Origin of the sequence: Streptomyces sp. G5(2025) (assembly GCF_049542075.1) — a bacterium.
Taxonomy (GTDB): domain Bacteria; phylum Actinomycetota; class Actinomycetes; order Streptomycetales; family Streptomycetaceae; genus Streptomyces.
Genome location: NZ_JBMUZT010000006.1, coordinates 3,080,365 through 3,195,707, shown reverse-complemented (window position 1 = coordinate 3,195,707; position 115,343 = coordinate 3,080,365). Strand labels below are relative to the sequence as shown.

The 115,343-nt window shown below is 71.7% G+C and carries 90 protein-coding genes, 2 tRNA genes, 8 pseudogenes and 1 riboswitch (2 of these 101 only partly in view); of the genes and pseudogenes, 58 read left to right on the top strand and 42 right to left on the bottom strand.

From position 1 onward, the window contains the following. The 3 genes and pseudogenes from rsmA to ACOBQB_RS25195 form a co-directional block, all read left to right on the top strand. Nucleotides 1-251: the 3' portion of a 16S rRNA (adenine(1518)-N(6)/adenine(1519)-N(6))-dimethyltransferase RsmA gene (rsmA, locus tag ACOBQB_RS25205; RefSeq protein WP_423594487.1), read on the top strand. Its footprint begins 616 nt before the window's first position; 251 of the gene's 867 nt are visible here — the last part of the coding sequence; the start codon falls outside the window, past its left edge; the stop codon is at nt 249-251. Further along, nucleotides 248-1,141: a 4-(cytidine 5'-diphospho)-2-C-methyl-D-erythritol kinase gene (locus tag ACOBQB_RS25200; RefSeq protein ID WP_423594485.1), complete on the top strand. Its 894-nt coding sequence runs from the start codon at nt 248-250 to the stop codon at nt 1,139-1,141. The genes rsmA and ACOBQB_RS25200 overlap by 4 nt, the downstream gene beginning before the upstream one ends. Nucleotides 1,142-1,324: 183 nt before the next feature. After that, nucleotides 1,325-2,667, top strand: a pseudogene (locus ACOBQB_RS25195) (acyltransferase family protein). Here the strand turns inward: ACOBQB_RS25195 and ACOBQB_RS25190 are convergent. Then, a complete protein-coding gene (locus ACOBQB_RS25190; RefSeq protein WP_423594483.1) occupies nt 2,645-3,271 on the bottom strand; it encodes a Uma2 family endonuclease in 627 nt (208 codons plus the stop codon). The pseudogene ACOBQB_RS25195 and the gene ACOBQB_RS25190 overlap by 23 nt on opposite strands. 157 nt (nt 3,272-3,428) lie before the next feature. Between ACOBQB_RS25190 and ACOBQB_RS25185 the strand changes: the two genes are divergently transcribed. The 4 genes and pseudogenes from ACOBQB_RS25185 (at nt 3,429) to ACOBQB_RS25170 (ending at nt 10,222) form a co-directional block, all read left to right on the top strand. Continuing rightward, entirely contained in the window at nt 3,429-5,246 is a 1,818-nt protein-coding gene (locus tag ACOBQB_RS25185) for an ABC-F family ATP-binding cassette domain-containing protein (RefSeq protein ID WP_423594481.1), read from the top strand. 156 nt (nt 5,247-5,402) lie between these two features. Continuing rightward, nucleotides 5,403-7,301, top strand: a complete 1,899-nt coding sequence (locus tag ACOBQB_RS25180) for a PQQ-binding-like beta-propeller repeat protein (RefSeq protein WP_423594480.1) — start codon at nt 5,403-5,405, stop codon at nt 7,299-7,301. Nucleotides 7,302-7,371: 70 nt separating this feature from the next. Further along, nucleotides 7,372-9,277: pseudogene (locus ACOBQB_RS25175) on the top strand (PQQ-binding-like beta-propeller repeat protein). A gap of 213 nt (nt 9,278-9,490) precedes the next feature. Continuing rightward, nucleotides 9,491-10,222, top strand: coding sequence for a helix-turn-helix transcriptional regulator (locus ACOBQB_RS25170; protein ID WP_423594478.1), 732 nt, complete (start codon nt 9,491-9,493; stop codon nt 10,220-10,222). 25 nt (nt 10,223-10,247) lie between these two features. Here the strand turns inward: ACOBQB_RS25170 and ACOBQB_RS25165 are convergent, their stop codons facing one another. Further along, nucleotides 10,248-10,553, bottom strand: coding sequence for a hypothetical protein (locus tag ACOBQB_RS25165; protein WP_423594476.1), 306 nt, complete (start codon nt 10,551-10,553; stop codon nt 10,248-10,250). A 22-nt stretch (nt 10,554-10,575) separates the two neighbouring features. Then, entirely contained in the window at nt 10,576-12,270 is a 1,695-nt protein-coding gene (locus tag ACOBQB_RS25160; protein WP_423594474.1) for a sodium:solute symporter family protein, read from the bottom strand. A 176-nt stretch (nt 12,271-12,446) separates the two neighbouring features. Between ACOBQB_RS25160 and galT the strand changes: the two are divergent. The 4 genes and pseudogenes from galT (at nt 12,447) to ACOBQB_RS25140 (ending at nt 16,094) form a co-directional block, all read left to right on the top strand. Further along, nucleotides 12,447-13,506: pseudogene (gene galT, locus ACOBQB_RS25155) on the top strand (galactose-1-phosphate uridylyltransferase). Further along, nucleotides 13,503-14,462: a UDP-glucose 4-epimerase GalE gene (galE, locus tag ACOBQB_RS25150; RefSeq protein WP_423594472.1), complete on the top strand. Its 960-nt coding sequence runs from the start codon at nt 13,503-13,505 to the stop codon at nt 14,460-14,462. Before galT ends, galE begins: the two are co-directional and overlap by 4 nt. A gap of 3 nt (nt 14,463-14,465) precedes the next feature. Continuing rightward, nucleotides 14,466-15,620: a galactokinase gene (gene galK / locus ACOBQB_RS25145; protein ID WP_423594470.1), complete on the top strand. Its 1,155-nt coding sequence runs from the start codon at nt 14,466-14,468 to the stop codon at nt 15,618-15,620. Between the two features lie 126 nt (nt 15,621-15,746). Beyond that, nucleotides 15,747-16,094: a DoxX family protein gene (locus ACOBQB_RS25140; RefSeq protein ID WP_423594468.1), complete on the top strand. Its 348-nt coding sequence runs from the start codon at nt 15,747-15,749 to the stop codon at nt 16,092-16,094. A 117-nt stretch (nt 16,095-16,211) separates the two neighbouring features. Here the strand turns inward: ACOBQB_RS25140 and ACOBQB_RS25135 are convergent, their stop codons facing one another. Then, complete coding sequence (locus tag ACOBQB_RS25135) at nt 16,212-16,418, bottom strand: DUF397 domain-containing protein (RefSeq protein ID WP_423594466.1); 207 nt, start codon at nt 16,416-16,418, stop codon at nt 16,212-16,214. Next, a complete protein-coding gene (locus tag ACOBQB_RS25130) occupies nt 16,415-17,257 on the bottom strand; it encodes a helix-turn-helix domain-containing protein (RefSeq protein WP_423594464.1) in 843 nt (280 codons plus the stop codon). Before ACOBQB_RS25130 ends, ACOBQB_RS25135 begins: the two co-directional genes overlap by 4 nt. A 286-nt stretch (nt 17,258-17,543) precedes the next feature. On the opposite strand from ACOBQB_RS25130, the gene ACOBQB_RS25125 reads away from it, so the two are divergent. Continuing rightward, the gene (locus ACOBQB_RS25125; RefSeq protein ID WP_423594462.1) at nt 17,544-17,909 is read left to right on the top strand and encodes a hypothetical protein; all 366 of its coding nucleotides are present in this window, start codon (nt 17,544-17,546) and stop codon (nt 17,907-17,909) included. Nucleotides 17,910-18,202: 293 nt separating this feature from the next. After that, a complete protein-coding gene (locus ACOBQB_RS25120) occupies nt 18,203-18,613 on the top strand; it encodes an ATP-binding protein (RefSeq protein ID WP_423594460.1) in 411 nt (136 codons plus the stop codon). A 63-nt stretch (nt 18,614-18,676) separates the two neighbouring features. Here ACOBQB_RS25120 and ACOBQB_RS25115 read toward each other — a convergent pair whose 3' ends face one another. Continuing rightward, entirely contained in the window at nt 18,677-19,141 is a 465-nt protein-coding gene (locus ACOBQB_RS25115) for a GNAT family N-acetyltransferase (protein ID WP_423594458.1), read from the bottom strand. Nucleotides 19,142-19,413: 272 nt separating this feature from the next. Between ACOBQB_RS25115 and ACOBQB_RS25110 the strand changes: the two genes are divergently transcribed. After that, nucleotides 19,414-20,190, top strand: coding sequence for a LuxR C-terminal-related transcriptional regulator (locus ACOBQB_RS25110; protein ID WP_423594456.1), 777 nt, complete (start codon nt 19,414-19,416; stop codon nt 20,188-20,190). On the opposite strand, the gene tamR is transcribed toward ACOBQB_RS25110, so the two are convergent. Beyond that, complete coding sequence (tamR, locus tag ACOBQB_RS25105) at nt 20,149-20,646, bottom strand: MarR family transcriptional regulator TamR (RefSeq protein WP_127909867.1); 498 nt, start codon at nt 20,644-20,646, stop codon at nt 20,149-20,151. The genes ACOBQB_RS25110 and tamR overlap by 42 nt on opposite strands. A 118-nt stretch (nt 20,647-20,764) precedes the next feature. On the opposite strand from tamR, the gene ACOBQB_RS25100 reads away from it, so the two are divergent. Together ACOBQB_RS25100 and ACOBQB_RS25095 are read left to right on the top strand one after the other, a co-directional pair. Further along, nucleotides 20,765-21,613, top strand: a complete 849-nt coding sequence (locus ACOBQB_RS25100; RefSeq protein WP_423594454.1) for a trans-aconitate 2-methyltransferase — start codon at nt 20,765-20,767, stop codon at nt 21,611-21,613. A gap of 124 nt (nt 21,614-21,737) precedes the next feature. Further along, on the top strand, nt 21,738-22,358 hold the full coding sequence (locus ACOBQB_RS25095) for a Uma2 family endonuclease (RefSeq protein WP_423594452.1): 621 nt from the start codon (nt 21,738-21,740) through the stop codon (nt 22,356-22,358). 24 nt (nt 22,359-22,382) lie between these two features. Here the strand turns inward: ACOBQB_RS25095 and ACOBQB_RS25090 are convergent, their stop codons facing one another. Then, complete coding sequence (locus tag ACOBQB_RS25090) at nt 22,383-23,069, bottom strand: TetR/AcrR family transcriptional regulator (protein ID WP_423594450.1); 687 nt, start codon at nt 23,067-23,069, stop codon at nt 22,383-22,385. Continuing rightward, nucleotides 23,066-24,076: an acyl-CoA desaturase gene (locus ACOBQB_RS25085; protein WP_423594448.1), complete on the bottom strand. Its 1,011-nt coding sequence runs from the start codon at nt 24,074-24,076 to the stop codon at nt 23,066-23,068. Before ACOBQB_RS25085 ends, ACOBQB_RS25090 begins: the two co-directional genes overlap by 4 nt. Before the next feature lie 258 nt (nt 24,077-24,334). On the opposite strand from ACOBQB_RS25085, the gene ppc reads away from it, so the two are divergent. Then, nucleotides 24,335-27,079: a phosphoenolpyruvate carboxylase gene (gene ppc, locus ACOBQB_RS25080; protein ID WP_423594446.1), complete on the top strand. Its 2,745-nt coding sequence runs from the start codon at nt 24,335-24,337 to the stop codon at nt 27,077-27,079. Nucleotides 27,080-27,177: 98 nt separating this feature from the next. On the opposite strand, the gene pth is transcribed toward ppc, so the two are convergent. From pth to ACOBQB_RS25055, 5 genes are all read right to left on the bottom strand, one after another. Next, entirely contained in the window at nt 27,178-27,786 is a 609-nt protein-coding gene (gene pth / locus ACOBQB_RS25075) for an aminoacyl-tRNA hydrolase (RefSeq protein ID WP_423594444.1), read from the bottom strand. 73 nt (nt 27,787-27,859) lie between these two features. After that, complete coding sequence (locus ACOBQB_RS25070; protein WP_423594442.1) at nt 27,860-28,456, bottom strand: 50S ribosomal protein L25/general stress protein Ctc; 597 nt, start codon at nt 28,454-28,456, stop codon at nt 27,860-27,862. A 179-nt stretch (nt 28,457-28,635) separates the two neighbouring features. Further along, complete coding sequence (locus ACOBQB_RS25065; protein ID WP_127909859.1) at nt 28,636-29,610, bottom strand: ribose-phosphate diphosphokinase; 975 nt, start codon at nt 29,608-29,610, stop codon at nt 28,636-28,638. Between the two features lie 116 nt (nt 29,611-29,726). Then, the gene (gene glmU / locus ACOBQB_RS25060; protein WP_423594440.1) at nt 29,727-31,175 is read right to left on the bottom strand and encodes a bifunctional UDP-N-acetylglucosamine diphosphorylase/glucosamine-1-phosphate N-acetyltransferase GlmU; all 1,449 of its coding nucleotides are present in this window, start codon (nt 31,173-31,175) and stop codon (nt 29,727-29,729) included. A gap of 127 nt (nt 31,176-31,302) precedes the next feature. Continuing rightward, nucleotides 31,303-31,374 (bottom strand) — tRNA-Gln (locus ACOBQB_RS25055). Between the two features lie 265 nt (nt 31,375-31,639). Between ACOBQB_RS25055 and ACOBQB_RS25050 the strand changes: the two genes are divergently transcribed. Beyond that, on the top strand, nt 31,640-32,968 hold the full coding sequence (locus ACOBQB_RS25050) for a sensor histidine kinase (RefSeq protein WP_423594438.1): 1,329 nt from the start codon (nt 31,640-31,642) through the stop codon (nt 32,966-32,968). 229 nt (nt 32,969-33,197) lie between these two features. Here ACOBQB_RS25050 and ACOBQB_RS25045 read toward each other — a convergent pair whose 3' ends face one another. Continuing rightward, on the bottom strand, nt 33,198-33,716 hold the full coding sequence (locus ACOBQB_RS25045) for an SUKH-3 domain-containing protein (RefSeq protein ID WP_423594436.1): 519 nt from the start codon (nt 33,714-33,716) through the stop codon (nt 33,198-33,200). Nucleotides 33,717-33,822: 106 nt separating this feature from the next. Next, nucleotides 33,823-34,392, bottom strand: a complete 570-nt coding sequence (locus ACOBQB_RS25040) for a YwqJ-related putative deaminase (RefSeq protein WP_423594434.1) — start codon at nt 34,390-34,392, stop codon at nt 33,823-33,825. Nucleotides 34,393-34,752: 360 nt separating this feature from the next. On the opposite strand from ACOBQB_RS25040, the gene ACOBQB_RS25035 reads away from it, so the two are divergent. The 3 genes and pseudogenes from ACOBQB_RS25035 to ACOBQB_RS25025 all read left to right on the top strand — a co-directional run bounded on the left by ACOBQB_RS25035 (nt 34,753) and on the right by ACOBQB_RS25025 (nt 40,082). Continuing rightward, the gene (locus ACOBQB_RS25035) at nt 34,753-35,748 is read left to right on the top strand and encodes an SMI1/KNR4 family protein (protein ID WP_423594432.1); all 996 of its coding nucleotides are present in this window, start codon (nt 34,753-34,755) and stop codon (nt 35,746-35,748) included. Between the two features lie 7 nt (nt 35,749-35,755). Then, nucleotides 35,756-38,895 (top strand): annotated as a pseudogene (locus tag ACOBQB_RS25030) (SUKH-4 family immunity protein). 284 nt (nt 38,896-39,179) lie between these two features. After that, the gene (locus ACOBQB_RS25025) at nt 39,180-40,082 is read left to right on the top strand and encodes a cellulose-binding protein (protein ID WP_423594430.1); all 903 of its coding nucleotides are present in this window, start codon (nt 39,180-39,182) and stop codon (nt 40,080-40,082) included. Nucleotides 40,083-40,158: 76 nt separating this feature from the next. On the opposite strand, the gene ACOBQB_RS25020 is transcribed toward ACOBQB_RS25025, so the two are convergent. Beyond that, nucleotides 40,159-41,754: an MDR family MFS transporter gene (locus tag ACOBQB_RS25020; RefSeq protein WP_423598744.1), complete on the bottom strand. Its 1,596-nt coding sequence runs from the start codon at nt 41,752-41,754 to the stop codon at nt 40,159-40,161. Between the two features lie 357 nt (nt 41,755-42,111). Here ACOBQB_RS25020 and ACOBQB_RS25015 point away from each other — a divergent pair, with 357 nt between their 5' ends. Both ACOBQB_RS25015 and ACOBQB_RS25010 read left to right on the top strand, forming a co-directional pair. Beyond that, a complete protein-coding gene (locus ACOBQB_RS25015; protein ID WP_423594428.1) occupies nt 42,112-42,900 on the top strand; it encodes an ABC transporter ATP-binding protein in 789 nt (262 codons plus the stop codon). After that, nucleotides 42,897-45,491 (top strand): ABC transporter permease, encoded by a 2,595-nt coding sequence (locus tag ACOBQB_RS25010; RefSeq protein ID WP_423594426.1) that lies wholly within the window; start codon nt 42,897-42,899, stop codon nt 45,489-45,491. The genes ACOBQB_RS25015 and ACOBQB_RS25010 overlap by 4 nt, the downstream gene beginning before the upstream one ends. A gap of 90 nt (nt 45,492-45,581) precedes the next feature. Here the strand turns inward: ACOBQB_RS25010 and ACOBQB_RS25005 are convergent, their stop codons facing one another. Continuing rightward, nucleotides 45,582-47,036: a DUF2079 domain-containing protein gene (locus tag ACOBQB_RS25005; RefSeq protein WP_423594424.1), complete on the bottom strand. Its 1,455-nt coding sequence runs from the start codon at nt 47,034-47,036 to the stop codon at nt 45,582-45,584. Between the two features lie 681 nt (nt 47,037-47,717). Here ACOBQB_RS25005 and mfd point away from each other — a divergent pair. Further along, nucleotides 47,718-51,248 carry a transcription-repair coupling factor gene (gene mfd, locus ACOBQB_RS25000; RefSeq protein WP_423594422.1) on the top strand — a complete coding sequence of 1,177 codons (3,531 nt, stop codon included), beginning with the start codon at nt 47,718-47,720 and terminating at the stop codon, nt 51,246-51,248. 9 nt (nt 51,249-51,257) lie between these two features. On the opposite strand, the gene ACOBQB_RS24995 is transcribed toward mfd, so the two are convergent. Further along, complete coding sequence (locus ACOBQB_RS24995; protein ID WP_423594420.1) at nt 51,258-51,713, bottom strand: nuclear transport factor 2 family protein; 456 nt, start codon at nt 51,711-51,713, stop codon at nt 51,258-51,260. Between the two features lie 113 nt (nt 51,714-51,826). Then, nucleotides 51,827-52,240: a hypothetical protein gene (locus ACOBQB_RS24990; RefSeq protein WP_423594418.1), complete on the bottom strand. Its 414-nt coding sequence runs from the start codon at nt 52,238-52,240 to the stop codon at nt 51,827-51,829. A 185-nt stretch (nt 52,241-52,425) separates the two neighbouring features. On the opposite strand from ACOBQB_RS24990, the pseudogene ACOBQB_RS24985 reads away from it, so the two are divergent. The 4 genes and pseudogenes from ACOBQB_RS24985 to ACOBQB_RS24970 form a co-directional block, all read left to right on the top strand. Then, nucleotides 52,426-52,572 (top strand): annotated as a pseudogene (locus tag ACOBQB_RS24985) (MOSC domain-containing protein); the annotation flags it as partial. 167 nt (nt 52,573-52,739) lie between these two features. Next, nucleotides 52,740-53,093, top strand: a complete 354-nt coding sequence (locus ACOBQB_RS24980) for an MOSC domain-containing protein (RefSeq protein ID WP_423598742.1) — start codon at nt 52,740-52,742, stop codon at nt 53,091-53,093. Beyond that, nucleotides 53,090-53,845, top strand: coding sequence for an HNH endonuclease family protein (locus ACOBQB_RS24975; protein ID WP_423594416.1), 756 nt, complete (start codon nt 53,090-53,092; stop codon nt 53,843-53,845). Before ACOBQB_RS24980 ends, ACOBQB_RS24975 begins: the two co-directional genes overlap by 4 nt. 200 nt (nt 53,846-54,045) lie before the next feature. Further along, nucleotides 54,046-54,828 (top strand): N-acetyltransferase, encoded by a 783-nt coding sequence (locus ACOBQB_RS24970; RefSeq protein WP_423594414.1) that lies wholly within the window; start codon nt 54,046-54,048, stop codon nt 54,826-54,828. Between the two features lie 21 nt (nt 54,829-54,849). Here ACOBQB_RS24970 and ACOBQB_RS24965 read toward each other — a convergent pair whose 3' ends face one another. Further along, a complete protein-coding gene (locus tag ACOBQB_RS24965; RefSeq protein ID WP_423598740.1) occupies nt 54,850-55,596 on the bottom strand; it encodes a hypothetical protein in 747 nt (248 codons plus the stop codon). A gap of 153 nt (nt 55,597-55,749) precedes the next feature. Between ACOBQB_RS24965 and ACOBQB_RS24960 the strand changes: the two genes are divergently transcribed. The 12 genes from ACOBQB_RS24960 (at nt 55,750) to ACOBQB_RS24905 (ending at nt 69,686) form a co-directional block, all read left to right on the top strand. After that, nucleotides 55,750-57,909, top strand: coding sequence for an N-6 DNA methylase (locus ACOBQB_RS24960; RefSeq protein WP_423594412.1), 2,160 nt, complete (start codon nt 55,750-55,752; stop codon nt 57,907-57,909). A gap of 162 nt (nt 57,910-58,071) precedes the next feature. Continuing rightward, entirely contained in the window at nt 58,072-58,614 is a 543-nt protein-coding gene (locus ACOBQB_RS24955; RefSeq protein WP_423594410.1) for a hypothetical protein, read from the top strand. Nucleotides 58,615-58,616: 2 nt separating this feature from the next. Then, entirely contained in the window at nt 58,617-60,188 is a 1,572-nt protein-coding gene (locus ACOBQB_RS24950; RefSeq protein WP_423594408.1) for a protein kinase domain-containing protein, read from the top strand. Nucleotides 60,189-60,339: 151 nt separating this feature from the next. Further along, a complete protein-coding gene (locus ACOBQB_RS24945; RefSeq protein ID WP_423594406.1) occupies nt 60,340-61,017 on the top strand; it encodes a SurA N-terminal domain-containing protein in 678 nt (225 codons plus the stop codon). Nucleotides 61,018-61,048: 31 nt separating this feature from the next. Then, nucleotides 61,049-62,047 (top strand): nucleoside triphosphate pyrophosphohydrolase, encoded by a 999-nt coding sequence (locus ACOBQB_RS24940; RefSeq protein ID WP_423594404.1) that lies wholly within the window; start codon nt 61,049-61,051, stop codon nt 62,045-62,047. A gap of 172 nt (nt 62,048-62,219) precedes the next feature. Next, nucleotides 62,220-63,578: a cytochrome P450 family protein gene (locus ACOBQB_RS24935; RefSeq protein WP_423594402.1), complete on the top strand. Its 1,359-nt coding sequence runs from the start codon at nt 62,220-62,222 to the stop codon at nt 63,576-63,578. A 117-nt stretch (nt 63,579-63,695) separates the two neighbouring features. Then, the gene (locus tag ACOBQB_RS24930) at nt 63,696-64,823 is read left to right on the top strand and encodes a transglycosylase family protein (RefSeq protein ID WP_423594400.1); all 1,128 of its coding nucleotides are present in this window, start codon (nt 63,696-63,698) and stop codon (nt 64,821-64,823) included. A 184-nt stretch (nt 64,824-65,007) separates the two neighbouring features. Further along, nucleotides 65,008-65,194: riboswitch (cyclic di-AMP (ydaO/yuaA leader) on the top strand. A 4-nt stretch (nt 65,195-65,198) separates the two neighbouring features. After that, nucleotides 65,199-65,924 carry a transglycosylase family protein gene (locus ACOBQB_RS24925; RefSeq protein ID WP_423594398.1) on the top strand — a complete coding sequence of 242 codons (726 nt, stop codon included), beginning with the start codon at nt 65,199-65,201 and terminating at the stop codon, nt 65,922-65,924. Between the two features lie 329 nt (nt 65,925-66,253). Further along, entirely contained in the window at nt 66,254-67,543 is a 1,290-nt protein-coding gene (gene eno / locus ACOBQB_RS24920) for a phosphopyruvate hydratase (RefSeq protein WP_423594396.1), read from the top strand. A 118-nt stretch (nt 67,544-67,661) separates the two neighbouring features. After that, nucleotides 67,662-68,141 (top strand): FtsB family cell division protein, encoded by a 480-nt coding sequence (locus ACOBQB_RS24915; RefSeq protein ID WP_423594394.1) that lies wholly within the window; start codon nt 67,662-67,664, stop codon nt 68,139-68,141. Between the two features lie 31 nt (nt 68,142-68,172). Continuing rightward, nucleotides 68,173-68,706 carry a DUF501 domain-containing protein gene (locus ACOBQB_RS24910; protein WP_423594392.1) on the top strand — a complete coding sequence of 178 codons (534 nt, stop codon included), beginning with the start codon at nt 68,173-68,175 and terminating at the stop codon, nt 68,704-68,706. Then, nucleotides 68,703-69,686 carry an exopolyphosphatase gene (locus ACOBQB_RS24905; protein ID WP_423594390.1) on the top strand — a complete coding sequence of 328 codons (984 nt, stop codon included), beginning with the start codon at nt 68,703-68,705 and terminating at the stop codon, nt 69,684-69,686. The genes ACOBQB_RS24910 and ACOBQB_RS24905 overlap by 4 nt, the downstream gene beginning before the upstream one ends. A 124-nt stretch (nt 69,687-69,810) precedes the next feature. On the opposite strand, the gene ACOBQB_RS24900 is transcribed toward ACOBQB_RS24905, so the two are convergent. After that, nucleotides 69,811-70,242, bottom strand: coding sequence for a hypothetical protein (locus ACOBQB_RS24900; protein WP_423594388.1), 432 nt, complete (start codon nt 70,240-70,242; stop codon nt 69,811-69,813). A 448-nt stretch (nt 70,243-70,690) separates the two neighbouring features. On the opposite strand from ACOBQB_RS24900, the gene ACOBQB_RS24895 reads away from it, so the two are divergent. Beyond that, entirely contained in the window at nt 70,691-72,094 is a 1,404-nt protein-coding gene (locus tag ACOBQB_RS24895; RefSeq protein WP_423594386.1) for an NAD(P)/FAD-dependent oxidoreductase, read from the top strand. 239 nt (nt 72,095-72,333) lie between these two features. Further along, nucleotides 72,334-73,653 (top strand): class I SAM-dependent methyltransferase, encoded by a 1,320-nt coding sequence (locus tag ACOBQB_RS24890; RefSeq protein ID WP_423594384.1) that lies wholly within the window; start codon nt 72,334-72,336, stop codon nt 73,651-73,653. Between the two features lie 68 nt (nt 73,654-73,721). Here the strand turns inward: ACOBQB_RS24890 and ACOBQB_RS24885 are convergent, their stop codons facing one another. After that, the gene (locus ACOBQB_RS24885; RefSeq protein ID WP_423594382.1) at nt 73,722-76,247 is read right to left on the bottom strand and encodes an ABC transporter permease; all 2,526 of its coding nucleotides are present in this window, start codon (nt 76,245-76,247) and stop codon (nt 73,722-73,724) included. A 135-nt stretch (nt 76,248-76,382) separates the two neighbouring features. Continuing rightward, a complete protein-coding gene (locus ACOBQB_RS24880) occupies nt 76,383-77,153 on the bottom strand; it encodes an ABC transporter ATP-binding protein (protein ID WP_423594380.1) in 771 nt (256 codons plus the stop codon). Nucleotides 77,154-77,537: 384 nt separating this feature from the next. On the opposite strand from ACOBQB_RS24880, the gene ACOBQB_RS24875 reads away from it, so the two are divergent. Continuing rightward, nucleotides 77,538-77,620: transfer RNA gene (locus ACOBQB_RS24875), tRNA-Leu, on the top strand. Between the two features lie 78 nt (nt 77,621-77,698). On the opposite strand, the gene ACOBQB_RS24870 is transcribed toward ACOBQB_RS24875, so the two are convergent. After that, nucleotides 77,699-79,345 (bottom strand): IclR family transcriptional regulator domain-containing protein, encoded by a 1,647-nt coding sequence (locus tag ACOBQB_RS24870; protein ID WP_423594378.1) that lies wholly within the window; start codon nt 79,343-79,345, stop codon nt 77,699-77,701. A 216-nt stretch (nt 79,346-79,561) separates the two neighbouring features. On the opposite strand from ACOBQB_RS24870, the gene ACOBQB_RS24865 reads away from it, so the two are divergent. Genes ACOBQB_RS24865 through ACOBQB_RS24855 form a run of 3 tightly spaced genes read left to right on the top strand, consistent with a single transcriptional unit; the run spans nt 79,562 to nt 83,108 of the window. Then, nucleotides 79,562-80,764: a 4-hydroxybenzoate 3-monooxygenase gene (locus tag ACOBQB_RS24865; RefSeq protein WP_423594376.1), complete on the top strand. Its 1,203-nt coding sequence runs from the start codon at nt 79,562-79,564 to the stop codon at nt 80,762-80,764. Further along, on the top strand, nt 80,761-82,143 hold the full coding sequence (locus tag ACOBQB_RS24860) for an MFS transporter (RefSeq protein WP_423594374.1): 1,383 nt from the start codon (nt 80,761-80,763) through the stop codon (nt 82,141-82,143). The genes ACOBQB_RS24865 and ACOBQB_RS24860 overlap by 4 nt, the downstream gene beginning before the upstream one ends. Nucleotides 82,144-82,178: 35 nt before the next feature. Next, complete coding sequence (locus tag ACOBQB_RS24855) at nt 82,179-83,108, top strand: Bax inhibitor-1/YccA family protein (RefSeq protein WP_423594372.1); 930 nt, start codon at nt 82,179-82,181, stop codon at nt 83,106-83,108. Nucleotides 83,109-83,223: 115 nt separating this feature from the next. On the opposite strand, the gene ACOBQB_RS24850 is transcribed toward ACOBQB_RS24855, so the two are convergent. After that, the gene (locus ACOBQB_RS24850; protein WP_205038602.1) at nt 83,224-83,454 is read right to left on the bottom strand and encodes a DUF4287 domain-containing protein; all 231 of its coding nucleotides are present in this window, start codon (nt 83,452-83,454) and stop codon (nt 83,224-83,226) included. Between the two features lie 132 nt (nt 83,455-83,586). Between ACOBQB_RS24850 and ACOBQB_RS24845 the strand changes: the two genes are divergently transcribed. Continuing rightward, nucleotides 83,587-83,868 (top strand): hypothetical protein, encoded by a 282-nt coding sequence (locus ACOBQB_RS24845; protein ID WP_423598738.1) that lies wholly within the window; start codon nt 83,587-83,589, stop codon nt 83,866-83,868. 28 nt (nt 83,869-83,896) lie between these two features. Here the strand turns inward: ACOBQB_RS24845 and ACOBQB_RS24840 are convergent, their stop codons facing one another. The 3 genes from ACOBQB_RS24840 to ACOBQB_RS24830 form a co-directional block, all read right to left on the bottom strand. Continuing rightward, a complete protein-coding gene (locus ACOBQB_RS24840; RefSeq protein ID WP_423594370.1) occupies nt 83,897-84,748 on the bottom strand; it encodes a hypothetical protein in 852 nt (283 codons plus the stop codon). 268 nt (nt 84,749-85,016) lie between these two features. Then, nucleotides 85,017-86,237 (bottom strand): acetyl-CoA C-acetyltransferase, encoded by a 1,221-nt coding sequence (locus ACOBQB_RS24835; RefSeq protein ID WP_423594368.1) that lies wholly within the window; start codon nt 86,235-86,237, stop codon nt 85,017-85,019. A gap of 388 nt (nt 86,238-86,625) precedes the next feature. Next, nucleotides 86,626-87,669 carry an SGNH/GDSL hydrolase family protein gene (locus ACOBQB_RS24830; protein WP_423594366.1) on the bottom strand — a complete coding sequence of 348 codons (1,044 nt, stop codon included), beginning with the start codon at nt 87,667-87,669 and terminating at the stop codon, nt 86,626-86,628. A gap of 170 nt (nt 87,670-87,839) precedes the next feature. Here ACOBQB_RS24830 and ACOBQB_RS24825 point away from each other — a divergent pair, with 170 nt between their 5' ends. Then, nucleotides 87,840-89,231 carry a cystathionine beta-synthase gene (locus ACOBQB_RS24825; protein ID WP_423594364.1) on the top strand — a complete coding sequence of 464 codons (1,392 nt, stop codon included), beginning with the start codon at nt 87,840-87,842 and terminating at the stop codon, nt 89,229-89,231. Between the two features lie 364 nt (nt 89,232-89,595). Here ACOBQB_RS24825 and ACOBQB_RS24820 read toward each other — a convergent pair. Beyond that, nucleotides 89,596-89,841: pseudogene (locus ACOBQB_RS24820) on the bottom strand (transcriptional regulator); the annotation flags it as partial. On the opposite strand from ACOBQB_RS24820, the pseudogene ACOBQB_RS24815 reads away from it, so the two are divergent. Then, nucleotides 89,842-90,012 (top strand): annotated as a pseudogene (locus ACOBQB_RS24815) (short-chain dehydrogenase); the annotation flags it as partial. Between the two features lie 16 nt (nt 90,013-90,028). Here ACOBQB_RS24815 and ACOBQB_RS24810 read toward each other — a convergent pair. Both ACOBQB_RS24810 and ACOBQB_RS24805 read right to left on the bottom strand, forming a co-directional pair. Then, nucleotides 90,029-90,463, bottom strand: a complete 435-nt coding sequence (locus ACOBQB_RS24810; RefSeq protein WP_423594362.1) for a hypothetical protein — start codon at nt 90,461-90,463, stop codon at nt 90,029-90,031. Between the two features lie 11 nt (nt 90,464-90,474). Next, entirely contained in the window at nt 90,475-91,902 is a 1,428-nt protein-coding gene (locus tag ACOBQB_RS24805; protein WP_423594360.1) for a purine-cytosine permease family protein, read from the bottom strand. Between the two features lie 169 nt (nt 91,903-92,071). Between ACOBQB_RS24805 and ACOBQB_RS24800 the strand changes: the two genes are divergently transcribed. After that, nucleotides 92,072-92,905, top strand: a complete 834-nt coding sequence (locus tag ACOBQB_RS24800) for a MurR/RpiR family transcriptional regulator (protein WP_423594358.1) — start codon at nt 92,072-92,074, stop codon at nt 92,903-92,905. 78 nt (nt 92,906-92,983) lie between these two features. Here ACOBQB_RS24800 and ACOBQB_RS24795 read toward each other — a convergent pair. The 4 genes and pseudogenes from ACOBQB_RS24795 to ACOBQB_RS24780 all read right to left on the bottom strand — a co-directional run. Then, nucleotides 92,984-93,577 (bottom strand): annotated as a pseudogene (locus tag ACOBQB_RS24795) (transcriptional regulator); the annotation flags it as partial. A gap of 188 nt (nt 93,578-93,765) precedes the next feature. Next, a complete protein-coding gene (locus ACOBQB_RS24790) occupies nt 93,766-96,027 on the bottom strand; it encodes a protein kinase domain-containing protein (protein ID WP_423598736.1) in 2,262 nt (753 codons plus the stop codon). Between the two features lie 2 nt (nt 96,028-96,029). Next, complete coding sequence (locus tag ACOBQB_RS24785) at nt 96,030-98,279, bottom strand: protein kinase domain-containing protein (RefSeq protein WP_423594356.1); 2,250 nt, start codon at nt 98,277-98,279, stop codon at nt 96,030-96,032. A 55-nt stretch (nt 98,280-98,334) separates the two neighbouring features. Then, nucleotides 98,335-99,186, bottom strand: coding sequence for a hypothetical protein (locus ACOBQB_RS24780; protein ID WP_423594354.1), 852 nt, complete (start codon nt 99,184-99,186; stop codon nt 98,335-98,337). A gap of 218 nt (nt 99,187-99,404) precedes the next feature. Here ACOBQB_RS24780 and ACOBQB_RS24775 point away from each other — a divergent pair, with 218 nt between their 5' ends. The 3 genes from ACOBQB_RS24775 to ACOBQB_RS24765 all read left to right on the top strand — a co-directional run bounded on the left by ACOBQB_RS24775 (nt 99,405) and on the right by ACOBQB_RS24765 (nt 103,628). Then, nucleotides 99,405-100,739, top strand: coding sequence for an AfsR/SARP family transcriptional regulator (locus tag ACOBQB_RS24775; protein ID WP_423594352.1), 1,335 nt, complete (start codon nt 99,405-99,407; stop codon nt 100,737-100,739). After that, complete coding sequence (locus ACOBQB_RS24770) at nt 100,709-102,943, top strand: ATP-binding protein (RefSeq protein WP_423594350.1); 2,235 nt, start codon at nt 100,709-100,711, stop codon at nt 102,941-102,943. Before ACOBQB_RS24775 ends, ACOBQB_RS24770 begins: the two co-directional genes overlap by 31 nt. Before the next feature lie 91 nt (nt 102,944-103,034). Further along, nucleotides 103,035-103,628 carry a hypothetical protein gene (locus tag ACOBQB_RS24765; protein WP_423594348.1) on the top strand — a complete coding sequence of 198 codons (594 nt, stop codon included), beginning with the start codon at nt 103,035-103,037 and terminating at the stop codon, nt 103,626-103,628. A 261-nt stretch (nt 103,629-103,889) separates the two neighbouring features. Here ACOBQB_RS24765 and ACOBQB_RS24760 read toward each other — a convergent pair whose 3' ends face one another. The 3 genes from ACOBQB_RS24760 to ACOBQB_RS24750 all read right to left on the bottom strand — a co-directional run bounded on the left by ACOBQB_RS24760 (nt 103,890) and on the right by ACOBQB_RS24750 (nt 107,692). After that, nucleotides 103,890-105,257 (bottom strand): APC family permease, encoded by a 1,368-nt coding sequence (locus tag ACOBQB_RS24760; protein ID WP_423594347.1) that lies wholly within the window; start codon nt 105,255-105,257, stop codon nt 103,890-103,892. A gap of 105 nt (nt 105,258-105,362) precedes the next feature. After that, nucleotides 105,363-106,004: a hypothetical protein gene (locus tag ACOBQB_RS24755; protein ID WP_423594345.1), complete on the bottom strand. Its 642-nt coding sequence runs from the start codon at nt 106,002-106,004 to the stop codon at nt 105,363-105,365. 296 nt (nt 106,005-106,300) lie between these two features. After that, entirely contained in the window at nt 106,301-107,692 is a 1,392-nt protein-coding gene (locus ACOBQB_RS24750) for a diaminopimelate decarboxylase (RefSeq protein ID WP_423594343.1), read from the bottom strand. Between the two features lie 160 nt (nt 107,693-107,852). On the opposite strand from ACOBQB_RS24750, the gene hutU reads away from it, so the two are divergent. The 5 genes from hutU to ACOBQB_RS24725 all read left to right on the top strand — a co-directional run bounded on the left by hutU (nt 107,853) and on the right by ACOBQB_RS24725 (nt 114,054). After that, nucleotides 107,853-109,517: a urocanate hydratase gene (gene hutU, locus ACOBQB_RS24745; RefSeq protein ID WP_423594341.1), complete on the top strand. Its 1,665-nt coding sequence runs from the start codon at nt 107,853-107,855 to the stop codon at nt 109,515-109,517. A gap of 32 nt (nt 109,518-109,549) precedes the next feature. Continuing rightward, nucleotides 109,550-110,752, top strand: coding sequence for an allantoate amidohydrolase (locus ACOBQB_RS24740; RefSeq protein ID WP_423598734.1), 1,203 nt, complete (start codon nt 109,550-109,552; stop codon nt 110,750-110,752). 11 nt (nt 110,753-110,763) lie between these two features. After that, nucleotides 110,764-112,095: a formimidoylglutamate deiminase gene (locus ACOBQB_RS24735; protein WP_423598732.1), complete on the top strand. Its 1,332-nt coding sequence runs from the start codon at nt 110,764-110,766 to the stop codon at nt 112,093-112,095. Nucleotides 112,096-112,241: 146 nt separating this feature from the next. Beyond that, nucleotides 112,242-113,414: an imidazolonepropionase gene (hutI, locus tag ACOBQB_RS24730; protein ID WP_423594339.1), complete on the top strand. Its 1,173-nt coding sequence runs from the start codon at nt 112,242-112,244 to the stop codon at nt 113,412-113,414. 106 nt (nt 113,415-113,520) lie between these two features. Further along, nucleotides 113,521-114,054 carry a DUF6879 family protein gene (locus ACOBQB_RS24725; protein ID WP_423594337.1) on the top strand — a complete coding sequence of 178 codons (534 nt, stop codon included), beginning with the start codon at nt 113,521-113,523 and terminating at the stop codon, nt 114,052-114,054. A 34-nt stretch (nt 114,055-114,088) separates the two neighbouring features. Here the strand turns inward: ACOBQB_RS24725 and ACOBQB_RS24720 are convergent, their stop codons facing one another. The 3 genes from ACOBQB_RS24720 to ACOBQB_RS24710 form a co-directional block, all read right to left on the bottom strand. Further along, nucleotides 114,089-114,595 (bottom strand): hypothetical protein, encoded by a 507-nt coding sequence (locus ACOBQB_RS24720; protein WP_423594335.1) that lies wholly within the window; start codon nt 114,593-114,595, stop codon nt 114,089-114,091. Nucleotides 114,596-114,689: 94 nt separating this feature from the next. Further along, nucleotides 114,690-114,926: a DUF397 domain-containing protein gene (locus tag ACOBQB_RS24715; RefSeq protein ID WP_423598730.1), complete on the bottom strand. Its 237-nt coding sequence runs from the start codon at nt 114,924-114,926 to the stop codon at nt 114,690-114,692. Nucleotides 114,927-115,034: 108 nt separating this feature from the next. Continuing rightward, nucleotides 115,035-115,343, bottom strand: partial view of a helix-turn-helix domain-containing protein gene (locus ACOBQB_RS24710; protein WP_423594333.1) — the end only. It continues 549 nt past the right edge of the window; the window shows 309 of its 858 coding nt (coding positions 550-858); the start codon falls outside the window, past its right edge; it ends in the stop codon at nt 115,035-115,037.

The window sequence follows — 115,343 nt, the reverse complement described above, 5'->3', positions numbered from 1 at the left end:
TCGTCTCCCTGGTGCGCCGCGCCGAGCCGGTGAAGACCAGCGCCTCCAAGCGGGAGGTCTTCGCCGTCATCGACGCCGCCTTCGCGCAGCGCAGGAAGACGCTGCGGGCCGCCCTGTCCGGCTGGGCCGGTTCGGCCGCCGCCGCGGAGGCCGCGCTGGTCGCCGCCGGGGTCTCGCCCCAGGCGCGCGGCGAGGCCCTGACGGTGGAGGAGTTCGCGCGCATCGCCGAGCACAAGGAGGCCGCCGCGTGAGCGCGAGCGTGACGGTCCGGGCCCCCGCGAAGGTCAACGTCCAGCTCGCCGTGGGCGCCGCCCGCCCCGACGGCTTCCACGACCTCGCCAACGTCTTCCTCGCCGTCGGCCTCTACGACGAGGTCACCGCCACGCCCGCCGACGCCCTGCGGGTGACCTGCGAGGGACCCGGCCGCGACCAGGTGCCCCTGGATCGTACGAACCTCGTCGCCCGTGCCGCTGAACTCCTCGCCGCGCGGCATGGCATTGCGCCCGACGTCCACCTCCACATCGCCAAGGACATCCCCGTCGCCGGCGGCATGGCGGGCGGCAGCGCGGACGGCGCCGCCGCGCTCGTGGCGTGCGACGCGCTGTGGGGCACGAACGCCTCCCGCGCGGAACTGCTCGACATCTGCGCCGAGCTCGGCAGCGACGTGCCGTTCAGCCTGGTCGGCGGGGCGGCGCTCGGCACCGGGCGCGGCGAGAAGCTTCAGCCGCTGGAGGTCGGCGGCGCCTTCCACTGGGTGTTCGCCGTCGCGGACGGAGGGCTCTCCACACCCGCCGTCTACCGCGAGTTCGACCGGCTCACCCCCGACGCCCCCGCCCCCGAGGCGTCCCCGGCGCTGCTCGAAGCCCTGCGCGAGGGCGACGCCGAGGCCCTCGCCGCCACCGTCACCAACGACCTCCAGCCCGCCGCCCTCTCCCTCTTCCCCTCCCTCCGCGACACCCTCGCGGCGGGCACGGCGGCGGGTGCCCTGGCCGCACTGGTCTCCGGCTCGGGCCCGACGACGGCCTTCCTCACGCCCGACCCCGCGTCCGCCCGCAAGGTGGCCGACGCCCTGACGGCCTCCGGCACATGCCGCACGACACGGATGGCAACGGCACCGGCGCAAGGCGCCCAGATCCTCTAGCCGGCACCCAACGCCCCCCGAAGGGGCGCGAGGAACTGCGCGACCCGGCCACGACGGACCCGCGGACACAACAGAACCGCAGCCACATCGGATCCCCTGACGCGGCGGAGCGCTCAGGTACTCACCCCCGGATGAGTACGGGCACGCTGACGCCGGAGGCACCCCGTACGCGACCGTACGTCCATGGGATCAAGCGTTCGCGAACTGGCCGAGAAGACGCCCACCGGGCGCGACCGGTACATCGACCTGCTGCGCGTCGCCTCGCTCGGCACAGTCGTCGCCGGACACTGGCTGATGGCGGCCGTGACCGTCGGCGACGACGGCCGCCCCGAGGTCGGCAACCTCCTCGCCGTCGTACCGGAGCTCCAACTCCTCACCTGGGCGTTGCAGATCATGCCGGTGTTCTTCTTCGTCGGCGGCTTCGCACACGCCCTGTCGTACCGCTCGCTGAGCCGCGCCTCGAACGGCGGATCGGTCTACTCGGCCTTCCTGCGCGCCCGCCTCCAGCGGCTGCTGCGCCCCACCATGGTCTTCATAGGCGTGTGGGGCGCGGGCGCACTGATCCTGCAACTCCTGGGCCAGGGCGGCGGCCTCCTCGACGTGGCGCTCCGCCTCGTCGCCCAGCCGCTGTGGTTCATCGGCATCTACCTCGCGATGGTCGCCTTCACACCGCCGCTGCTGCGCCTGCACGAACGGTGGGGCTGGGCCGCGTTCGGCGCGCTCGTGACGGCCGCGGGGGCGGTGGACGTGGCGCGGTTCGCGTTCGGCGTGCCCTACCTGGAGTTCCTCAACTTCGCCTTCGTCTGGCTGGCCGTACACCAGCTCGGCTTCCTGCGCGCGGACGGAAAACTGCGCCTGCCGTACGTCCTCGCGGGCACCGGACTGGCCGGCGCCTCGCTCCTGGTCGCCCTCGGCCCGTATCCGCTCTCCATGGTCGGCATGCCCGGCGAGCGCGTCTCCAACATGGCCCCGCCCACCTTCGCCCTCCTCTGCCACGGCCTGTGGCTGGTCGGCGCGGTGGAGGCGCTGCGCGGCCCGGCGACGCGGTGGCTGGCGCGGCCCCGGGTCTGGCGGGGCGTGGTGGCGGCCAACGGCGTCTCCATGACGGCGTTCCTGTGGCACCTGACGGCGATGCTCGGGGTGTACGGGATGCTGCTCGCCCTCGACGTCCCACTCCCGGAGCCCGCGAGCGCCGCGTGGTGGGCGCAGGTCCCGCTGCGGATGGCGGCGGCCGCGGCCCTGACGGCGGCGCTGGTGGCGGCCTTCCGCCGCTTCGAACGCCCGGCGGCGGCGGAGCCGATCGCTCCCGGAACGGCCTCGGGCCGGCCGCGGCGCTCGGCGTCACGCTCTGCCTCTTCGGGGTGCTCGGCCTGTCGATGGTCGGCTTCGGGGGCCTGCTGGAGGGGCGTACGGCGATGCTGGTCGCCGTCCACGTGACGGCACCGGCGGCGGTGGCGATGGCACTGGTGGGGTGGCTGCTGGTGGAGCGGGCCGGGGGCCGGGTCAGAGCTCGTCGATGGCGTTGAGGTCGATGTCGATGTCGAAGGGCACGGTGATCTTGACGCGGTCGTGGTAGATGCCGGTCAGGGCGTACGTACCGGACACCGTGCCGAGTTCGTAGACCTGGACGACAGGGTGATCGTCCTGGCCCGCCATCTCCACCAGCCAGAAGTGGCGGATACCGGCAGCGGCGTACTTGCGAGGCTTGGTGTCCCGGTCGCGCGCCTTTGAGTCAGGGGAGACGACTTCCACGGCGAGAAGGACGTCGGCGGCGGCGAAGGAGGTCTGATCGCGGCTCTTGACGGCTTCCTTGCGGACGACGGAGATGCCCGGCTCGGGGCCGTTGCGACGGTCGAGGACCACGGTCATCTCCCGGCTCACCCGCATCTCGGGCGGCACGCTGCTGCGCAGCCCGTTCACCAGCAGATCGATGGCGAGGCTGTGGAACAAGCGTTGTGGACTCACGAAGACCAGACTCCCGTCGATCAACTCGGTGTGCGGCGGGAGGCCGGGCAGCGTGTGCAGGTCGTCCACGGTCCAGCCCTCCGGCGGCGGCACCGGCCACCGGGGCCCGGACGCCGGCTCGGAGATCGGCTCGGAAATCGGCTCGGCGGTCATGGTTCCTCCCATGGGCGGGATTCTTCGGCCTGCATCCCCACCGTAGCCGCCGCATTCCGGATCGGTCATCACAAAGAGTGAGCAACCCGGTACCCACAAGCACCCGACGGCCGGCCCCCCGGAGGCGACTACGCTGGAGAGTCGATCGATCCCCCCTGTCAGGAGAGAAATGGCCGTCAATCTGGTCAATGTCGAGGCAGTCAGCAAGGTGTACGGCACCCGTGCCCTGCTCGACGGCGTCTCACTCGGCGTGTCCGAGGGGGACCGGATCGGCGTCGTCGGGCGCAACGGCGACGGGAAGACCACCCTGATCCGGATGCTCGCCAAGCTGGAGGAGGCCGACACCGGCCGCGTCACGCACAACGGCGGGCTGCGCCTCGGCGTGCTCACCCAGCACGACTCGCTCGACCCCGCCGCCACCGTCCGGCACGAGGTCATCGGCGATCTCGCCGACCACGAGTGGGCGGGCAGCGCCAAGATCAGGGACGTGCTGACGGGCCTGTTCGGCGGACTCGACCTGCCCGGCTTCCCGCAGGGCCTGGACACCGTCATCGGCCCGCTCTCCGGCGGCGAGCGGCGCCGCATCGCGCTCGCCAAACTGCTCATCGCCGAGCAGGACCTGATCGTCCTGGACGAGCCGACCAACCACCTCGACGTCGAGGGCATCGCCTGGCTCGCCGAGCACCTGCGCACCCGCCGCTCGGCGCTCGTCTGCGTCACGCACGACCGGTGGTTCCTGGACCAGGTCTGCACCCGCATGTGGGACGTGCAGCGCGGCTCCGTCTTCGAGTACGAGGGCGGCTACTCCGACTACGTCTTCGCCCGCGCCGAGCGTGAGCGCATCGCCGCCACCGAGGAGACCAAGCGGCAGAACCTGATGCGCAAGGAGCTGGCCTGGCTGCGGCGTGGCGCCCCGGCCCGCACCAGCAAGCCGAAGTTCCGCATCGAGGCCGCCAACGAACTCATCGCGGACGTGCCGCCGCCGCGCGACACCAGCGAGCTGATGAAGTTCGCGACGACGCGGCTCGGCAAGACCGTCTTCGACCTGGAGGACGTCTCCGTCCAGGCCGGACCGAAGCTGCTCCTCAAGCACCTGACCTGGCAGCTGGGCCCCGGCGACCGCATCGGCCTGGTCGGCGTGAACGGCGCGGGCAAGACCTCGCTGCTGCGCGCCATGGCCGACGCCGCGCGCAGCGAGGGCGACGTCCAGCCCGCCGACGGCAAGATCGTCGTGGGCAGGACGGTGAAGCTGGCCTACCTCTCGCAGGAGGTCACCGAACTGAGGCCGACGCTGCGGGTGCTGGAGGCCGTGCAGCAGGTGCGCGAGCGCGTCGACCTCGGCAAGGGCCGGGAGATGACCGCGGGGCAGCTCTGCGAGACGTTCGGGTTCAACAAGGAGAAGCAGTGGACGCCGGTCGGTGACCTCTCCGGTGGCGAGCGGCGCAGGCTCCAGCTGCTACGGCTGTTGATGGACGAACCGAACGTCCTCTTCCTCGACGAGCCGACCAACGACCTCGACATCGAGACGCTGACGCAGCTGGAGGACGTCCTCGACGGGTGGCCGGGCTCCATGGTCGTGATCTCCCACGACCGGTTCTTCGTCGAGCGCACGACGGACAAGGTCTTCGCGCTCCTCGGCGACGCCACGATGCGGATGCTGCCGCGCGGCATCGACGAGTACCTGGAGCGCAGGCAGCGGATGGCCCAGGCCGCCTCCGTCGCGCCCCCGACGCAGTCCGCGCCCGCGCGGGCCGCCGCCACCAAGGCCGTCTCCGCCGCGGACGCCCGCGCCGCGAAGAAGGAGCTCCAGAAGATCGAGCGGCAGCTGGACAAGGTCTCGGAGAAGGAGACCAAGCTGCACGCCCAAATCGCCGACAACGCCACGGACTTCGAAAAGGTGGCGAAACTGGACGCCGAGCTGCGCGAACTGATCGGCGAGCGCGAGGCGTTGGAGATGCGCTGGATGGAGCTCGCGGAAGACGCGTAAAGCTCCCGTGCAGCTCGCGTAACGGACGCATTACGGGCCGGTCCTCCCTTGGGAACAGGGGCAGGACCGGCCCCGGCCGATACGGGCTCAGGGTGATAGAAAGGCTGACCTGAGCACCATTTGGCGTGCCGAAAATCAGTGAAGGGGGAAGCGCTGATGACTCAGCCGCCCAACCAGCCGCCGTCCGGCGGCTTCGGAGCTCCGCAGGATCCACCACCGGGGCAGCCGCCGATACAGCCGCAGCCCGGGTACGGCTATCCGCAGAGCCCGCAGACTCCGCAGCCTCCGCCGCCCGCGTCCGGCAACCCGTACGCGCAGCCGACACAGCCTGGCCCGTACACGCAGCCCGGCCCCTACGGCCAGCCGCAGCAGCCCGGCCCGTACGCGAATCAGCCGCAGCAGCCCGGCCCGTACGCGAATCAGCCGCAGCAGCCCGGCCCGTACGCGAATCAGCCGCAGCAGCCCGGCCCGTACGCGAACCAGCCGCAGCAGCCCGGCCCGTACGCGAACCAGCCGCAGCAGCCCGGCCCCTACGCGAACCAGCCGCAGTACGGCTACCCGCAGCAGCCGCCCACTCAGCCGCAGTTCCCGGCGGGCCCCGGCGCCCCCGGCGGCGGCAACGGCAACGGCAAGCGCAACAAGCTCTTCGTGATCGCCGCCGCGGCCGTGGCCGCGCTCGTCGTCGCGGGCGGGGTCACCTGGGCCGTCGTCGGCGGTGACGACGACGGCGGGAAGAAGAAGTCCGAGGCGAAGAAGAAGGACCCGAAGCCGTCCCTCTCCGCCCCCGCCAACCCGGGCACCGGCGACGGCGACGACGACGCCAACGAAGGCAAGGAAGACCTCAACGAAGGCCGCCAGCCCGGAGAGGCGAAGGTCCTCTGGTACAAGGAGGCGCCCAAGGTGCCCGGTTCCGGAGGCGACGCCCCGGGCATGTGGGTCGAGGGCGACACCGTGGTGAAGGCCGCGTACAAGGAACTCTTCGCGTACAAGGTGAAGAGCGGCAAGGTCGCTTGGGACCCCATCAAGTTCCCGCAGAAGATCTGTGCGGCGACCCAGACGGCCACCGACGACGGCAAGATCGTCGTCGCGTTCAAAGAGAGCACCAAAAGCACCGCCAAGTGCAATCAGCTCCAGGTCATCGACCTGAAGACCGGTGACAAGGGCTGGGGCAAGCCGGTCGAGCAGCAGGGCGCCTTCGACTTCTCCATGCAGAGCCACCTCGTCCTCATCGGTGACGTGCTGATGGTCGGCCGCGACCAGTCCGGCACGGCGCTGCGCATGAGCGACGGCAAGCAGCTCTTCGTCGCGGACGAGAAGGACGAGGGCACCTGCTTCCCCAATGGGTTCGCCGGCGGTGACGGCAAGCTCCTGATGGCGCTGTCCTGCGGCGCGAGCACCCCCACCGAGCACGACGAGCTACAGGAGCTCGACCCGAAGACCGGCAAGGCCCTGTGGACCAAGAAGTTCCCCAAGGGCTGGCGGGTCCGCAAGATCTACGGCACGAGCCCCACGATCGTGTACCTCCGCAACGAGGACAAGAAGAAGTGGAACATCTCGGTGCTGAAGGAGAAGAGCGAGGCGACCCGCTCCGAGGTCAGCTCCGACGACAACTTCGCGCCGCAGTGCGGCACTTCGATCGTCGACGACACACTGGGCGGCTGCCTGGGCGTGGCGAACGACGACAAGTACCTCTACCTGCCGACCGACGACAAGGGCGCCAACGCGATCGTCGCGATCAGCCTGGCCACCGGCAAGGAAGCCTGGCGCACCAAGTCGCCGCTGGACGAAACGATGCTGCCGCTGAAGATCGAGGACGGCTCGCTCATCGCGTACATCGAACCGTCGTACGATTCCGGCGGCCGCGTGGTCTCCATCTCCACGTCCGGCTCCCACAAGCCCAAGACCCTTCTGCGGCACCCGAACGGCACTTCGCAGATCGAGAGCGGCTTCTACTCGAAGGACGTCGACTACGTGGACGGGCGCTTCTACATCTCCACCACCAGCATCATGGGCACCTCCGGCCAGGCGAAGCTGATGCTCGCCTACGGCAAGTGACCCCGGACGCCGCCGCGTTCACCCTCTCGTCCCTCAGCACTCTCCGCGTCCCCAAGGAATAGACGACGTCATGACCCAGCCGCCCCAGCCCCCGCAGCAGCCGCCGAACGAGCCTCCGCAGGGCGGCTTCGGCGCGCCCCAGGACCCTCCGCCCGGCGGTTTCGGCGCCCCGCAGGACCCTCCGCCCGGAGGCTTCGGCAAGGCCCCGGACCCGTCCTACGGCTACCCGCAGCAGCCCCCGGCCCCCCAGGCCCCGCCGCCCGCCGCGCCCCCGGCACCCGCGGGACCGCCGCCGCAGGCTCCGCCAGGCGCCCCCGGCGGGCCAGCCGAACTACGGCTACCCCCAGGCACCCCAGGCACCCCAGGCACCTCAGGCCCCGCAGGGCTACGGCTACCCGACGCAGCCCGCCCAGCCCCAGTACCAGCAGCCCCCGTACCAGCAGGGCTACCCGCAGCAGGGCTATCAGCAGCCGCCCACCATGCCGATGCACCCGCAGCCCGGCGGCTCCGGCTCCGGTGGCGGCAAGAAGTTCGGCGGCCAGCTGGCGATCATCGTCGCGGCGGTCGTCGCGATCGCGCTGATCGTCGGCGGCGGCGTGATGTACGCCGCGTCGAAGGACGACGACTCCAAGAACACCGCCCAGGGCTCCGACGGCAAGGGCGGCGACAAGGAGGGCAAGGGCGGCAAGGGCGGTGACACCCTGCCCGACGCGGGCCCGGCCAAGGAGAAGGCCCCGGCCGACCCCTCGGCCAAGGTGGTCATGCAGCTGCCGCAGCCGGCGGTCCCCGAGGACCAGATCTGGCAGGCCAACGGTTCGCTCCTGACCGACGACACCTACGTCAAGTCGGGCATCAGCGAGGTGAACGGCTATGACCCGGACACCGGCAAGGAGAAGTGGTCCGTCCCGCTCTCCGGCCAGGTCTGCGCGATGTCCCGGGAGATGACCGACGACGGTGTCGCCGCGGTCGTCACCGAGGAGGCCGAGCGGAACAAGAAGGGCGACTACGAGAGCTGCACCAACGTCTCCGCGATCGACCTGACGTCCGGCAAGAAGCTCTGGACCAAGACCGTCGAGACCAACGGCATGAAGGCGACCTTCAAGGAGGTCACCATCTCCGGCACCACGATCGCCGCCGGCGCGGGCACCAGCAGTGGCGGCGCCGCCTGGGACGTGGGCGGCAAGTCCCTGTGGACGCCGAAGGTCGGCAAGTGCGAGGACGTCGGCTACGCCGGCGGCGACCAGCTGGTCGCGGTCCGCAGGTGCGGCGATTACGGCGACTACAAGCTGAAGGTCCAGCTCCTGGACCCGAAGACCGGCGACGACAAGTGGACGTACCCGCTGGCCGAGGGCATCGACAACGCCAAGATCATCTCGACGAACCCGGTCGTCTTCGGCCAGGACACCACCGAGATCACCGCGAGCGGTGTCACCGACGTCTTCGCGCTCGGCAGCAACGGCAAGCTGCGCGCCAAGATCTCGCTGGAGGACGGCAAGTACGACCACGAGTGCGGCGTCAACGTGGTCAACGACTGCACGGCGATCGCGGTCGGCAACGACCGGCTGTACGTCCCGACCCGCCAGCACGACGGCAGCGGCGAGAGCTACAACCGGACCAACGAGATCGTGTCGTTCTCGCTGGCCACCGGCAAGCCGACCAGTGACCGCGCCGTCGCGGGCGAGAACGGCCAGATCTTCCCGATCCGCATGGACGGCGGCAACGTCCTCGCGTACAAGGCGCACGGCTACCAGAAGGGCGCCCAGGTCGTCTCGCTCGACGGCAAGACGATGAAGGAGACCAAGCTCCTGGAGACGCCCTCCTCGGAGTCGGTCACCGACGCGATCAGCGGCATGGTCCCGAAGTCGAACGAACTGGTCTACGCCGACGGGCGGCTGTTCCTCGGCAAGCAGCTGCTGAGCAAGCCCTACTCGAAGGACGAGAAGGAGTACGTCGCGCTCGGTTTCGCCGCGAAGTAGTCCCCGATCCACGCATGACGGCCGTCCCCTTGGAGCACGAAGGGGGCGGCCGTCGTCGTCACCGCGCCGTCCAGTGCTCCCCATCACCCCTGAATGGCCTGGATTTCCGCATTCCGGCCCGCTTCTGATGGGTAGGGGGCGCGCAACGTCGAACAAGCGTGTAGCTTCCGTCAGATGAAGGGCCGGGGGGCCTGCGGGAACTGGGGGGTTTCTATGGGTGTGCGGCTCATGGTGGTCGACGATCACCGCCTGCTCGCCGAAGCGCTCGCCTCGGCGCTGAAACTGCGCGGGCACCGGGTGCTCGCCGCGGCGGCGCCCGCGGCGGGGGCGGCGGAGCTGGTGATCAGCAGGGCGCCGGAGGTCTGCCTCCTGGGCACGGCCACGCCCGCCGAGCCGGGCATGTTCGACCCGGTGGTGAGGATCAAGCGGGAGCGCCCGCAGGTGGCGGTCGTGGTGCTCGGCCCGGTGCCGAGCCCGCGCGGGATCGCCGCGGCGTTCGCCGCCGGCGCCTGCGGATACGTACGCCATGACGAGCGCATAGAAGGAGTGGAGCGCGCCATCATGAAGGCGCGCGCCGGGGAGGCCGCCGTCGCGCCGCAGTTGCTGCACGGTGCCTTCAGCGAGCTGCTGAATCCGGCGGCGCAGCCCGACGACGAGGGGCAGCGCCTGTTGCAGATGCTCACGCCCCGCGAGGTCGAGGTGCTGGTGCGGGTGGCGGACGGCGAGGACACGCGGCTGATCGCGGCCGGGATGGGGATAGCCCCGAGCACCGCGCGCACGCATGTGCAGCGGGTCCTGATGAAGCTGGGCGTCGGTTCGCGCCTGGAGGCCGCCGCGCTCGCCGCGCGCACGGGTCTGCTGGACCGCGCGGAGCGGCCCGTGTCGGCGTACGAGGAGCAGGCCGGGGCGGCGGACACGCGGACGGGGCCCGAGTCACCGCGGTGAACGACCGGGCCCCGCCGCAAGGGGGCTACTCGTCCTCGCCGGGCGGGGCGGCGGGCGCCACCGTGGGGCGCAGCCACAGCCAGCCGAGGAAGAACAGCCCGAGGGCGAGCATGCCGAGGCCCGTCCACAGGTTGATGTTGATGTCCTCGGCCTTCCTCAGGTCGGCGTCGGACGCGGTGATCCCGGCGATCGTCACGATGATGCCGTAGACGACGAACAGGCCGCCGATGATCCGCCGGATGTCGAAGAGGCGGGCGGCTGTCGCGGACTTGGCCTCCAGGTCGGAGACGTGCTGGTGCAGATCATTGGGCAGATCCGGCTGATCAGACATGTTCTTGGTCCTCCGACCGGGGTTAGAGCGAGTACGGCAGGTAGCAGGCGGCGGCGAGCACGACGGCGCCCCAGCCGAGCAGCGCGGGCTTGCGGTACCAGGCGTTGTCACCGGCCGCCGTGTCCTCGTCGCCTCCGTCCTCCAGGCCCGGCGACGCGGTTCCGTAGACGAGACCGGCCAGTTCGGCCTCCGGCCTGGGCGCGGTGAAGAGGGTGACGACGACCATCACGACGGCACCGGCGACGAAGCCGACGATGGCCGAGACGAAGTTGGCGCCCTGGTCGGTCGGGATGTCGATGACGCCCTGCTGGTAGATCCAGAAGTAGTTGACCATCGCGGCCGTCGTGCCCGCGACCAGGCCCCACACACCGGACTTCATCGAGGCCCGCTTCCAGAACATGCCGATGATGAAGACCACGAACATTGGGACGTTGAAGAAGGAGAAGAGGGTCTGGAGGTACCCCATGATGTTCGAGAAGCTCGACGCGATGAAGGCGGTGCCGATCGAGGCGAGCACGCCGATCGCCGTGATGAGCCGGCCGAACTTCAGGTAGTAGCCGTCCTCGCGGCCCTTGATCACGTACTTGGCCCAGATGTCGTACGTGAAGACGGTGTTGAAGGAGGAGACGTTCGCGGCCATGCCCGCCATGAACGCGGCGAGCAGACCGGTCACCGCGATGCCGAGGACGCCGTTGGGCAGCAACTCCTGCATGAGGTAGGGGATCGCGTCGTTGTACGTCAGATCGGAGCCCGCCGTGCCGATCTTCGGGACCAGGACCGCCGCGACCAGGCCCGGGATCATCACCAGGAAGACGATGAAGATCTTCGGGAAGGCGGCGATCAGCGGGGTGCGCCGGGCGGCGCTGAGGTTCTTCGCGGACAGGGCGCGCTGCACCTCGGCGAAGTTCGTCGTCCAGTAGCCGAAGGAGAGCACGAAGCCGAGGCCGAGGATGATCGTCAGCCAGTTGGCGCCGAGCGGGTTGGCGTCGCCGATGCCGGTGCCGCCCCAGGCGGTGAGGAAGTCGCCGCCGTGCTGCTTCTCGATGGAGCCGCTCAGGCCGTCCCAGCCGCCGACCTTCTTCAGGCCGATGACGCAGATCGGGATGAGCGCGGCCAGGATCACGAAGAACTGGAGCACTTCGTTGTAGATCGCCGAGGAGAGGCCGCCGATGGTGATGTACGCGAGCACGAACAGCCCCGCCACGACGATCGCCACCCACTGCGGCCAGCCCAGCAGCGCCTCGACGACGATCGACAGGGCGTAGAGGTTCACGCCCGCGATGAGTATCGCCGCGAAGGCGAAGAGGGCCGAGCTGAGCAGGTGCGCCGACGTGTCGAAGCGCTGGAGCAGGAACTCCGGGACGGAGCGGACCTTGCTGCGGTAGTAGAACGGCATCATGACCAGGCCCAGGAAGACCATGGCCGGGATGGCGCCGATCCAGTACCAGTGGACGACGGCGACGCCGTACTGCGCGCCGGTGGCCGCCATGCCGAGGATCTCGGTGGCGCCGAGGTTCGCGGCGACGAAGGCGAGGCCGGTGACCCAGGCGGGCAGGGAGCGGCCCGAGAGGAAGAAGTCGAGGCTGGTCTTCACGGAGCGCCGGGCGGCGAAGCCGATGCCGAGGACCACGGCGAAGTAGATCGCGAGGATCGCGTAGTCGAGGCCGTTGGTGGGCAGCCGAAGTCCCTCGGCCAGGGTTTGTGTGGGGGACTGCATGGAGGAACTCGCTTCGTCGCGCGAACGGATCAGAGGGGAACCTACGCCGCTCGCCGCGATAATTGAACAGTTCTGTTGATGTTTTTTGTTTGATTGTGATCGACCAGTTGACGCTCCTGCCTTGGCGTGGTTTGTTGTGTTCGGTTCTGTTGGGTGGGTGGTGAGGAGCCCCGGACGTGAAGAAGACCTCGACCCGTCTCGCCGACGGTCGTGAGCTCATCTACTACGACGTGCGCGACGACGCGGTCCGCGAGGCCGTAGACCGGCGCCCGCTCGACCCCGTCTCCACGGCGTCGGAGATCCGCCGCGACCCCCTCCTCGGTGACTCCGTGGCCATCGCCTCGCACCGCCAGGGCCGCACCTACCACCCGCCGGCCGACGAGTGCCCCCTGTGCCCCTCCGCAGGGCCGGCTCAGCGAGATCCCCGACTCCTCGTACGACGTCGTCGTCTTCGAGAACCGCTTCCCCTCGCTCGCGGGCGACGCGGGCCGCTGCGAGGTGGTCTGCTTCACCTCCGACCACGCCTCGTCCTTCGCCGACCTCACCCACGAGCAGGCCGCACTCGTCCTGGAGGCCTGGACCGACCGCACCGCCGAGCTGTCCCACCTGCCTGCCGTCGAGCAGGTGTTCTGCTTCGAGAACCGCGGCGCCGAAATCGGTGTGACCCTCGGCCACCCGCACGGGCAGATCTACGCCTATCCGTTCGTCACGCCCCGCACCGAGCTGGCGCTGCGCTCACTCGCCGCGTTCAAGGAGGCCTCCGGTGGCCACAACCTCTTCGACGACATCGTCGCCAAGGAGAGCGCGGGCGAACGGGTCGTCCTGGAGGCGGAGCACTGGCTGGCCTTCGTCCCTTATGCCGCCCACTGGCCCTACGAGGTGCACCTCTACCCCAAGCGCCGGGTGCCCGACCTGCTCGGGCTCGACGAGGGGGCGCGCACAGAGTTCCCCCAGGTCTATCTGGAACTCCTCAGGCGCTTCGACCGGATCTTCGGACCGACCGAGAACCCCACCCCGTACATCGCCGCCTGGCACCAGGCACCCTTCACGGCCCTGGAGGGACATGACGGGATCAACCGTGATGATTTCGCCCTCCACCTCGAACTTTTCACGATCCGCCGCACTTCGGGCAAGCTGAAGTTCCTCGCGGGTTCCGAATCCGGCATGAGCGTGTTCATCAACGACGTGCCGCCGGAAGCCGCGGCCGAGCGACTGCGAGAGGTAGCGAGTTCATGAGCGGTAAGTACCTGGTCACCGGTGGGGCGGGCTATGTCGGAAGCGTGGTGGCCCAGCATTTGATCGAGGCCGGCCGCGAGGTGACGGTCCTCGACAACCTCTCGACCGGCTTCCGCGAGGGCGTCCCCGCCGGTGCCGCCTTCATCGAGGGCGACATCAGGGACGCCGCCAAATGGCTGGACTCCTCCTTCGACGCCGTCCTGCACTTCGCCGCCTTCTCGCAGGTCGGCGAGTCCGTCGCCAAGCCCGAGAAGTACTGGGACAACAACGTCGGCGGCACCATGGCGCTGCTCGCCGCCATGCGCGACGCCGACGTGCGCAGGCTCGTCTTCTCCTCGACGGCCGCCACCTACGGCGAACCGGTCAGCACCCCCATCACGGAGACCGACCCCACCGCCCCCACCTCCCCCTACGGCGCCTCGAAGCTCGCCGTCGACCACATGATCACCGGCGAGGCCACCGCCCACGGCCTGGCCGCCGTCTCCCTGCGCTACTTCAACGTCGCCGGTGCCTACGGCGAGTTCGGCGAGCGCCACGACCCCGAGTCGCACCTCATCCCGCTCGTCCTCCAGGTCGCCCAGGGCAGGCGCGAGGCGATCAGCGTCTACGGCGACGACTACCCCACCGACGACGGCACCTGCGTACGCGACTACATCCACGTCGCCGACCTCGCCGAGGCCCACCTCCTCGCCGTCGCCGCCGCCACCCCCGGCGAGCACCTCATCTGCAACCTCGGCAACGGCAACGGCTTCTCCGTGCGCCAGGTCATCGAGACCGTCCGCCAGGTCACCGGGCACCCCATCCCCGAGGTGATGGCCCCGCGCCGCGACGGCGACCCGGCGGTGCTCGTCGCCTCCGCCGCCACCGCGCGCGCAAAGCTCGGCTGGCACCCGTCCCGCCCGGACCTCGCGGGCATCGTCGCCGACGCCTGGGCCTTCGCCCGGCGAAAGGGGTAGTTGATGGCCACTGCAGCCGAAGTCGCCACGCAGTTCGAGGAGTTGTACGGGTACGCGCCGCACGGCGTCTGGTCGGCGCCCGGCCGCGTCAACCTCATCGGCGAGTACACGGACTTCAACGAAGGCTTCGTGCTGCCGCTCGCCCTCCCGCACACGGCGGTCGCCGCCGTCTCCCCGCGCACCGACGGCGTCCTGCGGCTGCACTCCGCCGACCTCGACGCCCCGCTCGCCGAACTGCGCGTCGACGAGCTGACCCCGCTCTCCGACGGCGGCTGGGCCGCCTACCCCGCCGGGGTCGTCTGGGCGCTGCGGGAGGCCGGGCACCCCGTCACCGGCGCCGACCTGCACCTGGCCTCGACGGTCCCGACCGGTGCGGGGCTGTCGTCGTCGGCCGCCCTCGAAGTGGTCACCGCGCTCGCCCTCGACGACCTGTTCGGGTTCGGCCTCACCCGGCCCGAACTGGCCGTCCTCGCCCAGCGCGCCGAGAACGCCTTCGTCGGCGTCCCCTGCGGCGTCATGGACCAGACGGCGTCCGCCTGCTGCACCGACGGACACGCCCTGCACCTGGACTGCCGCGACCTGTCCCTGCGCCAGGTCCCCTTCGACCTCGCGGCGCACGGCCTGCGTCTCCTCGTCGTCGACACCCGCGTCAAGCACGCGCTCGGCGACGGCACCTACGCCGAGCGCCGCGCGGGCTGCGAGGAGGGCGCCCGCACTCTCGGCGTCAGCCACCTGCGCGACATCGCGTACGCGGAACTGCCCGCCGCGCTCGGCAGGTTGACGGACGAGAGGGTCCGCCGCTACGTCCGCCACATCGTCTCCGACGACCACCGCGTCGAGCGGGTCATCGGCCTCCTGGACGCCGGTGACGTCCGCGCGATCGGCCCCGTCCTCACCGAGGGCCACGCCTCGCTCCGCGACGACCTGCGCATCTCCTGCCCGGAGCTGGACCTGGTCGTGCACACCGCGAACGAGGCGGGCGCGCTCGGCGCCCGGATGACCGGCGGCGGCTTCGGCGGCTCGGCGATCGTCCTGGTCGAGACGGACGACACCGACAAGGTCACCGCGGCCGTCCTGGCGTCCTTCGCCGCCGCGGGCTTGACGGCGCCGCGGGTCTTCCCCGCGGTGGCGTCGGCGGGGGCGCGCAGGGAGGCGTGAAAGCCGCCAGGAGATTCATGGCGCCGAGCGGTCACACTCGCGCGGCGCGACTCGTCATGGCAGTGAACAACCCCTTGGCCGGGGCGTGAAGGCGCCCCGGCGACTGCCAGCTGAGGAGCACCCCTGATGTCCACCGCTCACGTCGTCGTCACCATCCTGGCCGCCGCGATGACCGGCTTCTCGGCCGCCTCGGTCTTCCTGCGCTCGAAGTGGGTCATCCAGCCCATGGCCGACTACGGCATCCCGCGGACGTGGCTGCCCTGGCTCGGCCTCGCCAAGGCCGCGGGCGCCGTCGGCCTCCTCGTCGGCCTGGCCGTGCCGTTCATCGGGGTCGCGGCCGGCATCGCCCTGGTCCTGTACTTCACCGGAGCCGTGATCACGGTGGCGCGGGCCCGCTGGTACGCACACATCCCCTTCCCCCTGGTGTACGCGGCGCCGGTCGTCGCCGCGCTGGCTCTCGGGTTCGCGGCTTGAGCCCCACGGGAGGTGAGGCAGGCGCGCTACGACGGCGTGGTCGCGTGCCTTCGCGCGCGGACGGCGGTGCACGCCGTTCACACCAGTGGTGGACGCGACGTGGATGCTGTCGGCCAGTCATTCCGCTGCCTTGACACTCTCGACGAACGCGGCGAAGGCCGCGGCCGTTATGGCCATACCGTCCCGGTGGAGGTCCTTGGAGTCGCGTACACCCACCCACGACTGGATGTGGGCGACCTCGACGCATTCGTTGTCTGCCGCGCTGTAACTGCTCTTGAACCAGCTTGCTGCTGCGAGCTGGGCGTCGCTTGGCGCCTCGTTCATCGGGTGAGCTCCTGTCGTGCTGCAGCCAGCAGGTCAAGGCTGACCGATGTGTCGGCCGCTTGTGATCGCAAGTAGTCAAACATGAGCTTGTAGTTCTGCACCTCAGTAGGTGCGTCGAGATAGAGCCCTCGCTTGTGGAGCTCCAGGTAGACCACGTTCATGCTGCTGAGCGGGTCACCCGCATCATCACGCCCGAGGACCAGGAAGTGACCGCCGGAGCCTGCCGCGTGGGCGCCCGCCGCGAACTGGAGTACCTGAATGTCCACGTTGGGTCGTTGTGCCATGGCGTGGAGGTGGCCGATCTGTTCGGCCATGACGTCTGTGCCGCCCACGGTCCGTCGGAGTACCGCATCGTCGAGGACCACCCACAGGTGCAGGGCGGGGGAGCGTTCGAGGATTGCCTGGCGCTTGATGCGGGCGTCCACCTTGTCCGCGATCACGTCCGCCTCTGTGCGGACATCCTGCGCCTCATGCAACGCGAGGGCATATCGAGGAGTTTGGAGGAGTCCCGGGACCAGTGCGTTCGCGAAGACGTGTTCGTATGTGGCGACATCCTCGAAAGACAGCAGCGGGTCCATTACCTCGGGGACGGCGGGATGGTCCATCCACCAACCGTTCTCCTGATTACGGACGAGTCGGATCAGCGTGTCCCGCTCCTGGGACGTAGCGCCGCAGGTGTCGGCAAGCGCCGTCACTGTGGGCACCCTGAGCTTGGCTCGGTCCTGCCATGTCTCGTACCGGTTCACGGTCCCGATGGAGACACCTGCGCGTTTGGCCACTTCGGACTGTGTGAGGTTGGCCCGGGTGCGCAGCGCCCTGAGCCCGCGCGCAATCTGCATGCGGCCAGCGGGTCCCGCTGATCCTCGTACCGTCACTATTTCGTCTCCGGCTCGGCAGTCATCGTCACTGTGGTCCCTTCGTCGGGGAGCCCATGCACGGAGCGTACGCAGCACCGGCACTGTCGGCCCATCCTGTGAAGTTCACCTTGTTGGGGGGAGGTCGAGCCAACTGACTATCGATGGTTGAAATTCAATGGCATGGTGTTCAACGAGCACGGTGGGTGGTCGTCCTGTCGCCCAGCGTGGTGGTCGGTGGTGCGTGTCTGCACCTGTGAGAGGAGCGCCCATGCCCTTGCAAGCTGTCGGTGATCTGTGGAGGCGGGGATTGATGAGTCGGATCGCCGACTACGCAAGCGTGTTCCGTGTCCCGCGCGGGCGCCACCGTGCCGGACGCAAGGTCCAGCAGGCGCCGAAGAACTCACCCCAAGTGATGCCCACAGCCCGGCCCTGTCCGCCCGTGGCCGCAACCGTACGGTGCTGGCACGAGCCTCTCGACGGCGCGGCCTCCAGGTTGATCCGCCCCTATCTGGCAGCGTGCGAGGACGAGGAGAAGGCCCGGCTGCAGCGGTTGCGCCGCGACACCCTGTGGTGTGCCACGTATGGCATCGACCTTGATGCGCGCAATATCCATCGCGCGCTGGAGGTGGCGTGATGGTCTACGACTTCGAGGAGCTGGACGGTGGCCTGTGCGGCGACATGACTTCCGGGTGCGCGGACCATGTGGCTGCCGTACAACTCACCTTGGTGCGTCGGCTGCTGGCGCGCGCCCGGAGTGTTCTTGCTGAGCCCGACGCAACAGGGCCCCAACCTGCGTCGCTGACTGCCCAACTGGCCTGTGCGCTGGGTGACGCGTTGCTCATCGCCGAGAGCCGGGTCGCCCACTTCGCCGGACCGCGCCCGGCTCCGTGCAGGGCCGTGTCCCGGCCTGCCCCGCAGATACTGTCCATGCGCAGGCTGCCCGGCACGGATCTGACCTCAACTCCGGCCGCCCGCCGGTACGTCCGGGATACCGCTCGCTCCTGGGGGCTGTTGCAAGACCAGGTGGAAACCCTGGAGGTGATCACCAGTGAACTCGTCACCAATGCTCTTGAGCATGCCGGTGCCGAGACGGTCACTGTGGTCCTGGCTCTCGCCGACCGGACCGTGACGCTCAGTGTCACGGACGAGGGGCAGGACGGCTTGCATGTGGCGGAAGAAGGCTTCCTGGAAGTGGGTGCCCCGGAAGAGGGAGAGTCCGAGTCCGGTCGAGGACTGCTGATCGTCTCAGCGCTCGCTGATCGGTGGGGGCGGTACGGCGCACCCGGCGGCCTGACCGTGTGGGCCGAGATGGACGCGGTTCGCGCGACAGCGCGGTGACAGATGAGTGCCGGCAGATCGTCCGAGGCCACCCGCGAAGGCGAAGGAGGCGCGGTGGCCGCGTCACGCTGAAGGCCCCAGCCGCTTGGTGAGCGTGAACTCCTTGACGCCCTCGGGGTAGTCGGGGATCACGCACACCAGCTCGTACCCCTGACCGCGGTAGAACCCCGGCGCCTGGAAGTCCCACGTATCCACCCGCGAGGCCACGCAGTCCCGCTCCTCGCGGGCGACGCGTTCCGCCTCGGCGAGCAGGCGGGTGCCGAGGCCCGTGCCGCGACAGCGGTCGTCGACCCAGAGCAGGTCCACGTGCAGCCAGCGGCCCCAGGTATGCCCGGCGAGACCGGCGGCGAGGTCACCCGCCGCGTCCAACGCCCAGAGCGCCAGCGGGACTTCCTGGTCGTCGACCGTGCCCCGCAGGGCCCGGAGCCGAGGGGAGGCCGCCGTGTTCGTCTCCGCGAGCCGCGAACGAAGCAGAGCCAGCCGCTCTTTGTCGACTCCTGTCTCCATGCGAAACATACGGCTCACCATAAACGCGCCGGACAATCAGTTCTGCAAATCACCTTCCGCTCCTGGCGTGCGGCCCTACTCTGAAGAACAGTGCCGGTGGGGGCCGGCACCGATCAGGGGGCGAGACAGTCGGGTGCGACGCCCGGCATGGGGGTGGGCGCGGGCACGCGCGGCGGCGGCCGTGCGACCGCGGCGACCCCCGTTCCGGACGCCGGACCCCGCGGATCGTTCCCCGACGTATTCGACGGGGGTATCCCCTGCTCCTTGCGGGAGCGCGGGGGAGGGGGTTTTCTATGGTTCGCATCCGAGTTCTGGTCGTCGACGACCATCGCATCTTCGCCGAGTCGCTGGCCGCGGCGCTGGCGGCCGAGCCCGACGTGGAGGTGTCCGCGGCGGGCAGCGGGCCCGCCGCGCTGCGCTGCCTGGAGCGGTCGGTCGCCGAAGGCCGCAGATACGACGTGCTGCTCGTCGACGCCGACCTCGGCGCCACCGCGAGCGCCCTGAACGGCTCTCGGCCCGCGGTTCCCGTCCAGGACAGCAACGCCGAGGGGCTCGTCGACGGCATCTCCCTGGTCGCGGGCGTCCGCACAGGGCATCCCGCCGTCCGCACGGTGGTACTCGCCGAGAAGGACGACCCGCGGCGCGCGGCCCTCGCCCTCCAGGCAGGCGCCTGTGGCTGGGTCGCCAAGGACTGCTCGCTCTCGCGCCTGCTCACCGTCGTCCGGGGCGTCCTGCGGGAGGAGACGCACCTGCCGGCCGCCCTGCTCACCGGCGTCCTGCGCGAACTGACCGCCGCCCGCAAACACCGCACCGAGTCCGAGCGGCTCGTGGAGTCCCTGACCCCGCGCGAGCGCGAGGTGCTGCGCTGCATGGTGGCGGGCCTGGGCAGGAAGGCCGTCGCCGAACGCCTCTTCCTCTCCCCGCACACCGTGCGTACGCACATGCAGAACGTCCTGGGAAAGCTGGGCGTGCACTCCACACTCGCGGCGGTCGCACTCGCCCGCCGCGCCGGTGTCGGCCCGGTCGACCTAGCCGGGGATGTTGTCGAACGGGGCGGTCAACTGGCGTAGCAGCCCCGCCAGTTCGCCCCGCTGGGCGCGGGAGAGCTCGCCGAGGATCGCCCGCTCCTGCTCCAGGAGCCCGGCCAGGGCCTGGTCGGCGCGGTCCCGTCCCTCGGCGGTGAGGCGCACGAGCACACCGCGCCGGTCGCTGGGGTCGGGCAGACGCTCGACGAGGCCCTTCTTCGCGAGGCGGTCGATGCGGTTGGTCATCGTCCCGGACGTCACCAGGGTCTGCGTCAGGAGCTGACCGGGGGAGAGCTGATAGGGCGCGCCCGCGCGCCGCAGCGAGGTGAGGACGTCGAACTCCCACGGCTCCAGCTGGTGCTCGGAGAAGGCGAGTCTGCGGGCGCGGTCCAGATGGCGCGCGAGCCTGCTCACGCGGCTGAGCACCTCAAGCGGCTCCACGTCGAGGTCCGGGCGCTCTCTGCGCCACGCCGCGACCAGCCGATCGACCTCGTCCTCCATGACGATCAGTGTAGGGGGTCTGTCGACGTGAAGTCTCTTGACGTCAAGATATGCGAGGGTCGAGGATGGCGCGGGAAGGGTCTGCACCCCACCGCCGCCGTCATCGAGGAGGCCCCTCATGCCCGCCGCGGAAGCCGCCGCCACCTGGGATCCGCGCCAGTACCTGCGCCACTGTGGCCACCGCGCACGGCCCTTCGCCGACCTGCTGGCCCGCGTCCCCGACCCTCCCCGCCCCCAAGGCGGCCCGCCGCGGATCGCCGACCTCGGCTGCGGGCCCGGCAACGTCACGCGGCTCCTCGCACAGCGCTGGCCCGACGCGCACATCACCGGCTTCGACAACTCCCCGGCCATGCTGGCCGAGGCCGAGCAGTACGCGGGACCCACGCCGGGCGGCGGCCGCCTGGACTTCGCCCCCGCCGACGCCACCGACTGGACGCCGGCTCCCGGGACGTACGACCTGCTCCTCTCCAACGCCACCCTGCAGTGGGTGCGCGGCCACGCGGACGCCTTCCCCACCTGGCTCCGCGCGCTCACACCCGGCGGTACGTTCGCCTTCCAGGTCCCCGGCAACTTCGACGCCCCCAGCCATGTGCTGATGCGGGACCTGTGCGAGTCCGCGCGGTGGCGGGGACGGCTCGGCGGACGCCTGCGGCACGCGGACGCTGTGCTGACACCCGGCGCGTACCTGGAGCGGCTGGCAGGGCCGGGCTGCGAGGTCGACGCGTGGGAGACGACGTACCTGCACGTCCTGGAGGGCGATGACCCGGTCCTGGACTGGCTCAAGGGCACAGGCCTGCGCCCGGTCCTGACGGCACTCGCGGACGACGAGGAGGCGCTGAACGCCTTCCTGACGGAGTACGGGGCCCTGCTGCGCGAGGCCTACCCGGCGATTCCCGGGGGCGGGGGCACGGTGCTCCCCTTCCGGCGGGTGTTCGTGGTGGCGCGGGTCCTCGAACCCTTGGCCTGAACTCGCACTTTTGAGTGAAGGCACGGGGCTCTCCGGGTGAGGGCGCGTCGTGCGCCCTAGCGTCGCGGTGTCGCTTGTGCCGCAGTGGCGCCCGCGCCCACACTGATGGAGGAGGTGCTGCACGATGACCGCTCTCGCACATGAGGTGACTCCCGTGGTGGACAACCCGGTATCCGACTTGGACGAGGTCCTGTGGCAGGCGTGGAAGGCCATGGATCTCCCCGAGGGCTACCGCGCCGAGATCATCGAGGGAGCCATCGAGGTGTCGCCTACCGGTCGCCGTCGTCACGGCGTGCTCAGCAACCGTCTCAGCCGCGCGCTGAACCGCCATTTGGCAGGCGGTGACTACGCGGCGTACCAGGACGTCAACGTCGTCCACCGCCAAAAAGCCTGGATCCCCGACGTCTTCCTCGCCCCCGAAGACCTCGACGAGATCCCCGACGAAGAAGACCTCGGCGTCGACGCCTCCGGAGTCGCCATGGTCGTCGAGGTCGTGTCACCCGGCCGCCGCAACATCGAGCGGGACCGGGTGCGCAAGCGCCGCGAGTACGCCCGTGCGGGCATCCCCGTCTATGTGATCGTCGACGACTTCGACGAGGACGGTGCCGTCCACGTCCTGTCGCTGCCCGACCCGAAGAAGGCGACCTACGAGGAGGCGCACCGCGTCCCGTACGGCACCGAGGCGGTGATTCCGAGCGGCCCCGCCAAGGGGTTCACCATCGGCGAGGACATCACGCGCAGCTGAGCGCCCCCCCGTTTCCGGGAGCCGTCAGCTCTTCCTGTGCCCTATCAGCCGCGGCTTCGGCTCCAGGCCGTCCAAGCCGTGCCACGCCAGGTTCACGAGGTGCGCCGCCACCTCCGCCTTCTTCGGCTTGCGGACGTCCAGCCACCACTGCCCCGTCAGCGCGACCATGCCGACCAGCGCCTGCGCGTACAGCGGCGCCAGCTTCTGGTCGAAGCCGCGGCCCTTGAACTCCTGCCCCAGGATGTCCTCCACCTGCGTGGCGATGTCGGAGATGAGGGAGGCGAAGGTGCCCGTGGACTGCGCCACGGGCGAGTCGCGGACCAGGATGCGGAAGCCGTCCGTATACGTATCGATGTAGTCCAGCAGGGCGAACGCGGCCTGTTCCAGCAGCTCCCGCGGATGCCCGGCGGTGAGCGCGCCCGTCACCATGTCCAGGAGCTGACGCATCTCCCGGTCCACGACCACCGCGTACAGGCCCTCCTTGCCGCCGAAGTGCTCGTACACCACCGGCTTGGAGACCCCGGCCTTCGCCGCGATCTCCTCCACCGACGTGCCCTCGAAGCCCTTCGAGGCGAAGAGCGTGCGGCCGATGTCCAGCAACTGCTCCCGGCGCTCCGCACCCGTCATCCGGGTCCGGCGGGTGCGCCGGGGCTGCTTCTCTTTGCCGGCAGGGCTGGTGTTGCTGGAGTCGGTCGCCACGTCGTCCATCATGCCGCGTCAGCGCCCTGCGGCTGTCGGCGGGAGTCGATGCGCGACTTCGACGGCCACCGCACGTCGTACGCCCAGCCGAGCCGCTCGCACCAGCGGATGATCCGCGCCGAGGAGTCCAGCTGGCCCTTCATCACGCCGTGCCGCGCGGACGTCGGGTCGGCATGGTGGAGGTTGTGCCAGGACTCGCCGCACGACAGGACCGCCAGCCACCACACGTTGCCCGAGCGGTCCCGGGACTTGAAGGGACGCTTGCCGACCGCGTGACAGATGGAGTTGATCGACCACGTCACGTGGTGCAGCAGCGCCACGCGGACCAGCGAGCCCCAGAAGAACGCCGTGAACGCGCCCCACCACGACATCGTCACCAGACCGCCCACCAGCGGCGGGATCGCCAGCGACACGATCGTCCAGAACAGGAACTGCCGGGAGATCCGGCGGATCGCCGGGTCCTTGACCAGGTCCGGCGCGTACTTGTCCTGCGGCGTCCGCTCCTCGTCGAACATCCAGCCGATGTGCGCCCACCACAGGCCCTTCATCAGGGCCGGGACCGTCTCACCGAAGCGCCACGGCGAATGCGGGTCGCCCTCGGCGTCCGAGAACTTGTGATGCTTGCGGTGGTCGGCCACCCAGCGCACCACCGGACCCTCCACGGCCATCGAACCGGCGACCGCCAGCGCGATCCGCAGCGGGCGCTTCGCCTTGAAGGAACCGTGCGTGAAATAGCGGTGGAAGCCGATCGTGATGCCGTGGCACCCCAGGTAGTACATGAAGACGAGCAGGCCCAGATCCAGCCAGCTCACCCCCCATCCCCACGCCAGCGGCACCGCCGCCAGCACGGCGAGGAACGGGACGACGATGAACAGGAGCAGCGCCAGCTGTTCCAGGGACCGCTTCTGCTCACCGCCCAGCGTCGCGTCAGGAAGCGGTTCGTCGGAAGCCGCCGCCCTGAGGACGGGAGCGTCGTCGATCACATCGGTCTCGGAAGGCGCATCGGAAGCTGTCGTCATGGGCACGTCCCCCAGGGGGTCGAGGTCAAGGTCGGAGAGAAGGTGCACAGGTACGGGTTCCGCTTCCTACGGTTCCGTAACCTACGGCGTCGTAAGTATGGCAGCGCGGCGCGTCTCGGCAAGTGGCCGGAACTTCCGCGCCGCGCGGTGACACATATCCTGGGAACCGGTCGGACAGCGCGGTCCGCTCTGAATCTCCCCGGATCCTTACCGGGACCCCTCCCAGATGAGCTTCAAACACTGCAAGGAGCCGCACCTGTGAGCAGTGCCGACGACCAGGGCCGACAGGCCACCAGCCCCGCCAGCACCGAGCTGCGCGCCGACATCCGCCGCCTCGGCGACCTGCTGGGCGAGACCCTCGTACGCCAGGAGGGTCCCGAACTCCTCGAACTGGTCGAGAAGGTCCGCCGCCTGACGCGCGAGGACGGCGAGGCCGCCGCCAAGCTGCTCGGCGGCACCGAACTGGAGACCGCCGCCAAGCTGGTCCGCGCCTTCTCCACCTACTTCCACCTGGCGAACGTCACCGAGCAGGTCCACCGCGGCCGCGAGCTGCGCGCCCGCCGCGCCGCCGAGGGCGGCCTCCTCGCCCGCACCGCGGACCGCCTCAAGGACGCCGACCCCGAACACCTGCGCCAGACCGTGCAGCACCTCAACGTGCGGCCCGTCTTCACCGCGCACCCCACCGAGGCCGCCCGCCGCTCGGTCCTCAACAAGCTCCGCCGCGTCGCCGAACTCCTGGAGACCCCGGTCATCGACTCCGACCGGCGCCGCCACGACACCCGACTGGCCGAGAACATCGACCTCGTCTGGCAGACCGACGAACTGCGCGTCGTCCGCCCCGAGCCCACCGACGAGGCCCGCAACGCCATCTACTACCTCGACGAGCTCCACGCCGGCGCCGTCGGCGACGTACTCGAAGACCTCACCGCCGAACTGGAACGCGTCGGCGTCCAGCTCCCCGAAGGCACCCGCCCCCTCACCTTCGGCACCTGGATCGGCGGCGACCGCGACGGCAACCCCAACGTGACGCCCGCCGTCACCTGGGACGTCCTGATCCTCCAGCACGAGCACGGCATCAACGACGCGCTCGACATGATCGACGAGCTGCGCGGCTTCCTCTCCAACTCCATCCGCTACACCGGAGCCACCGACGAGCTGAAGGCCTCCCTCCAGGCGGACCTGGAGCGCCTCCCCGAGATCAGCCCCCGCTACAAGCGCCTCAACGCCGAAGAGCCCTACCGCCTCAAGGCCACCTGCATCCGGCAGAAGCTGGAGAACACCAAGCAGCGCCTCGCCAAGGGCACCGCCCACGTACCCGGCCGCGACTACCTCGGCACCAGCGAGCTGCTCGAAGACCTCACGCTCATCCAGACCTCCCTGCGCGAACACAAGGGCGCCCTCTTCGCCGACGGCCGGATGAACCGCACCATCCGCACCCTCGCCGCGTTCGGCCTCCAGCTCGCCACCATGGACGTACGTGAGCACGCCGACGCCCACCACCACGCGCTCGGCCAGCTCTTCGACCGCCTCGGCGAGGAGTCCTGGCGCTACGCGGACATGCCCCGCGAGTACCGCCAGAAGCTCCTCGCCAAGGAGCTCCGCTCGCGGCGTCCCCTCGCCCCGTCGCCCGCCCCGCTCGACGCCGCCGGAGAGAAGACCCTCGGCGTCTTCCTCACCGTCAAGAAGGCCCTCGAAGTCTTCGGACCCGAGGTCATCGAGTCGTACATCATCTCGATGTGCCAGGGCGCCGACGACGTCTTCGCCGCCGCCGTCCTCGCCCGCGAGGCCGGCCTCATCGACCTCCATGCCGGCTGGGCCAAGATCGGCATCGTGCCGCTCCTGGAGACCACCGACGAACTGCGCGCCGCCGACGTCATCCTCGACGAGATGCTCGCCGACCCCTCGTACCGGCGTCTGGTCGCGCTCCGGGGCGACGTCCAGGAGGTCATGCTCGGGTACTCCGACTCCTCCAAGTTCGGCGGCATCACCACCAGCCAGTGGGAGATCCACCGCGCCCAGCGGCGGCTGCGTGACGTCGCGCACCGCTACGGCGTACGCCTGCGCCTCTTCCACGGCCGCGGCGGCACCGTCGGCCGCGGCGGCGGCCCCTCCCACGACGCCATCCTCGCCCAGCCCTGGGGCACCCTGGAGGGCGAGATCAAGGTGACCGAGCAGGGCGAGGTCATCTCCGACAAGTACCTCGTGCCCTCACTGGCCCGCGAGAACCTGGAACTGACCGTCGCGGCCACCCTCCAGGCCTCCGCCCTGCACACCGCCCCGCGCCAGTCCGACGAGGCCCTCGCCCGCTGGGACGCCGCCATGGACGTCGTCTCCGACGCCGCCCACTCCGCGTACCGCAAGCTGGTCGAGGACCCGGACCTGCCGACGTACTTCCTCGCGTCGACCCCGGTCGACCAGCTCGCCGACCTGCACCTCGGCTCCCGGCCCTCCCGCCGCCCCGGCTCGGGCGTCTCGCTCGACGGCCTGCGCGCCATCCCGTGGGTCTTCGGCTGGACCCAGTCACGGCAGATCGTGCCCGGCTGGTTCGGCGTCGGGTCAGGCCTCAAGGCGCTGCGCGAAGCCGGGCTCGACACCGTGCTCGACGAGATGCACGACCACTGGCACTTCTTCCGCAACTTCATCTCCAACGTCGAGATGACCCTCGCCAAGACCGACCTGCGCATCGCACGGCATTACGTCGACACGCTCGTCCCGGATGAGCTGAAGCACGTCTTCGCCATGATCCAGGAAGAACACGAGCTGACCGTCCGCGAGGTCCTGCGGATCACCGGCGGCGACGAGCTGCTCGGCTCCCACCCGGCCCTCCAGCGGACCTTCGCCATCCGCGACGCCTACCTCGACCCGATCTCGTACCTTCAGGTCGCGCTGCTCAAGCGGCAGCGGGACGCGGCGGCCGCCGGCCAGGAGCCCGATCCGTTGCTGGGGCGGGCGTTGCTGCTCACCGTCAACGGTGTCGCGGCCGGGCTCCGGAACACCGGCTGAGTCCTGCGGGCGCGTGGGGGCTGGTCGCGCGGTTCCCCGCGCCCCTTCGGGGCGCTCCTCGCGGGGCGCCCCTTACAGGGCGCGCCCCCTGATATTGCTCAGGAGTTGTACGTGCCCTGCGCGCGCTCCAGGCCCTCGATGACCAGGGCCTCCACCGCGTCGGCCGCCCGGTCCACGAAATAGTCCAGCTCCTTGCGCTCCGCCGAGGAGAAGTCCTTCAGCACGAAGTCCGCCACCTGCATCCGCCCCGGCGGCCGCCCGATCCCGAACCGCACCCGGTGGTAGTCCGCACCCATCGCCTTCGTCATCGACTTCAGACCGTTGTGGCCGTTGTCGCCGCCACCCAGCTTCAGCCGCAACGTGCCGTAGTCGATGTCCAGCTCGTCGTGGACCGCCACGATGTGCTCCGTCGGCACCTTGTAGAAGTCACGCAGCGCCGTCACCGGACCACCCGAGACGTTCATGTACGACATCGGCTTCACCAGGATCACCCGACGGCTCGCCGGACCCGGCGCCCCGATCCGGCCCTCCACCACCTGGGCCTGCGCCTTCGCGGCCCGTTTGAACTTGCCGCCGACGCGCTGCGCCAGCAGGTCGGCCACCATGAAACCCACGTTGTGCCGGTTCATGGCGTACTCCGGACCCGGATTACCGAGACCCGCGATCAGCCACGGCGCATTGACGTTGGCGTCGGTCGTCACGTGCATGTCTCCTTACATACGCGGCAGCCGCCGCCCCCGAGGGAGCGGCGGCTGCCGTGCCGGATGTACGTCGCGAGGATCAGGCCTCGGCGGACGCGTCGCCCTCGGCGGCACCCTCGGCCGGGGCCTCCTCGGCCTGCGCGGCCATGACCTGGATGACGACCGCGTCCTCGTCGATCGCCAGCTTGGAACCGGACGGCAGCGGGATGTCCTTGGCGAGGATGGACGCACCGGCGTCCAGACCCGCGATGGAGACCGTGACCTCGGTCGGGATGTGCGTGGCCTCGGCCTCGACCGGCAGCGTGTTCAGCACGTGCTCAAGCAGGTTGCTGCCCGGGGCCAGCTCACCCTCGGTGTGGACCGGGATCTCGACCGTGACCTTCTCGCCGCTGCGCACGAGCAGCAGGTCGACGTGCTTCAGGATGCCCTGACGGAGAGCGTCACGCTGCACGGCCTTCGGGATGGCCAGCTGCGTCTTGCCGTCGACGTCCAGGGAGATCAGGACGTTCGGCGTACGCAGGGCGAGCAGCAGCTCGTGGCCCGGCAGGGTCAGGTGGACCGGCTCGGCACCGTGACCGTAAAGAACGCCGGGAACCTTGTTCTCGCGGCGGACGCGGCGCGAAGCGCCCTTGCCGAACTCCGTACGGACCTCGGCGGAAATCTTGACCTCGGACATGTGCACTCCTCGTACAACAGGTGTCGGATGGGGTTACCCGGCCATACGACTGGCCTGCTACGAAGAGCGCGTCGATAACGGACCGCCACACACCGTGTTTCATCAGAAACGGGTGCGGCCTCCCTCGCCGAGCAACTCCGTGAGTCTACCCGGCGGGGAGGCCACACCCAAAAGGATCTTTACTGCTCCTCGAAGAGGCTCGTCACCGAACCGTCCTCGAACACCTCACGCACCGCGTTCGCGATCGTCGGCGCGATCGACAGCACCGTGATCTTGTCCAGCTCCAGCTCACCCGGCGTCGGCAGCGTGTCCGTGAACACGAACTCGCTCACCTTCGAGTTCTTCAGCCGGTCCGCAGCCGGACCCGACAGCACACCGTGCGTCGCCGTCACGATGACGTCCTCCGCACCGTGCGCGAACAGCGCGTCCGCCGCGGCACAGATCGTGCCACCCGTGTCGATCATGTCGTCGACCAGGACACACACGCGGCCCTGCACCTCACCGACCACCTCATGCACGGTGACCTGGTTCGCCACATCCTTGTCACGACGCTTGTGGACGATCGCCAGCGGCGCGCCCAGACGGTCGCACCAGCGGTCGGCCACACGGACGCGGCCGGCATCGGGGGAGACCACCGTCAGCTTCGAGCGGTCCACCTTCGCGCCCACGTAGTCCGCGAGGATCGGCAGCGCGAACAGGTGGTCCACCGGTCCGTCGAAGAAGCCCTGGATCTGGTCGGTGTGCAGGTCGACCGTGAGGATGCGGTCGGCGCCCGCGGTCTTCATCAGGTCGGCGATCAGGCGCGCCGAGATCGGTTCACGCCCGCGGTGCTTCTTGTCCTGACGCGCGTAACCGTAGAACGGCACGATGACGGTGATGGAGCGGGCCGACGCGCGCTTCAGCGCGTCGATCATGATCAACTGCTCCATGATCCACTTATTGATCGGAGCGGTGTGGCTCTGGATCAAGAAGCAGTCGGCGCCACGCGCCGACTCCTGGTAGCGGACGTAGATCTCGCCATTGGCGAAATCGAAGGCCTTCGTCGGCACGATGCCGACACCCAGCTTGTGTGCGACCTCCTCGGCCAACTCGGGGTGGGCGCGGCCGGAGAAGAGCATCAACTTCTTCTCGCCGGTCGTCTTGATCCCGGTCACAGCACTGTCTCCTCAGAGAGTTCTTCCCGCTGCCGTACTCACGCGTCCCGATGCGACGAGTCGGCCGAATGTGTGCACCTATCACGGTACGCCGTGTCAGACGCACCTGTTTCCGGTCAGCTTGCGCCGTCCGCCTCCCGGGACACCGCCTCGGCCGCCTTCGCCGCCGCGCTCCCCGGACGCTTGCGGGCCACCCAGCCCTCGATATTCCGCTGCTGGCCCCGCGCAACGGCCAGCGAACCCGCCGGCACGTCCTTCGTGATCACAGACCCGGCGGCGGTGTAAGCACCGTCCCCGACCGTGACAGGAGCCACAAACATGTTGTCCGACCCCGTACGACAGTGAGACCCCACCGTCGTGTGGTGCTTCGCCTCACCGTCATAGTTCACGAAGACACTCGCCGCGCCGATGTTGGAGTACTCACCGATCGTCGCGTCACCCACGTACGACAGGTGCGGCACCTTCGAACCCTCACCGACCGTCGCGTTCTTCATCTCCACATACGTACCCGCCTTGGAAGCCGTCCCAAGCCGGGTGCCCGGCCGCAGATACGCGAACGGGCCGACACTCGCCCGCTCCCCGACCTCCGCGCCGACCGCGACACTGTTGTCGACCCGGGCCCCCGGACCCACCTTCGTGTCCGTCAGCCGCGAGTTCGGCCCCACCTCGGCACCCTTCGCCAGATGCGTGGCACCGTGCAGCTGCGTACCCGGATGCACCACCGCGTCCCGCTCGAACGTCACCGTCGCGTCGACCCACGTCGAAGCCGGATCCACGACAGTGACCCCGTCGAGCATCGCCGCCGTCAGCAACCGGTCGTTCAACGTACGACGCGCCTGCGCCAGTTGTACGCGGTTGTTGATCCCCGCGATCTCCTCGTGGTCCTCGGCCACGGCCGCGCCCACCCGGTGCCCGGCCTCACGCAGGATCCCCAGCACGTCCGTCAGGTACTCCTCGCCCTGACTGTTGTCCGTGCGCACCTTGCCCAGCGCTTCCGAGAGGAGCCGGCCGTCGAAGGCGAAGACCCCCGAGTTGATCTCACGGATCGCGCGCTGCGACTCCGTGGCGTCCTTGTGCTCGACGATCGCGGTGACCGCGCCGTTCGCACCGTCGCGCACGATGCGGCCGTAACCCGTCGCGTCCGGCACCTCGGCGGTCAGCACGGTCACGGCGTTGCCGTCGGTGCCGTGCGTGGCGGCCAGCTTCTGGAGCGTGGCGCCGGTCAGCAGCGGGGTGTCGCCGCAGACCACGATGACAGTGCCGTCGACCACGCCGCCCAGCTCTTCGAGACCGATGCGGACGGCGTGTCCCGTGCCGTTCTGCTCCGCCTGGTAGGCGGTGCGGACCTGCGGCGCGATGGCGCCGAGGTGCTCGCGGACCTGCTCGCTCTGGAAGCCGACGACGGTGACGAGCTGCTCGGGCGAGAGCGCGGAGGCGGCGTGCAGCACGTGCCCGATGAGGGAACGCCCGCAGATCTCGTGCAGGACCTTGGGCAGGTCCGACTTCATGCGGGTGCCCTCACCCGCGGCGAGGACGACGACGGCTGCCGGGCGAGTTGCGCTCACGGGGGTGCCCTTCGGCTTCGGATGGCGTGGGGTGCCTGGGTGGGGTGGACATCCGCAGGATACCGGGGCGTAGGGGGCGGAAATGGGGGCGGGTCCTGACCGCACGGTCAGGACCCGGATTCTGTAGCTCCGCCGGCTGGATTCGAACCAGCGTCTCAAGGCTCCAAAGGCCTGCGGGATGCCGCTACCCCACGGCGGATCACGCCTCAGACCCTACCTGAGTCGTGTCACTGCATCTGCAGTGATCCCATTCCACCACCCGTCGATGTGGCAGTACAGGTCGGCGCCTTTTCGGACGCGGATGACGAGGCAACCGTGGTAGTCCTCGCCGGTGTTCTTGCGTCGGGATCAACAGTTCGAGGGATAACGGCAGGTTTCGCTTCCGTTCGAACGGTGCGTGTGCCGGATCACCACGCCGGAAACTCACCGGAAAACCGGGGAGGAACGCCCGTACGCTGGAAGGCATGACCACGACGGGGGACGACCACACCGCGGCCTTGACCGGGCCGTGGTGGTGGGAGAGGCGGCGCGGGGCCGCGTTGGATGTGGGGCTCGCGGTGGTGTCCGCGGCGGAGTGCGGGGCACAGGGCGTCGCGTTCGCGCGGGACGCCGGGTTGCCGACGGCGGTGGGGGTCGGCTTCGGGGCGCTCGCGGGCGCCGCGCTGATGTTCCGCCGTCGCTGGCCCGTGGCCGTGGTGCTGATATCCATCGCGATCACACCCGCCCAGATGGGCTTTCTGCTGACGATCGTCGGCCTGTACACACTGGCGGCCTCGGAGCTGCCGCGCCGGATCACGGGCGCGCTGGCGGCGATGTCGATGGCCGGGACGTTGATCGTGGCGCTGGTGCGGGCCAGCCAGGATCTGGCGGAGGAGGGGACGCATCCGCCGATCGGGAGCGAGTTCGTGCCGTTCTTCGCGGTGGCCGCGGCGATAGGTGTGACGGCTCCGCCGGTGCTGCTGGGGCTGTATGTGGGGGCGCGGCGACGGTTGATGGAGAGTCTGCGGGAGCGTGCGGACGACCTTGAGCGGGAGCTTCAGCTGCTGGCCGAGCGGGCGGAGGAGCGTGCGGAGTGGGCGCGTAATGAGGAGCGGACGCGGATCGCCCGTGAGATGCATGACGTGGTGGCGCACCGGGTGAGTCTGATGGTGGTGCATGCGGCGGCGTTGCAGGCGGTGGCGCGGAAGGATCCGGAGAAGGCGGTGAGGAACGCGGCGTTGGTCGGTGACATGGGCCGGCAGGCGTTGACGGAGCTGCGGGAGATGCTCGGGGTGTTGCGTACGGGGGATGGGGGCAAGGCCGCGAAGCGGGTGGAGCCGGTGCCGTTGGCGGCTGTGGGGTATGCGGCGGCGGCCGCGGCGTCGCGTGCGGTGGATGAGGACGGTCCGTGTCTGGCGGAGCTGGATGAGCTGGTGGGGCAGTCGCGGGCGGCGGGCATGGCGGTGGATCTGTCGGTGGAGGGCGAGCCGCGTGGTTATGCCGCGGATGTGGAGCAGACGGCGTATCGCGTGGTGCAGGAGGCGTTGACCAACGTCCATAAGCACGCGGCGGGTGCGAAGACGTATGTGCGGTTGGCGCACCGGGCGGCGGAGATCGCGATGCAGGTGGAGAACGAGCCGCCGCCGGAGGCGGGTTCGACGGCGGACGCGCGGCTGCCGAGTGGCGGCAATGGGCTGGTGGGGATGAAGGAGCGGGTGACGGGGCTGGGTGGGGTGTTCGTGTCGGGGCCGACGGATGGGGGCGGTTTCCGGGTGTCGGCGGTGCTTCCCGCGGCGGTTCCGGCCGGGGGGTAGGTGTCCGAGGCGGTTCCGGCCGGGGGGTAGGTGTCCGAGGCGGTTCCGGCCGGGGGGAAATGTCCGTGGCGGTTCCAGCTGGGGGGAGGTGTCCGCGGCGGGTGTGTGGGCGCTGCTTGCCGGGGGGTGTGGGGGTTGTTGCCGTGGGCGGGTCGGTGTGGCTGGGCGTCGCGGGCCTGTTGCCGGTGCGTGCCGGGTGTGCTGCCCGCGTCGCCGTGTGCGCCGGGGGTCAGGTGGCCGTGAGGCGGGTGGGCTGGGCGCCGGTGATCAGGGTGGCGAGGGCCTGGTCGAGGTGGGCGCCGAGGAACCAGTCGCCGCTGTGGTCGAGGCTGTAGACGCGGGCGTCGGTGTCGATGGCGAGCAGGGCCTGGGTCTCGGTCTCCTCGCCGATGGGGCATACCTCGGAGTCGAGGGCGCGGCCGAGGTCGCCGAGAGTGCGGGCGAGGTGGAGGCCGTACATCGGGTCGAGGTGGATGGTGGCGGGGGCGATCTGGCGGCCGGGTCCCTGTGGGGTGATGTGCAGTCCGCCGAATTCGGCCCAGGCCTCGACGGCGGCGGGGAAGACGGCGTGGCGGTGTCCGGCGGGTGAGGTGTGGCGGCGCAGGGCGTCGGCCCAGATCTCGGCCTGTTTGATGTCCCAGCGTCCCGGGCGCCAGCCCGCGGCGCGCAGGGCGGCGTCGACGGGGACGGGGAATCGGGTGCTGCCGCCCGCCGGGACGGCGGTGGCGGCGGTGGGGTCGGCGTGCATGGGATGGCCCTTGTTCGGTCGGGGCGGTCTGGGTGGCTGCCAGGACGGTGGGGCGGTGGGACGGTGGGTCAGGGAGGTGTCGGTCGCTGCTGGTGTCCGGCGTCGGTCAGGCTTCGGTTGCCGTCGGGTCCACGACTCGTACGCCGAAGTGCGCCGTGAGGGCGGTACAGGAGCGGCAGGGCTGGGCGAAGGAGCCGTGGAGGGGGTCGCCGTCCTCACGGATGCGGCGGGTGGTGAGTTTGGCGTGTTTGAGCGCTTTGCGGGCCTCGCCGTTGGTCATGGGTTTGCGGGCGGCCCGTTTGGAGCGGCCGGCGTCCGCGGTGGTGAGGTGGCGGGAGATGAGGATGGCTTCGGCGCAGCGGCCGGTGAAGCGTTCGCGCTGGCCGCTGGTGAGGGTGTCGAGGAAGTCCTGGACGAGCGGGTGGAGCGTGGGTGGTTCCTCGCCGCGCCTGGCGGTGCAGGTGAGGGTGGTCTGGCCGCGTACGGAGAGTGCGGCGGCGACGGTCGGCAGGATGCCGTCGCGGCGTTGGCGCAGGATGGGTGCGAGGGCGGCGGTGCTGCTCCAGCCGACGCGTGGGTCGCCGGAGGCCGCGGCGGGTGGCGTTGTTTCCACCGGTGCGGGTGCCGTCGTGGACGGTGTGTGGCCGGTGGTGTCGCTCTGTGCCGTGTTGATCATGCTGTTGTCCCTCCCCCTGCTCGCGGTCGTCACCGCTGTGTGCCACGCCCCCGCGTCGCGGGGGACAGCCTGCCAAATGGGGCGGGTGGTGCGGAAGCTGGGGCACCGCGACACGCCTGGCTGCGCGTCGGGTTTCGTCGCACGGTGACCGGCCGGTGGCTGCTGGTCATGGAACCGGAGGCCCGGTGACCGGTGTCGTCCTTACGCATAGGCTGTGTCGGCGTCCGTAGTGCCGGGGGCCGTGGGGCGCGAGTCCGGCGGCGCCGGAATCCGCGGGACCAGAACCAGAACCAGAACAGAACCACAGCCAGAGCCAGTAGCAGAATCAGGATCTTCACCGTGCCGCAGGGGGCAACCGCCATGACGACAGGTCGGCTGGGGCAGCAGTCCGCGCCGCCGAACGCGGCCTACGCCGGGCAGGTCGTGCACTTCCCGGATCCGGTCCGCGCCGCCCGCCATCCCAGAGGGGTGCGGGTGGACGAGCGGGGCTATCCGGACTTCTCGGCCTACGCCCGGGCCGCCGCGGAGGTCGCGGAGCCCCCGGAGGGCTTCGGTGTCGATGAACTGCGCCTGACGGATTACGTGTCGGCGAACGCGGCGCTGGCGGCGGACGGCCATGACCTGTGGGACACGATTCCCGCGGTGGCGACCCCGCACGGCTGGACCTGGCATCACGTGCCGGGCGGTCGGCGGCTTGAGCTGGTGCCGGTCGAGGTGAAGGCGTTGCTGCGGCATCACGGTGGGATCGCGACGACGGCCGTGGACCACGAGAAGAGGGGGACGCGTCCGTTGCAGGAGACGCGTCCGGCGCACTTCGGTCTGCCGAAGGCGGCGGTCGCGGTGACGGAGCAGCAGGTGCAGGGCGTGGAGGAGGACCTGGGGTATCGGCTGCCGGGTGCCTACCGTTCGTTCTTGAAGGCGGCGGGTGGCTGCGCGCCGGTCGGGGCGGCGCTGGACGCCGAGTTGGGGCTGCTGGTGGACCAGCCGTTCTTCACGGTGCGCGACGAGGCCGCGGTCAATGACCTGGTGTACGTCAACAAGTGTCTGCGCGACCATCTCACCAAGGACTATCTGGGTGTCGGGTTCGTGCAGGGCGGGCTGCTCGCCGTGAAGGTCAAGGGGGAGCGGGTCGGTTCGGTGTGGTTCTGCGCGTACGACGACGTGCGGGACGTCTCGGAGGCGGCCGCGTGGCCGCCGGCGGAGCGTGTGCGGCGGTTGCTGTTGCCGTGCGGTGACGACTTCGACGCGTTTCTGGGGCGGCTGGCGGGCAATCCGCCGGAGCTGGAGACCGTGGCGAACCTGATGGTGGACGGCGGCTTCGCGCGCGCTGTTCCCGTGTCCTCGGCTGGGGAGTGACTAGGCGATGGTGACCTTCGCGCAGGCGCAGGAGCGCGCCGAAGAGTGGATCAACGGCGAGGTGCCGGGTTATCAGCACCGCGAGGTGCGGGTGCGGGAGTTCGACCTCGGGTTCGTGGTCTGGGCCGAGGACCGCCAGGACGGCCCGGTGTCCGACGGTGGGGCCCAGCGGCTCGTCATCGCGCGGGACAGCGGTGAGGCGACGCTGTGGCCCTCGCTGCCGGTGGGTGAGGTGATCCGCCGGTACGAGGAGGAGTACGGCCTGCCGGACGCGGTACCGCAGGACGCGGTGCCGCCGCCTGCGGAGCGGGTCGATCTGAATCAGACGTCGTTCCTGCTGACTCCTCCGGAGTGGCTTCAGGAGGCGGCGGACAAGATGGGGATCCCGGACCGCCGCGGGGGCGCGTCCGCTTCGGGTGCGGAGGTGGACGCGGGCGCGGATTCGGGTGCGGGGGCCGTGGTGGCTTCCGGCGCGGGCCCGGCTGCCGCGTTCAACGACGCGCCGGACGCGGGGGGTTCGGCGCCGCCGGCTCCCACGGACGCCGGGATGCCCCTGCCTCCCGTCGCTCCGGGTGGCGGTACGCCGTGGCCGGCGGCCGGTGCTGCGGACGGTGACGACGAGGCCGTGCGGGACGACGGCCTGGCCGTCACGTCGCCGGGTGCGCCCGCGGGGGCGACGCCGTGGGCCGGTACGGACACCAACGCCGACGCGGCCGAGGACCATTCGGTGCCGCTGCCCGCGACGGTGTTCTCGCCGCCGCTGTCCGTGCTGGGCGAGGACGACACGCCGCCGCCCGGTGTCGCGCCGGACGCCAAGACGGCGCTGATGCACGGCGGCAGCCAGCTGCCTGCCACGGCGATCGCCCCGGCCCTGGACGGCCCGTCCCCGTCCCCGGCCACACCGGCGCCGCCCGTGGGTTCGGCGACTCCGCCCCCGCCCACCGGCACGTCGGCACCGCCGCCGGGGGGCGACGCTTCGGCGTATGGGTATCCGCAGGGGCCGGGTGCGCCGGGCGCTTCGGGCGCTCCGGGCGTGGCTGGGGTGAACTCGACCCAGCCGCCTGCTGGTTCGCCGGCTCAGCCGGGGGCCGACGTGTCCGCGTATGGGTATCCGCAGGGGCCGGGTGCGCCGGGCGCTTCGGTTGGAGTGAAGTCGCCGCAGCCGCCGGCTGGTTCGCCGGTCCAGTCGGGGGCCGACGCTTCGGCGTACGGGTATCCGCAGGGCCCCGGTGCTCCGGGGGCCGCTGGGGGCAACTCGCCGCAGCCGCCCGTTGGCCCGTCGGCCCCGCCGCCGGGAGCCGATGCCTCCGCGTACGGGTATCCGCAGGGGCCGGGTGCTCCGGGTGCCGCTGGGGGTAGCTTGGCGCAGCCGCCCGTTGGTCCGTCGGCCCCGCCGCGGGGGGCGACTCTTCCGCGTACGGGTATCCGCAGGGGCCCGGTGCTCCGGGCGCTCCGGGTGTCGCTGGGGGTAACCCGCCGCAGCCGCCCGCTGGTTCACCGGTTCCGCCGCCGGGGGCCGATGCCTCCGCGTACGGGTATCCGCAGGGGCCTGGTGCCGTCGGCGGTGCGACTCCGCCGCCCGGTGCGCCCGGTGTGGGTACGCCGCCGCCGTCCGGGCCCGGTGCGCCCGGTACTCCCGCCGGTGGGTATGTCCCGACGCAGCTGGTCTCCTCCCTCGGGCCGGACGGGCAGCCGCCGGTCGCGCCCGCGGCTCCCGGTGCGCCGCAGCCGCCCGGCCCCCCCGGTCCTCCCGGTGCGCCGGGTACGCCTGCCGGTGGTGTGCACCAGGCCGCGACGATGTTCGCCGACCCGAGTCTCGGCGGTCCTGGGGGGATCAAGCCGCCGGGTGCGCCCGGTGCGCCGCAGCCTCCCGGGCCGCCCGGTCCTCCTGGTGCGCCGGGTACGCCTGCCGGTGGTGTGCACCAGGCCGCGACGATGTTCGCCGACCCGAGTCTCGGCGGTCCTGGGGGGATCAAGCCGCCGGGCGCGCCCGCGGCTCCGGGTGCGCCCCAGCCTCCCGGGCCTCCCGGGGCTCCCGGCGGCGGTGTCCATCACGCCGCGACGATGCTGGCCGGTCCCGCGGTCGGCGGCCCCGGCATGCCGCCGCCGCCCGCTCCCGTGCAGCCCGGCCCGCCCGGACAGCCGTACGGCTACCCGCAGCCGCCCACCGGGCAGCCCACCGTGGGCCCCGGCTACCAGGCCGTGCTGCGCTACCGCGCGGCCGACGGCTCCGAGCAGCAGCTCATCCGCCGCTCGGCGCCCGGCACCCCGCACCCGGAGTGGCAGATCCTGCACGAGCTGCGCGGCATGAACGTGCCGCCGCAGCAGGTCCTGGAGCTCCACACCGAGCTGGAGTCCTGCGAGCTGCCGGGCGCGTACTGTGCCCGTATGATCCGCGAGACGTGGCCGCAGGCGCGGATCACGTCCATCGCCCCCTACGGCAGGGACCACGCGTCCCGGCAGCAGGGCATGCGGGAACTGATCGCGCACCAGGGTGAGTTGCACCAGGTCGCGGACGGTCCGGCGCGTCCGGCGCCGGTGCGCGCGCCGTTGCAGCAGCTGCCGCCCGCCCCGCCGATCCCGCCGGAGGGTGTGGCGCAGGAGCTGGCCGCGGCCTTCGGTCCCGGCGTCTTCCGCTTCGACCAGCGGGCGGTGTCGCGGCAGGGCGTGCCGGACATCGTGGCGCACACCCTCGTGGTGGCGGGGCTGCCCGTCGACTTCGGGCCGTTCTTCTGGGCGCAGGCCCAGCCGGGCCGGCCGGTGCCGACGCTGGCGGAGCTGGCGCAGGAGCGGGGTGTGCGGCCGGCGTCCGACGCGGGCTCGTATCTGGTGATGGGCAGCGACTTCGGGCGTGCGCTCTGTGTCCAGTACGGGACGGCGCACATCGTGGCGGTGCCGGTGGAGGCCGGTCCCGGCGGTGCTCCCGTGCCGCCGCAGTTCGTGAACACGGGTCTGCCGGAGTTCGCTCGCTGCATGGCGCTGCTCGGCCGGATGTGGCGGCTGCGCTTCGGGCTCAACCAGGAGCAGGCGGGCCGTTGGACCGTCGACTTCCAGAACCAGCTGGCGGCCCTCGACCCGGCGGCGCTCGCGTCGCCGGAGAGCTGGTGGTCGGTGCTCCTGGAGCAGATGTGGGACGGCCTGCTGTAACGGGGCGGTAGAGGCCGGCCGGGGCGTGACCTGACGGCGTACAAGAGGAGGCGCTCGACCTGGTGACGGTCGGGCGCCTTCTCGCGTGAGGGGCGGGGCGCCGCTCGTAGGGGGCCCGGCGGGGGTGAACCTGCGCCCGGATCCCGACGTCCGGCGCCGATTGCCGCATCCTTGACCTGGTGGCGTGGGCGGAGTGTCGCGTTATGAGCGCTTCCGCTTGATCCATCAAGATGTGCGCCAATCGCGCTGTACGCGCGAGGTACGTCGGAGAGGGGTTTCCCAGGATGAGCAGCAGCGGTGCATCGTCGTCGCCGTACGGCTTCACCACCGTGCGCGGGCGCGGTTACCGTCCCCAGCAGGTGGAGGCGTACGCCGCCGGACTTTCCGAGGAACGGGACGAGGCGTGGGAGCGCGCCGCCCGGCTGACCGTCCTCGCCAAGGACATGGAGGCCGAGGCCGAGCGTCTGCGCGAGGTGGTCTCCCGGCTCGCCCCCCAGACGTACGAGACCCTCGGCGGGCGGGCCCGGCAGATCCTCGCGCTGGCCGAGGAGGAGGCCGACGCCGTGCGGGAGGCGGCGCGGGCCGAGGCGCTGGCCGCCACGGAGGTGGCCGAGGCCGCGGCGCGTGAGGTGCGGGAGGCGGCCCGCGCGTACGCCGAGGAGGTGGGCGCCCAGGCCGACGAGTGGGTCGGGCGGCGGCTGGGGGAGGACCGTGCCACGGCGGACGAGGCGCGGATCTCGGCGCGGCGGGATGTGAAGGAGTGGCGGGGCGAGGCGCTGGCCGCGCTGCGGGAGACGCGGCGGCGGTGCGAGGGGCTGCTCGCCGAGCAGGAGAAGGAGCAGGCCGAGCGGTGGGAGGCGGCCGGGCGGGAGATCGCCGGGCGGGAGGCGGCGGTGGACGCGCGTGACGCGGAGCGGCTCGGCGCGGCCGAGGTGCGGCTGGTCGAGGCCGAGCGGGTCTTCGCCGAGGCGCGGGAGGCGGCGCGGCACCGGCGGGAGGACGCGCAGGCGCTGGCCGCGGAGATCGTGGCGGGGGCGCGGCTGCGGGAGGAGCGGATCGCGCGGGAGACGGAGCGGGTCCTGCGGGAGCACGGTGAGGAGTGGGACGAGGTGCGGGCCCACATGGATCACGTACGCGGCAGCCTGGCGGCGCTCACGGGGCGGGCCCCGGCGGAGGACACGCCCTGACCGCCCCGCCCGGCCTGACGTGCCCTGACACGCCCTGGGAGTCCCCCTAGGGGATGAAGCCCCTAGGGGGATGAACCTAGGGTGCTCCGTCGGTCTCCCGCCGTGTAGGGGACAACTGGTCCGGCTGCGAACCTGGTTGGCCCGGTTCGCCGCGGCTGCCCTGGTCGGCTTCCTGCGGTTCCTGGAGGACCGGGAAGCGTCGCGGTGCGACGAGGAGGAGAATGAGCAGGGCCAGGACGGCGGCGCATCCGGCGCCCACGTAGACCGCGTCGACCGCCGTGTCGACCGCCCGCCGCAGCCGGTCCGGGTCGGCCACGGAGCCGGGGTCGTCCAGGACGCGCGCCACGGAGTCGAGCGAGCCGGAGCCGCCGAGCCGTGCGCTCAGTACGCCGTTGGCGACCGCGCCGAAGAGGGCCGCGCCCAGCGTCTGGCCTATCTGGCGGCAGAAGAGGATGGAGGCGGTCGCGGTGCCGCGTTCGGCCCAGCCGACGGTGGACTGGACGCCGACGATCAGCGGGAGTTGGAAGAGGCCGAGGGCGGCGCCGAGGAGCAGCATGACGAGGGCCGGCTGCCAGGCCGCTCCGGGGTAGGGGAGCAGGGGGAAGGCGAGCAGGATCAGGGCCGCCGCGCCGATGCCGACGACCGCGGTGTTCCGGAAGCCGATCCTGCGGTAGACGTGCTGGCTGAGCGCCGCCGAGACCGGCCAGCTCAGGGTCATCACGGAGAGCACGAACCCGGCGGCGATCGGCGCGAGTCCGAGCACGGACTGGGCGTAGGTCGGCAGGAAGACCGTGGGGGCGACCATCACCAGGCCGAGCGCGCCGAGGGCGAGGTTCACGGCGGCGATGGTGCGGCGCCGCCAGACCCAGCCGGGGATGATCGGCTCCGCGGCGCGCCGTTCGATGAGGACGACGACGGCCACCAGTGCGAGGCCGGTGGCGAAGAGCGCGAGCGAGGGCGCGGAGAGCCAGGCCCAGGCGACGCCGCCCTGGACGAGGGCGGTCAGCAGGACGCCGCCGCAGGCGAAGACGGCGAGCGCGCCGGGCCAGTCGACGCGGCCCCGTGCGACGGGCTCGCGGGCCGGTTCGTGCAGGTGACGCACGATCAGCCAGAGCGCGACCGCCCCGATCGGGAGGTTGATGAGGAAGATCCAGCGCCAGTCCGCGCAGGAGGCGATGAGGCCGCCGAGGGCGGGCCCCGCGACCGCGGAGGTGGCCCACACCGTGGACAGCTTCGCCTGGATCTTGGGACGTTCCTTGAGCGGGTACAGGTCGGCGGCGAGTGTCTGCACGGTGCCCTGGATGGCGCCGCCGCCCAGGCCCTGGACGACGCGGAAGGCGATGAGCGACTCCATGTTCCAGGCGAGGGCGCAGAGCGCGGAGCCGAGCAGGAACAGCACGCTGCCCGCGATGAGCACGGGCTTGCGGCCGAAGGTGTCGGAGAGCTTGCCGTAGACGGGCAGGGTGACCGTGGCGGCGAGGAGGTAGCCGGAGAAGAGCCAGGAGAAGATCGGGAAGCCGCCGAGGGAGCCCACGATCTGGGGGACGGCGGTCGACACGATCGTGGAGTCGACGGCGGTCAGCGCCATGGAGAGCATCAGCGCGGCGACGACCGCGCCCCGGCCCCGTATCGCGTCCCGTGCGTCCGTGTCCGTTCCCGTCCCCACGGTGATTCCTTTCCCCTGCGCCGGTTGCTGCGGGCCACTTTCTCACCCGTCGGGGGTGGAGGGCAGGGTGGAGGCGTCCCTGAGGCGGCCTCCACCGGCGGGTGGAGAACCCCTAGGGGAATCTCCGTACTCCGGACCGGGGAGGGCTCGTACCACTGGAGGATGAGCGGGCCCCGGCCGGTCCTTAGATTGGCTTTACGGCGCACCGCGGACTGGCTCTACGGCGCGCCGCACGGGTGGGGGTGGGGTTTTCCCCCGGAAAAGAGTGCGCTGAGCATCAGCGCGCCGGGGCCCCACGGGACACCAGACTTGTCCGTACGGCGGACAATCAACTCTTCGCAAGACCGACATAGGAGACTTACCGTGACAACGGCTGTGAGCACACCCAAGCACGGGGGCACGGGAGGGCGTACGGCCGTGGCGGCACGGGCGCGCCAAGTAGTGAAGGCGTACGGCTCCGGAGAGACCCGCGTCGTCGCGCTCGACGGGATCGACGTGGACATCGCCCGCGGGCAGTTCACCGCGATCATGGGCCCCTCCGGCTCCGGCAAGTCCACCCTGATGCACTGCCTCGCGGGCCTCGACACGGTGAGCAGCGGGCAGATCTTCCTCGACGACACCGAGATCACCGGTCTGAAGGACAAGAAGCTCACGCGGCTGCGCCGGGACCGGATCGGCTTCATCTTCCAGGCGTTCAACCTGCTCCCGACGCTCAACGCCCTGGAGAACATCACGCTCCCGATGGACATAGCCGGCCGTAAGCCCGACCGTGCCTGGCTCGACCAGGTCGTGGAGACCGTCGGTCTCGCCGAACGCCTCAAGCACCGCCCGACGGAGCTCTCCGGCGGCCAGCAGCAGCGCGTCGCCGTGGCCCGCGCGCTCGCCTCGCGGCCCGAGATCATCTTCGGGGACGAGCCGACCGGGAACCTCGACTCCCGTGCCGGAGCGGAGGTGTTGGGCTTCCTGCACCGGTCCGTGACCGACCTCGGCCAGACCATCGTGATGGTCACGCACGACCCGGTCGCCGCCTCGTACGCGGACCGGGTGCTGTACCTCGCCGACGGCCGGATCGTCGACGAGATGTACAACCCCACCGCCGACCAGGTCCTCGACCGCATGAAGTCGTTCGACGCGCGGGGGCGCACGTCATGACCGTCCTCAAGACCTCCCTGCGCAACTTCTTCGCGCACAAGGGCCGCATGGCGCTCTCCGCCGTGGCCGTCGTCCTGTCGGTGGCGTTCGTGTGCGGCACGCTCGTCTTCTCCGACACGATGAGCACCACCTTCGACAAGCTCTTCGCGGCGACCTCCGCCGATGTCACGGTCTCCCCCAAGACCGCCGAGGACGCGGGGGAGGCGCCCCGCAGCGGCAGGCCCGAGTCGATGCCCGCCTCTGTGGTCGACAAGGCCGGGAAGGCGGCGGGCGCCAAGTCCGCCGAGGGCGCCGTCAGCAGCCAGAGCGTGACCGTCGTCGACTCCGACAACAAGAACCTGGGCCCCACCAACGGCGGCCCGACCATCGCCGGCAACTGGACGCGCAACGAGCTGCGTTCGATGGACATCACCTCCGGGCACGCCCCGCGCGGGCCCACCGAGGTGATGGTCGACGCCGACACCGCCGACAAGCACGACCTGAAGATCGGCGACGAGCTGCGCACCATCGCCGCCACCGGCGACCACACCGCGAAGATCTCCGGCATCGCCACCTTCAAGGTGACCAACCCCGGCGCCGCGATCGTCTACTTCGACACCGCCACCGCCCAGCGCGAACTCCTCGGCGCCACCGGCCGGTTCACGCACGTCAACGTCACCGCCGACGCGGGGGTGAGCGACACCCGGCTCAAGGCGAGCGTCGCGGCCGCCGTGGACGAGGCCGGCACGTCCGCGTACGACATCAGGACGCAGAAGGAGACCGCGGACGAGAACCGCAAGTCGGTCGGCGGCTTCCTGAACGTCATGAAGTACGCGATGCTCGGCTTCGCCGGGATCGCCTTCCTCGTCGGCATCTTCCTCATCATCAACACCTTCTCGATGCTGGTCGCCCAGCGCACCCGCGAGATCGGCCTGATGCGCGCCATCGGCTCCAGCCGGGGGCAGGTCAACCGCTCCGTGCTCGTCGAGGCGCTGCTGCTCGGTGTGTTCGGCTCCGTCCTCGGCGTCGGCGCGGGCATCGGCCTCGCCGTCGGCCTGATGAAGCTCATGTCCGGCATGGGCATGGAACTGTCCACCGGTGACCTCACCGTCAACTGGACGACCCCCGTGGTCGGCATGGTCCTCGGCGTCGTCGTCACCGTCCTCGCCGCCTACCTCCCCGCACGACGGGCCGGCCAGGTCTCCCCGATGGCCGCCCTGCGCGACGCGGGCACCCCGGCCGACGGCCGGGCGAGCGTGCTGCGCGCCGTCATCGGCCTGGTCCTCACCGGCGCGGGCGGCCTCGGCCTCTACGCCGCCGGGCAGGCCGACCAGGCCAAGGAGGGTTCGCTCCTGCTGGGCGGCGGGATCGTCCTGACCCTCGTCGGGTTCGTCGTGATCGGCCCGGTGCTCGCCTCCGGTGTCGTCCGCGTCATCAGCGCGGTGCTGCTGCGGGCGTTCGGCCCGGTCGGGCGGATGGCCGAGCGCAACGCCCTGCGTAACCCGCGCCGCACCGGTGCCACCGGCGCGGCCCTGATGATCGGCCTCGCGCTGGTCGCCTGCCTCTCCGTGGTCGGCTCCTCGATGGTCGCCTCGGCCACCGACGAGCTGGACAAGTCGGTCGGCGCGGACTTCATCGTCCAGCCCACCCAGCCCGGCGGCTTCATCACCCCGAAGGCCGCCGAGGCCCTGGAGAAGGCCGACCACATCGGCCACATCACCCGCTACAAGCAGATCAGGGCGGACGTGACGACCCCCGGCGGCAAGGCCGTGGACGGTGTCGGACTGAGCGCCGCCGACCCGACGTACGCCAAGGACCTGCGTCGCGAGACGGTCGCCGGTGACCTGGCCGCGGCGTACGGGAAGAACGCCATGTCGGTCGGCGACGAGTTCGCGAAGAAGCACCGCCTGAAGGTCGGCGACGAGCTGAAGGTCGCCTTCGAGCACGGGAAGAAGACCGCCGAGCTGAGGGTCGCGGCGATCACCTCGGACGAGGGCACCGTCGACAAGGGCGCGATGTACCTGAACATCACGACCCTGGAGAAGTACGTCCCCGCCGACCGGATGCCGCAGAACGACATCATGTTCGCCACGGCCGCCAAGGGCCAGGAGGACGCCGCGTACCAGTCCCTGAAGGACTCCCTGGCCGCGTACCCGCAGTACAAGGTCATGGACCAGACCGACTTCAAGCAGACCCTGAAGGACCAGGTCGGGCAGATGCTGAACATGGTCTACGGCCTGCTGGGCCTCGCCATCATCGTGGCGATCCTCGGTGTGGTGAACACCCTCGCCCTGTCGGTCGTCGAGCGGACCCGGGAGATCGGCCTGATGCGGGCCATCGGCCTCTCGCGCCGCCAGCTGCGCCGCATGATCCGCCTGGAGTCCGTGGTCATCGCGCTCTTCGGCGCGCTGCTCGGCCTCGGGCTCGGGATGGGCTGGGGGGCGACGGCACAGAAGCTGCTGGCCCTGGAGGGTCTGAAGGTCCTTCAGATCCCGTGGCCGACGATCATCGCGGTCTTCGTCGGGTCGGCGTTCGTGGGCCTCTTCGCGGCGCTGGTCCCGGCCTTCCGGGCGGGCCGCATGAACGTCCTGAACGCCATCGCCACCGAATAGCCACCGCCACGGGGGTGCGGGGAAGACGGCCCCGGCGGGCACGCGTCACGCGCGTCCGCCGGGGCCGTCCGCCGTCCGCCGCCCGCCGTCTCAGGCCCGACGCAGCAGCACGAAGCCGTAGGCGGTGTCCTCGGCGACGTACTGCACACCCGGGTGCAGCTTCTCCGCGTACGCGACGGGGTCCTTCGTCCAGCCGGAGCGGATGTCGAGGGCGACGTACTTCGGGACGACCGGGCGGGCCGCGCCCACCCAGAAGACGCGGGCGCGGGAGGTGAGCCGGCTGATGGGCCCTATGTTCGCCTCGACGGTGGCGCCGTCCGGTACCCGCTCCAGCATCCGCTCCACCGCCTCGACCCGCCCGCTCTTCTCGTACGTCGCCGACTCGGTGAGGCCCGCGAGGGGCAGGGAGGTCGTCAGGGCCAGCGCGGCGGCGGCCGCGCAGGCCGGCAGCCGGTCGGCGTACTCGCGCAGCCACGGCCGCCCGGCGCGGCGGAAGATGGCGACGGCGTCGACGAGGGCCAGCATGACCACCGGCATCAGGACGGCGCTGTAGTGCCAGTCGGTGCCCCAGTAGTGGTCGTCGGCGGACAGGAAGCGCCAGCCGAGGGTGGGCAGCGCGACGATCAGCAGCGGCGAGCGCAGGGCGAGCAGCCCGGTGGTGGGGATCAGCAGCCAGGCGAGGGTCCGCACCTTGGTGTCGAGCCCGCCGAACGCCCCGGCGGCCGCGCCGCCCTCGCCGACCTTGTCCCAGTAGTCGTACGCGCCCACCGAGTTGAAGACCGGGATGATCAGGGTGAGCGTGACGACGGTGGCGACGGCCCCGAACGCGGCGACGCCCAGCGCGTAGGGCACGGCCTTCGGGTTTCCGCGGCGGGCCCGGATCGCCACCACCAGGGCGATGGCGGTGAGCGTCACGCCCAGGTCCTCCTTGACGAGGACCAGCGGCAGCGCCCACAGCAGCGCGGCCCGCCACCGTTGCCGCAGCAGGGCCTCCAGGGAGAACGCGATCAGCGGTACGGCGAAGCAGATCTCGTGGAAGTCGAAGTCGGCGGCGCGCTGGATGCCCCAGGACAGTCCGTAGGCGATGCCCACCGCGAGGCCCGAGGCGCGCCCAAGGAGCCGGGTCGCGGCGCGCGTGACGGGGATCGCGGAGACGGCGAAGAGCAGGGCCTGCGCGACGAGCAGCGTGACGGGGGAGGGGAAGAGGCGGTAGGCGGGCGCGAGGAGCGCCGTGACGGGGCTGAAGTGGTCGCCGAGGATGTTGGCGCCGGGCCCCTTGAGGTCGGCGACCGGCACCTGGAGGTGGGCGTAGGCCCGCACGGCCTGCTCGAAGATCCCGAGGTCCCAGGAACGGCTCTCCATACGGCGGTACCGGCTGACGGACAGCACGGCGTAGGCGAGGAACAGCGCCGCCGCGAGGAGATAGGGGACGCGGTCCCAGACGCCGCGGCGGCCCGGGCGAGGGGCGGCCGGGGTCTGGTCCCGCGGCGGTATGAGCTCCTCGCCGCGCTCCAGGGCGGGGGCGTCGGGCTTGGCTCCGGGCATGGGGTGGCTTTCTGGTCGGAGAGAGGCAAGGGCCGGCCTCAAGATCAGCCCCTCCGGCGTGTGAGGAGCGGGGCCCGGGGCGAAGCCGCGTGGCGGGAGGCTTACCCCGTTTCCGGAACATTGTGCGCCAGCACGGCCCCGGACTCACCGGGCGGGCCCCGTGCCGGCGGGCCCAGTGCCGGGGGCCCGGGTTCCGGGCGGCCCGCGTTGAGGGGGCTCGCGTGCTGGGTGGCCCCCGGGCTGGGTGGCCTGTGTGCTGGGTGGTCCCTGAGTCGGGTGGCCCCCGGGGCGGGTGGTCCCTGAGTCGGGTGGCCCGTGTGCCGGGTGGCTCACGTGCCGGTTGGTAGCCGTGCTGAGCAGCCTAGTGCCGGCTGGGTCCCTGAGCCGGACTGCCCCCGTGCCGGTTGGCCCCTGAGCCGGGCAACCCCGTGCCGGTCGGCTCCCCGTGCAGGCTGGGCCCCCCGGGCCGGTTGGCCCCCGCGCCGGGTGGCCCCCGGGCCGGTGGTCCCTGAGCCCGGCGGCCCGGGGCCCGGCGGCTGCGGGCTCCGGGCCGGGTGAGCCGCGGTGGGCGGTCCGGAGTCGTACGCTGGAGGGCCCCGGCCCGTGCGACGTGCCGGGCAGTTCGCGTTGCCCACCCACTCCGGTCACCCCCGGTACCGGTACCTGGACGGAAAGCCTTCCATGAGCCTGCACGGTCTGCTCGACGCTGTCGTCAAGGACTCGGCACTCGCCGAGGCGGTCAAGGCCGCCGCCGACGGCAACCGCACCCACGTCGACCTGGTCGGCCCGCCCGCCGCGCGCCCCTTCGTGGTGGCGGCGCTGGCCCGCGAGTCCGGCCGCCCCGTCCTGGCCGTGACAGCCACGGGCCGCGAGGCGGAGGACCTGGCCGCGGCGCTGCGCACGATCCTGCCGCCGGACGGCGTCGTGGACTACCCGTCCTGGGAGACCCTCCCGCACGAGCGCCTCTCGCCCCGCTCCGACACGGTCGGCCGCCGCCTCGCCGTGCTGCGGCGCCTCGCGCACCCCCGCCCGGACGACCCCGAGACCGGCCCGGTCTCCGTCGTCGTCGCGCCGGTCCGCTCCGTGCTCCAGCCGCAGGTCAAGGGCCTGGGCGACCTGGAGCCGGTGGCCTTGCGCTCCGGTGAGACCACCGACCTGAACGCGGTCGTCGAGGCGCTCGCGGCAGCCGCGTACTCCCGGGTGGAACTGGTCGAGAAGCGCGGTGAGTTCGCCGTGCGCGGCGGCATCCTCGACGTGTTCCCGCCGACCGAGGAGCACCCGCTGCGCGTGGAGTTCTGGGGCGACGACGTCGAGGAGATCCGCTACTTCAAGGTCGCCGACCAGCGCTCCCTTGAGGTCGCCGAGCACGGCCTGTGGGCGCCACCCTGCCGCGAGCTGCTGCTCACCGACGACGTACGGCAGCGGGCGGCGGCCCTCGCCGAGCAGCACCCGGAGCTGGGCGAGCTGCTCGGCAAGATCGCCGAGGGTATCGCGGTCGAGGGCATGGAGTCCCTCGCGCCGGTCCTGGTGGACGACATGGAGCTGCTGCTCGACGTCATGCCGAAGAACAGCATGGCGGTGGTCTGCGACCCGGAGCGGGTGCGCACGCGCGCGGCGGACCTGGTGGCGACGTCGCAGGAGTTCCTCCAGGCCAGCTGGGCGGCGACGGCCGGCGGCGGCGACGCCCCGATCGACGTGGGCGCGGCGTCCCTGTGGGGCATCGCGGACGTCCGCGACCACGCGCGCGACCTGGGCATGATGTGGTGGTCGGTGAGCCCCTTCGCCGCCGACGAGGAGCTGGACGCCGACACGCTCAAGCTCGGCATGCACGCCCCGGAGTCCTACCGCGGCGACACCGCGAAGGCCCTCGCGGACACCAAGGGCTGGCTCGCCGACGGCTGGCGCACGGTGTACGTCACCGAGGGCCACGGCCCCGCCGCCCGTACCGTCGAAGTCCTCGGCGGCGAGGGCATCGCGGCCCGCCTTGACGGCGACCTGACCGAGCTGACGCCGTCGCTGGTGCACGTCTCCTGCGGCTCGATCGACTACGGCTTCGTCGACCCCGCGCTGAAGCTCGCCGTCCTCACCGAGACCGACCTCTCGGGGCAGAAGGCCGCCGGCAAGGACGGCCAGCGCATGCCCGCGCGCCGCCGCAAGACGATCGACCCGCTGACCCTGGAGGCCGGCGACTACATCGTCCACGAGCAGCACGGCGTGGGCCGCTACATCGAGATGGTGCAGCGCACCGTCCAGGGCGCCACCCGCGAGTACCTCGTCGTGGAGTACGCCCCCGCCAAGCGCGGCCAGCCCGGCGACCGCCTCTACATCCCCACCGACCAGCTGGAGCAGATCACCAAGTACGTCGGCGGCGAGGCCCCCACCCTGCACCGCCTGGGCGGCGCCGACTGGACGAAGACCAAGGCGCGCGCGAAGAAGGCGGTCAAGGAGATCGCCGCCGACCTCATCAAGCTGTACTCCGCCCGCATGGCCGCCCCCGGCCACGCCTTCGCCCCCGACACGCCCTGGCAGCGCGAGCTGGAGGACGCCTTCCCGTACGCGGAGACGCCCGACCAGCTCACCACGATCGCCGAGGTCAAGGAGGACATGGAGAAGACGGTCCCGATGGACCGCCTGATCTGCGGCGACGTCGGCTACGGCAAGACGGAGATCGCGGTCCGCGCCGCCTTCAAGGCGGTGCAGGACGGCAAGCAGGTCGCCGTCCTCGTGCCCACCACGCTCCTGGTGCAGCAGCACTTCGGCACGTTCTCGGAGCGGTACTCGCAGTTCCCGGTCAGCGTCAAGGCGCTCAGCCGCTTCCAGACGGAGACCGAGTCCAAGGCGACCCTCGAAGGGCTGCGGGACGGCTCGGTGGACATCGTCATCGGCACGCACCGCCTCTTCTCCTCCGAGACCAAGTTCAAGGACCTGGGCCTGGTCATCGTCGACGAGGAGCAGCGCTTCGGCGTCGAGCACAAGGAGCAGCTGAAGAAGCTCCGGGCCAACGTCGACGTGCTGACCATGTCCGCGACCCCCATCCCCCGTACGCTCGAAATGGCCGTCACCGGCATCCGCGAGATGTCCACGATCACCACGCCGCCCGAGGAGCGCCACCCGGTCCTCACCTTCGTCGGCCCGTACGAGGAGAAGCAGATCGGCGCGGCGGTCCGCCGTGAACTGCTGCGCGAGGGCCAGGTCTTCTACATCCACAACCGCGTCGAGTCGATCGACCGCGCGGCGGCGCGGCTGCGGGACATCATCCCCGAGGCGCGCATCGCGATCGCCCACGGCCAGATGTCCGAACAGGCCCTGGAACAGGTCGTGGTGGACTTCTGGGAGAAGAAGTTCGACGTGCTCGTCTCGACGACCATCGTCGAGTCCGGCATCGACATCTCCAACGCCAACACGCTGATCGTGGAGCGCGGCGACAACTTCGGCCTCTCCCAGCTCCACCAGCTGCGCGGCCGCGTCGGCCGTGGCCGCGACCGCGGCTACGCCTACTTCCTCTACCCGCCGGAGAAGCCGCTCACCGAGACCGCCCACGAGCGGCTCGCGACCATCGCCCAGCACACCGAGATGGGCGCGGGCATGTATGTGGCGATGAAGGACCTGGAGATCCGCGGCGCCGGAAACCTGCTGGGCGGCGAGCAGTCCGGGCACATCGCGGGCGTCGGCTTCGACCTGTACGTACGGATGGTCGGCGAGGCCGTGGCCGACTACCGGGCGTCGCTGGAGGGCGGCGTGGAGGAGGAGCCGCCGCTGGAGGTCAAGATCGAGCTGCCGGTGGACGCGCACGTCCCGCACGACTACGCCCCCGGCGAGCGGCTGCGCCTCCAGGCCTACCGCGCCATCGCCTCCGCGAACACGGAGGAGGACATCAGGGCCGTACGCGAGGAACTCACCGACCGCTACGGCAAGCTGCCGGAGCCGGTGGAGAACCTGCTGCTGGTCGCGGGGCTGCGGATGCTGGCGCGGGCCTGCGGGGTCGGCGAGGTCGTCCTCCAGGGCACCAACATCCGCTTCGCGCCTGTGGAGTTGCGGGAGTCGCAGGAGCTGCGGCTCAAGCGGCTCTACCCCGGGACGGTCATCAAGGCGAACGCCCAGCAGATCCTGGTGCCGCGCCCCAAGACCGCGAAGGTCGGCGGCAAGCCGCTGGTCGGCCGGGATCTCCTCGGCTGGGTCGGGGAGTTCCTGACGTCGATCCTCGGGTCGTAGCGGCAGGGCTCAGGGGGTGGCGGTGCAGGCCTCGGCCATCGAGAGGCTGTTCTCGTAGAGGTGGTGGCGGGTGATCCGGCCGTCCGCCACGGTGAGCCGCAGCGCGAAGGGCCCCTCGAAGGACTTGCCCGTGGCCCGCACGGTGCCGGACAGGTGGCCCATCAGGACGGCGACGGCACCGTCGACCAGGAAGGTGTCGAGCGAGGCGCGGGCGTCCTCGGCGACGGTGTGGGCGGCCAGCTCCGCGGACTGGGCGGCGCATTCGGCGCCGGTGGAGCGCGGCCGTATCCACGGCACGCGGGGGTTCTCCGCGAGCATCCAGTCGACGTCGTCGGCGAAGAGCTCCACCATCCGCGCGGTGTCCCCGGCCAGGCGGGCCGCGAGGAACTCCCGCACGACGGCGCGGGTGTGCGCGGCGGTGCCGGTGGTGTCGGGCTGGGCGGTGGCGGCGTGCTGGGCGGTCATGGGTGCTCCTCGGCTCCGGACTCGGCTGATGGGCCAGATCCTGCCGGGGAGCGGGAGGACGGTCGATTACCACCGAGGTAATCCCCGCGGCCCCCGCCTTCTGGGGAGCCGGGTCAGTCCTTGAACAGTTGCTCGTCCTCGTCCCGGCACAGGCCGTGCGCGACGCCCATGATGCGGGAGGTCTGCTTCTTGGTCGTGCCGAGCCGGCGCGTGGACTTCGTGAACTGCTCGCCGAGGGCGGCGCCCCGGACGGTGCACAGCGCGTCGCCCTCCGCCACGAGCGCGGCGTCACCGATGTGGTCGAGGTCCGGGTAGTGCTTGCGCAGCGTCTTCAGGTAGAAGGCGGCCGCCGCGCCCTTCAGTCCCTTTCCCCGGGGGCTGGGAGAGGCGCTCGCCGCCGCCGGCTTGCTCGCCGCCGTCGACGCGTGGCCGGGCGGTGTGGCGGAGGTGTCGGACGAGCCGCACCCCGTGGCGCCGATCACGACGGCGGTGAGCAGGAGGGCGAGTCGGGGCAGGCGCTTGTGCATGGATCTCCCGTAGCGTGATTGATCAGCAGATATTACGGCTTCCGTGCCGCCGTTCCGGGTGGTGGAGCCAGCAGCGGCCCCGATCACGCGGCGGCTACCGTGGAGGGCGCCAAGTTCCGCCCAGGGGAGGGGAGAGCGCAGTGACGCTCAAGGTCGTGGGTCTGCGCCGGTACCCGGTGAAATCGATGCTCGGCGAGGAGCACGACCGGCTGGAGTTCGACACCGGGGGCGCCGTCGGTGACCGCCTGTGGGCCCTGCGCCACGCCGACGGCAAGCTGGGCAGCGGCAAGAACAACCAGCGCTTCCGCCGCGTCCCGGGGCTGCTTGAGCACTACGCGGCGTACGACGAGGACGGCCTGCCCGTCATCACCGCACCGGACGGCGCGACGCTGCGCCCCGGCGACCCGCGCGTCCCCGAGCGCTTCGGCGACGGCGTCGAACTGGTCCGGGAGGGCGAGGGCGGCCCGGAGAGCCACAAGGACGTCTCCCCGTCTCCCTCATCGGCACCGCCTCGCTGCGCGCGCTCGGCGACCTGCTCGGTGACGCCGGCCCCGTCGACGTACGGCGGTTGCGCAAGAACATCGTCGTGGAGACCGACGAACCCTGGATCGAGGAGGACTGGATCGGCCGCGAGATCGTCCTCGGCGGCGGACACGGCACGACCCCGCTCCGGCTGCGCGGCATCAAGCGCGTCAAGCGCTGCGTCATGGTCACCCAGGCCCAGCCCGGCCTCCCCGTGGACAACCGCGTCCTCAAGACGCTCACCGCCGCCCGCGACATGTGCGCCGGCATTCACACGGACGTCGTGACGCCCGCGCCGCTCGCCCTCGGCGACACGGTGGCCGTCCGGTGAACCGGCGCACCACATCGGCCCTGCTCGCGCTGGTCACCGTCCCCGCGCTGCTCACCGGCTGCGATCTCGGCGCCGGTCAGCGGGGCGGCGGCAAGGACGGCAGTGGCGCCGCCGGGTCCGACGCGCGGGCGGGTTCCGCGTCGGCGGCCGTCGACACGCTCACGGTCAAGGGCCGCGCGCCCAAGACGGGTTACGACCGGGGCCGGTTCGGCAGTGCGTGGGCCGACACGGACTCCAACGGCTGCCCCACCAGGGACGACATACTCAAGCGGGACCTGAGGGATGTCACGTATCAGAGCTCACGCTCACGTGAGGGTGAGGAGTGCAGGGTCATCTCGGGCAGGCTCGCGCCCGACCCCTACACCGGCAAGGACGTGACGTTCCGGCGCGGCCGCAGCCAGGTCGACATCGACCATCTCGTCGCCCTCTCGGACGCCTGGCAGAAGGGCGCGGCCCGCTGGGCGCCGAGCAAACGCATCGCCTTCGCCAACGACCCGCTCAACCTCGTCGCCGTCGACGCCGGTCCCAACCGCAGCAAGGGCGACGGCGACACCGCGACCTGGCTGCCGCCGCGCAAGGCCTACCGCTGCGCGTATGTGGCCGGGCAGGTCGCGGTGAAGAAGAAGTACGGGGTATGGGTGACGGCGGCGGAGCGGGACGCGATGAGGAGGGTGCTGTCGACCTGCCCGGCCCAGAAACTCCCGACCGGAACGGCCCCGACGACGGCACCGCCCCGCTTCCACGCCCGCTGACCCTTGAGCGGCAGCCCTTGAAGTGGCCCTGAAGTGGCCCTGAAGGGCCCTGAAGGGGCGCGGGGAACTGCGCGACCAGCCACGACGAACCCGCAGTCGGCGACTGGCCGCCACCCCGCGGACGGCACCCGAGGCCACCCCGCGGCCACCCACCGGAACTGGATACCGCCCACCCCGCGGGACGCGTACCGTGCGGACGCATGAACCTCAAGATCACGACCCTCGCCGAGCGCCCCGAACTCGCCGGCCCTCTCTGGAACATGGCGGAGGACTGGCCGGAGTTCATCCTCCACGACCCGGTCGGCTGGTCACTGATCGGCCGCATCGTCGCGGACCTCCCCGAGTACGTCCTCGTCGCCACGGACGAGGACAACGGCAGGGGGGAGGGGAACGGCAAGGGCAAAGGGGACGGCAAGGTCGTCGCCCGAGCCTTCAGCGTGCCGCTCGCCCTACGCGCCCGCGGCGAGGCCGAACTGCCCGACGGCGGCTGGGACCAGGTCCTGCTGTGGGCCTTCTCCGACCTGCGGCACGGCAAGGCGGCGGACACGGTGAGCGCCATAGAGATAACCGTCGACGAGGCGGCGCGCGGCAGGGGCGTCTCCGGGCGGATGCTCGCCGCGATGCGGGACAACGCCCGCACCCGCGGCTTCCGCGAGGTCGTCGCGCCCGTGCGCCCCAACGCCAAGCATCTCGAACCGGCGACGCCCATCGACGAGTACGCCCACCGCACGCGCGAGGACGGCCTGCCCCACGACCCGTGGCTGCGGGTGCACGTGCGCGCGGGCGGCGTCATCGAGAAGGTCGCGCACGCCTCCATGACGGTGTCCGGGTCGATCGCGCAGTGGCGCGAGTGGACCGGGCTGCCCTTCGACAAGGAGGGGCCCGTCGAGGTGCCGGGCGCGCTGGTGCCGGTGCACTGCGAGCCGGAGCGCGGCTACGGCGTGTACGTCGAGCCGAACGTGTGGGTTCGGCACGCCCTGTGACACGCCGTTACCGGCTATGACTCAGAGCTTGTCGAGGTCGAGGACGTCGCCGGTCGGCGGCGTCGTCTTCACCGGCTTCTCGTAGTCGCCGAAGGACAGGGACTCCACCTTCCCGCCGGTCTTGGTGTCGACCTTCAGCAGGTACGGCTTGCCCTCGGTGGCGACGTACAGCGTGTACTTCGTCTTGCCGTCGCTCTCCATGAGCTTGATCGCGGGGGTGCCGTCGACCTTGGTCGTCCCGCCCTTGCGGGCCGCGGAGTGGACGTCCTTGAAGTCGGCGAGCAGGACGTCGAGGTCGCAGAACCCGGCGATCTCCTTGGCGTCGGCGCTCGTCGCCTTCGTCTTCACCCAGCGGTCGGCCATCATGTCCACCGCGGCCTGTACGTCGGCCTCGGGCTCCCCCTTGGTCTGGGCGCGCAGGAGCTTCTCGTCGTACTTCATGTAGACGGTCTTGCCCGGGACGATCAGTTCGACCGAGCCCTCTTTGTTCATTCCCATCGTGCCCGCGCACTTGCCCTTGGTGTCCACGGCCATGTCCAGGGAGATCAGACCGGACGCCTCGTCCGTGACCTCGCCCTTGATGCTGAGCGACTTGGCGCCCGAGGTCGCCTTGACGGCCTTGTCGGCGATCTCGCCGCCGGACATGTTCGCGAAGGGCCCCGCCGCCTTACCGGCCTTGTCGGCCTTGTCGGTGTCGCTGCCGCAGGCCGTGAGACCGGCGGTGGCGGCGGTGGCGAGGCAGACGGCGGCGATGGCGGTACGGCGCAGGCGCAGGTGGTGACGCATGGGAATCCCCCCGGGAAGTCGGTTGATGGCGACATCACAACAGATTTCTGTGAACCGAGTCAACATGAGACAGTGTGGACTGTGGATCAACAGGCGTGAAGCCGTTCGTGCCGGTGATCAGGTGATCATCTGGGTATGCTCGACCGCGCGCGACTGACCCCGCGCGACGAGGGGAGCTGCTGCATGAAGCCGCGGGACGACGCGACCGAGGTGACCGCCGCCGGAATCGCCCGGCTGGCCGGGGTGGGACGCGCCGCCGTCAGCAACTGGCGCCGCAGACACGGCGACTTCCCCAAACCCGTGGGCGGTACGGAGACCAGCCCCTCCTTCGCGCTCGCCGAGGTCGAACGCTGGCTGCGCGCCCAGGGCAAACTCGTCGAGGTCCCGTTGCGTGAGCGCGTGTGGCAGCAGCTCGCCGGGCACCCCGCCGGGCCCGTCACCGCCCTCCTGCACGCCGGCTGCGCCCTGCTCCTGGTCCGTGACCGGCCACCGGCCTGGCTCGCGCTCAGCGCCGCCTCGGACGAACGGCTGGCCCGGCTCCTGCCCGGCGAACTCGAATCCGTCGTGGCCTCGCGGTTCGGGGCCCGGCGCGAGAGAGCCGTGCGCGTCCCCGAGCCCGCCGAACTCCTGCCCTCCGTCCCGCTGTTGCGCGGCGTCGCCGAGCTGGCGGCCGAGCTCGGCGCCCGGGGCACGTACGAGTTCCTGCTCGGCCGGCAGACCGACGCCAACCCCCGCCAGTACACGCTGACCCCGGCCGGACCCGCCGCGCTCATGGCCGGACTCGCCGCGAGCACGGCCGAACCCGCCGCGAGCACGCCCCAGCCGCGTACCGTCCTCGACCCCGCCTGCGGCACCGGCGCCCTGCTCCGCGCCGTCGCGCCGCGCCCCGACCAGTACCTGTACGGCCAGGACAGCGCGCCCGAACTGGCCGCCCTCACCGCGCTGCGCCTCGCCCTGCACTCCGACGCGACCGTCCGCACGATGGCCGCCGACACCCTGCGCGCCGACGCCTACGACGACCGCAGGGCCGATGTCGTGCTCTGCCACCCTCCGTTCAACGAACGCAACTGGGGCCACGACGAACTGGCCTACGACACCCGCTGGGAGTACGGCTTCCCGGCCCGCGCCGAGTCCGAACTGGCCTGGGTGCAGCACGCGTTGGCCCGCCTCGTCGACGGCGGCACCGCCGTCCTGCTGATGCCGCCCGCCGCCGCATCCCGCCGCTCGGGCCGCCGCATCCGGGCCGACCTGCTGCGGCGCGGGGCGCTGCGCGCGGTCATCGCGCTGCCGGCCGGGGCGGCGCCGCCGTACAACCTCCCGCTGCACGTCTGGGTGGTGCGCAGGCCGGGCCCGGCCGTGCGGCCCGCCCCCGAGCTGCTCCTCGTGGAGGCGGCCGGGGTGCCCGACGCCGACGGCCGCGACAAACAGCTGTGGCCCGCCGTGCAGGACGCCGTGCTCGACGCCTGGCACCGCTTCGACCGGCACGGCACGGTCGAGGAGCGCCCCGGCCTCGCCCGCTCGGTGCCGGTGCTCGAACTCCTCGACGACGAGGTCGACCTGGCCCCGGCCCGGCGGCTGCCGCCCCCAGCCGCGGGCAGCGGCACCACCGAGCTGGCCACCGTGCGCACGAGCCTCGGCGAGGCGCTGCGCCGGGCCGCGGACCTGACCCCGCCCCTGACCCTGCCCCCGCCTCTTGCCCCGGACGGCCCCGCCGACCCCGCGGCCGCGGCCCGGCCGCCGCTGACCACCGTCGGCGAACTGGCCCGCGCGGGCGCCCTGACCCTGCACACCGGGACCGGCGCCGGGAGCGGCGGCGTCCCCGTCCTCACCGACCACGACGTCCTGACCGGCGGCGCGCCCTCCGGCACCCCCCACGAGGCCACCCCGGACGACACGGTCGTACGCACCGAGCCCGGCGACGTCATCGTCCCCGTCTTCGGCGGCGGGGCCGCGGCCCGCGTCGTCGACGAGTCCACCGCGGGCGCCGCGCTCGGCCGCGGCCTCGCCCTGCTGCGCCCCGACCCGGCCGCGCTCGACCCGTGGTTCCTCGCCGGCTTCCTGCGCGGCACCGCGGGCCACCGCCGGGCCAGCAGTTACGCCTCCACCGCCGCCCGGCTCGACGTCCGCCGCCTCCGGCTGCCCCGCCTGCCGCTGGCCGGGCAGCGCGGCTACAGCGAGCGGTTCCGGGAACTGGCCGCCTTCGAGGACGCCTTGCGCCTCGCGGGCCGGCTCGGCGAGCGGCTGGTGCGCGGCATGCACGACGGACTGACGGAGGGCACGCTTCCGGCGGAGTGAGGCGCTTCCCGCCGCACCGCCGTGACCAGTACGACAACGGTTCGGTACAACCCGGGACCGCTCCCCGGTGTCGGCCTATACGCTCGATCCGGATGCGTCGTCCGTCCGTCCTTCGTTCTTCGTTCTTCGTCCTCGTTCGTCTTTCAGGTACCAGGAGCAGCCATGCACGGCCACGGCCACGGCTACGCGCCGCAGCAACCGCCGCCCCCGGCCGGGGGTTCACCGGTGACGCTGCGCGTGCTGTTCGTAGTGCTCGCCGTCGTGACCTGCGGCCTGCTCGCGTGGGCTCCGCTGCTGCGGCTCGTGATCGCGACCCGCAAGGCGTACGACTGGGTCGTCTTCGCCCTCGTGACGGCGCTCGACGTCACCGGGCTCGTGCTGATCGGGGTGGACCCCGGCGAGGAGGAGTTCCAGGGCCCGGGCAACACGGGCATGGTGATCCTGCTCTGCACGCTGATGGCCGCCGTCGCCTACTACCTGTTCGCGGACATACGCCACTTCAGCCGCCTCCGGCAGCCGGCGTTCACCGCCTACGCCCCGCCTCCGGCGCCGCCCGCGGCACAGCCCGCGTACGGCTGTCCGTCAGGGCCGCCGCCCGTCCAGGAGACCACGCCCGCGCCCCCCGCACCCGCCCGCATCCACCAGGTCCGCGCCGAGCTCGACGAGCTGAGCGACTACCTGCGCAAGCAGCAGGGCGGCAACTGACCGTGGCACAGGGCACCGGGACCGGCGGCCGGGGCAGCCGGGTCGTCGCAGGCCGCTATGAACTGTCCACCCTCATCGGCCAGGGCGGCATGGGCCAGGTCTGGACGGCGTACGACCAGCGCCTGGACCGCCGTGTCGCCGTGAAGCTCTTGCGCCCCGACCGCGTCGCGGGCGCCGAGGCCGAGGAGCTGCGCCGCCGCTTCGTGCGCGAGTGCCGTGTCACCGCGCAGGTCGACCACCCCGGCCTCGTCACCGTCCACGACGCGGGCAGCGAGCCCTCCGAGGACGGGGCCCTCTTCCTCGTCATGCAGTACGTCGACGGCGCCGACCTCGGCGACCACCTCGCCGAGCACGACCCCTACCCCTGGCAGTGGACCGTCGCCGTCGCCGCGCAGCTGTGCGCCGTGCTCTCCGCGGTGCACGCCGTGCCGATCGTCCACCGCGACCTCAAGCCGCGGAACGTGATGGTGAAGCAGGACGGCACGATCAGCGTCCTCGACCTCGGCATCGCCTCCGTGATGGACACCGACACCACCCGCCTCACCCACACCGGCTCACCGATCGGCAGCCCCGCGTACATGGCCCCGGAGCAGGCGATGGGCGGCGCGGTCGGCCCGTACACCGACCTCTACGCCCTCGGCGTGCTGATGCACGAACTGCTCAGCGGCGACGTGCCGTTCTCCGGCTCCACCGCCCTCGGCGTGCTGCACCGCCACCTGTACGAGCCGCCGCTGCCGGTCCGCCGGCTGCGCCCCGAGGTGCCCGAGACCCTGGAGTCCCTGGTCCTGCGCCTGCTCGCCAAGGACCCCCAGCACCGCCCCGCCAGCGCCCAGCACGTCTACGAGGAACTGGCGCCGCTGCTGCCCGCCCGCGGCATCCCCTCCGGCCGCCCGCTCGACCCCACCCGGCCCTTCCTGCGGCCGCTCGCGCCCTGGCCGGACCGCGCCGCGACGCCCGCGCCCGCCCCCGACATGCCGTCGCGGCCGCCCGGGCCGCCCGGTTCGCCGCCGCGGCAGGACGTCGCCCGGGCCGTGGAGGACGTCCGGCGCCTCCTCGGCGAGGGCCGCATCACCCAGGCCGTGGACATCCTCGGCGCGATCCTGCCGACCGCCGCCGCCCAGCACGGCGAGCACTCACCCGTCGTACGCACCCTGCGCAAGCAGTACGCGGCCACCCTCATGGACGACGGGCAGTACCGCCGTGCCCTGCCCGAGCTGCGGCGCCTCGCCGACGAGCGGGCCGCCGAGTCCGGCCACGCCGACCCGCACTCCCTCCAGTTCCGCTACGAGGCCGCGCAGTGCCTGGAGCAGCTCGGCGAACCGGCCGCGGCCCTCGCCGAGTACCGCGCGCTGCTCCCCTATTACGAGAACCAGTACGCGACGGACGACCGCCGCCAGTCCCTGGAGATCCGCCGCCGCATCGGCCACCTGCTGCTGGCCCTCGGCGACCGGCCCGCCGCCCACGACACCCTGGCGCGCCTCCTGCATGACGCGGAGCTGCTGCACGGGCCGGGCCACCCGTTCCCCGCGGAGATCCGGCGGACCTTGCTGTGGCTCGGACAGGTGCGCGGCTGACGCTCGTACGGCGGGGCGGAGGGTGCCCCAACTCCCGGGAAATCGTTGGTCGAATAGCTGCCGAATAGCTGGCCGAGAAGACGGCCACTGCCTACCATCGATCACCGCAAGACTTTGTGCACCGCCGCACAATCTCCAACGGGAGGCCCACTTGCACCGCCGTCGTCGCACCGCGCTCGCCCTCTCCACCGCCGCGCTCGTCGCGGCCCCCCTCCTCACCGCCTGCGGCAGCGAGGCGCATCCCGGCGCCGCGGCCGTGGTCGGCGGCGACCGCATCACGGTCGCGCAGCTGGAGAGCCGGGTGAACGAGGTGCGCGACGCGCAGCGGGCCGCCGTCCCCGACGACACGCAGTACGAGCAGGCCATCGCCAAGTCCGGCGGCCTCACCCGCAGCACGCTGCACACGATGGTGCTCGACAAGGTCCTGCACCGCGCGGCCGCCGACGCCGGGGTGAGCGTGACGCGCCGCGACATCCAGCGGATGCGGGCGGGCCTGGAGCAGCAGGCGGGCGGCAGGAAGGCGCTGGAACAGGGCTGGCTCCAGCAGTACGGCGTCGCCCCGGCCCGCCTCGACGACAGCCTGCGCACGGAGATCGAGGCGCAGAAGCTCGCGAAGAAGCTCGGCGCGGACATGCAGTCGCCCGAGGGCCAGGCGCTCTTCTGGAAGGCCCTCACCGCGGCCTCCAAGAAGCTCGACGTCGACCTGAACCCGCGCTACGGCACGTGGGACGTCGACAAGAACAAGCGGGTGGACGCGAAGACGCCGTGGGTGCGGGAGGTCACCGAGGGCGGGGGCTCCGCTCAGGGGTCGCAGGAACCGCAGGCGTAGGCGTAGCCGCGGGCTGGGTTACGTTCGAGAGGTGAACGACACCGAGACCCAGCCCCCGGCCGACGCGTCCACCGGCCGCGTCGTCCTGCTGACCACCAGCCACCGCGTCGCGCCCGGCCTCCTGTCCTGGCCCGCCTGGCAGGCCCTGCGCGGCGCCGACGAGGTGCTGTGCGCCGACGCCGGTCACCCGCAGCTGCCGTACCTGCGCGAGGCGGGCGTGACCGTGACGCACGCGTCGCCGAGCGCCGAGGAGCTGGTGGACGCCTGCGCGGGCGGCCGCACGGTCGTGGTCGTCGCCACCGCCGAGGGCGACCGCCCCCTCACCGACGGCCTGGCCCGCCTCGCCGGCTCGGGCCGCGTCGCGATGCCGGACCTGGAGCTGCTCCCCGCCTCCTACGACCTGCCGGGCGCGCGCCTGCTCGACCTGGTGCAGGTCATGGACCGGATCCGCGTCGCGTGCCCGTGGTCGTCGCGGCAGACGCACAAGGGCCTGGCCAAGTACGCGATCGAGGAGGCGTACGAACTGGTCGAGGCGATCGAGGACGGTGACCGGGAGGAGCTGCGGGAGGAACTCGGCGACGTGCTGCTCCAAGTCGTCTTCCACGCGCGGATCGCGGAGGAGGGCGGCCCCGGCGAGGAGGACGAGCCGTTCTCCATCGACGACGTCGCGGGCGGCATCGTCGACAAGCTCATCCACCGCCACCCGCACGTTTTCGGCGACGACTCGGCGGACACCCCGGAGGACGTGAAGGCGCACTGGCTCCGCACGAAGGCGGTGGAGAAACAGCGCTCATCGGTGACGGAGGGCATCCCCCTCGGCCAGCCGGCCCTGGCCCTGACCGCGAAGCTGGCCTCGCGCGTCCGGACGGCGGGCCTTGAGGTGGAGATGCCGTCGGGGGAGGGCGCGGGCTACGAACTCCTCGCCCTGGCCCTACGGGCGGAGGCACAGGGCGTCGACCCGGAGGCGGCGCTGCGCGCCGCCGCGCGGGCCTACCGCGACGCGGTACGGATGGCCGAAGCCACCGCTTAAGGGACGCGGGAAACAGCGCGAGCAACCACGACGCGCACTCGCCGGGCGAGGGCCGGGCAGACGCGCAGGCGGAAGGGCCCGCCGCAGGCGAGGGAGGGGCGCGGGCGGCCGAAGCCCACCAGGCACCGGCAGCCCGCCCTCGCCACCACCCGCCGCCGGTTACGGTCACCTCATGCACGACCAGCACCCGCACCCCACCCCGCCCGCCACCAAGAGCCCCGTACCGCCCGCCGCAGGCACCCCCGCCCCGCCCAAAACCCCGCAGCCCGACCTCTTCACCTGGGAGTTCGCCACCGATCCTTACCCCGTCTACGCCTGGCTGCGCGAGAACTCCCCGGTACACAGAACCACGCTGCCCAGCGGCGTCGAGGCCTGGCTGGTCACCCGCTACGCGGACGCGCGGCAGGCACTCGCCGACCAGCGGCTCAGCAAGAACCCGGCCCACCACGACGAGCCCGCCCACGCCAAGGGCAAGACCGGCATCCCCGGCGAGCGCAAGGCCGAGCTGATGACACATCTGCTCAACATCGACCCGCCGGACCACACCCGCCTGCGGCTCCTCGTGTCGAAGGCGTTCACCCCGCGCCGAGTCGCCGAGTTCGCACCGCGCGTGCAGGAGCTGACGGACGACCTCATCGACGCCTTCGTGGCGAAGGGCGAGGCCGACCTCATCCACGAGTTCGCCTTCCCGCTCCCCATCTACGCCATCTGCGACCTGCTCGGCGTCCCCCGCGAGGACCAGGACGACTTCCGGGACTGGGCGGGCATGATGATCCGACACGGCGGTGGACCCCGCGGCGGCGTCGCCCGCTCCGTGAAGAAGATGCGCGGCTACCTCGCCGAGCTGATCCACCGCAAGCGCCTCGACCCCGGCGACGACCTCATCTCCGGCCTCATCCGCGCCTCCGACCACGGCGAGCACCTCACGGAGAACGAGGCCGCCGCCATGGCCTTCATCCTCCTCTTCGCCGGCTTCGAGACCACCGTCAATCTCATCGGCAACGGCATGTACGCCCTCCTCACCCACCCCGAGCAGCGCGCACGGCTACAGGAGGCGCTGGCGCGGGGCGACATGGGCCTGCTGGAGACCGGCGTCGAGGAACTGCTCCGCTTCGACGGCCCCGTGGAGCTGGCCACCTGGCGGTTCGCCACCGAGGAGCTGACCATCGGCGGACAGCGGATCGCTGTGGGCGACCCCGTCCTCGTCGTTCTCGCCGCCGCCGACCGCGATCCCGAACGCTTCGAGCGGCCCGACACCCTGGACCTCTCCCGCGGCGACAACCAGCACCTCGGCTACGGCCACGGAATCCACTACTGCCTCGGCGCCCCGCTCGCCCGCCTGGAAGGCCGGACCGCCCTCGCGACGCTGCTCAGGCGCCTGCCCGAGCTGCAACTGGCGGCCGATCCGGCGGATTTGCGGTGGCGTGGCGGGCTGATCATGCGGGGACTGCGCACGCTGCCGGTGAAGTTCACAGACGCACAGAAAACGGCACCGGAACACCAGCCTCCTGACGAGGCGTCACAACTGTGATGTTCGCGTGATCTCCGCTGCATCGACTTGTGACAAGCGTTCGAGTGCGGCTACGTTCACGTCGACTCGGGCACCCGGTGCCCAAGTCGCCGTAACAGTCTCCTGAAAGGCAACCGCATGCTCTCCGGCAATGGTCGTCACCGACGCCCCCGCCAGGCCCCGGCCCTCATCGTCGCGGCAGGAGTCACCGGATCCGCCATCGCCATCCCGCTGCTCGGAGCCACCAGCGCGAGCGCCGCCGAGACGGTCACGTGGGACAAGCTCGCCGAGTGCGAGAGCGGCGGCGCGTGGAGCGCCAACCCCGGGAACGGTTATTACGGAGGACTCCAGCTCTCCGAGGAGATGTGGGAGAAGCACGGCGGCCTCGACTACGCGCCGAGCGCCGACCAGGCCTCCAAGTCCCAGCAGATCGCCGTGGCCGAGCGGATCCTCGACGGGCAGGGCCCGGGAGCCTGGCCGAGCTGCGCCCCGATCGCCGGGCTCACCGATGGCGGTGCGGCGGCCGACGTCGACCCGGGCGACCCGGTCGCCCCGGAGCCCGCCGACCCGTCGGACACGAACGGTCCGACGGGGCCCAAGGAGTCCAAGGGCAAGAAGGCGGACGAGAACACCAACAAGGACGCCGCCAAGGACGCCGCCAAGGACGCCGCCAAGGACTCCGCCAAGGACGCCGACAAGGGCTCCGGCAACGGCACGGGCAAGAACACCGACAAGTCCTCCGGCAAGGCCTCCGACGACACGTCAGAAGCCCCTGCCTCCTCCGACGGCGCGAGCAACGACACGCCCGGTTCGCACGACACCTCCCGAGACAAGAATCACGACAAGGGAGGCAAGGGAGGCAAGGGCGACAACGGCGAGGCCGGAGCGGACCGCACCGGCAAGTCCGGTCGGACGGACAACACTTCCCCGGGTCCGACGACCCGGCCGCCCCCTCCGGCGACTCCGCCCCCGGCCGCCACCGCGGCGACCGCGCGGACGAGAACCCCTCCTCCGGCAGCGAGGGCGGCAGCGGCGGCGACCGTGCGGGCCGGCACGCCTCGCGTGGTGCCGAGCGCACCGGGAAGGTCGCGGACGGGACGTACACGGTCCGCTCCGGTGACAACCTGTCGGCCATCGCGGACGACCTGGACGTCGAGGGCGGTTGGCACGAGCTCTACACCGAGAACAAGAAGACCGTCGGAGCCGACCCGGACCTCATTCTCCCCGGTCAGAGCCTCGATTTGGGCGAAAAGTAAGGGTAATTGACGAACCGTCTACTGGTCGCTTCGCGCTGTATGTCCGTATTGGTGCGAGTGAGAGATGGGTCTCAGAAGCCCTGATCGCCTTTGAAATTCCGGGGATCGCGTGATTACCGTCGTCACCGCCCGCCATTGGTGGGCCCCGCCGGTCGGTACGCCGAATCCTGCCAACGGCCGGACGGGAACAGTCGTCGCTTCGAGCGCCGTAGGCAGGAGCGGGGGACCCAAGGTAAGCCGCCGGGTCCGGACGTCGAGCTCCGAGGAGGAGCGGGACGTACGGGACCGGCTAGGGGTGAAGTCGCACTCAAGAAGTGCGGCCGGGCAACTTCACTGGCCCGAACCCGACAGCTCACCTCGCAGGCGTCGGTGAGGGGATGAACTCATGCTGTTTTCCAGCAAGGGCAAGCACCGTCGTCCGTCCAAGGCCACCCGTGTCGTCACGCTCGCCGGTGTCACCGGTGCCGCCGTGGCCGCCCCGCTGATGGCCGCCGGTTCGGCCTCCGCGGCCACCGGCGCTGAGTGGGACGCCGTCGCCCAGTGCGAGTCCGGCGGCAACTGGTCGATCAACACCGGCAACGGCTACCAGGGCGGCCTGCAGTTCTCGCCCTCCACCTGGGCCGCGTACGGCGGCACGAAGTACGCGCCCACCGCGGACAAGGCCTCCAAGGCCCAGCAGATCGCGATCGCCGAGAAGGTCCTCGCCGGCCAGGGCAAGGGTGCCTGGCCGCACTGTGGCGTCGGCCTCTCGGGTGCCGCGTACAACGGTGGCGCCCCGCAGCAGCAGGCCCCGCAGCAGCAGACGCAGCAGGCCCCGAAGCCGCAGCAGACGCAGCAGCAGGCCGCCCCGCAGCAGCAGGCGGCCCCGCAGCAGGCTCCGAAGCCGCAGCCCGCGCCGCAGACCGAGTCCAAGAAGACCGTCGAGACGCCGACCGGCAAGACGGTCGAGAAGGGCGACGGCGAGTACAAGGTCAAGACCGGCGACACGCTGTCCAAGATCGCTGAGGCGCACGACGTCAAGGGCGGCTGGCAGAAGGTCTACAAGCTCAACGGCGACATCATCGACAACGCCGACTTCATCTACCCGGGCCAGCAGCTCCACCTGAGCTGACCCCGGCTCCCTCCCGAAGAAGCGGCCGTGCCTCGGCGGAAGCACGGCCGCGCTCCCCGTCCCCACGGGCTCCCCGCCCCGGTGCGCATATCCCCCGTACGCACCGGGGCGGGGCCATGTCCGCACCCCGCTCGGTCCCCTTGTTCGCTACCAGCGAGTAGAAAACGTGGGCTTACGCCCTGTTTCCCAGCCATTTGGGGCCTCGCGTGTCCCAGGGGGCGGGCGGTCGGCTGGCCGAAGGCTCCGGGCCGGTTAGGCTCAGGAGACGCAGGGCCGAAGCGGCCCGGCGTAATCGTGTTTACGCGTCACACTCCCAGAAGGAGATGCTCGTGCCGTCCATCGACGTCGTCGTAGCCCGGGAAATCCTGGACTCCCGAGGCAACCCCACGGTCGAGGTCGAGGTCGGCCTCGACGATGGCAGCACCGGTCGTGCCGCCGTCCCGTCCGGTGCCTCCACCGGTGCCTTCGAGGCCATCGAACTCCGTGACGGTGACCCCAACCGTTACCAGGGCAAGGGTGTCGAGAAGGCCGTCCTCGCCGTCATCGAGCAGATCGGCCCGGAGCTCGTCGGCTACGACGCCACCGAGCAGCGCCTGATCGACCAGGCGATGTTCGACCTGGACGCCACCGACAACAAGGGCTCCCTCGGCGCCAACGCCATCCTCGGCGTCTCGCTCGCCGTCGCGCACGCCGCCTCCGAGGCCAGCGACCTGCCGCTGTTCCGCTACCTCGGCGGTCCGAACGCGCACCTGCTGCCCGTCCCGATGATGAACATCCTCAACGGCGGGTCGCACGCCGACTCCAACGTCGACATCCAGGAGTTCATGATCGCGCCGATCGGCGCCGAGTCGTTCTCCGAGGCGCTGCGCTGGGGCACCGAGGTCTACCACACGCTGAAGAAGGTCCTGAAGAGCAAGGGCCTGGCCACCGGCCTCGGCGACGAGGGCGGCTTCGCCCCGAACCTCGACTCCAACCGCGCCGCCCTGGACCTCATCCTTGAGGCCGTCAAGGAGGCCGGCTACGTCCCCGGCGAGCAGATCGCGCTCGCCCTCGACGTCGCCGCGTCCGAGTTCTACAAGGACGGCACGTACCAGTTCGAGGGCGCGTCCCGCACGGCCGCCGAGATGACCGAGTACTACGCGGAGCTCGTCGCCTCGTACCCGCTCGTCTCCATCGAGGACCCGCTGTTCGAGGACGACTGGGCCGGCTGGAACGCCATCACCGAGAAGCTCGGCGACAAGGTGCAGCTCGTCGGCGACGACCTGTTCGTCACCAACCCGGAGCGCCTGGCCCGCGGCATCGAGGAGAACTCCGCGAACGCCCTGCTCGTCAAGGTCAACCAGATCGGTTCGCTGACCGAGACCCTGGACGCCGTCGAGATGGCCCAGCGCAACGGCTTCAAGTGCATGATGTCGCACCGCTCCGGTGAGACCGAGGACGTCACCATCGCCGACCTCGCCGTCGCCACCAACTGCGGCCAGATCAAGACCGGCGCCCCGGCCCGCTCCGAGCGCGTCGCCAAGTACAACCAGCTCCTGCGCATCGAGGAGATCCTCGACGACGCGGCGGTCTACGCAGGCCGCAGCGCGTTCCCGCGGTTTCGCTCCGCGAACCAGTAGCACAGCAAGGGCTGAGCTGTAGCCACGCTGTAGTTACCTACGTCCCCGCACCCGGTCCCGTACCGTGTGCGGGGACGTACGTACGTGTGGCAGCGCGCTGCTCTGGGGAGGCGGAACCATGGCCAAGGCCGGGACCAAGGACCGGTTCTCCACCGCTACCCGACTGCGGCTGCTCGGCGAGCAGACCGCCGAGCGGGTCTACCGCTCCCAGACCAAGCGCCAGGCCCGCCGCTCCCGGCTCACCGGCCGCGCCGCGCTCCTCGCGCTCGTGCTCTGCTCCCTCGTCGTCGCGCTCGCCTATCCGATGCGGCAGTACGTCTCGCAGCGCGCCGAGATCGACGACCTGCGCCGGCAGCAGGCCGAACACCGCGCGGACGTCGAGAAGCTCCGCGACGAGAAGGCCCGCTGGCAGGACGACGCGTACGCGGAGCAGCGCATCCGGGACCGCCTGCACTACGTGATGCCCGGCGAGACCGGCTTCACGGTGATCGACCCGGCGGCGGCGCAGAGCCGCCGCACGGACCAGGGGGTGGCGACGCGCCCCTGGTACTCGAACGTCTGGGACGGCGTCGACAAGGCCGACCGCCCCGACGACTGACCCACGAACATGGAAAGACGGGCAGACAGGCATGGACACGCCCCCGCCGACCACTGAGCGCACCGAGCCGACCGACGCCGACGTCGAGGCCTTCAAGCAGCAACTCGGCCGCCCGCCGCGCGGCCTGCGGGCCATCGCGCACCGCTGCCCCTGCGGTCAGCCGGACGTCGTCGAGACCGCGCCGCGCCTCCCGGACGGGACGCCGTTCCCGACCACGTACTACCTGACGTGCCCGCGGGCCGCGTCCGCGATCGGCACCCTTGAGGCCAACGGCGTCATGAAGGAGATGTCGGAGCGGCTCACGACCGACCCCGAGCTGGCCGCCGCCTACCGCGCGGCCCACGAGGACTACCTCGCGCGCCGCGACGCCATCGAGGTCCTGGAGGGCTTCCCGAGCGCGGGCGGCATGCCGGACCGCGTGAAGTGCCTGCACGTCCTGGTGGGCCACTCGCTGGCCGCCGGGCCCGGCGTGAACCCGCTCGGCGACGAGGCCCTCGCGATGCTGCCCGAGTGGTGGGCCAAGGGGCCGTGCGTCACGCCGTGCGCCCCCGAGGGGGCCGAGTGACCCGGGTCGCCGCCATCGACTGCGGCACGAACTCGATCCGCCTCCTGGTGGCGGACGCCGACCCGGCCACGGGCGCGCTGGTCGAGCTGGAGCGGCGGATGACGATCGTCCGGCTCGGCCAGGGCGTGGACCGCACCGGCCGCCTCGCCCCCGAGGCCCTGGAACGCACCTTCGCGGCCTGCCGCGAGTACGCCGAGGCCATCAAGGAGCACGGCGCCGAGCACATCCGTTTCGTCGCCACCTCCGCCTCCCGTGACGCGGAGAACCGCGACGAGTTCGTCCGGGGCGTCGTGGACATCCTGGGCGTCGAGCCGGAGGTCATCACCGGCGCGCAGGAGGCGGAGTTCTCCTTCACCGGCGCGACCAAGGAGCTGACGGGCCGTACGGACCTGGCCACGCCGTACCTCGTCGTCGACATCGGCGGCGGCTCCACGGAGTTCGTGGTCGGCACCGACGAGGTCCTCGCGGCCCGCTCGGTGGACGTGGGCTGCGTCCGCATGACGGAGCGTCACCTCGTGCACGGCGGCGTCGTGGCGGACCCGCCGACGCCCGAGCAGTTCGCCGCTGTCCGCGCGGACATCGAGGCGGCCCTGGACCTCGCCGAGCGCGCGGTCCCGCTCAAGGAGGCCCGCACCCTCGTCGGCCTCGCGGGCTCGGTCACCACCCTCGCCGCGATCGCGCTCGGCCTCGACGCCTATGACAGCCGCGCCATCCACCACGCCCGGGTTCCGTACGAGCAGGTGGCCGCCATCACGGAGCGCCTGATGAGCGCCACGCACGCCGAGCGCGCCGCGATTCCGGTGATGCACCCGGGCCGCGTCGACGTCATCGCGTCGGGCGCACTCGTGCTGCTCGCGATCATGGACAGGATCGGCGCCGAGGAGGTCGTCGTGAGCGAACACGACATCCTCGACGGCATCGCCCACAAGGTGGCGGAAGAGGCCGAGGCGCGGCGCCGGAGCGCCCCCGACCCGGCCTGAGGCCCCCTACGGACATCCGACGGCGCGCCCCCGGTCTCTTTCTACGAGGCTGGGGGCGCGCCGTGTCCCTTACGGGCGGGCGAAGGGCGTCGGCCACCCCGCTGCGGGCGGTGCGGCCCGCCCACTAGACCGCGTTGCCGCCGATACCGCCGTAGCCGGCTCCCGCGGGAAGACCGCCGCCCCCGCCGAGCAGACCGCCGAGCAGGCCCTGGACCACGCCGAGCAGCGAGCCGAGGACGGGGGGCTGGTTGGAGGGCTGGAGGTTGTTCTTGGACAGGGCGTCCTTGCCGAGCTTGTCGTTGTCCAGCGTGTCGTTGTCCAGCGTGTCGTTGTCGAGCACGTCGTTGTCGGTCACGCCGTTCTCGACCATGTCGCTGTCGAGCAGGTCCTTGCCGAGGGGGCTGTCGCCGAGCGGGTCGGGGTCCCCGGCGCGGGGCTCGGCGACGCCGGCCGGCGTGTTCGCGGGCGTGTGGTGCTCGGCGGCGGCCGTGCCCGCGCTGCCGAGGGTGGCCGCGGCGACGAACGTCGCCGTGACGAGTGCGGTGCGGATGCGCATGAGGCTCCTTTGCGAACGGATGGGCTCCCCCTGGCATCCATTCATCCGGGCATCCCGCGCGCCCGCATCTGATCGGCGGCCATCCGGCGGCCCGCCGTGCGGCGACGGGCAGTCGGAAAACTTCGTGAAGTTCTTCACAAGGAATTCGGCCCCTGCGGGCGAGGTTCGTGGCCGCCGAGCCGCCCAAAAGGTCATTCCTGGGTGCCAGGGCGGTGAGACGGGGTGCCACGGGCCCGTCGCCGAGGGGCGGCTCGGGAGGGTGGTCCAGCCTCGCGGCGGACCCGGACCGGCAGCTCACAAGGGGTGGACAACGACTCGCGTGGTGCGGTGGTTCCCCTGGGACGCCATGACCTCGGTCACGTGGGCGGCGAAGTGTAGCAGAGCCCCCCTGCAACCTTGTGAAGGGGCGCACGAGCGACCCCCGCCCGGCAGGTGGATACTCGATGGCATGAGCACCACGGAGCGTCCCAGGATCCTCGTAGTAGGCGGTGGGTACGTAGGCCTGTACGCAGCTCGGCGCATCCTCAAGAAGATGCGCTACGGAGAGGCGACCGTCACGGTCGTCGACCCCCGGTCGTACATGACCTACCAGCCCTTCCTGCCCGAAGCCGCCGCCGGCAGCATCTCGCCGCGGCACGTCGTCGTCCCGCTGCGACGCGTGCTGCCCAAGGCCGAGGTTCTCACCGGCCGGGTCACCACCATCGACCAGGACCGCAAGGTAGCCACCATCGCCCCCCTCGTGGGCGAGGCGTACGAGCTGCCCTTCGACTACCTCGTCATCGCGATGGGCGCGGTCTCCCGCACCTTCCCGATCCCCGGCCTCGCCGAGCAGGGCATCGGCATGAAGGGCATCGAGGAGGCCATCGGCCTGCGCAACCACGTCCTCGAACAGCTGGACAAGGCTGACTCCACGACGGATGAGGAGGTCCGCCGCAAGGCGCTGACCTTCGTCTTCGTCGGCGGTGGCTTCGCGGGTGCGGAGACCATCGGTGAGGTCGAGGACATGGCCCGCGACGCGGCCAAGTACTACAAGAGCGTCAAGCGCGAGGACATGCGCTTCGTGCTCGTCGACGCCGCCGACAAGATCCTCCCCGAGGTCGGCCCGAAGCTCGGCCAGTACGGCAAGGAGCACCTGGAGAGCCGCGGGGTCGAGGTCTACCTCTCGACGTCGATGGACTCCTGCGTGGACGGTCACGTCGTTCTCAAGAACGGCCTGGAGGTCGACTCCAACACGATCGTGTGGACCGCCGGCGTCAAGCCGAACCCGGCGCTCACCCGCTTCGGTCTGCCGCTCGGCCCGCGCGGCCACGTGGACACCCAGACCACGCTCCAGGTGCAGGGCACGGACTACATCTGGGCCGCCGGCGACAACGCGCAGGTGCCGGACCTCGTCGGCCGCAAGGCCGGCAACGAGAACGCCTGGTGCCCGCCGAACGCCCAGCACGCGCTGCGTCAGGCGAAGGTCCTCGGCGACAACGTGATCTCCGGCATGCGGGGCTTCCCGCAGAAGGAGTACAGCCACGCCAACAAGGGTGCGGTCGCCGGTCTCGGCCTGCACAAGGGCGTCGCGATGATCGTCATGGGCAAGATGAAGATCAAGCTCAAGGGCCGTCTCGCCTGGTACATGCACCGCGCGTACCACGGCATGGCGATGCCGACGTTCAACCGCAAGATCCGCGTCTTCGCGGACTGGACGCTCGGCATGTTCCTCAAGCGCGAGGTCGTCTCCCTCGGTGCTCTGGAAGCGCCTCGCGAGGAGTTCTACGAGGCCGCCAAGCCGGCCCCGAAGCCGCAGGTCGCGGCCGAGCCCGCGCCGGCGGCCAAGGCCGAGGAGAAGGCCAAGGCCTCCTGACCTCGCGGCCCCGGCGTCACTGAGTCGCCTCGCGTCACTGATCCACCCCGAAGGGGGCCGTCCGCCATCCGTGGTGCGGGCGGCCCCCTTCGGCGTACCCGGGCAGCGGACGGAGCCGTGTAGGTGCCCCTGGCATCTATTTTGCCGTTCCATGACACGGCAGGGGGACTGCGCACGGGTCCCTTCGGTGTTTACGTGGTGTCCGACCATCCTGGGTCGTCGTCATGGAGGTGTGCGCCATGCAGAACGCCGCACTGCGGCTGAAGAATCTCGCCGAGCAGCTGATGGGAGCCCCGCTGCCGGTACGGATCCGCGCCTGGGACGGTTCGCAGGCCGGGCCTCCGGGAGCCCCCGCGCTCGTCGTCCGCAGCCGCCGCGCCCTGCGCCACCTCCTGTGGAAGCCGGGCGAACTGGGCCTGGCCCGCGCCTGGGTGGCCGGCGACCTGGACGTCGACGGGGACCTCTACGAGGTGCTGGACCGGATGGCCGAATTCATCTGGGAGCGCGGCGAGGACGGGCCGGGCCTGCGGCAGGCGCTGCGCGACCCGCGGGTCCGCTCCGCCGCCCGCTCGCTCATCGCCCTCTCCGCGCCCTTCCTGCCGCCCGCGCCGCCACCGGAGGAGATGCACAGACACGGCCGCCTCCACCTGCACACCAAGGGCAGCGACCGGCGGGCCATCAGCCACCACTACGACGTGGGCAACGACTTCTACGAGCTGGTCCTCGGCCCCTCGATGGTCTACTCCTGCGCCTACTGGGCCTCGCCCGACTCCACGCTGGAGGACGCCCAGCGCGACAAGCTCGAACTCATCTCCCGGAAGCTGGCCTTGAAGCCCGGCATGCGCCTGCTCGACGTCGGCTGCGGCTGGGGCTCCATGGCGATCCACGCGGCCCGCGACCACGGCGTCACCGTCGTCGGCGTCACCCTCTCCCAGGAGCAGGCCACGTACGCCAGGAAGCGCATCGCCGAAGAGGGACTCACCGACCGGATCGAGATCCGCGTCCAGGACTACCGGGACGTGCGCGACGGCCCCTACGACGCGATCTCCTCCATCGGCATGGCCGAACACGTCGGCTCCGAGCGCTACTTGGAGTACGCGCACGACCTGTACGCCCTGCTGAAGCCGGGCGGGCGGTTGCTCAACCACCAGATCGCGCGCCGCCCGCAGACGGACGAATCGGCGTACGAGGTGGACGAGTTCATCGACGCGTACGTCTTCCCCGACGGGGAGCTGGCGCCCATCGGGACCACCGTGGGGCTCCTGGAGCGGGCCGGGTTCGAGGTGCGTGACGTGGAGGCCATCCGCGAGCACTACGCCCTGACCCTGCGCGGCTGGGTCGCCAACCTGGAGGCGCGGTGGCCCGAGGCCCAGCGCCTCACCTCGCCCGGCCGTGCCCGTGTCTGGCGGCTCTACATGGCCGCCTCCGCGCTGGCCTTCGAACACAACCGCATCGGCGTCAACCAGGTCCTCGCGGTGAAGACCCCCAGTAGCAGCGCCGACAGCGCCTCCGGCGCCTCGGGGCTGCCGCTGCGGGCCCGGGAGTGGCGCGCGTCGTAGCTGTGTGTACGTACGTGAAAGGGGGCCCCGGCGGTGATCCGCCGGGGCCCCCTTTTCGCGTACCGCCGCTACTCGGCCTTGATGGCCATCAGCGGGTTCAGCTTCGCCGCGCTGCGGGCCGGCCACATCGCCGCGAGGACACCGACCAGGGCCGCGATCCCGAGGAAGAGCACGATCCGGCCGAGCGGGATCTCCATGGAGTACGTGGTGACGCTGTTCGAGATGGTGCCGCCCGCGACCCAGCCCATGAAGAGGCCCAGTCCGATGCCGAGCACCGCGCCGAACAGGGAGATGATGACCGCCTCAAGGCGCACCATCTGCTTGACCTTCGCGCGGTCCAGGCCGATGGCCCGCAACATGCCGATCTCGTGCTTGCGCTCGAACACCGACATCGCGAGGGTGTTGATGACGCCGAGCACCGCGATCAGGACGGCCATGGCCAGCAGACCGTAGAGCATGTTCAGCATCATGTTGATGGCTCCGGCCACCGCGTTGCTGATCGCGTCCTTGTCCTGGACGGTGATCGCGGGGTTCTCGCCGAGGGCCTTGACGATGGCGTCCTCGGCCTTGTCGGAGGCGCCGCCCTTCATCTTCACCAGGACCTGCTTGTCGACGATCTTCGTCAGGTGCGCGTCGACGACGGAGGTGGGGGCGAAGACGCCGCTGAGCATTTCGTTGCCCTTGTAGACACCGGCGACCTTCAGCCGGACCTTCTTGCTGTCGTCGTCGAACGTCAGCGGGAAGGTGTCACCGGCCTTGAGGCCCTGCGCCTTGGCGGTGTCGGTGTCGATGAGCGCGCCGCCGGTCTTCAGGCCGGCCGCCGAACCGCCGGTGAAGTCCAGGCCCACCAGCTTGTCGAAGGTCTTCGGGTCGACGCCGGAGACGGTGGAGAAGCTGCCGCCGGTCTGGCCGTAGGCGCTGCGCAGCGGGCTGGTCGCCTCGACGTCGGGGAGCTTGTCGAGCTTCTCGCGGACCTCGGGGGTCAGCGGCTGGAAGTTCGCCATGGAGACGCTGTAGTCGGCCTTCATGGCACCGGCGGCCATCTTGTTGATGGCGCTGCTCATGGAGGTCGCGACCACGGTCATCGCCGTGATGAGGGTCAGGCCGATCATCAGGGCCGCGGCGGTGGAGGCCGTACGGCGCGGGTTGCGCACCGAGTTGAGGCGCGAGAGCTTGCCGGTGACGCCGAACGGCTTCAGGAGCGGGGCCGAGGCGGCGATGAACGGGCGGGACAGGAGCGGCGTCAGGACGATGACGCCGACGAGCATGACGCCCGCGCCGCCCGACTTCACGTAGTTGTCGTCCATGAACAGCATCAGCGCGCCGAGCACCACGATGATCGAGCCGATGGTGTTGCGGACCACCAGGCCGCGCACGGTCGGCGTCGCGTGGACGCTGTTCATCGCGGCGACCGGCGGGATCTTCGCGGCCCGGCGGCCCGGCAGCCAGGCGGCCAGCATGGTCACGACCACGCCGATGAGCAGCGCCACGACGACCGTGGTCGGGCCGATGACGAGCGGACCGTCGGGCAGCGAGGCGCCCGCGGAGTTCATCAGGGACTCCAGGCCCACGGCCACGCCGATGCCGAGCGCGAAACCGGTCACGGCGGCGACCACGCCGACGAGGAAGGCCTCGATCAGCACGGAGCGCGTCACCTGGCGGCGCGAGGCGCCGACGGCCCGCATGAGCGCGAGCTCCTTGGTGCGCTGGGCGACCAGCATGGTGAAGGTGTTGGCGATGATGAAGATGCCGACGAAGAGCGCGATCCCGGCGAAGATCAGCAGGACCTGGCTCATGGAGCTGGTCTGCTCCTCGATCATGCTGTCCTGCTGGGCCTTGAGTTCACCGCCCGTCATCGTCGAGGAGTCCTTGGGGAGGATCTTCTCGACGGAGCGCTCCAGGGCCGCCTCGGAGGCGCCCGCGGCCGCCTTCACGTCGATCTCGTCGTACTGGTTCTTGCTGAGCGCCTTGAACGCGGTCTTGTTGTCGAACAGGACCAGGCTGCCGCCCGCGACGACGCTGCCGTCGTCGGTGTCGAAGACGCCGCTGACCTTCGCGGTGCGCACCGGGCCGTCGGTGGAGAGGCGGACGGTGTCGCCCACCGTGTAGCCGGTGCGGTCGGCGGTGCGGGAGTCGAGGGCGATCTGACCGGCGGACTTCGGGGCGGCGCCCTCGGTGAAGTCGTAGCGCGGGTCCTTGCCGCCCTTGCCGGGGAAGTAGTTGGCGCCGGTGGTGCCCCACTCGCCGCCGACCAGCTTGCCGTCCTTGTCGGCGAGGGCGGTGAAGCCGTAGACGGAGCCGATGGCGGAGTCGGCGCCGGGCAGCTCCCCGGCCTTCCTCAGGAGGGCTTCGGTCAGCTCGGGCTTCTGCTTGGGGCCCTGGCCGCTCTCGTCGGAGGAGGAACTGCTGTTGGACGTGATGGCGACGGAGACGTGGTCGAAGCTCTTCGCCGACTTGTTCTTGTAGGCGTTGCCGAAGGTGTCGGTGAAGACGAGGGTGCCGGAGACGAAGGCGACGCCGAGCATGACGGCGAGCACGGTCATGAGCAGCCTGGCCTTGTGCGCGAGCACGTTGCGCAGGGCGGTACGGAACATGGGTGTGAGTCCTGGTGAGGGGGACGGGCGGGGGCGCCCCTTCAGGGGCGCGGGGGGCTGTGACATATGCGGCTCCGCCGCGTGGGCGCGACCAGCCACATGCGGCCCGCAGACGAAGAACGAGGCGTCGGATGCCTAGCTGGTGCGACCCTTGGCGTCGAAGTGCTTCATCCGGTCCAGCACCCCGTCCGCGGTCGGCCGCAGCATCTCGTCCACGATCCGCCCGTCCGCGAGGAAGATCACGCGGTCCGCGTACGACGCGGCCACCGGGTCGTGGGTGACCATCACGACGGTCTGCCCGAGGTCCCGCACGGAGTTGCGCAGGAAGCCGAGGACCTCCGCGCCCGAGCGCGAGTCGAGGTTTCCGGTCGGCTCGTCACCGAAGATGATCTCGGGCTGCGAGGCGAGCGCGCGGGCCACGGCCACGCGCTGCTGCTGGCCGCCGGAGAGCTCGGTCGGCCGGTGGCTGAGCCGCCCGGAGAGGCCGACCATCTCGATGACCTGCTCCAGCCACCGCTTGTCGGGCTTGCGGCCCGCGATGTCCATGGGGAGCGTGATGTTCTCCAGGGCGGTCAGCGTCGGCAGCAGGTTGAACGCCTGGAAGATGAAGCCGATCTTGTCGCGGCGGAGCTTGGTGAGCTGCTTGTCCTTGAGCGTGGACAGCTCCGTCTCGCCGAGGCGGACCGACCCGGAGCTGAAGCTGTCCAGGCCCGCGACGCAGTGCATGAGCGTCGACTTGCCGGAGCCGGAGGGACCCATGATCGCGGTGAACTCGCCCTGTCCGAAGTCGACGGAGACGTGGTCCAGGGCGACCACCTGGGTCTCACCCTGTCCGTACACCTTGGAGAGGTCCGTGGCGCGGGCGGCCACGGCGGTGGCGCGGGTGGCGAAGGGGGTGGTGGTCACGGGACGGTGCTCCTGTCGGGACGACGAGTGGGGACGTACTCCATCGTCGCGGCCGGTCGGCGTCCTGGAGTCAGCCGCTGTTCCGGTTCCTGGGGCCCTCTCCAGTCGGACCCCGGGGCCCCGTGTCATACCTGGGGATGAGGGACGTCCCTGAGACCGGGGGCCGGGGCGGGAACGGGCGGGAGGCTAAATTCCGTCATTCCGTGCAGAGGCCCATGAGACCGGCCGGAGTCATGGAAAGGCCTCCGGCAAGTACCAATGGCCCGTACCGGCGGCTGATGCTCCCTCAGACGTCAATAAAATAAGACAACATCGGGTCGTCCCTCCGCTGTTCGAGGGATGCCTCCCGATAGGGTCGAATCCTTGTTGTGGGGCCCACGGCCTGCCCGGATGGTGGAATGCAGACACGGCGAGCTTAAACCTCGCTGCCCCTCGGGGGCGTGCCGGTTCGAGTCCGGCTCCGGGCACCTCCGCCATCTCGCGACGGCGGGGCGCCCGGCGGGCGTGTGGCACGTGCCTGATGCAACGTCAATTCCCTTACGTGATCACGACATGCGCACCGCGTTGAAGCGGGCGGCGATGTGCAGGTCCGTCTCGATCGCCGCCGCCGTCGCGCGCAGGGCGGGCAGCAGGGCGTCGCGGGTCCGGGAGAGCGGGGCCGTGCCCGCGTGCTGCGCGACGTTCACGGCGGCGACCACGCGCCCGGCCGCGTCCCTGACCGGCACGGCCACCGAGCGCAGCCCGTCCTCCAGCTCCTCGTCGGCGGTGGCGTGGTCCTCGGCGGCGGCGCGGTCGAGGACGCGGGCCAGCTCCCCGGGGCCCGTCACCGTGCGCGGGGTCAGGGCGCGGGGTGGCGCGGCCCTCAGCAGGCGCTCGCGCTCGTCCTCGGGGAGCCCGGCGAGCAGCACCCGGCCCATGGCGGTGGCGTACGCGGGAAAGCGGGTGCCGACCGTGATGCGGACGCTCATGACGCGGACGGTGGCCGCCCGCGCGACGTAGCGGATGTCCGTGCCGTCCAGGACCGTCGCCGACGCCGACTGGTGCACCCGGTCGGCGAGGTCGCGCAGGTGCGGCTCGGCCAGCTCGGCGAAGGTGAGCCGGGACAGGGCCGCGTGGCCGAGCTCCAGGATGCGGGGGAGGGGGCGGAACAGGCGGCCGTCGTGGGCGGCGTACCCCGCCGCCTCCAGCGTGCTCAGGGATCGTCGCGCGGTGGCCCTCGGCAGGCCCGTGGCCTCGGCGAGCGCGGTGAGGGGCAGCCCCTCGCCGCGGGCCCCGCCGAGGGCGCGCAACACGGCGAGGCCACGGGCCAGGGACTGGAGGAAGCCGGGGCCGAGCTCGTCCTTGGCGGCGGCGGGGTCGGCGGCGTCGGCCGGGGGCGCTGTCTCAGCGGGGGTGGCCCTCGGCGGCGCCTCCGTGCCGGACAGGCCCGCCAGGTGCTCCGCCTCCGCGCGCAGCCGCGGCAGCATCGCCGCCGCCAGGCCCCGCGCCGAGTACCGGCTGGTGTGGCTCACCGCCGACAGCGCGTACCGCACCCGCCCCGCGGTGTCGCGCACCGGGACCGCCACGGCGATCAGGCCCGGCTCGATCAGCTGGTCGTCCAGGGCCCAGCCGCTGCGCCGCGCGTGCGCCACGCGCTCCGCGAGGTCCGGTGTCCCGGCGGGCGCGGGGCCGGGCGGCAGCGCGGGATAGGCCTCCTGGGCGGGCCCGGCGGCCACGCGCGCCCGCCAGGCGGCCCACCGCTCCTCGTCCCAGGCGGCCGCGAAGAGCGCGCCGGGTGCGCAGCGCTCGGGCGGGAGCAGGTCCCCGATGCGGAAGGCCACCGACATGGCGCGGCGCCGCGCGGCCTGCGTCACGAAGCGCACCCCGTCGCCGTCGGGCACCGCGAGCGACACCGACTCGTCGAGCTCGTCCGCGAGCCGGGCCGTGCGCGCGGCGACCTCGCCGGTCAGGCCACTGGCCGCGAGGTAGGCGTTGCCGAGCTCCATGAGGCGCGGGGTGAGGTGGAGCTCCTGGCCGCGCAGGCGCACGTAACCGAGCCGGGCCAGGGTCGTCAGCACCCGGTCGACCGTGGAACGGGCCAGGCCCGTGGCGCGCACCAGGTCGCCGGCCCGCAGCTGTCCCGGCTCGGCCGCCGCGAGGGCGCGCAGGACGGCCAGGCCGCGCTCCAGGGGGCGTACGGACTCTTCCGGCATGGCGCCGCTCCTCAGGTCGCGCGGATCTCCGGCGGGCGTCTGGCGGAACGTCCCGCGGAATCAGGTGGCGCACGACCGTTGACACCCGGCGGACGCGGCCAGAGACTCCCGGCAGCACATTATGAACGAAAGTTCATCAGGCGAACAAGCGAACGCGCAAGCAAGCGAACGCGCAAGCACGCGAACACGCTGTCGAGCTGAGGGGCGAGAACGAGGATGCGCACCACCGTCGGAATCATCGGGGCCGGACCGGCCGGGCTGCTGCTCGCCCGCCTCCTGCGCAACGCGGGCGTCGACTCCGTCGTCCTGGAGAGCCGCGACCGCGCGTACGTGGAGCGGCGCCAGCGCGCCGGGATCCTGGAGCAGGGCACCGTCGACGTACTGCGCGAGTCGGGCGCAGGGGCCCGCATGGACCGCGAGGGCCTCCCGCACGACGGCATCGAGCTGCGCTTCGACCGCCGCAGGCACCGCGTCGACTTCCCCGCGCTGACCGGCGGCAAGTCCGTCACCGTCTACGCCCAGACCGAGGTCTGCAAGGACCTCATCGCGCTCCAGCTCGCCGAGGGCGGCCCCCTGCTCTTCGAGGCCGAGGCGCTGACCGTGGAGGGCGCCGAGACCGAAAGACCCCGCGTCCGCTTCCGTCACGAGGGCCGCGTCGACGTCCTGGAGTGCGACTACGTAGTGGGCTGCGACGGCTTCTGGGGCGTGGCCCGCAAGGCGATGCCCGAGGCGCTCTCCCGCGTCTTCGAACGCACGTACCCCTTCGGCTGGCTCGGCATCCTCGCCGACGTACCCCCCTCCCACGACGAACTGGTCTACGCCCGCCACGACCGCGGCTTCGCCCTGCTCTCCATGCGGTCGCCGAGCGTCACGCGCGCGTACCTCCAGGTCCCCGACGGCACGGACGCCGCCGACTGGGCCGACGAGGAGATCTGGGACGAGCTGGACCGCCGCCTGGAGACCGCCGACCCGGCCTGGACCCTCAAGCGCGGCCCCGTCACCGCCAAGTCCGTCACCCCCATGCGCAGCTTCGTCCACGAGCCCATGCGCCACGGCCGGCTCTTCCTCGCCGGGGACGCCGCGCACATCGTCCCGCCCACCGGGGCGAAGGGCCTCAACCTCGCGGTCGGGGACGTCGTCACCTTCGCCCGCGCCCTGGTCCTGCTCCGCGAGAAGGGCGACCCGAGCCGCCTGGAGGCGTACTCCGAGACCTGCCTGCGCCGCGTCTGGCAGGCCGAACGCTTCTCGTACGCGATGACGACCCTGCTCCACCGCGCCCCCGACGCCACCCCCTTCGACGACCGCGTCCAGCTCGCCGGGCTCGACCGGATCACCACCGCACGCTCCGCGGAGACCGACCTGGCCGAGGCCTACACCGGATTCCCCTTGGCCCAGCCGGACCAGAAGGAGGAGCGGTGAACCCTCCGCAGCGCACCTTCCGCTCCGTCGCGCCCGTCCTCGCCCTGTGCTGGCTCGTCGTCTTCTTCGACGGCATGGACGTCAACATCTACGGCGCCGTCATGCCGCACCTCCTCGACGACGAGGGCTTCGGCTTCAGCACCTCCACCGCCGGGACCATCGGCTCCTGGACCACCTTCGGGATGCTGATCGGCGCCCTCGGCTGCGGCACCCTCACGGACTGGGCCGGACGCAAGCCCATGGTGACCGGCAGCGTCGTCCTGTTCTCGCTGGGCTCCGCGCTCTGCGCGCTCGCGCCGAGCGCCGCCTTCTTCGGCGCCGGACGCTTCGTCTCCGGGCTCGGCCTCGGCGGGCTGATGCCGATCGGGCTCGCGATCGTCGCCGAGTTCGCGCCGCCGCGCAGGGCCGCGCTCGCCACCGGCCTGATGATGACCTCGTACCACGCGGGCGGCATGGCGGCGACGGGCCTCGGGCTCGCGCTCGGGCCGGACCACGGCTGGCGCGTCGTCTTCTGGTTCGGCGTGATCCCCGCGCTCGTCGCCGTCCCGCTCGTCCTCAAGTGGCTGCCGGAGTCGCCCGGCGTGCTGCTCACCAAGGGGCGCGCGGGCGAGGCCGAGGCGGTCGCCGCCCGCTACCGCCTGCCGTCCCCGACGCCCGCCGAAGCCCCCGCGGCCGGGGCGAGGGGCCGCTTCACCGCCGTCGCCGCGCTCTTCGCGCCCGGCCGGCGCCTGGCCACCCCGCTGCTGTGGACCGCCTCCTTCGCCGGGCTCCTGCTCGTCTACGGAGTCTCCACCTGGCTCCCCGAACTGATGCGCGCCTCCGGCTACTCCCTCTCCTCCTCCGTCACCTTCCTGATGGTGATCAACGCGGGCGGCATCGTCGGCATGCTCGTCGCGGGCCGCACCGCCGACCGCTTCGGTGCCGTCAAGGTCTCCGCGGTCTGGTTCCTGCTCACCGCCTGCGGCGCCTTCCTGCTCAAGGCCGAACTGCCGCTCGGTGTCGCCTACGCCATCGTCTTCGTCACCGGCATCTGGCTCTTCTCCGCGCAGGTCATGGTGTACGCGGCCACCCCCTCGGTCTACGGGCCCGCGGAGCGCGCCACCGGGCTCGGCTGGGTCACCGGCGTCGGGCGCACCGGAGCGGTCGTCGGGCCTTGGCTCGGCGGCGCGGTGGTCGCGGGCGGTGACGCCTCGCTGGGCTTCACGACCTTCGCGGTCGCCGCCGTCCTCGGGGCCGCGGCCATCTCGCTGGTGCCACTCGCCCGGGGGAACGATTCCGATCCGGGAACAGTCGGGGCCGTCCCGGGCGTTCTCGGTCACAGAGGGGAAAGATCCTCCCCAAGCACTAGGACCATCCTTTTGCCTACGCATTACTCTTGAGGCAAAGCCACGCACGGTGGCCATGGAGGAGTGAAATGAGGAGCAGCAACCCGGTCTTCTCGCGACGGGGGTTCAGCCGCGACAACGGCCACGCCGGCTTCGGCGCGCAGCCGCAGGCCGGGGGACCCGCAGCCGCGACCCAGACCCAGGGCAACCCGTACGCGCAGGGCAATCCGTACGCCGGCGGTCAGCAGGCCCCCGCGGGCAACCCCTACGCCACCAATCCGTACGCCCAGCAGGACGTGCAGCACGGCGCGCCCCAGGCGCCCGTAAGCACCGCGGGCCGCATGACGATGGACGACGTCGTCATGCGCACCGCCACCACGCTCGGCACGCTCCTGGTCACGGCGGCGCTCGCCTGGGCGCTGCTGCCGGTCGACGACGCCAACATCGGCAAGTCGTACGGCATCGCGATCGGCGCCGGTCTCGTCGCGATGGTGCTCGGACTCGTCCAGGCGTTCAAGCGCAAGGCCTCGCCCGCGCTGATCCTGACGTACGCCGCGCTGGAGGGTGTCTTCCTCGGCGTCGTCTCCAGCGTCGTCGACAACCGCATCGCGGACGGCGCGGCCATGCAGGCCGTGCTCGGCACGATGGCGGTCTTCGCCGGCGTCCTCGTGGCGTACAAGGCGGGCTGGATCCGCGTCAACCGTCGCTTCTACGGCTTCGTGATGGCCGCGGCGATGGGCTTCCTGCTGCTGACCGCCGTGAACCTGCTGTTCATGGTCTTCGGCGGCGGTGACGGCCTCGGCTTCCGCAGCGGCGGCCTCGGCATCGTCTTCGGCATCGTCGGCATCCTGCTCGGCGCCTGCTTCCTCGCCCTGGACTTCAAGCAGGTCGAGGACGGCATCGCGTACGGCGCGCCGAAGGACGAGGCCTGGCTCGCGGCCTTCGGCCTGACGATGACGCTCGTGTGGATCTACCTGGAGTTCCTGCGCCTGATCGCGATCCTTCAGGGGAACGACTGACGCGGGCAGACGGAGTGACAGCCGAAGGGCCCGCGGACCGGAACCGGTCCGCGGGCCCTTCGGCATGTCGGCTGGTGGTCGTGGTCGGGGGGTGGTCGGGGGGTGGGGCGAGCGGTCAGCGGAGCTTGCGGGCGGCCCGCCTCAGGTCGTACTCGTGGATGATCGCTTTCGCGTGGCCGTACGCGAGGTTGTGCTCGGCACGCAGCCAGCTGACCTTCTCCTCGAAGCGGAAGAGGGAGGGCCCCTCGTCCACGGCGCGCAGCCAGTCGGAGATCTCACGACCGGTGCACTGGGGGATTCGGGCGATCAGGTTGCGGTGGGTCTCCTCGGAGAAGACTTGTGACATCGGCGCCTCCGGACGCGTCGCGATGTGTTCCGTCCTTCACGCCACCGTGCCTGAGGCTTCGGGCGTTGGCAACAGTCCCGCAAAGGCGCATAAGGTCGCCGGGTGCTCGATACGACGCCTTTGACGGCCGCAGTGGACCATTTCGCCGACCGCCTGCGGGCCGCGCCGCAGAGCCGGCTGCAACGCGGCGCGGCGACCGAAGCGCTGGCTCTGGCCAGGGAATTGGCGGCGCGCGCGCAGGCCATCGAGGAGCCCGGCGCCGCGCCGCGCGAGATGCCGGACGCGGGGATGTTCGCCGCCGCCGACCAGATCACGGTCGCGGGGCGCGATCTGGCCCTCGTACTGACCGATCCGGGGGAGCTGGCGCGGGCGCTGGAGCTCGTGGAGGAGGCGCAGAAACGGGCCGGGGTCTGAAGGGACTCCCGGCCCGGCTCGGAGTGCGTCAGGCGGAGGCGATGACCCGGTCGGCGAGGATGTAGACGTTCTCGGTGCCGCACTCGAAGGTCAGGGCGTAGGCGCCGGAGATGCCGGAGCCGCCGAGCAGGACCGGGGCATGGCCCTCGCGCAGGGCGCCCGCGAGCTGCTCCGCTGTCTCGCGGTGGCCCGGGGTCATACAGAGCGTGGTGCCGTCCGCGAAGACGTACACGTCCAGGGTGCCCAGCGGGCCGGGGCGGACGTCGGCGAGGGCGGTGCGGGCCCCGGCCAGCTCTTCGAGGCAGGCCACCGTGCGCTCGTGGTCGCCGTACGTCCCGGAGGCGGGCGTCTGCACCGGCACGAAATCCGGGTGCGAGGGGTGGCGGCGGCGGGCCGCGGCCAACTCCGGGGAGTCCCCGGCGAATTCGTCGGCCGCCGGGTCGGGGAAGGGTTCGATCACCGGCTCCAGGCTGTCCGCCTCAAGGCCCGTGAAATCGGCCTGACGCGGCAGGAACAGCTCGTCGGCGATGCCGTCCGGGATGCCGTCCGCGATGCCCGGCAGGCCGTGCAGCAGGGACGGCGCGTCCGAGCCCTCACGGGCCTCCTGTGCGGCCCAGAAGGCGCGTGCCTCGGCCAGTTCCCGCTCCCGCTCCTCGGCGAGCGCCTCGGCGACCGCCGCGCGTATCTCGTCGGTGTCCACGGCGGTACGGGCGCCCGGCACCGTGGGGTGCGGGCGGCCGTCGGCGGCACGGCTGTCGGCCAGCTCGGTGCGCAGGGCTGTGATCTCGGCGAGCTGCTTGCGCAGGCCGCGCACTGCGTGCAGGGCGGCGGCGCCCACGGCCGTGGCAGCGGCCGTGGAGAGCAGCAAGGCAAGAGGCATGGCGCTCACTGACGTACTCCCGGTTTCAAGTCGACCCCCGACTTCCTACATCAGCTTGAAGCCTGCACGATCCGTCTGTCAGTGCATAACGTCACTAAACGGACGGGCCTTTGTGCCCGGTGGGGCGGGTGACTCCGCCGTGACCAGGGCATATGCCTCTCCCCCAGGAGATAGGTCACATCCTGGGGGAGATTGGGTCACGGAACGGTGCAGATACTGAGCGTCAGAGCCCCGGACTCTGCGTCAGCGATTCCGGGGCGATCACGCGTCAGCTGAGGCGCTCGATGACCATCGCCATGCCCTGGCCGCCGCCGACGCACATCGTCTCCAGGCCGAACTGCTTGTCGTGGAACTGGAGGGAGTTGATGAGCGTGCCGGTGATGCGGGCGCCCGTCATGCCGAAGGGGTGGCCGACGGCGATGGCGCCGCCGTTGACGTTCAGCTTGTCGAGCGGGATGTTCAGGTCGCGATAGCTCGGGATCACCTGGGCGGCGAAGGCCTCATTGATCTCGACGAGGTCGATGTCGTCGATGGTGAGCCCGGCGCGGTGCAGGGCCTGCTTCGACGCCTCGACCGGGCCGAGGCCCATGATCTCCGGGGAGAGGCCGGTGACGCCGGTGGAGACGATGCGGGCGAGCGGGGTCAGGCCCAGCTCGCGGGCCTTGGTGTCACTCATGATCACGAGGGCGGCGGCGCCGTCGTTCAGGGGGCAGCAGTTGCCGGCGGTGACCATGCCGTCGGGGCGGAAGACGGGCTTGAGGCCCTGGACGCCCTCGTACGTGACGCCGGCGCGCGGGCCGTCGTCCTTGCTGACGACCGTGCCGTCGGGAGTGGTGACCGGGGTGATCTCCCGCTCCCAGAAGCCGTTCTTGAGGGCCTCTTCGGCGAGGTTCTGCGAGCGGACGCCGAACTCGTCCATGTCCTGGCGGGTGACGCCCTTGGCGCGGGCGAGGTTCTCCGCGGTCTGGCCCATCGCGATGTAGGCGTCCGGGATCAGGCCGTCCTCGCGCGGGTCGTGCCAGTCGGTGCCGGTCTGCTCGGCGCGGGCCGCGGTGCGGGCCTCGGCGTCGGCGAAGAGGGGGTTGTGGGTGTCGGGCAGGCCGTCGCTCGTCCCCTTGACGCTGCGGGACACCATCTCGACGCCCGCCGAGATGAAGACGTCGCCCTCGCCCGCCTTGATGGCGTGCAGGGCCATGCGGCTCGTCTGGAGGGAGGACGAGCAGTAGCGGGTGACGGTGCAGCCGGGCAGGTGGTCCATGCCCAGCTGTACGGCCACGATGCGGCCGAGGTTGTGGCCCTGCTCGCCGCCGGGCAGACCGCAGCCGAGCATCAGGTCGTCGATGTCCTTCGGGTCCAGCTCCGGGACCTTGGCGAGGGCGGCCTCGATGATCGTGGCGGTCAGGTCGTCCGGGCGCAGGTCCTTCAGCGAGCCCTTGAAGGCGCGGCCGATCGGGGTACGGGCGGTGGAGACGATCACGGCTTCGGGCATCACGGACTCCTGGCGGGGCGCGTTGGCGGCGGGCGGGCGGATGGGACTCCCTGGGAAGTTACCTGCACGTAGAGGTGATCGTCAGGGGGTGGGGGCTGTGATGCGGGCCGCATTTCTAAGCGGGCGCTCAGCCCTGCGGGGTTTGGGCGGTGGGGGTGCGGTTTCTTCCAGGGCGCGGGTGGGCTTGCGGCTGCTCGCGCAGTTCCCCGCGCCCCTGGGTGGGAGGTGGTGGGCGCGTGTTTTGGCTGCGGGTGGGTTTGTGGTTGTTCGCGCAGTTCCCCGCGCTCCTTGCGGGGCGCTGCTGAGCGGCGGTGAAGGGGCGCCCCTTTGGGGGCGCGGGGAACTGCGCGACCAGCCCCTACGGTCCGCAGGTAGAGGTGGGTGCCGCTCAATGAGGCAGGGGAGACGGCTCCGGGGCGTGGATGCGGCGTCGGCGGCGGCGCTTGAGGAGGGCCCAGGGGCCCCGCGGGCCCGCAGGCATCGCGGCCGTGACCTCCGTGCCGCCCTCCGCCGCCGCCTGGGCCGCCGCCCGGGCCACCGGCAGGAAGCCCTCGCGCCGCGAGATGTCGGGACGCTCCTCCTCGGGCCACAGGCCGAGCGCCGCGCAGAGCGTCGGCAGCACCGCCATGGCCGCCGTCGCGTACCCCTCCGCCGAGGGGTGGTAATTGTCGGGACCGAACAGCTCCCGGGGGTTCGCCGCGAACTCCGGGCCGAGCAGATCGCCCAGCGAGACCGTCCGCCCGCCCTGCTCGACCACGCCGATCGTCTGCGCCGCCGCCAGCTGCCGCGAGACCCGCCGGGCCAGCCACCGCAAGGGCTGGTAGACGTTCTCCACCGTGCCGAGGTCGGGGCACGTACCGACCACCACCTCCGCCCCGGCGGTCCGCAGCCGCCGTACCGCCGAGGAAAGATGCCGCACCGACCTCGTCGGCGGCATCCGGTGCGTCACGTCGTTCGCGCCGATCATGATGACGCAGACGTCCGGCGCCCAGGACGGGTCCGAGAGGATCAGCGTCACCTGCCGGTCCAGGTCGTCCGACTGGGCGCCCGGCAGCGCCACGTTCCGCAGGTCGACGGGCCGCTCCGCGACGGCCGCGAGCCCGGCGGCGAGCAGCGCCCCCGGCGTCTGCCCGGCCCGGTGCACGCCCTGCCCCGCCGCCGTGGAGTCGCCGAGCATCGCGAACCGTACCGGTTCGGAGCAGTCGGAGCGGCTGGGGCGGCCGCGGTTCCCGGCGGCGCCTTCGCCGTACGCCCTGCCGTACCGGCCGTCGGCCCGTGGCGGAGCCGTGTGGCCCCCGCCGCCCACATTCCGCTTCGCCAGCTGCACCTCGGCCAGGACCACACCGACCGTCGCGGCCCCGATCAGCCCGATGCCTCCGCCGCCGTACGCCGCGCCCGCGGCGATCCGCCGTGCCACCCTCGCCCTCGACATGCCCCGCAGCCACCTCCTCCTAGCCGAATCGCCGTACAGCCGTACACCCACTCATTGCCCCGTGAGCACGGTCGGCCAATCGCGAGCGGAGGTGAACGGATGAGGCGGAGCCTTACGCTGATCACACCCATTCGTTATTCGTCGCACTACATCGCAGCCCGGAGACAACGGTGCAATTCCACGACTCGATGATCAGTCTCGTCGGCAACACCCCGCTGGTGAGGCTCAACAATGTGACCGCGGGGATCCAGGCGACCGTCCTGGCCAAGGTCGAGTACTTCAACCCCGGCGGATCCGTGAAGGACCGCATCGCCCTGCGCATGATCGAGGCGGCCGAGCAGAGCGGGGAGCTGAAGCCCGGCGGCACCATCGTCGAGCCGACGTCCGGCAACACCGGCGTCGGGCTCGCCATCGTGGCCCAGCAGAAGGGCTACAAGTGCATCTTCGTCTGCCCGGACAAGGTGTCCCTTGACAAGATCAACGTGCTGCGCGCGTACGGCGCCGATGTGGTGGTCTGCCCGACCGCCGTCGACCCCGAGCACCCGGATTCGTACTACAACGTCTCCGACCGCCTCGTACGCGAGACGCCCGGCGCCTGGAAGCCCGACCAGTACAGCAACCCGAACAACCCGCTCTCCCACTACCACTCCACCGGCCCGGAGCTGTGGGAGCAGACGGAGGGGAAGATCACCCACTTCGTGACGGGCATCGGGACCGGGGGCACCATCTCCGGGACGGGCAATTACCTGAAGGAGGCCTCCGGCGGCCGGGTGAAGGTCGTCGGCGCCGACCCCGAGGGGTCCGTGTACTCCGGCGGCTCCGGGCGGCCCTACCTCGTCGAGGGCGTCGGTGAGGACTTCTGGCCGACGGCGTACGACCGGAACGTGACCGACGAGATCATCGCGGTGTCCGACAAGGACTCCTTCCAGATGACGCGGCGCCTGGCCAAGGAGGAGGGGCTGCTCGTCGGCGGGTCCTGCGGCATGGCCGTCGTGGCGGCGCTGCGCGTCGCGGAGCGGCTCGGCCCGGACGATGTCGTGGTCGTCCTCCTGCCCGACTCCGGGCGCGGCTACATGAGCAAGATCTTCAGCGACGAGTGGATGAACGACTACGGCTTCCTGGAGCAGGCCGGCGACCAGCCGCGCGTCGGTGACGTGCTGCGCCGCAAGGAGGGCGGCGCGCTGCCCTCGCTGGTGCACATGCACCCCGAGGAGACCGTGGGCGAGGCCATCGAGGTGCTGCGCGAGTACGGCGTCTCGCAGATGCCGATCGTGAAGCCGGGTGCCGGTCACCCCGACGTGATGGCCGCGGAGGTCATCGGCTCGGTCGTCGAACGCGAGTTGCTGGACGCGCTGTTCACGCAGCGCGCCTCGCTCGGCGACCCGCTGGAGAAGCACATGTCGGACCCGCTGCCGCAGGTCGGCTCCGGTGAGCCGGTGGCCGACCTGATGTCGGTGCTCGGCGGCGCGGACGCGGCGATCGTCCTGGTCGAGGGCAAGCCGACGGGCGTCGTCAGCCGCCAGGACCTCCTGGCGTTCCTCGCGGAGCAGCAGGGGCAGTAAGCGGCCCGGAGCCACCGGGGCGGGAACTTCGCGGAAGTGGTACGCGTGCGACACGTCGCAGCAGCACGCGCTTAACACTACTGCGGCACCTTGGTGGTTGTCGGCGTCAGGAACTCCGGAGCGGCTCCCGGACCTCCACGGACGCCTGGACGCGGCCTGGCCCTGACCCGGCCCGCGTCCCTCGCGGGGACCGCCGTCGTCCCGCCCCCTGGTTCGCCGGGGGTGCGGCGGCCCCCGCGGTGACGTTCCGCCGGGCGGTTCCTCGGCCGCGGGTGCGTTGTGGTTGCTCGCGCAGTTCCCCGCGTACGGGACGCGCCCCTTACGGGGTGCCCCCTTACGGGGTGCCCCCTTACGGGATGCCCCCTTACGGGGTGCTCCGCTGGGCCGGGGTCGCGGTCCAACTGCCCAGCAGCGCCAGCCTTTCCGCGCTCTTTGTGCCTGGCTCCGCCATGTAGACGACCAGGATCTGTTCCGGATCGCCGGGCAGCGTCATCGTCTCGTAGGGAAGGACGAGTTCACCCACGACGGGGTGGAGGATCCGCTTCACGCCGTGGGTCTTCTCCTTGACCTGGTGGTCCGCCCACAGGCGGCGGAACGCCTCGCTCTTTAGCTGCGCGGGCACATCGACAACGACGAGCTGAGCGAACAGCTGGACGGCATGTTCGGCGCGGTCGGGTCGCTGGCCTCACACGACGGCGCGGACCTCATCGCCTACGCGGCCGGCCGCCCTCGCCACGTCAACCTCCGTCAGCTGATCGTCCTGCCCACACGCCAGGCGTAGTCCACGGACGCGGGGCTCAGTCGTCCCACTCCGAGCCGCGGTCCCTGCGGCGGCCGAAGGAAGCGCCCCGGAGCGCGTGCACCCCGTTCACGCCGCAGATGCCCGCCCATGTCACGACGAGGCCGGTCAGGCCGGCGTTGGTCGCGCCGATCGCGGAGAGCGGCACCGCGAGGATCAGCGAGATCACCCCGAAGCCGAACCGCTCGCTCCACGAGTCCAGCGGGCTGCCGGACGGCGAGCGGGCGGCGCCGCGCGCGACGACCATCTGCTGCTCGGCCAGGTGGCGGCGCATGCGCCGGTCGACCGTGCCGTCCAGGCGCTGCTCGATCTTTCCGAGGAAGGAGTCGACCAGGGCGGAGTCGTACTCCTCGCCGAGCTCTCTGCGGGCGTGCAGAGTGGCGTCGAGTTCCTTCTTGAGGTCGGCCTTGAGTTCGGCGTCACGGGCTTCCATAGCCGCCTACGTTACGGGGCCGGAGCCTCGTCGGCGGTGGGGCTAACCCCCCTTTCCTGCCGGGGGCCGGCCCCTGGTGTCCCGGCACCGCGCCGCGCCAGCGTCCAGTACAGCGCCGCGGGCACCACAAGCCCTACGATCCACGAGATGTCGGCGCCGCCCAGCGGCTCGACGAGCGGGCCCGTGTAGAAGTGCGTGACGAGGAAGGGGAGCTGGGCGAGGAGCCCGACGCCGTAGACGACGAGGGCGTCCCAGCGCCAGGCGCCGTAGCGGCCGTGCGGGTCGAAGAGCGCCGGGATGTCGTAGCGCTCGCGGGAGATCAGGTAGTAGTCGACGAGGTTGATCGCCGACCACGGCGTGAAGAAGGTCAGCAGGAACAGCAGGAAATCCTTGAAGGACGTCAGGAAGCTGTCCTTGCCCAGCAGGGCCACGGTCGTGCCCGCCACCATGATCACGGCGATGTACGCGGCGCGCCCGCGCGGCCCGAGCACCTTCAGGCCGCGGAAGCCGCTGACGCTCGTCACCATCGACATGAAGCCGCCGTAGGTGTTGAGCACGTTGATGGTCAGCTTGCCGAGCGCGATCACGAAGTACAGGAAGGAGGCGATCAGGCCGGTGCCGCCGAGGCCGACGACATAGCCGACCTGGTGGGCGAGGAAGGCGTCCCCCGCGTTCGCCGCGACGAGCACCCCGAAGGTCATGGACCACTGCGAGCCGATCGCCGACCCCGACAGGGTCCACCAGAAGGTGGCCTTCCCGGATGTCGTACGCGGCAGATAGCGCGAGTAATCCGCCACGTACGGCCCGAAGGCGAGCTGCCAGGACGCCGAGAGGGAGACGGCGAGCAGGAACATCGGCAGGTCGAAGTGGGCGTCGCTCAGCAGGGCGGAGACGTCCACGCGGTCGACGAGCCGGAAGCCGAGGTAGACGAACGCGAGCGCGCAGATCACGCTCGCGACTCGGCCGAGCGCGTGGATGACGCGGTAGCCGACCGCAGCCATGACCGCCGTGACGACGGCGAAGAGCACGATGCCGGTGGTGTCGTCCGTGTGCGTCAGCTCGGCCGTGGCCTGCCCGGCGAGGACGCTGCCGCTCGCGAAGAACCCGACGTACATGAGGATGACGAGGAGCAGCGGGACGACCGCGCCCTTCACGCCGAACTGGGCCCGCGACTGGATCATCTGCGGCAGGCCCAGCTTCGGGCCCTGCGCCGAGTGCAGGGCCATCACCGCGCCGCCCAGCAGATTGCCGAGGACGAGGCCGACGAGCGACCACACCACGTCGCCGCCGAAGACGACGGCGAGGGCGCCCGTGACGACCGCGGTGATCTGGAGGTTGGCGCCGAGCCAGAGCGTGAACTGGCTGAACGCCGTGCCGTGCCGTTCGTCGTCCGGGACGACGTCGATGGAGCGCCGCTCCACCAGGTCTTCAGCTGCCATGACGCGCGACTCCCTACGGGTGTGCCGGGTGCCCTCCTGTATAACGTCATGCACAGTCCACGCAGACTGAATAGATTGTCAATAGGTGGACCATGGGTGGCCATGGGTGGCCATGGGTGGTCCACGGGTGGCCCATGGCCGGCTCACCGACCGAACAAGAGGGGACGGCATGACCGACAGTCCTGCGGCACGGCTGCAGGTGCTCTTCGAAGGGCACCGGCTCACGCCCACGCAGCGGCGCATCGCGCACTGCATGGTGCGGCGGGCGGCGGACGTCCCCTTCCTCTCCAGCGTCGAACTGGCGGAACTGGCCGGGGTCAGCCAGCCCTCGGTCACCCGCTTCGCGGTCGCGCTGGGCTTCGACGGCTACCCGGCGCTGCGCAAGCACCTGCGGGACGTGGCACCCGCCGAGGCGGCCGCGGCGGACTCCCTCAACGAATACCAGCAGGCGGTCGAGGCGGAGATCCAGAACCTCCGGCACCTGGCGGAGGCCCTCGCCGACCCCGGGCCGGTGGAGCGGGCGGGCCGCCTCCTCGCCGCCTCCCGCCCCCTCCTCGTCCTCGGCCTGCGGGCCGCGGCCTCCCAGGCGTACGGCTTCGCGTACTTCGCCGCCAAGGTCCACCCCGACGTACGCCTCCTCCACGAGGGCGGCACGATGCTGACCGACCGCATCGACGCGGCGGTCCGCGCGGGCGCCACGGCCCTCCTCTGCTTCGCGCTGCCGCGCCACCCCCGGGAGGTCGTCGACGCGCTGGCCCACGCGAGGGAGGCGGGCCTGACGGTGGTCACGGTGGCGGACTCCCCGTTCGCCCCGGTGGCGACGTACTCCCACCTCCTGCTCCCGGCCGCCGTCGGCACAGGCCTGGCCTTCGACACGGCCTGCGCCCCGATGCTCCTGGGCCGCGTCCTCCTGGAGTCCATGTGCGACGGCCTCCCGGACGCGCAGGCCCGCCTGGAGGAGTTCGACGCGGGGGCGGCGGCGCGGGGGCTGTTCGTGGAGTGAGCCGCGCTTATGGGTGAACGGTTCGTGGCCCTGGGGCGGCCCCGCTGCGGCGGTCAGTAGTCCAGCAGCAGCGAGCCGTCAGGCACTTCGAGAAGGTGAGCCGAGCGTGCCGACACCCGCCAGGGAAGAGGGCGCGACCGTCCGCGCCCGGTCGTAGAGGCCCCGAGCGGTGGCGTTCTTCCGGTGGGGCCGCAGGAGGCCGAACATGGTTCTGATCCGGTCGTCGGCGCGGCCCGACTGCACCATGGGGTAGTCGTCGAGGGCCTGGTGCCAGGTGGCGCAGGCGGCTTCCAGGTGGCCGATCTCCAGTTGGCGCTCAGCCAGCGTGGCGCGGTGCCGTACGCGGGCGCGGCGGTAGACGCTGTAGCGCACCTTGTCCGACTCCTGCATGGCCTCGATGGCGCCGGAGACATCACCGAGTTCATAACGCACCTGGCTGATGTGGTAGTTGAGAGCCGCGGGATCGTACGAACCGAACGCCTTGCCGCGCGACTCCGCGCGTTCCATGGCCGCCTGCGCCTCCCGGATATACCGCAGCGCGCCCGAACGATCCCTGATCTGCGCGGCGGCATGCGCCTGCCGGCCCACGAGGAACGCCCGCAGTCGGGGCCCGGCCTTCGGTGAGGCGGCGGCTGCGGCGTCGGCCAGCTCCATGGCTTTCGCCGCAGTGCGCGGGCGCGCACACCCAGCCGCGACTCTTCCTGCCGGTGGCGGGTGAGGCGCTGTGCCCCGAGTGGCGTCGGGCGCGGGCGGGGGCAGAGCCACAGCCCAGGGACCCCGTCGCCGTAGGTGGCGCGGCGCGGCCGTGCGGGCCGCGCTGAGGGGAGTCGGCTGAGCGGCGGCTCCCCGTCGGAGCCCCGCTACGCCTCCGGCACGGCGAAGCGGAAGAGCTTGCCGGACCAGGTGGCGTAGAGATCGTCGCCCATGACCTGCGCCGTCCAGGAACCGGAGCCGCCGGTGGCCTTGTGGTGCCAGACTTGCTTGCCGGTGTCGGCGTGGAAGGCGTACAGGCCCTTCTTGCCCGCCGCGAGGAAGAGGCCGCGCAGAGCGCCGAGGAAGGCGAGGTCGTCCACGCCCGCCCCCGCCGTCCAGCGTTTCGCGCCGGTCTTGGCGTCGAGGCCGTACAGGACCTTCTTGTCCAGGTAGCAGACGGTCGCACCGGCGCGTGCGAACCCGCGGTTGCCGCGGGCGGCGGTCTCCACCGACCACAGGGCCTTGCCGGACGTGGGGTCGAACGCGGCGAGCAGGCCGCGGGTCGAGCCCTGGAAGGCCGTGCTGGGGTAGCAGAACAGGACGTCGCCGAGCAGGCTCATGGACCCCGACCAGCCGAGGATCTCGCTGTTCGTCGGCGGGAGTTCGGTGGGCTCGCTCCACAGGGTCCTGCCGTCGTCGGGGTCTAGGGCGAGCAGCTTCATGTCGGCGGCGATGCCGTAGAGCACCTTGCTCTTGCCTGTGCCTGTGCCTGTGCCCTTGCCCTCGCCTTTGTCCTTGCCTGCGCCCATGTCCTTGTCCGTCGGGTCCAGGGTGACGAGGTCCCTCGTCCACACGCGCTTGCCCGTCTCCCGGTCCAGGGCGGAGTAGCCCCTGAGCATCGCGCCCGGTATCTCCTTCGACGTGCCGCCCCAGGCGAGCAGCGCGCCCGCCGGGGTGGCGCCGATGATCATGCTGACGTCTTCCTTGTCGCGCGAGGTCCACCGCACGTCACCGCTCGACGCCTCCAGGGCCCGGAACCGTCCGCCGCTCCTGGTCACGACCAGCCTGCCGTCCGTGAATTCCAGCTCGGGAGCGCTGTCGCCGACCGGGGGCACGTCCCACAGCTTCTTGCCCGAACGGCCGTCGAAGGCGTGCACCTTGCCGTCGGTGCGTACCGTGTAGACGCGCTTGTCGTCCGCGCGGGCGTCGGTGTTCTGGCCGCCGAGGTCCTTCCACAGCAGCTTGCCGGTGCGCCGGTCGAAGCAGGCGCCGGAGGTCCTCGCCGCGCACAGCAGCGTGGACCGGGTCACCGTGTGCAGGAACATGCCGGGCTGCGGAAGTTCCTCGGTCCAGTCGAGTTCGGGCGGGGTGGCGGCCGTGCCCCCGCCGTCCTGGCCGCCCGAGCGCAGCCACCAGGCGGTGCCCCCGGCCGCCGCGGTCACGGCGAGTGCCGCGCCGCCGAACAGCAGCCGGCGGCGGCTGAACAGCGGGGCGCGCAGCGCGCCCTGGAGCGTGCGCTGGTCCTCCGTCACCTGGAGCTCGACCGCGCCGAGCCAGCCCGCGGTGGTCTCCGGACGCAGCCAGGACTGGAGCTGCCCAACGGTGGGGCGGCGGGCGGGGTCCTTGTCGAGGCACGCGGCGACGATGCCGAGCAGGGCGTGCGGGACGCCGGCCAGCTGCGGCTCTTCGTACGCGGCACGGTAGAGCAGCGCGTGGACCGCGCCGGTGCCGAAGGGCGGTACGCCGGTGGCGGCGAAGGCCAGCACCGCGCCGAAGGCGAACACGTCGCTCGCGGGCGTCAGTTCGCCCCCGCGTGACTGCTCGGGCGACATGAAGCCGGGCGATCCCGCGACCTGGCCCTCGGCGGTGAGCACCGTTCCGTCGACGGCCCGGCTGATGCCGAAGTCGATGACCCGGGGGCCGTCGAGGGTCAGCAGGATGTTGGACGGCTTGAGGTCGCGGTGGATGAGCCCGGCGCGGTGGATCGCGGCCAGCGCCTCCGCGAGGCCGCCGCCGAGAACGCGCAAGGTGGCCTCGGGCATGGGCCCGTGGGCGCCCAGGGCGTCGGCGAGGGAGGGGCCGGGGATGTACGCGGTGGCCAGCCACGGCTGCGGGCCCTCCGGGTCGGCGTCCACGACCGGCGCCGTGAAGGCCCCTGAGACCGCGCGGGCGGCGTCGACCTCGGCCTTGAAACGGCGGCGGAAGTCGGGGTCGGCGGCCAGTTCGGGACGTACGACCTTCACGGCCACGGCACGGCCGCTGCGCGACGCGGCGAGGTGGACGCGGCCCATGCCGCCCGCGCCGAGTTCCCGGATCACCCGGTAGGGGCCGATGGAGGTGGCGGTGGAGGCGGCCGGCGGCGGTGTGGACGGAGCCGGTGTGGACGGGTCCGGTGTGGTCGGCGGCATCGGTGGCGGTGCGGGTGGCATGGTCACGGTGTGTCGCTCCGGAAGGCGTGGAGGGTGGTCTCGGACGCGGCGAAGAGGGTGCTGCCGGAGGCCTGGAGCAGCCAGGGGTTCTTGCCCCCGGCCTTGGCGTCGGCCTTGCCGCCGGAGGGCCGGTGGGCCCAGAGCGGCTTGCCGTCGGAGGCGCGCAGGACGATGAACCCCGGGACGTCGCCGCCGGCGTACGTGGCGATGGCCACCACGGACGCGGAGACGGCGGGGCCCTGGTCCCGCGCGCCGCCGGTGGTCGTCAGGCCCACCGGGCTCGCGGTGTGCCACACCTGCTCACCACCGCGCATGTCCAGGGCGAATACGGTGCCCGGACCGTCGTACAGATAGGCCCGTCCGCCCCGCACTCTGGCCGCGCTGATCGTGGTCGTCTCGTTGACGGCGGTCCACAGCTTCTTGCCGTCCGTGACGCGGAACGCCTGCGCCTTCGTACTGGTCACGAGCAGGGTTTCGCCGTCGGTGGACAGGTGCGGATAGGCGCCGGGCTTGACGACGTCCCGCACCTTCCACCGCTCGGCGCCCGAACGCAGGCCGAGGCCACGGAGCGTGCCGTTGTCCTGGAGGAAACAGAGGCCCCCGTCGGCGTACGCCTGGAAGTCGCTGCCATTGACCGCGCGCGACCACAGCACCTTGCCCGAGCCCAGGTCGACGGCGAGCACCCCATACCCCTTGTCGCCACTGGTGCCGACGACCGCGACCGAACCGGCGACCGACTGGATGCTGTCGACGAAGTCGGCGAAGCCGGTGGACCGGGCGTCGGTGCCCTGCTCGGTGACCGTGTGCGCGAACTTCTGCTTGCCCGCGGCGTCGACGCCGAGGAGATAGCCGCGCTCGCCGCTCCAGGCCGCGGCGAAGAGCAGTGATCCGCGTACGCCCAGCCACTTCGGGTCGGTCGAGACGTCGGAGGGCAGGCGCGGCGAACCCGTCCAGCTCTGCTTCCCGGTGGCGGTGTCGTAGGCGATCGCGCGTCTCTGCTCCCAGTGCACCAACGTGTCGCCGAGAAGGTGGAGTTCCGCGCTCTCCAGCTTCTTCAGCGGGGCCGTCCAGTGCGGCTCGGGGCCGGCCGGGACCTTGCGTTCGGGGCGGCCGGTGGAGCCCTCGCCGCCGCCCGGGGCCTTGTTCTCGCCGGGCTTCGACCGCCAGCCGGTGAGCGCCGCCACGCCTCCGCCCGCCGCGACGGTCGTACCGGCCGCGGCGATCCACAGGAACCTGCGGCGACTCGGCCCGCCGGGGGCGGTGACGTCGGGCGGCGCGAGGGGCGTCATGGGCACGGGCGGCGCGGCCACCAGGGCGGCGGCGTGTGCCTGCCGTCGCGCCAGGTCCTCCCGCAGACCCTCCGTGAGCAGCGCGGCGGGGTCGGCGGCGCCCAGCGCGGCCAGCACCGACGCGGCGGGCGGCCTGCGGGCGGGGTCCTTGTCCAGGCAGGCGCCGATCAGGGGGCGCAACGCCGTTGGCACGCCGTCCAGTTGTGGCGGATGGTGGACGGCCCGGTAGAGGATCTCCGCCGTCCCACCGGAGCCGAAGGGGCCCTGCCCGGTGGCCGCGAAGACCAGGACGCAGCCCAGGGAGAAGAGGTCGGCCGCCGGTCCGGCGTCGCGGCTCGACACGATCTGCTCGGGTGCCATGAACCCGGGCGTGCCCATCACGGCGCCCGTCCGTGTCACCTGGGTGGCGTCCACCGCGCTGCTGATGCCGAAGTCGATGACGCGGGGCCCGTCCTCGGTGACGAGTACGTTGCCGGGCTTGAGGTCGCGGTGGACGATCCCGGCGCCGTGAATGGCCGGCAGCGCCTCCGCGAGGCCGGTGCCAAGGGCCCGCAGGGCCGCCTCGGGCAGCACGCCGAAGCGGCGTACGACGTCGTGCAGGGACGGCGCGGGGACGTAGGCCGTGGCCAGCCAGGGCTGGGGGGCGTCGGCGTCCGCGTCGAGCACCGGCGGGGTGAAGAAGCCGCTCACGCGGCGCGCGGCCTCGGCCTCGCGCCGGAAACGCCCGCGGAAGTTCGGTGCCTCCGCGTACTCGGGCCGGATGACTTTCAGGGCGACCAGCCGCGACCCCGGGGACCTGGCCAGGAAGACCCTGCCCATGCCGCCTTCGCCGAGGAGCTGGAAGACCTCGTAGGGGCCGATGCGGGCGGGACTCCGGGGCCGGGGACCCTGGCCCGGCGGCTGTGGCGGCTGTGGCGGCTGCGGCACAGTGGTCGGCGTCGACGTCGGCGTCGTCGGTCGCACGGCCGTGGGGTCGCCGCCCGCGCAGGGATGTGTGTGCACGTCGTCGTCGCGGCGGTCAGCTCATCGAGGCGAGCACGTCACGGGCGGCGGTGATGATGGTGTCCTCCGCCTGCTCGCGGGTGAGGTCGGAGGTGTCCTGGCTGTAGACGAGGTCCACTGCGAGTGCGGCGTTGCCCTCGCGGACGACCACCTTGGCGTACGTCAGCGACCCGCCCTTGGAGTCGACGTGGTGAGCGGCGAAGGCCTCCTGGCCGATCCCGTTGACGGAATGGGGGTCCTCCACCGTCCCCGCGACCGCCCTGAGAACACCCCGCTTCTTGAGGTCGTACTGGCCCTTGACGTTCGCGCCGACCGTGAGGCTCACGTCCAGGCTCTGATAGTCGCCGCCGTAGCCGGGGTGCTCCCACCGCGGCATCCTGCTGATCATCATGGACGTGTCCGCGTCGTCCGTGAAGCTGGGCTTGCATTCGGCGCCGGGCGCGATCTTCGCGATGGTGGCCGGCTTGATCAGCTCACACCCCTTGGGCACCTTGGTGAACGCCTTGCCCGCGGAGGGGGCCTTGGGCTTGGCGGCGCCTTCCGGTCCGCCGTCCGGCACACCTGGCTCGGCCGCTGCGCTGCCGCCCTTGCTGTCGTCGTCTCCCGACGTGACGACGACCACCCCGACGATCACGGCCACGGCGAGCGCCGCCGCGCCGCCGATCAGCCAGCCGCGCGAACGGCCACCGCGCGGGCCCGGGCCGCCGGGGCCGTCGAAGCCGCCGGGACCACCCGGCGGAACCGGCTGTGACCAGGCCGAAGGCGCGTCCGGCGCCTGCGGCGGGACGGGCGGCGGCGCCTGGCCGGGCACCGGGGGCGGCGCCTGGCCGAAGCCTTGCCGTGGGTCCACCTGTGGGTTCTCACTCACGGAACAGCTCGCTTTCCTACGGGGTACGCCCTCGGGAGCGGACACGACGCGCCGTACCCTCTCGCGAGACACTGCAATGGCGATGAAATTCTGGTGAAGCAGCGGACGCGACCACCGCTGAGGACGCCTGAGCGCGCCTGAGGACGCCGAAGTGCGCCTGGGTACGCCTGGGTACGCCTGGGCATGGCCAACTACGAGGACACCGGGGGAACTTCGGAGTGAGTGCGAACACGGGGGACAAGAGAGCGGGCGCGACCGGTACGGAGGGCGCCGCGGACCGGCTGCGCCTCTCCTTGCTCGGCCCGGTCAGCGGGCACCGCGGCGAGGTGCCGCTCGAACTCGGGCCCGTACGACGCCAGGCCGTGCTGGCCGCCCTGGTGCTGCGGGCGGAGACGCTCGTCACCCATCAGCAACTCCTGGACGACGTATGGGGACTCGAACCCCCGGGCACGGGCCGCCGGGTCCTGCCCAGCTACGTCTACCCCCTGCGCAAGGCACTGGACGCGCCCGGCACCGGCCCCGCCGCGTCCGTGATCCGCGGTGAGCGCGGCGGCTACCGCTTCGTCTGCCTGCCGGGCCAAGCCTGCACCGACGTCAGGGAGGTGGCCGCCGATGCCGCCTCCATACGCGGCGCGCGGACCGCCGGCGACCTCGCCGCCGCCCTCGGGGGCTGTACGCGGGCGCTGAGCCGGTTCCGCGGGGAGCCGCTGGCCGGCCTGCCCGGCCCGCTCGCCGACGCCGAGCGGCAGCGTCTCACCCGGCAGCGGCGCACCCTCCACCAGGAGCGGGCGGAGTGCCTGGTCCTCTTGGGCCGGTACGCGGAGGCGCTGGACGCGCTGGACGCGCTGCCGGCCATCCCTTCGGCGCATCCGCACGACGAACCACTCGCCGCCCTGCGGATGCGCGCCCTGTACGGCAGCGGCCGGCAGGCCGAGGCGCTCGCCGTCTACCGGGAGACCCGTGACCGGCTCCGCGGCGAGCTGGGCGTGGAGCCCGGTGACGAACTGCGCCGAGTACACCAAGGCGTACTGCGCCGGGACGACACGACGCTGCTCGGTCGGCCACCGTCACCCGACGGCTCAGGCACGGCCACCGCCGAGGCACCACCTTCGCCTGCCGGGCCGGCGCCGCTTTTTCGGCTGCCGCCGCCCAGGTGCCGCCGTCGGCTGCCGCCCCGGCGTCGCTCCCGGCTGCCGCCCCGGCCTCGCCTTCGGTTGCCGCCGAGGTGTCGCCGTCGGCTGCCGCCCCGGCGTCGCTCCCGGCTGCCGCCCCGGCCTCGCCTTCGGTTGCCGTCGAGGTGTCGCCGTCGGCTGCTGCCCCGGCGTCGCCGTCGGCTGCCGCCCCGGCCTCGCCTTCGGCCGCCGTCGAGGTGTCGCCCTCGGTTGCCGTCCCGGTACCGCCTTCGGTTGCCGTCCCGGCGTCGCTCCCGGTTGCCGCCCACGCGTCGCTCCCGGCCGCTGCCCAGGTGCCGCCTTCGGTGGCCGCCCCGGCGCCACCCCGGGGAGCCGTCCAGGCGCCGCCCTTGGCTGCCGCCCCGGTACCGTCCCCGGTAGCGGCCCAGTCGCCGCCCTCGGCTGCCCCGCTCTCGGCTGCCGCCCCGCCCCTGGCCGCCGCGACGGCATCACCCCCGGCCGCCGCGACGACATCACCCCCGGCGGCCGCCCCCCAGGCCCCGCCCCCGGCAACCACCCCGCCCCCACCCCCGGCGCCCGAGCCTCCGCCCCCCTCACGGCCCCGCCGCAACGAACTCCCCGGTGACATCCCCTGGCTCATCGGCCGGGAGGGGGAACTCGGCCTGCTCACCGCCCCCGTGGACCCCGGTTCCGTCTCCGTGGCCGCCGTGGACGGCACGGCGGGCGTCGGTAAGACCGCCCTGCTGGTCCGCGCCGCCTGGACGTTGCACGAGCAGTACCCGGACGGCTGCCTGTTCGTGGACCTGCACACGCACGGCGCCCCCCACGAGAGCCTGCGCCCGCAGCGCGCACTGCACCGGCTGCTCCGTTCCGTCAACGGCGTCGGCGACGAACTGCCCGGCGAACTCCCCGAGTTGGTCACCGCCTGGCGGGCGGCCACCAGCTCCCTGCGGCTGCTGCTCGTCGTGGACGACGCCCGCAGCGCGGAACAGGTACGCCCTCTGCTGCCCGCGGGCCCGGGCAGCCGGGTCCTCGTCGCCGGCCGCCAGCGCCTGCCCGGCCTCGACGCCGACCGGCGCCTCACCGTGGAGCCGCTGGACACGGGCGAGGCGGTCACCCTGCTCACCCGCCTCCTCGGCGAGACCCGCGCCGAACAGGAACCGCGGGCCGCGCGGGAACTCGCCCGCCGCTGCGGCGGTCTCCCCCTGGCGCTGCGGATCGCCGGGGCCCGGCTCCAGAACCGCCCGTCCTGGACCCTGGCCCACCTGGTCGGCCGGCTGTCGGACGACGAACGCCGCCTGGGCGAGCTGCGGGCGGAGGACCGCAGCGTGGAAGCCGCCTTCCGGGTCTCCTACGACCTGCTGGCCCCCGAACTGCGGCGCGTCTTCAGGGCGTTGGGCCAGACGCCGACCGCCGACTTCGACGGGCTCGCCCCCGCCGTCATGCTGGGCAGCCCGCTGCACGACACCGAGGACCTCCTGGAGAGCCTGGTCGACGCGAGCCTGCTCCAACAACCGCGCCCCGGTCGCTACCGGCTGCACGATCTCGTACGCGACCACACGCGCCGCCTCGCCGCCACCGTGCCCGAAGAGGCCGCCGGGGACCGCGCCGCCGTGCTGCACCTGTACACGGCCGCCGGCCGCATCGCCAGCGACTGGGGGCCCGAAGGCTTCCCGACCGGCCCCGACGTCTCCCGCTCGCCCTTCCGCGACTGGCGGGAGGCCGACGCGTGGCTGGAGGGCGCGGGCGGGCAACTCCTCGACGTGGTCGCTTTCGCGGCGGCCACCGGGCAGCACGACCACGCCTGTTGGATCGCCGAGTCCCTGGTCGACCCGCTGGTCCGCCAGGGCCGCTACCACGAATGCCGTTCCGCCCTGGAGCTCGCGCTGCCCAGCGCCGACCTGGCCGACGACCGGCGGATGCCGTCCTCCCTGCGCAACTGCCTGGCCATCGCGGACATCTACCAGGCGCGTTTCCCGCAGGCGCACGCCTGGTGCACCGACGCGCTGCGCCTCGCCCGCCACCAAGGCGACCTGCGCGAACAGGCCCGCGCGACCGCCGGTATGGGCGCCGCGGAGCGGGCGATGGGCCGCTTCCCGGAGGCGGCCGCCCACCTGAGCGAGGTCATGGAGCTGGCGGCCCGGCTCGACGACGACTGGCTGGCCGGCATGTCCAGCTGCAACCTCGGCGCCCTCCACGACCAGCAGGGACGGCATGGGGAAGCGCTCACGTACTACGCCGTCTCCCTCACCTTCGCCGAGAAGATCGGCCGCCCCAGGATGATCAGCAAGACCCTGTGCTTCACCGCCGAGGCCCATCTGGCGCTCGGCCGGCACACCGAGGTGAAGGACCTGACGCGCCGTGCGGCGGAGCTGGCCCTGGAGGTCGGCGATCTGCAACTGCGGGCGACGAGCCTGTCCCTGCTCGGCGCCGCCGAACACGGCCTCGGGGACCTGCCGCTGGCCATCACCCTGCAACGCGAGGCTCTCGCCACCCTCACCGAGCACACCAGCAGACCCCTGGAGAGGGAGGTCCGCCACCGCCTCGGCCGCACCTACGCGGCGGCCGGCCACCCGGCGGAGGCCGAGCGGCAGTTCCACCTGGCCCGGTCCTTGGCACCCTGAGGGCCCCCGTTCATCCGTTCCTCTCACCCTCTCCTCAGATTCCGCCGCTATCCTCCTGCGCCGAAGCAGCGGAGGCGCAGGAGGAGGCGACATGGGCCGCGGTGGACATGGCCTGGCGAGAGTGCCGGTGGTCGTACGGGCGGGGGCCGCGCCCCTGTGGTGGCTCGGGGTGGCCGCCGCCGGTGTCGGGGCGCTCCCGGACGGGCTCACCGGGCGGCGCATCGGCGCGCTCGCCGGGGCCGCGCTGTTCCTCGTGACGGCCGCCGTCGTCGCGTACGCCCGTATGAAGCGTTACGACGCCCTGGCCCGCGGGGCGACCCGCGCCGGGAAGCACGACGTGCTCCAGAGCCGTGCCGTGACCGTGCGCAACTGGCGGCGCGGGCACCGGTGGTGGCTCGCCGCCGCCTTCCTCGCCGCGCTCGCCGGAGCCTTCCTGGTGCCCGTGGCCGGCGGCGCCGTCCTCGCGGGCGCGGGCACCGGCCTCTGGGCGAAGGCCACCCGCCTGGGCCGCCGCGAGCAGGATGGCGACGTACTCCTGTGGGTACGCGTCGACTGGCTCGGCCGCGGCGCGGGCGCCCCGGCGGGCAAGACCGTCCAGGCGTACCGCACGACGGGTCCGGCGGCGGGCGACGCGGCGCCGGGCGGGGCACGGCGCCGCGCGGGCGCTGTCGGTGCGGGGCGCTGAGCGTCACCCCTCGCCGCAGGCGCGGGCTGTAGTGCGTGAAGGCCGCCTGGCTGGGCCACGGCGCGGGCGCCCCGGCGGACAAGGCCTGCGGGCGTACCGCACGACGGGCCCGGCGTGGGGCGCTGAGCGTCACTCCTCGCCGCAGGCGCGGGCGCCCCGCACGGCAAGGCCATCCGGGCCCACCGCACCACGGGCCCGGCCGCGGGTGACGCCGCGCCCGGCGGGGCGCGGCGCCGCACCTCCATAGCGGCGCGGTAGCGGCTACTCCTCGCCCCGCGCCTTCAGCACCACCTTGTTGACCGCCCACAGCGCCACGCCGATCGCGAGCAGGACGCCCGCGCGGATGTAGACCTCCGCCGGGCGGTCGGCGAGCGGGCTCGCGAGGATCAGGGCCGTGATCGCGCCGAGGACCGGCAGGGCCGTAGGCGTGCGGAAGTGGGCGTGGTCCACGCGGTCGCGGCGCAGGACCAGCACCGCCACGTTGACCACCGCGAAGACGCACAGGAGCAGGAACGCCGTCGTGTCGCCGAGGCCCTCGATCTCGCCCGTCGTGACCAGGCCGATCGCGAGCAGCGAGACGAAGACGATGCCGACGACGGGCGTGCGGCGCCGCGCGAGGACGCGGCCCATGGCGCGCGGCAGGATGCGTTCGTTGGCCATGCCGTAGCAGAGCCGGGAGGCCATCATGATGTTGATGAGCGCCGAGTTGGTGACCGCGAACAGCGCGATCAGCGCGAAGAGTTTGTGCGGGAAGTCGACGCCGCCCGCCTTGACGACCTCCAGGAGCGGGCCGCTGGAGCTTTCGAGCGTCTTGTAGTCGACGAGGAGGGACGAGACCAGCGCCACCAGAACATAAACCGTGCCCGTCACCGCGACGCCGATGAAGATCGCGCGCGGGAACGTCCGCACCGGGTCCTTGGTCTCCTCGGCCATGTTGACCGAGTCCTCGAAGCCGACGAAGGCGAAGAAGCCGAGCGCGGTCGCGCCGAGGACGCCGGTCATCAGGGCGTATCCGGTGCCGCCCCCGGCCTCGAATTCGGTGAGGCGGGAGGGCTCACCGTCCCCGGACAGTACGGCGTACGCGCCGATCGCGAGGATGATCGCCAGGCCGGTCAGTTCTACGAGCGTCAGGACCACGTTCGTCTTCACGGACTCCGAGACGCCCCGCAGGTTCAGCGCCGCGAGCAGCACGATGAACGTGATCGCGATCAGGGTCGGCGGCAGCGCGTCCCCCGTCAGTTCGCTGAGGTAGTCGCCGCTGAAGGCGCGGGCCGCCGCGCTCGCCGACGAAAGCCCCGAGCACATCACCATGAACGCGATGATGAAGGTCAGGAACGGCGTCTTGAACGCCTTCTGGGTGTAGAGGGCGGCCCCCGCCGCCTTCGGATACTTGCCGACCAGTTCGACGTACGACGCCGCCGTCAGGATCGCCACCACGAACCCGATCGCGAACGGCAGCCACAGCGCACCGCCGACCTTCCCCGCGACCTTGCCGGTGGTGGCGTAGATGCCCGTGCCGAGGATGTCGCCGATCACGAAGAGGATCAGCAGCTTGGGGCCGATGGCACGGCGCAGCGCGCCGTCCTCGGCGGGCGGTGGCGCGGTGGCGGGTGTGCCGGATGCCGTCATGGGAGCCTCCCCCGAGACCGGGAACACGTTCTGGAGGGAGGGTCTGCCCGTGAGCCACGTCACTATGCGCGAGTTGAGGAACCTCAGAGCCTGGGGCGGCGACCGTCAGGACGACGGCGCGTCCACTGCCGACAGGCAGTGGTGGGCGCCCAGTTCCTCCAGGCGTTGATTGATGGAATCGGCCTTTCGGTTGAACGACTGCGTCAGCTCGTCGAAATCCTGCAACGTCTCCTGCGGGTTCTGCACATCCACATGGCGCAGCTTCTCCGCCGCCCGATAGAGCGTGCGGTCGGCCGCGCGCATGTCGTCGACCACCGATTTCGTCTCGTCGGCGCGTGAGTCGGGGGTGCGTATTCTGCTGAGATCCCCTGCCTGCTTGTTCTGCAAGCCGGCCAATTTATAGAACATGTTCCCGGTGGCGACGAAATCGTCTCGGGTCGCCGTTCCTTGGGTGTACGCCTCGTCCAGGCCCGCGAGAGCGTCGTTGGCGTCTCTCGCCGCTTCGTCCAGATCCCCCTGGGTCTGCGCACAGGCGGCGTTCGCCTCTTTGCTCCAGTCTTTGAGCGTGAAATCAGGGTCCGGCCAGACCTCGATCAGCCCGATGACGACGCCGGCGACCGCTGCCCCCACGCCGAGCATCTCCCAGATGCGCCTGCGAGGAATACCGTTGTTGTTCGGCGGCGCCGGTGTCGGTGGTGATGTCGGTGGTGCCGGTGTCGGCCCCCCACCGTTCGGGTCATGAACCATTTTGCCCCCTGGTGTTTCAATCCCCAGGGGCAAGTGAAGCACTCGGCAGCCGGAAAAGGGACGGGATCATGCAGTCCTTGTCCAGTTCTCACCTTTTCCCGAGGCCATCGCATGGGTGGCTTCTCATGCAAAGGCTGTACGGGTCATGGGACGTCCCGGCAGGCCTTGCCCAGCGGAAACGTTAATCCTTTCGCGGGCAAAGCAGAAACTGTTTCTCCGGTTCGCTTGGAGCGGCGTGCGGCGTGCGGCGAGCGGCGAGCGACGAGCAGCGATCGGCGAGCGGCGTCACGTGGCGCTCACAGGTACCGCAGCGCGTCCCGTTCCGAGCCGCCGCCCGCCTCCGCCACGATTTCGTCGAGGGTCTGCGGCTCGCGCGCGGCGGCGAAGCGCACATCGTCGTCGTAGATCGAGAAACCGTGAATGCCGGGCCTGACCAGACTGTTGTACGAATAGTGCTGCGCGAAATAGTAGGCGCCGGTGTCCAACGCGGCGATGTGGTCGCCCTGTTCGAGCAGCGGCAGCGGGCGGTTCTCGGCGAGCAAGTCGCCCGCGAAGCAGGCCGGGCCCGCGATGTCCTGTCCGACGGCGGGCCCGCTCTTGGGCCGCCCCAACGCGTCGTACGCGGCGATCCGCAGCGGCCACGACAGCGGCGCGTACACCGTCCGGGTCGCCACCTGCACGCCCGCGTGCGTCACCGCGATGGGCCTGCCGCCCGCCTCCTTCGCGTACTCGACGCGGGCGAGGAGCGTGCCGTGCTTGGCGAGCAGGGACCGGCCGAACTCGGTGACCAGGCCGTAGCGCCCGTCGAGCAGCCCCGGCACCCGCGCCTTGAGGCGGCGCGCGTACTGCGCGTGGGTCGGACTCTCCGCGTCGGAGGCGAAGTTGACGGGCAGGCCACCGCCGATGTCGACCGTGTCGATCTGCCGCCGACCGGCGCGTTCGTTGATCTCCTCGGCCAGTTCGTACGCCGCTCCGACCCCGCGCACCATCATCTCCAGCGGCATGCCCTGCGAACCGGAGTGCGCGTGCAGGCGGGTCAGCCACGGCCGGTCCAGGAAGGCCCGGACCGCCCACTGCCTGGCGTCCTCGTCGAGCAGCGGTACGCCGAACTTGGAGGTGGCCGTGGCCGTCGACAGGGCGCCGATCGAGCCGCCGCCGATCTGCGGGTTGACGCGCAGCCCGACGGGGGAGGCGGTCGGCGCCGACCGGACGAGCGCGTCGAGACGGGCCAGCTCCTGCGGGTTGTCGGCGTTGACGGCGATGCCGAGCGCGAGGGCCTGGCGCAGTTCGGCGAGGGTCTTGGCGGGGGAGTCCAGGACGGTGTCGCCGGGCGCGATCCCGGCGGCCCGCGCGAGGGCCAGCTCGCCGGGGCTGGCCACCTCGGCGCCGATCCCGGCCGCGCGCAGCAGCCGCAGGACCGGCACGAGCGGGGTGGCCTTCACCGCGAAGGCGTGCAGGACGGGGGTGCCGGGCGGGGTGACCGCCTCGAAGGCGGCGCGCAGGGCGGCGGCGCTCGCGCGGATGCCGGCGATGTCGAGCAGGCCGGCGACGGGAGTCTCGGGCCTGATGACGCCCTGCTCGACGGCGGCGCGGACTGCGTGGTCGCGGCGGGCGGCGCGGGCGGCTCCGGCCTGGCCGTCCGTGTGGAGGTCCTGCGTCTGCTGGTCGTCATCCTCGTCGTGGGCCATGCGATCCAGCCAATCATCCGGGGCGGGGCCCTCGCTGGCGTACTCGCGCACCCGTTCGCTATTGACTAGCTCTATTCAGCCCCTCAGGATGTGAATAACAAGGTCACAGTCGGCAGAGCGACGACAGTCACAGCAGGTTCACGCGAGGAGGCACCGCCCCATGTCAGGACCCCGCCCCGTACGAGCGCCGCGCGGCACGGAACTCAGCGCCCTGGGATGGCAGCAGGAAGCCGCCCTCCGGATGCTCCAGAACAACCTCGACCCCGAGGTCGCCGAGCATCCCGACAAGCTCGTCGTCTACGGCGGCACGGGCAAGGCCGCGCGCGACTGGCGCTCCTTCGACGCGATGGTGCGCACCCTCCGGACGCTCAAGCAGGACGAGACGATGCTCGTCCAGTCCGGCCGCCCCGTCGGCGTGATGCAGACCCACGAGTGGGCGCCGCGCGTCCTGATCGCCAACTCCAACCTGGTCGGCGACTGGGCGAACTGGGAGGAGTTCCGCCGCCTGGAGCAGCTCGGCCTGACCATGTACGGCCAGATGACGGCCGGTTCGTGGATCTACATCGGCACGCAGGGCATCCTCCAGGGCACATACGAGACGTTCGCGGCGGTGGCGGCCAAGAAGTTCGACGGCACGCTGGCGGGCACCATCACCCTCACCGCGGGCCTCGGCGGCATGGGCGGCGCCCAGCCGCTCGCCGTCACCATGAACGACGGCGTCGCGATCTGTATCGACTGCGACCCGCGCGCCATCGAACGCCGCATCGAGCACAAGTACCTGGACGTGAAGGCCGACTCCCTGGAGCACGCGCTCCAGCTCGCCGTCGAGGCCCGCGACCAGCGCAAGCCGCTCTCCATCGGCCTGCTCGGCAACGCGGCGGACCTCCTGCCGCGCATGCTCGCCGAGTCCGCGCCCATCGACATCGTCACGGACCAGACGTCCGCCCACGACCCGCTGTCGTACCTCCCCGTGGGCGTCGACTTCGACGACATGCAGACGTACGCGGTGAAGGACCCGGCGGGCTTCACCACCCGCGCCCGTGAGTCCATGGCCAGGCACGTCGAGGCCATGGTCGGCTTCATGGACGCGGGCGCCGAGGTCTTCGACTACGGCAACTCGATCCGCGGCGAGGCCCAGCTCGCGGGCTACGACCGCGCCTTCGCCTTCCCCGGCTTCGTCCCCGCCTACATCCGCCCCCTCTTCTGCGAGGGCAAGGGCCCCTTCCGCTGGGCGGCGCTGTCCGGCGAGGCCTCCGACATCCACAAGACGGACAAGGCGATCCTCGACCTCTTCCCGGAGAACGAGTCGCTCCACCGCTGGATCAAGATGGCGGGCGAGCGCGTCCACTTCCAGGGCCTCCCGGCCCGCATCTGCTGGCTCGGCTACGGCGAGCGCGACAAGGCGGGCGAGCGCTTCAACGACATGGTGGCGTCCGGCGAGCTCCAGGCCCCCCTGGCGATCGGCCGCGACCACCTGGACTGCGGCTCCGTCGCCTCCCCGTACCGCGAGACGGAGGCCATGCTCGACGGCTCCGACGCGATCGCCGACTGGCCGCTGTTGAACGCCATGGTCAACGTCGCCTCGGGCGCCAGCTGGGTCTCCCTCCACCACGGCGGCGGCGTCGGCATGGGCCGCTCCATCCACGCGGGCCAGGTCTCGGTCGCCGACGGCACGAAGCTCGCCGGCGAGAAGATCCGCCGGGTGCTGACCAATGACCCGGGGATGGGCGTCATCCGGCACGTGGACGCGGGGTACGACATCGCGGAGTCGGTGGCGGACGAGAAGGGCGTGCGGGTTCCGATGCGGGAGGGTGACGGCGCGTGAGCGATCAGGCCGCTGCCCCGTCGTTCCAGGAAATGTGGCGGGACCTGGCCCCCATCGGCCGTGACGCCGGGTCGCGCGGCTACCGCCGCTACGCCTGGACCGGGGCCGACGCGGACTGCCGCGCCTGGTTCAAGGCCCAGGCGGAGTCCCGCGGCCTCACCTACGAACTGGACCGCAACGGCAACCAGTGGGCGTGGCTGGGCGACCCGGCCGCCGGGGACGCCGTCGTCACCGGCTCGCACCTGGACTCCGTACCCGACGGCGGCGCCTTCGACGGCCCCCTCGGCGTCGTCTCCTCCTTCGCGGCACTGGACGAACTCCGGGCGCGCGACGCGGAATTGCGCAGACCGCTCGCCATCGTCAACTTCGGTGACGAGGAGGGTGCCCGCTTCGGCCTGGCCTGCGTGGGCTCCCGCCTCACCGCCGGGCAGCTCACCGCCGAGGCCGCGCGCCAGCTGCGGGACGGCGACGGCGTGACGCTGCCGCGGGCGATGGAGGCTGCGGGGTACGACCCGTCGACGATCGGCCCCGACCCCGAACGTCTCGCCCGTATCGGCGCCTTCGTCGAGTTGCACGTCGAGCAGGGCCGCGCCCTGGACCTGACGGGCGACCCCGTCGGCATCGCGTCCGCCATCTGGCCGCACGGCCGCTGGCGCTTCGACTTCCGGGGCGAGGCCAACCACGCGGGCACGACCCGCCTGGCGGACCGCAGGGACCCGATGCTCACGTACGCGGAGACGGTCCTCGCCGCCCGCCGCGAGGCCGAACTCGCGGGCGCGGTGGCCACGTTCGGCAAGATCTCCGTCGAGCCGAACGGCGTCAACGCCATCCCGTCCCTCGTGCGCGGCTGGCTGGACTCCCGCGCCGCCGATCAGCCGACCCTCGACACAGTCGTCACGGGTATCGAGAAGGCGGCCCGCGAGTACGCGGAGCGCCACGGCATCGACCTCGATGTCGTACGCGAGTCCTTCACGCCGGTGGTGGAGTTCGAGGACGCGTTGCGCGACGAGCTGGGCGCGATCCTGGGCGGGGAGGCCGAGCGGCCGATCCCTGTCCTCGGCACGGGCGCCGGACACGACGCGGGTATTTTGTCCGGCTCGATCCCCACCGCCATGCTGTTCGTACGGAACCCCACGGGCGTCTCGCACTCCCCGGCCGAGTACGCCGCCGAGGACGACTGCCTGGCCGGGGTGACCGCACTGGCCGACGTACTGGAAGGGCTGGCGTGCAGGTGACGACGTACTGGATGGAGCACGCCTGGCTCGGCACGCACGTCGAGCCGGGCGTGGCGGTGGAGGTGACGGGCGAGCGGATCACGGCCGTCCGCAAGGACGTCGCGGCACCCCCACCGGGTGCCACGGTCCTGCGCGGCCTGACCCTCCCCGGCCTGGCCAACGCCCACTCGCACGCCTTCCACCGGGCACTGCGCGGCACGGTCCAGGTCGGCTCCGGCACGTTCTGGACGTGGCGCGAGGTCATGTACGGGGTGGCGGACCGCCTGACGCCCGAGAGCTACCACGCGCTGGCCCGCGCGGTGTACGCGGAGATGGCGCTGGCCGGCATCACGACGGTGGGGGAGTTCCACTACCTCCACCACCGGCCCGGCGGCGCCCCCTACGCCGACCCGAACGCGATGGGCGAGGCGCTGATCCAGGCGGCGGCGGACGCGGGCGTGCGCATCACGCTCCTGGACACGGCGTACGTGGCCTCCGGACTGCTCTCCGCGACGCGGGGGAAGGCGCCCGACCGCCACCAGCTGCGCTTCTCCGACGGCACGGCACAGGCGTGGGCGGAGCGGGCCTCGGCGCTCAAGGACCGCCCGCACGCCCGGATCGGGGCGGCGATCCACTCCGTACGGGCGGTTCCGGCCGCACAGCTGGGCACGGTCGCCCAGTGGGCGGCGGAGCGGCAGGCGCCCCTGCACGTCCACCTCTCCGAGCAGACGGCGGAGAACGACGCCTGCCAGGCGGTGCACGGCCGCACGCCCACGCAGCTCCTCGCGGACCACGGCGTCCTCGGCCCGCGCACCACGGGCGTCCACAACACGCACCTCACGGAGGAGGACATCGGGCTGCTCGGCGGCACGACGACGGGCACGTGCATGTGCCCGACGACGGAACGCGACCTGGCGGACGGCATCGGCCCCGCGGTCGCCCTGGAGCGGGCGGGCAGCCCCCTGTCGCTCGGCAGCGACAGCCACGCGGTGATCGACCTCTTCGAGGAGGCACGCGCGATGGAGCTGAACGAACGCCTCCGCTCGCATACGCGGGGTCACTGGACGGCGGCGGCGCTGCTGCGCGCGGCGACGGCCACGGGGCACGCGGCGCTCGGCTGGCCCGAGGCGGGCGTGCTCGAACCGGGCGCCCTGGCGGACCTCACCACGGTCGCCCTGGACACGGTCCGCACGGCGGGTCCGGTGCCGCGCCTGGCCGCCGAGACGGCGGTCTTCGCGGCAACGGCGGCGGACGTCCGCCATGTGGTGGCCGGGGGCCGGGTCGTCGTACGGGACGGCGCGCACGCGCTGGTACCGGATGTGCCGGGGGCGTTGGCGGAGGCGGTGGCGGCGCTGAGAGATTGACCGGTCCCCAAGGCCGCCGCCTGCCCGCTTTCCCGGCCCTTCCGCCGTTTGAGGAGCGGGGTCCGGGGCGGAGCCCCAGTTTCGGGAAGGGGCGGGCTTGGGGAAGGAACTCGCTCGAACTCCCGCCCTCCCCCATGGAGCACCCCATGACCACCACCGTCATCACCAACATCGCCAGCCTCGTCACGAACGACCCCACGCAGGGCAACGGAAGCCCCCTGGGCCTCCTGACGGACGCGGCGGTCGTCCTGGACGGCGAGACCATCGCCTGGGTCGGCCCGGCGCACAAGGCACCGTCGGCGGACACCGTGCACGACGCGCAGGGCCGCGCCGCGATCCCCGGCTTCGTCGACTCCCACTCCCACCTCGTCTTCGCGGGCGACCGCACGCAGGAGTTCAACGCCCGGATGTCGGGCCGCACTTACTCCGCGGGCGGCATCCGTACGACGGTGGCGGCGACCCGGGCGGCCACGGACGAGGAACTGGAGGCGAATGTCGTCCACTACCTCCGCGAGGCCCTGCACCAGGGCACCACGACCTTCGAGACGAAGTCGGGCTATGGCCTGACGACGGAGGACGAGTCCCGCGCCCTGCGCATCGCGGCACGGCACACGGACGAGGTGACGTTCCTCGGCGCGCACATCGTCTCCCCGGACTACGCCGAGGACCCGGCGGCGTACGTCGAACTGGTCACCGGCGAGATGCTGGACGCCTGCGCCCCGCACGCCCGCTGGATCGACGTCTTCTGCGAGAAGGGCGCGTTCGACGGCGACCAGGCCCGCGCGATCCTCACGGCGGGCAAGGCGAAGGGCCTGCACCCCCGCATCCACGCGAACCAGCTCTCGTACGGTCCGGGAGTGCAACTGGCGGTCGAACTGGACGCGGCATCGGCGGACCACTGCACGCACCTCACGGACGCGGACGTGGACGCGCTGGCCCAGGGCAACACGGTGGCGACGCTCCTGCCCGGCGCGGAGTTCTCCACCCGGGCCGAGTGGCCGGACGCCCGCCGCCTGCTCGACGCGGGCGCGACGGTGGCCCTCTCCACGGACTGCAACCCGGGCTCGTCCTTCACGTCCTCGGTCCCGTTCTGCATCGCCCTGGCGGTACGGGACATGGGCATGACCCCCGACGAGGCGATCTGGTCGGCCACGGCGGGCGGCGCGGCGGCGCTGCGGCGCGAGGACGTGGGTGTACTCCGCGAGGGCGCCCGCGCGGACCTCGCCCTCCTGGACGCCCCGAGCCATGTGCACTTGGCGTACCGGCCGGGGGTGCCGTTGGTCAGGGGGGTGTGGCAGCGAGGGGTCCGCCAGGTCTGAAGCCTTCCCGCTCTCCCGGCAGGTTTCGGCAAGTTCGCTGCGCCGGACGGCGGGGTCGGTGCACGGTTGGGCACACCGAACGTCGGCTCGGACCGAGGAGGACATCGTGACCCTGCGCAAGATCTGCGAGGAGAAGGCCCCGGCGTTCGATGAGCTGTTTCACCGTAGCCAGGAGGCGGCAGTCCACTTGGAGATGCGCGACGGCTACATGCGATCGGACGCCGCCTTCATCGACTGGAGCGCGGGCAAGGTGATCGATCCTGCCGAGCGTTGGCGTGACTGGCTGGCCATCGTGAAGGAGGCCGCCGCCCGAGGCATCGTCGTACGACGTGCCCGCATCGTCTCCGAGCCGGTGTCGGACTACATCCGCTTCGAGCACTCGGTCACCGAGGGGCTCAACATCAAAGCGGGGGAAGACGTGGGCTGGTTGCCGCGACGGCTCGCGACCGATCTGGCACTGCCGGGCAACGACTTCTGGGTCTTCGACCAGCGGGTGGCGCTCATCAATCACTTCGACGGGAACGGTGACGCGTTGGAGCACGAGTACACCGAGGACCCCCGGCTCGTGTCCTTCCTCTACACGGCCTTCGAGTCGGTCTGGGAGAGGGTGGTACCACACGCCGAGTACCGGTTGAGGTGATGGGCACTGGGCATACCGGCCGGGGTTCTCCTGGTCAGCAGGGTATGGCGGGGAGGCCCGCGGGTGGGGCGGTATGCCGGGTGGGACAAGGCAGTTCGGGCATGGAGCGATTGGGTGAGCAGCACACCACGGCCAGGGACAGGAACGCGGGCCGTTCCAGGTAGCAGCCGTGAGAGACATCGCCGCCACGGGTGAGCCGTTCGGCGGCGGAGTCGGCGAGCAGCGTGAGGTGGGCGCGGTCCCGATCGGACGCGGAGTCGAAGCGTGGCGCGTACCCGGCCAGCCGCTCCGCGACCCAGGCCGCCGCCTCCTTCGGTTCGTCCCACGTGCCTCGAATCAGTTTCACCGGCTTGACCAGCCAGTACGCCGTTTCCAGCGGAGGCAGGTCCACGACGGGGAACTCCGCCTTCACCTCCCGGTGGCGTTGGACCAACTCGGGGCGGCTGCCGTCGGGAGGCAGGTGCGGAGGCGGAGGCCGCCGCAGGGCCTCGTCGTCGAACCGTTGCTTGGGGCCGGTCCAGAGGTAACCGTGGTGGTGCACTTCGCGCCCTTCGGGGAAGTCACGGAGCAGGGTGACCGGCCGGGCCCGCCCCGCGAGGAACGGGGTGGGCCCGGCCGGTGGCCAACGGGACCGGTCAGGCGGACAGCCCGAACCGCGCCGGGTCGATGCCGGCCGCGTCCAGCTCGGCGGTGGTGAAACGCAAGGGCGGGGCGTCGGGCCGCTTGCTGTCACCCACGGCCCAGGTGTCCGCGCCGATCCGGCAGAGGGTGACGCACGATTCGCCGTCCGGATGGGTATTACCACCGCACGCCTTGCTGAATACGGCGCTTTCTGAAATGGGGAGACTGTACAGGTCGGTTCCGTTCCGCATCGCTCCGCCTTCCTGCTCAACTGTCAAGGCCAGGATCAGCCGTGTCCCGAGGACCACTCTGCTTCCTCGTGAATCCATCATTGTGCCTTGACGGGCCGGTGTGGAGGGTTAGTTGCGTTGACGCATAAAGCTTTCAGAGGTCTCTGACAGAAAAGCTGTGGCGTCATCACCGGTGAGCGCATGAGACCAGAACAGGTCGAACAGGCTCAGGTGCTGTGAGACATCCCTCGGATCACGCAGTATGACTTCCCCGGAGAACAGTTCGACGGTCACGAGGCGGTCGTCGTACACGACGAAGATGTTCATCGGAGTGCCGGGCACCCGCACTCTTTGCGGAATTATCCCGATCTCGACATTGGGTTTCCCGTTGACCTCCGCCATGTGCGCACATTGTGCCGCCATGGTTTCGTCGCTGGC

Coding starts and splice junctions, on each gene's coding strand:
- ACOBQB_RS25190 (WP_423594483.1), bottom strand. CDS start 3,271: ATGGGAGGAACCATGACCGCCGAGCCGATTTCCGAGCCGATCTCCGAG.
- ACOBQB_RS25185 (WP_423594481.1), top strand. CDS start 3,429: ATGGCCGTCAATCTGGTCAATGTCGAGGCAGTCAGCAAGGTGTACGGC.
- ACOBQB_RS25180 (WP_423594480.1), top strand. CDS start 5,403: ATGACTCAGCCGCCCAACCAGCCGCCGTCCGGCGGCTTCGGAGCTCCG.
- ACOBQB_RS25170 (WP_423594478.1), top strand. CDS start 9,491: ATGGGTGTGCGGCTCATGGTGGTCGACGATCACCGCCTGCTCGCCGAA.
- ACOBQB_RS25165 (WP_423594476.1), bottom strand. CDS start 10,553: ATGTCTGATCAGCCGGATCTGCCCAATGATCTGCACCAGCACGTCTCC.
- ACOBQB_RS25160 (WP_423594474.1), bottom strand. CDS start 12,270: ATGCAGTCCCCCACACAAACCCTGGCCGAGGGACTTCGGCTGCCCACC.
- galE (WP_423594472.1), top strand. CDS start 13,503: ATGAGCGGTAAGTACCTGGTCACCGGTGGGGCGGGCTATGTCGGAAGC.
- galK (WP_423594470.1), top strand. CDS start 14,466: ATGGCCACTGCAGCCGAAGTCGCCACGCAGTTCGAGGAGTTGTACGGG.
- ACOBQB_RS25140 (WP_423594468.1), top strand. CDS start 15,747: ATGTCCACCGCTCACGTCGTCGTCACCATCCTGGCCGCCGCGATGACC.
- ACOBQB_RS25135 (WP_423594466.1), bottom strand. CDS start 16,418: ATGAACGAGGCGCCAAGCGACGCCCAGCTCGCAGCAGCAAGCTGGTTC.
- ACOBQB_RS25130 (WP_423594464.1), bottom strand. CDS start 17,257: ATGCAGATTGCGCGCGGGCTCAGGGCGCTGCGCACCCGGGCCAACCTC.
- ACOBQB_RS25125 (WP_423594462.1), top strand. CDS start 17,544: ATGCCCTTGCAAGCTGTCGGTGATCTGTGGAGGCGGGGATTGATGAGT.
- ACOBQB_RS25120 (WP_423594460.1), top strand. CDS start 18,203: ATGCGCAGGCTGCCCGGCACGGATCTGACCTCAACTCCGGCCGCCCGC.
- ACOBQB_RS25115 (WP_423594458.1), bottom strand. CDS start 19,141: ATGGTGAGCCGTATGTTTCGCATGGAGACAGGAGTCGACAAAGAGCGG.
- ACOBQB_RS25110 (WP_423594456.1), top strand. CDS start 19,414: ATGGTTCGCATCCGAGTTCTGGTCGTCGACGACCATCGCATCTTCGCC.
- tamR (WP_127909867.1), bottom strand. CDS start 20,646: ATGGAGGACGAGGTCGATCGGCTGGTCGCGGCGTGGCGCAGAGAGCGC.
- ACOBQB_RS25100 (WP_423594454.1), top strand. CDS start 20,765: ATGCCCGCCGCGGAAGCCGCCGCCACCTGGGATCCGCGCCAGTACCTG.
- ACOBQB_RS25095 (WP_423594452.1), top strand. CDS start 21,738: ATGACCGCTCTCGCACATGAGGTGACTCCCGTGGTGGACAACCCGGTA.
- ACOBQB_RS25090 (WP_423594450.1), bottom strand. CDS start 23,069: ATGATGGACGACGTGGCGACCGACTCCAGCAACACCAGCCCTGCCGGC.
- ACOBQB_RS25085 (WP_423594448.1), bottom strand. CDS start 24,076: ATGACGACAGCTTCCGATGCGCCTTCCGAGACCGATGTGATCGACGAC.
- pth (WP_423594444.1), bottom strand. CDS start 27,786: ATGCACGTGACGACCGACGCCAACGTCAATGCGCCGTGGCTGATCGCG.
- ACOBQB_RS25070 (WP_423594442.1), bottom strand. CDS start 28,456: ATGTCCGAGGTCAAGATTTCCGCCGAGGTCCGTACGGAGTTCGGCAAG.
- ACOBQB_RS25050 (WP_423594438.1), top strand. CDS start 31,640: ATGACCACGACGGGGGACGACCACACCGCGGCCTTGACCGGGCCGTGG.
- ACOBQB_RS25045 (WP_423594436.1), bottom strand. CDS start 33,716: ATGCACGCCGACCCCACCGCCGCCACCGCCGTCCCGGCGGGCGGCAGC.
- ACOBQB_RS25040 (WP_423594434.1), bottom strand. CDS start 34,392: ATGATCAACACGGCACAGAGCGACACCACCGGCCACACACCGTCCACG.
- ACOBQB_RS25035 (WP_423594432.1), top strand. CDS start 34,753: ATGACGACAGGTCGGCTGGGGCAGCAGTCCGCGCCGCCGAACGCGGCC.
- ACOBQB_RS25025 (WP_423594430.1), top strand. CDS start 39,180: ATGAGCAGCAGCGGTGCATCGTCGTCGCCGTACGGCTTCACCACCGTG.
- ACOBQB_RS25010 (WP_423594426.1), top strand. CDS start 42,897: ATGACCGTCCTCAAGACCTCCCTGCGCAACTTCTTCGCGCACAAGGGC.
- ACOBQB_RS25005 (WP_423594424.1), bottom strand. CDS start 47,036: ATGCCCGGAGCCAAGCCCGACGCCCCCGCCCTGGAGCGCGGCGAGGAG.
- mfd (WP_423594422.1), top strand. CDS start 47,718: ATGAGCCTGCACGGTCTGCTCGACGCTGTCGTCAAGGACTCGGCACTC.
- ACOBQB_RS24995 (WP_423594420.1), bottom strand. CDS start 51,713: ATGACCGCCCAGCACGCCGCCACCGCCCAGCCCGACACCACCGGCACC.
- ACOBQB_RS24990 (WP_423594418.1), bottom strand. CDS start 52,240: ATGCACAAGCGCCTGCCCCGACTCGCCCTCCTGCTCACCGCCGTCGTG.
- ACOBQB_RS24970 (WP_423594414.1), top strand. CDS start 54,046: ATGAACCTCAAGATCACGACCCTCGCCGAGCGCCCCGAACTCGCCGGC.
- ACOBQB_RS24960 (WP_423594412.1), top strand. CDS start 55,750: ATGCTCGACCGCGCGCGACTGACCCCGCGCGACGAGGGGAGCTGCTGC.
- ACOBQB_RS24955 (WP_423594410.1), top strand. CDS start 58,072: ATGCACGGCCACGGCCACGGCTACGCGCCGCAGCAACCGCCGCCCCCG.
- ACOBQB_RS24935 (WP_423594402.1), top strand. CDS start 62,220: ATGCACGACCAGCACCCGCACCCCACCCCGCCCGCCACCAAGAGCCCC.
- ACOBQB_RS24930 (WP_423594400.1), top strand. CDS start 63,696: ATGCTCTCCGGCAATGGTCGTCACCGACGCCCCCGCCAGGCCCCGGCC.
- ACOBQB_RS24925 (WP_423594398.1), top strand. CDS start 65,199: ATGCTGTTTTCCAGCAAGGGCAAGCACCGTCGTCCGTCCAAGGCCACC.
- ACOBQB_RS24915 (WP_423594394.1), top strand. CDS start 67,662: ATGGCCAAGGCCGGGACCAAGGACCGGTTCTCCACCGCTACCCGACTG.
- ACOBQB_RS24910 (WP_423594392.1), top strand. CDS start 68,173: ATGGACACGCCCCCGCCGACCACTGAGCGCACCGAGCCGACCGACGCC.
- ACOBQB_RS24900 (WP_423594388.1), bottom strand. CDS start 70,242: ATGCGCATCCGCACCGCACTCGTCACGGCGACGTTCGTCGCCGCGGCC.
- ACOBQB_RS24895 (WP_423594386.1), top strand. CDS start 70,691: ATGAGCACCACGGAGCGTCCCAGGATCCTCGTAGTAGGCGGTGGGTAC.
- ACOBQB_RS24890 (WP_423594384.1), top strand. CDS start 72,334: ATGCAGAACGCCGCACTGCGGCTGAAGAATCTCGCCGAGCAGCTGATG.
- ACOBQB_RS24885 (WP_423594382.1), bottom strand. CDS start 76,247: ATGTTCCGTACCGCCCTGCGCAACGTGCTCGCGCACAAGGCCAGGCTG.
- ACOBQB_RS24870 (WP_423594378.1), bottom strand. CDS start 79,345: ATGCCGGAAGAGTCCGTACGCCCCCTGGAGCGCGGCCTGGCCGTCCTG.
- ACOBQB_RS24865 (WP_423594376.1), top strand. CDS start 79,562: ATGCGCACCACCGTCGGAATCATCGGGGCCGGACCGGCCGGGCTGCTG.
- ACOBQB_RS24855 (WP_423594372.1), top strand. CDS start 82,179: ATGAGGAGCAGCAACCCGGTCTTCTCGCGACGGGGGTTCAGCCGCGAC.
- ACOBQB_RS24850 (WP_205038602.1), bottom strand. CDS start 83,454: ATGTCACAAGTCTTCTCCGAGGAGACCCACCGCAACCTGATCGCCCGA.
- ACOBQB_RS24840 (WP_423594370.1), bottom strand. CDS start 84,748: ATGCCTCTTGCCTTGCTGCTCTCCACGGCCGCTGCCACGGCCGTGGGC.
- ACOBQB_RS24835 (WP_423594368.1), bottom strand. CDS start 86,237: ATGCCCGAAGCCGTGATCGTCTCCACCGCCCGTACCCCGATCGGCCGC.
- ACOBQB_RS24830 (WP_423594366.1), bottom strand. CDS start 87,669: ATGTCGAGGGCGAGGGTGGCACGGCGGATCGCCGCGGGCGCGGCGTAC.
- ACOBQB_RS24810 (WP_423594362.1), bottom strand. CDS start 90,463: ATGGAAGCCCGTGACGCCGAACTCAAGGCCGACCTCAAGAAGGAACTC.
- ACOBQB_RS24805 (WP_423594360.1), bottom strand. CDS start 91,902: ATGGCAGCTGAAGACCTGGTGGAGCGGCGCTCCATCGACGTCGTCCCG.
- ACOBQB_RS24800 (WP_423594358.1), top strand. CDS start 92,072: ATGACCGACAGTCCTGCGGCACGGCTGCAGGTGCTCTTCGAAGGGCAC.
- ACOBQB_RS24790 (WP_423598736.1), bottom strand. CDS start 96,027: ATGCCACCCGCACCGCCACCGATGCCGCCGACCACACCGGACCCGTCC.
- ACOBQB_RS24765 (WP_423594348.1), top strand. CDS start 103,035: ATGGGCCGCGGTGGACATGGCCTGGCGAGAGTGCCGGTGGTCGTACGG.
- ACOBQB_RS24760 (WP_423594347.1), bottom strand. CDS start 105,257: ATGACGGCATCCGGCACACCCGCCACCGCGCCACCGCCCGCCGAGGAC.
- ACOBQB_RS24755 (WP_423594345.1), bottom strand. CDS start 106,004: ATGGTTCATGACCCGAACGGTGGGGGGCCGACACCGGCACCACCGACA.
- ACOBQB_RS24750 (WP_423594343.1), bottom strand. CDS start 107,692: ATGGCCCACGACGAGGATGACGACCAGCAGACGCAGGACCTCCACACG.
- hutU (WP_423594341.1), top strand. CDS start 107,853: ATGTCAGGACCCCGCCCCGTACGAGCGCCGCGCGGCACGGAACTCAGC.
- ACOBQB_RS24740 (WP_423598734.1), top strand. CDS start 109,550: ATGTGGCGGGACCTGGCCCCCATCGGCCGTGACGCCGGGTCGCGCGGC.
- ACOBQB_RS24735 (WP_423598732.1), top strand. CDS start 110,764: ATGGAGCACGCCTGGCTCGGCACGCACGTCGAGCCGGGCGTGGCGGTG.
- hutI (WP_423594339.1), top strand. CDS start 112,242: ATGACCACCACCGTCATCACCAACATCGCCAGCCTCGTCACGAACGAC.
- ACOBQB_RS24715 (WP_423598730.1), bottom strand. CDS start 114,926: ATGCGGAACGGAACCGACCTGTACAGTCTCCCCATTTCAGAAAGCGCC.